The organism is Polynucleobacter sp. es-GGE-1, from assembly GCF_018882005.1.
Classification (GTDB): Bacteria; Pseudomonadota; Gammaproteobacteria; order Burkholderiales; family Burkholderiaceae; genus Polynucleobacter.
In genome coordinates this window covers 57,672-171,913 of record NZ_JACVPE010000009.1, presented here as the reverse complement: position 1 = coordinate 171,913, position 114,242 = coordinate 57,672, and the positions used below count along the sequence as shown (strand labels likewise).

Genomic DNA, 114,242 nt, shown 5'->3' with positions numbered 1-114,242 from the left:
CATCTTCAGCGTGTTGCCAAGCGGAATATTTATCAACTTTAGTTGATATTAAAATATCCTCAGCCAGATTAAGCCACTGTGGTGTTCGCTCAATATGTTTAACCAAAGCAAAAATTGCAACAATAGCCACTAAACTTATTGCTAGTATTTTTTTGAATAAGAAGTTTTTAGATTGCTTTTTTTCTTGGGTAATTTTCCTAAATTCAAAAATACACCAAACTGCAATCATGATTATCACCACTAAAAATCCATTGCGAGTCTCTAGAATATAGATATATGAAAATAAAACTAGCGCAATAGCAAAAATTCCAATGACTCCTAACGCTATCTTATATTTTGAATGCTTATAGACAAGGCTAATACTGGTGCCCAAAATTGTAGAAACCAAGATGGACCCGATTAAAACACCATTTACTTTTCCCACAAAAATGTATTGCATGTAGCGTTCGGTAAAAAGCTTTTGCATATACCAAACATCAATTAAATACTGTCCCAGGAGATAGACAAAACATAAAATCATTCCGATCCATAACCAATAGATTTTGGCCGGATTTCGAGCAATTGCAATTCCCGTAGCCACTCCAACCACTGCAGCCAAAGCACTTCTCAGCCAAGTACTTTTGAGCTCATCAATCTGAGCAACATAGTCAGTCGGGAATAAAAAACAATGGGCTAATACCCATAAGAACAATCCAACAATGCAACACAATGGAATTGAATTTCTCACGCTAAAATATTGCTTAAGTTGGTCTTGACGATGTAGTTGGTAAAAATAAGCTATTGATAGCAGCGCGCCCAAAACCAATAAAATATTGCGCAAAGCAATAGTGTTCGCGGCGGCCCAGATTCCCAACAAAACACTGCTGAGAATGATCAAAGAAAATTCAAGCCAATTAAGCAATGAATATTTTTGGTCTGAGATATTTTTAAAGGCTTGCATTAACATCGAAAAGAAAATTGATCAATATTCAGCAATAGCAGTACTATCCATCCATTACTTATCTTCACTTTCTTGTCTCACCACTACAAAAACCTTGGTAGGCCAAGCGTAAACCCTCCTCCAAGGAATGCTGGGGCTTCCAGCCTAAGTGATTGAGCTTACTTGAGTCCATCAACTTTCTGGGGGCACCATCGGCTTTACTCGCATCAAATGCAATCGCGCCTGTGTATCCAGTCACCTTGGCAACAGCGTTAGCAAGCTCTTTGATCGTAACGTCCGATCCAAAGCCAACGTTAATATGACTTTCCATAGGGTCAACACTTTGATCGTAAGTTGATTTATCCAACTCCATGACATGCACGCAAGCAGCGGCCATATCATCGACATACAAAAATTCTCGTCTTGGGGTACCCGTACCCCAAATAAGCACTTGTGGCAACCCTTGTATTTTTGCCTCATGAAAACGCCGAATTAATCCGGGAATCACATGGCTATTTTCTGGGTGATAGTTATCGCCTACGCCATATAAATTGGTTGGCATTACTGAGCGGTAATCTATCCCATGAGATTGACCGTACTGACGGTTATAACTCTCACACAATTTAATGCCAGCAATTTTGGCGACCGCATAAGGCTCGTTAGTAGGCTCTAGCTTGCCAGTAAGAAGCGCATCTTCCCCCATAGGCTGAATCGCTAACTTGGGATAAATACAGCTTGAGCCTAAAAATAATAATTTTTTAACGCCATGCAAAAATGCTTGGTGAGTGATGTTAGCCTCAACCATCAGGTTGTCATAGATAAACTCCGCAGGGTAAGTATTGTTGGCATAAATACCGCCTACTTTGGCTGCTGCCATATACACCTGGTCAGGACGCTCTTTGGCAAAAAAATCTGCCACTGCTGCTTGATTAGTCAGCTCCAACTCATCACGTGAGCGTGTGACAATATTGCTATAGCCAAGCTCTTTGAGTCTTCGCACAATACTGGATCCCACCATACCACGGTGACCTGCTACATAAATTTTTTGATCAAGCGCTCTGTTCAAAATCTTGCCACTTTAATATGTCATATTGTTTTAAAAAGAAATCTCATTTTTAAGGCCTTGCTATTAATTAGCCTTTTGACGGGATCTCTACTAACGCTCTTTACTAGCGCTCACATCGTAACCATGCTGTTTTAATAAGGCATGCTGTTTTGCTTGATCTAAATCACTAGCAACCATTTCGCAAATCATTTGATCTAAAGTAATTTCTGGTACCCAGCCTAATTTTTGCTTAGCTTTTGCTGGATCACCTAACAAAGTTTCCACCTCGGTTGGCCGGTAGTAACGCGGATCAACTTTAACAATGACATCGCCTACCTTAAGCGCTGGCGCCTTATCACCAGAAATAGCAGCAATGGTAGCCACCTCTTTTTCTGTTTGACCCTCAAAGCGCAAGGTAATACCCAACTCTTTTGCACTACGAATAATAAATTCACGGACTGAATACTGCACACCCGTAGCAATCACAAAATCCTCGGGAGTGTCTTGCTGCAACATCATCCATTGCATCCGCACATAGTCTTTGGCATGACCCCAATCGCGCAGTGCGTCCATATTGCCCATGTATAAACACTCCTGCAAACCTTGCGCAATATTGGCTAGACCTCTAGTAATTTTGCGTGTTACAAAGGTCTCACCACGCCGCTTAGATTCATGGTTAAACAAAATGCCGTTACACGCGTAAACGCCATAGGCTTCACGATAGTTCACCGTAATCCAGTAAGCATAGAGTTTTGCTACTGCATAAGGACTGCGAGGATAAAACGGGGTCGTTTCTTTTTGTGGAATTTCTTGTACCAAGCCATAGAGCTCAGAAGTAGAGGCTTGATAAAAACGCGTCTTTTTTTCCAAACCTAAAATTCGAATGGCTTCCAACATGCGCAGTGCGCCCAAACCATCGACATCGGCAGTATATTCAGGAGCCTCAAAAGAGACAGCCACATGGCTTTGCGCACCCAGGTTATAGATTTCATCGGGCTGGACCTGTTGAATGATGCGCGTTAAGTTGCTTGAATCCGAGAGATCGCCATAGTGCAGCACAAAATTACCATGATTAATGTGCACATCTTCATACAGATGATCGACTCTACCAGTATTAAAAGACGAAGCTCGGCGTTTAATACCGTGAACGATGTAGCCCTTGTCTAGTAAGAACTCGGCCAGGTAAGATCCATCTTGACCCGTAATGCCGGTTATTAGTGCTACTTTTGCTGGTTTCATTTGACCCATTTCGGTTTTCGTAATTTTTATCTTTGATATTTTGATCAGCTACTACTGGCGCCCATAACTATCTTCAAAGCGCACAATGTCATCCTCGCCCAAGTAGCTGCCAGATTGCACCTCAATTAATTCCAAAGGCACTCGCCCAGGGTTTTCCAAGCGATGTGTTTGTCCTTGTGGAATGTAAGTACTTTGATTCTCAGTAAGAGTGAGCTCCTGATCACCATTAGTAATTTTGGCAACCCCTTTGACCACAATCCAATGCTCGGCGCGATGATGGTGCATTTGTAAAGACAAACTCGCACCAGGTTTGACATGAATACGCTTGACCTTAAAGCGCGAATCCTCATCAATGCTGTCATACCAACCCCAAGGTCTGGAAACCTTACGATGCAGGTTTTTTTCTTCTCGCTTCTGAGCATCTAATTGCGCTACGATTTTTTTCACATCTTGGCTTTTTGATTTATCAGCCACCAAGACCGCATCAGCAGTTTCAATGATGACCATGTTTTGTAAACCTACAGCACCAACTAATCGCGTGCTGGCATGGACCAGGGTATTGCTGGTGTCGCTAAAGAGAACATCCCCAGAACAAACGTTGCCGTGCTCATCCTTATCGCCAACCTGCCAAACTGCATCCCACGCACCCAAATCATTCCAACCAGCATTGAGGGTAACCATCTTGATTGGGAACGCCGAGCTAGGGCATTTTTCAATGACTGCGTAGTCAATCGACTCGCTCGGAATTTGGGTAAATTCTTTTTCCCCAGGTCGAACGAATGTGGCCTTATCGGCCTTGTCGATATTTTTTACTTGCCAAGCCTTTTGGGTTGCTTTAGCAATATCTGGGCGAAATTGCTCAAGGGCAGCAAGCCAAGTACTAGCGCGCAATACAAAAATACCGCTATTCCAAAGATAGCGTCCATCTTTTAGATAGGACTGGGCTGTTTTCAGATCCGGTTTTTCGACAAATTGCTCAACAACATATTCCCCGTGCTCGCCAATATCATTAGCGCGGTGAATATAGCCATACCCCGTTTCAGGACCAAGCGGATCAATCCCTAAAATGGCGATGGTTTTGCAAGATGTATCCTCATTGACTAACTCTAAGCAAGAAGCCACTACTTTTGCAAAGGCACTGGTATCTGTTACCGTCTGATCTGCTGGCGTTACTACCAAGATTGGATCCTCATCACTCTCTAAAGCCTGCAATGCGGCCAACGTAATCGCAGGAGCAGTGTTTCTTCCTAAAGGCTCTAGTAATAAACGTGCCCCAGAGTGACCTAAGTCGCGCAATTGATCGAGCGCCAAAAATCGGTGCTCTTCATTTGTCACAACGATCGCCCGTCCAAGATTCCAGTTGCCCAAAGCGGGTATCTCGGTCATGCGACTAACGGCTTGCTGAAATAAACTGATCTTTCCAGAGAGCACCAAAAATTGCTTTGGAAAGCCAGATCGAGACAAAGGCCATAGGCGTGTGCCTGAACCACCGCATAGAATGACTGGAATAACCTTGGTCATATAGACTGACACCTGATTCTTGTAAAAGTGAGACTACGATTTTATCCCCTTCCCGCCCCCACTCGGTCTAAGTAGTAAATTCAATAAAATCTGAGTAGGTAAATGAGCAATTCGATTACTCAAAAAAATATTTTATTCATATAAATCATAGTGTTATGAGAAAATCATGTCTGAAAATATTCCTAAAATTCAGGTTCGTAACTCGGTAAAAGAATGCAACCAATCACTACGCAAAGAAAATGCCAGCAAATACCAAAATTACAGCATTAAGGACTGCATGGCCTCGATTGCAGCCAGCAAAGTGCATTAACTCTTCAGGATTAATTGATTTAGTTGATTAAAATTCTTAAAAATATAGCCCCCTTTATCCGCTCTATCGTTTGAAAAAATTGACAGCAGCCGTCAAATTAGATCTTTTGTTTTTACCTCTCAATTTCACCTGTACTGGTGCTCACCCCTTAACTAGTTATACATAAGCACTGCTAATGCCAACAAAATGGAGTCGATCATCACTGGAAATAATGTATAGCAAAATAGGTGATGTGCCCTATCGCAGCAAGAAATGCGACTGCTGCGGCAAAAAAGGGGCGCAAATATCACAGTAACAACATCCCCAAAACTGACAGAGAGGCTACTAAGGGCATGGCGAACAAAGACCCATCAATCAGATTGGCAACCGCAATATCGATGCCAGCCGATAAAATGATGTTGATCACCGCCTATGAAAATGAAATAGCGCTTATATAAACTCTGCAATGTATTTTCTATATTATTTAAATGCGTCAACAGAGGAAAACTGATTTTGCCACTCATCACTTTCTTTAGTGCAATGTTATTAATAAATCTTCAGATGCGCTAATCATAATCGGCATAAACGAGCGCATGAGCTATTGATTGAAGGGGCTAAAATAAGCAAACATGAGCGATACACTCAAACAAGCATTTGCACATGCTAATTACCTTCTTAAGCAAGGTAATTATGCGCAAGCACAGAAAATTCTAGAAAACATCCTAGATCAGCATCCAGAGCAATATGAAGCACTATTAAATTTAGGTATTGCCTATGCTCATAATGATAAGTTGGATTTAGCCATCCCCTTATTTCACAAAGTCATTCAGACTCATCCTCAAAATCTGGGAGCGCTCTATAACTTAGGTCTTGCCTACTCGCTACAACAAGATCACGAACAGGCTTATATTGCCTACCAAACAGCGCTGACGTTTTACCCAAAAGATCTGGACTTGCTCAGTAATTTATCCGCCACGCTAGTTGATCTTGAGCGCTATGAAGAAGCGCTTAACATTTGCCAGCAAATACTTCAGGCAGACCCCGATCGAAAGATAGCCTGGGTAAATCAAGCCCTTGCCCTAGATAAATTGCAACGTCATGAGCAGGCATTGAAAGCTTATGAAGGTGCTTTGCGGATTGATCCTTTCGATATGCGTTGCCTTCGAAATAGTGGTATCGCTTTATATGAAATGCAACAAGCTCATAACGCTTTAGGACCCTTTCAGACAGTTGCTAAAGCGCTTCCAACGGATGCAGTCAATTGGTGCTATCTAGGACTCAGTTACCATCAGCTTGGAGAAACTCAAAAAGCTATTGCTGCGCTAGAAACTAGCATCAGGCTTGACCCCCAAAATAAAGAAGTGCATCAACATTTAGGACGTTGTTTACTCAAAATTGGTCAACATCAAGAGGGATTACAAAAAATTCGGTACAGCACTGGATCAATCCTGTTGAATTTAAAAGAGCAAAGGATCTGGATCAATGAATGACAAACTCATTCGGCAGCATATTCAGAGCGCTCATGCGCTACCCCATTTCATTGGACTGTGGCAAATGCCACAAGCAGCGATCTGCGACAACATCATTCAATTTTTTGAAATGCATCCCGAGATGCAAACAAGTGGTATGGCAGGCTTTAAAGTAGATGACGAAATCAAAAAGTCTCAGGATATATCGATATATCCAAAGGATTTAAACCAGCCTAATTTTCAAATCATTAAAACATATATTGAATTTTTATTTGCATGCTATCAAGATTATGCTGCGCAGTGGGACTTTCTTCAGATCTTTCCAAAATTAGAGATAGGAACTTTTAACATTCAACGCTATGAAGCAGGCGGCCACTTTAAACGGGTACATTCCGAAAGATTAAATCTTGAATCTGCTCATCGCGTATTTGCCTGGATGACTTATTTAAACGATGTCCATGATGGCGGTGGCACCCACTTTACTCACTATGACTTAAGCATTCAGCCCCAAAAAGGCAAAACCATTATTTGGCCGGCTGAATGGACCCACGCTCACTATGGCGATGTAGTAAAAGCAAACTATAAGTATGTGATTACGGGCTGGATGCACTTCCCAGCATAGAGCTTAGTGACAAAAAAACCCAGAGCTAAGCTCTGGGTCAAATCAAAAACAATTGATCTTTTGTTAAGTTACGCTTTTTTCGCGTAAGCAGAACACCAACCCTTAGCGGCAACTTGCTTACCAGCAAACAAGGAACAACCGCCAGCAACTGCATCAGCTTTGCCTTGAAATAAAGCACAGTTACTGCACTGTTGACCAGCGGCATATTTTGCAAACTTTGCTTTATCCACTTTACTAGCATCAGCCTTATAACCCAATGCAGCTGCTTGCGGATCGGTTTCTGCGACCATGGCTTGTGCTTGTACTTTGCCATTCAGTGCCAATGTACAGGCACCAGCAGCAGACAAAATCATAAATTGACGACGACTATTTTTCATGGGTTCTCCAAAGAGCGAAACGATTAGCGATAAGAATTGATAAAACTTAAGTGATCATAGTGGAGATAAATTAAGCTCGCTAGATAAGACGTAAGTTATTGATTTATATCACTATATAGATGAGAATTATTCTCAAAAAATATCTTGGCAACTATTTATTTCCAGCCTTTTAAATTCATACAACCTTGCCATTGACGAACATGGAGACCGGAACTGATCTCCGGGTAGTCTTCCTGACACTCCCTCAAATCCTTGCGAAAAGTGTCACGGTTATTTTTTATAGGATCTTGGTTTTGGTTTGGAATAACGCTACATGCAATCAAACACAATGAGGCAGCTAAAGGAAAAAGGGGGCGATACACCTTAATCCTTAATCACTTACGATCAATCAATGCTAAAAACTCACGGCGTAAATTAGAATCTTTTAAAAATGCGCCGCGCATGACGCTATTGATCATCTTGGAATCGCGATCTTTTACTCCTCGCCATTGCATGCAAAAGTGGTCAGCATCCATCACAACCGCAACGCCAACAGGTTTCATTTTCCTCTCCAGCATATCTGCCAACTCAACTACCGCCTCTTCCTGAATTTGAGGTCTACACATCACCCATTCAGTCAATCGAGAATATTTAGATAGACCAATCAAGGCAGAGTCCTTGCTAGGTAAGACACCAATCCAAATGCGACCCATAATAGGGCATAAGTGATGTGAGCAAGCACTACGCACAGTAATTGGGCCGATGATCATGAGCTCATTCAAACGACTGACATTAGGAAACTTCGTCAATGTAGGTTGATCAACATAGCGACCATTAAATACTTCTTGCACATACATTTTCGCAACACGTCGACTAGTATTTCTGGTGTTGTGATCATTTTCTGTATCAATTACCAAGCTTTCTAAAACAGCTTGTATTTTCTCAGATACCTCTTCAACCAAACCCTCTAACTCACCAGGTTTAATGAAAGCGGCAATATTGTCATTGGCATGAAAGCGAACCTTTTGCGCTTCAATACGGCGGCGTATTACAACAGAGAGAGGCAGACCGGCATCCTCTTGATGATTTGCAGATTTTTTAGCGGAGGATTTACTAGCTATTGCATTCTTCACAGAAGTCTTCAGCGCTGTTTGAGTAGATGTTTTTTTAGCTGTCATAGTGATGATTTTTCTATTTAGATCTGGCAAAAGATGGCAATAACGCAAATAAGACCAAGCAACCAAACTATTGATCTAGTGGTGGACCAATTAGCGATATAACAAATGAGGTAAGTAATGCGAGCAATGACAAAAGCAACTGCAAAAAAATCAACTATCGCCTGGGGACCATGTTCTATATGAGCAATGATGACTGCAGCAAAAAAGAACGGTAGAGACTCAAAGAGATTTGCTTGGGCAGCATTCGCTCTAGCCCTAAAACCAGTTTGGTTGGCTAACCATTGCCTGGGCATACTGTTGTCGTAATGCTCAAAGCCTTTCTTGGCAATGCCCGCAGCAATATAAGGAAGCAAGCCCATAAAGAGAACACAGGCGTAAGCGATTGTCATGGTAGCGTTTCTTTTCTGTTGAGCAGTTTTAGCTTTTAGTCTTTTTAGAGCCAATACGACTTTCAGTGCCATTGAGTAAATTCTGAATATTGCTACGATGACGCCAAATCAATAATGAACAAACAATCAAGAGTGCAATCCCCATGGGCTGAAAACCAAACAGAAAGACAAAGTAGATGGGACCAAATACTGCAGCAGCTAGAGCAGCCAAAGATGAATAACGCAAGAACACCGCCACAATCATCCAAGTACCTAGGGTGGCAATGCCAAGAATAGCATTCACACCAAACAAAATACCGCATGCAGTAGCAACGCCCTTGCCCCCTTTAAAACCATGAAAGATGGGGAACAAGTGGCCCAAAAATACTGCCAGAACTACACCACATAAAACCCAAGAACCAAGTGAGGTAGTCAGAGGCTGATCCCCTAATAAGACTCGCGCAAGCATGACTGCAAAATAACCCTTGAGCGCATCACCCAAAAAAGTGAGCGCTGCAGCCAATTTATTGCCTGTACGCAGTACATTCGTTGCCCCAGGATTACCTGAGCCATAGGAGTAAGGATCGGGTAAGCTCATGCACTTACTCACCACTACTGCAAATGAAATCGAGCCAATCAGATAGGCAAGCGGAACCAGAAAAATATCTAGAGTGAAGGTCATAACGTCATCTTAAACACTTTTAGCATTCCATTCAGGCGCCACGTGGGTGATGCTGTTGATGGATCGATTTAAGCCGCTCTCTGGCGACATGAGTGTAGATCTGCGTGGTAGAAATGTCTGCATGGCCCAGAAGTAATTGCACCACTCTTAAATCAGCGCCGTGATTTAGCAAATGGGTTGCAAAAGCATGTCGAAGAGTATGGGGAGATAGAGCTACGGGAATATTGGCTACTGTGGCATAACGTTTAATGAGTGCCCAGAAAGCCTGTCTTGTCAGGCCTGAACCCGTATGCCGTCCAACAAATACTGCATCCGTTGTTTTGCCTTCTAGTAGCAGCGTGCGGGCCTCAGCAAGATATCGCCTCAACCATTGCCCTGCTTCACCGCCAAATGGCACTAAGCGCTCTTTGCCGCCCTTACCATTAACGACTCGCACCACACCTTCATTTAAACCTAGGGCTACCGTTCTCAGAGAAACAATCTCTGAAACACGTAGGCCACTGGCATACATCAACTCAAGCATCGTGCGATCACGCAAACCTAAGGGAGTTTCAACATCTGGAGCACCAAGTAGAGCAGTTATCTGATCTTCACTCAACGTCTTTGGAAAGCGTATGGCTTGCTTAGCTGCGCGTAATCCAATGCAAGGATCACTCTTGACTAAATTAATGCGCAAGGCGTGTCGATAAAAACGCTTGAATACGGTAAGACGTCGATTAGCAGTGCTTGCCTTATCTGCACGACGATGCGCTATATAAGCGGTGAGATCTTTTTCTTTGGCTGAATAAAGATCGGCACCAGATTCTTTGTAAAGCCACTGAGCCAGCAAGAGTAAATCCCTGCGGTAGGCAGACAGACTGTTCTTTGCTAATCCATCCTCTAGCCAGCAAGCATCGCAAAAGCGTTCAATCGCCTCTTCGCTTGCTGATGCTATCGCAGGCAGTGCATTAGTCACGGAAATTATTAAAGCCCAGTGGCGCTTCAGTCACTTCTTTTTTCAGCAAGGTCATGGTTGCTTGCAAGTCATCTCGCTTAGCGCCAGTCACACGAACGGCATCTCCCTGAATACTGGCTTGCACTTTGAGCTTGCTGTCTTTAATAATGCGTACGACTTTTTTAGCAAGCTCTGAAGTGATGCCCTTTTGAATCTTCATAGTTTGCTTACGCTTATCGCTGCCGATAGTCTCTTTTTTATCATCCTTAAGATAACGCACATCAACGTTGCGCTTAGCCATCTTGCCAAAGAGTACATCACGAACTTGACCCAATTTAAAGTCATCATCGCCAAACAAGATCAAAGCTTCATCTTTTTGCTCAACACGACTATCGGACCCTTTAAAATCAAAACGATTACTAATCTCTTTATTAGATTGCTCAATCGCATTTTTAAGCTCAACCATATCTGGCTCACAAACTACGTCAAATGAGGGCATTTTTATTCCTTAGTTAATCTTTTGGGTTATCTCAAAAAGCTATATTGCAATTATCTGCGCACTTGGCAGACATTCGAATAAGATTGTGGCATGAACTCCGACCAGAATGCGTCCGCCAGTCCAAAATTGACCCTAAACCTCAGTCTTCAGGATCGAAATACCTTTGGTTTTGATACAAGCGCTGAGTTAGCATACGACATTACCGCCGCAGATCAAATTCCTGCAGTGATTGAGCAAATAGCAGAGAAAAAATTGCCTTGGCGCGTATTAGGTGGCGGCAGCAATGTTATTTTGCCGAAAGTGTTACCTGGTGCAACCTTGCTGATGAATATCGTCGGTCAGGAAATTATTGCTTCCAATGCCGATTCAACGCTGATAGCGGTTGGCGGCGGGGTGAATTGGCATGACTTTGTTGCCTGGACCTTAGACAAGGATTTACCCGGGCTAGAAAACTTAGCCCTCATTCCCGGCACGGTTGGTGCAGCGCCCATTCAGAACATTGGCGCTTATGGCGTCGAGATTGGCGAGTACATTGACTCTGTAAAAGTCTTTGATGTCAAAACCAAAGCCTTTATCACTCTTACGAAAGACGATTGTCATTTTGCTTATCGCGATAGCTACTTCAAACAAAATCCGCAACGCTTTATTGTGACAAAGGTCGTTTTTAATATCCCTAAGCAATGGCAGGGGCGCATTCATTATGTCGATTTGGCAAAGCAATTTTTTGGGCAATCTTCACCAAGCCCAGAAGAAATTTTTTTAGCTGTTTGTAAGATCCGCACTCTCAAGCTTCCGGACCCAAAAGTCATCGGCAACGCTGGTAGCTTCTTTCAGAACCCAGTTGTTTCTAGCGAGCAATACGAGACTTTACTTCAGAAACATTCAGGCTTAGCTTCCTATCCTGATGCTAACGGTAAACGAAAGTTAGCTGCTGGCTGGCTCATTGATCAATGCGGCTTTAAAGGTCGGCGTATGAGCAATGTGGGCGTGTATGAAAAGCAAGCCTTAGTACTGGTAAATCATGGCAATGGTACAGCGCAAGATATTTTGAGGCTTGCAAAATGCATTCAAGATAAAGTTCAAAAAGAGTTTGGTGTGAGCCTAGAAATTGAACCAAATATTCTCTGAAGTACTATTCATAATGCGTCCACATCCTCAGGATGCGAACAGTTTTTTCTTTGCGGAAAATCTCGTAAACCAAGCGATGTTGAATATTAATTCTCCGTGAATATGCACCTTTTAAATCGCCAACTAGCTTTTCAAATGGCGGCGGATTTCGAAGAGGGTGAACCTGAAGAATATCGAGTAAAGCTTGAGTTTTTTCTCTCAACCCTGCGGCAGATATTTTTTTTGCATCCTTTAGAGCGTAATTGGAATAAGCTAAATTCCAAACTACCACTTCAATACCTTCTTGCTTTTAGCTAAGGGCTCGGCAATCGCATCTTTAATGGATTCACGCATGCCCGGTATTGCCATGAGGTACAAAGTCTCCTGAATAGCGCTCCAATCTTCCTCCGAAATTAAGACTGCATTGGCACGTTTTCCAGAAATGATCACTGGCTTGTGAGACTCAGCCGCCTGATCAATTAAGCGATATAAACTTGCTCTGGCTTCGCTAGCAGTTAATGTGGTCATACTTAAACTCCTTTAAGACAATGGTACGTAAAAACGTACGTTTTGTCAATATCCTATCCATATGAAACTAAGGGCTTATTTTGACATCAGCTAGACGAACCTCTGCTTTACCTTCTGCCATGCGAATTTGAAATACTTTTTCAACGGTTAATTCATTTGGTTTTCGAACTGCATGCAATTGATTTTCTTTTTTATCCAGTATCACTGCATAACCACGCTCTAAAGTTCTTTGGGGGTTGAGCATTTCTAGTTGAGATTGATAGTGTATTTGATTACGCTTCCAGCTTTCCATACGTACAGCCCAAGCTTGATTAAGGCGCTGGTGCCAGCTTGTTATTTGCTCTCGCATGCGATCTGGATTTGGTAAGGCGTGACTTAATCTCAACGCTAATTGGTCTAAGGTTTGTGCCTCACGCTCTACCCGTTGATTGATGCGCTGTAACAAGGCCTGCATGATGGCATCAAGCTCTTGCAGCATTTGATCTCTGCGTGGAGCCACCAGCTCAGCAGCTCCAGTCGGGGTTGGTGCACGCAGATCAGCTACAAAGTCTGCGATCGTGAAATCCGTTTCATGCCCAACACCACTCACTACTGGAATGGAGGAGCCCGCTATTGCATACGCTAACTGTTCATCATTAAACGCCCAGAGGTCTTCAATGCTGCCTCCGCCACGCACTAATAAGATTACATCGACTGCTTGTTCTTTTTCAGCAGCCTTGAATGCAGTAATCATTCCTGCAGGCGCATCAGCGCCCTGCACCAAGGTTGGGTAAATCACGATCGGAATATGTGGCGCGCGTCTTGCCAAGGTGCTTAGAACATCCTTTAATGCGGCTGCTTGTGGCGAAGTAATGATGCCAATGGCTCTTGGGTGTGTTGGGATCTCTCGTTTGCGGTCTTCGTCAAATAAACCTTCTTTGGCGAGCTTGGCTTTGAGCTTTAAAAATGCTTCATACAAGCCACCCATGCCAGCGCGCCGTAAAGTTTGGATCGTCAGTTGAATATCGCCTCTAGGAACATAGATCCCTAAACTGGCGCTGACTTCAACCAAATCTCCCGATTGCGGCATAAAGCCAACTTGGCCATTGCGGCCACGGAACATCACACAGCGAATTTGCCCTTCTTCATCCTTTAATGAGAAATACCAGTGCCCACTGTCATAGGCCTTAAAGTTCGAAATCTCCCCGCTAACCCAAACAGTATCGAAACGATCTTCCAAAGATTGTGCAATGGCGCGGTTTAGATCGCCGACAGACAGAATTTCCCTTGATATTTCCGACATTTTTTCTCTTCGCTCCCTAAGCTATCTAGCCTAGACGGTAATAAATATCCACAGAAGCCCACTGGCTCTTGTTTAATGTGCATAAGTAAGTAATTACTGACCCAAAACGTCTCATAAATACTACACTTAAATGATAAGCATATGATTTATATGCTGAATTTATCCCGACATCTCATAGTACTTTTAGGAGAATGACACCCAGCCGACGATCAATCAAGGACTTAGAGCAGCCTTACAAAAAAGTTTTGCACAGAGTTATCCACAGGCAAGCTTTCTGAAAGAGGCTTATTAATTCAGCTAAAGTACTGGTCATATGTACTCCATTTTACTATCCGCTGGCTGGCCTATTTGGCCTCTTTTGATCATTTCTATTATTGGCCTAGCCATTCTCATTGAGCGCAGCTGGTATCTGCGCCAGGTTCATATTTTCCCAAAAGGGTGCTTAGAAACTGCTTTTACCCTTGCCAATCAGGTAGTTAGCCAAAAAATACTGGCGAGCGAGCAAATCGCTCAGTTAGCCCAGTTATCCCCAGCAAGTCCATTGCTTGCCTGCGTCTTGCGCGAGAAATCTGCCGGTAATAGCACTCAATCAGCCTTAGAAGAACTGCAAGCGGTTGCACAGGCCACTTGGTTAAAGTTTGACCGCTATCTAGGAGCATTGGCAACAATCGCCACCATAGCCCCTTTATTAGGCTTATTTGGCACCGTAGTCGGCATGATCGAAATCTTTGGCAGTCAAGGTGCTATCAATGGTGCTGGCAGCCCCCAACAGCTTGCACATGGAATCTCTGTGGCGCTCCATAACACGGCATTTGGTTTATTGATCGCAATACCCGCACTGGCAGCCTGGCGAACATTGCGTGCAATCGCCAATCAACGTCAACGTGAATGCGAAGAGTTCACACGCCAATTATTTAAAAAACTGTATCCAACAGAATCTGCGTAATGAGTTGGTTAGACACCTATTCAAAATCAGGAAAGCAATTTTCCCTAGGAACGATATCAGTTTCTACTGAGCCAGAAATTAATCTAATCCCGTTTATTGATGTCTTATTGGTTGTATTGATCTTTCTCATGATCTCTACCACCTTCACACGTTATCAAGAATTAGCGATTACTTTGCCAACTGCAAGTGGCAATGAAACTCAAGCAGAGAGTAAACAAGTGCATATTGCAGTCAGTCGTGATGGCCGCTTTGCAATCAATGGCAAATTGACAGATCCATCTCAATTAAGCAATGTCTTGATACAGTTAAGCACTGAAGCAAATAAGCAAGCCAACAATAATCTTCAGATTAATATCGATGCAGACGCTAAAGCACCTCATCAATCTGTCATGACAGCGCTAGAGGCGGCGCGTGATGCCGATCTAAGTAACATCGTTTTCAGCAGTCAGACAAAAAAGTAAGTAGAAAAAATAGCTATGGCGTTATCTATTTTTCGTAATGCCCCCAAGTTTTGGGAGAGGCGTGGTCCAACAAGTCTTATGCTGTGGCCACTCTCTTGGCTATATAGCGTGATCTTACGCATTCGTAAGTTAATTCATGACTTAGATATTGGCAGGGCTGAACCTGCTCCAGTACCCATCATCATTGTTGGCAATATTCGGATTGGGGGCACTGGCAAAACCCCCATCGTGATTGCATTAGCGCAGCAACTATCTCAACTCGGCTGGAAGCCTGGAATCATTAGTCGAGGTTATGGCTCATCTGTACAGACAATGCCACTGCAAGTGAAGAGTGACTCTGATCCTGCTGTAGTTGGTGATGAACCAGTCTTGATTGCAAACCGTACTGGCGACCAATTTCCGATCTGGGTTTTTCCCAAGCGCCAGCAAAGCATCAAAGCAATGCTAAAGCACTCCCCTGATGTAAATATCATTATTAGTGATGATGGTTTACAGCATCGCGGCTTGATTCGTTGGCCTGCACGTGAAGGTGGTCGCGATATAGAGCTCGTAGTACGTGATGATCGAGGTGAAGGCAATCGCTTTCTACTTCCCGCTGGTCCACTACGTGAACCAGCTACCCGTGAGCGTGATGCCACTTTATTTACTGGCACCCCCAAGAATCAAAAAAGTGGCATCTTAGATGAATACTTTTTGGGTCGTCGATGTTTCAATTTAGCCAGTCGCCTGGGCACAGCCTATCAACTCATTAATGTCTCGAACACCCAGTCGCTTGAGCAAATTACTGAACAATTCCTATCAAAGAATATTACGGCACTTGCAGGCCTTGGTAACCCACAACGATTTTTTGATGACTTAGTAAAGCATGGCATCACCGGGAAATGTATTCCACTGCCAGACCACACCACCTTCAGCCCAGACTTTTTCAGTGCCATCAAAACAGAATGCATTCTGATTACAGAGAAGGATGCGGTTAAATGTGCGGCTATCCAGGATGAGCGTATTTGGGTTGTACCAATGTCACTCCATCTACCTGATAATCTTATGGACTGGTTGCAATCCATTTTGCAAAGACCAGATCCTCGTCGATATACTTTATAAGCCCAGTAAGTGCATTAAGCGCTACACTCTTTTTTCATACCCCTCATTTAAATTATTATGGATAAACGCTTACTCAATATCTTGGTTTGCCCTTTGTGCAAAAGCCAACTGCATTTGGATATCGATAAACATGAGCTGATATGCAAAGCGGATCGCCTAGCCTATCCGATTCGTGATGATGTACCAGTAATGTTGATTGAAGAAGCACGCAGCTTAAACGCTGACGAAGCTATCTAAGCAATTCAGAATGACTATTGTGTCAAAAGCCCCAGATTTTTTGGTTGTCATACCAGCGAGATTGGGCTCTACTCGCTTACCGCGTAAACCACTTGCCGATATTGGTGGAAAACCTATGGTGGTGCGAGTTGCGGAGCAGGCCAAAAAATCTTTAGCGCATAGCGTAGTAGTAGCGACTGATTCAACTGAGATTCAAGCGGCATGTAATGAGCATCGCATCGAATGCTTATTAACCAGACTGGATCACCTAACCGGGACTGATCGTCTTGCAGAAGTGGTGCAATTACTCAAACTTCCTAGTGATGCATTGGTAGTCAATGTTCAAGGTGATGAACCCCTCATACCACCAGAGCTCATTAATCAAGTTGCGCAAACTTTGGCTGATCATGCGGAATGTGCGATCTCCACTGTTGCCGTTCCAATTCATGATGTTGCTGAAATTCAAAATCCAAATGTCGTTAAAGTGGTTCTCAATCGCACTGGGGAAGCACTCTACTTTTCAAGAGCAGCCATTCCTTTTGTTAGGGATATGCCCCAAAAACAAAAAATTGAGTATTTGCGTCATTTGGGTATTTATGCCTATCGTGCTGATTTTTTACAGGCCTATACGCGCCTTGAACCAGCGCCCCCAGAGCAAGCAGAGGGATTAGAGCAGCTTCGCGCCCTCTGGAATGGCTATCGAATTGCGGTTCATACTACCACTCAGGCCCCGCCAGCAGGCGTGGATACCCCCGAAGATCTAGAACGAGTAAGAGTCCTCCTAACTAAGGCATGAGAGTTCGCAAGTAGATTGCTACTTCTCGGGGATAATCCTAAGCATTAGATACAAAAGATCCCGACAAAATACGGGACAATTACAGATCATCTAAGGGGAAAGACAATGCGCTTAATTCTGCTCGGTGCACCTGGTGCCGGAAAAGGCACCCAAGCTCAGTTTATTTGTGAAAAATTTGCCATTCCACAAATCTCTACTGGCGATATGTTGCGCGCAGCTGTAAAAGCTGGAACTGAGCTTGGCGTTGCTGCTAAGAAAATTATGGATGCCGGCGGCTTAGTTTCTGACGACATCATCATTGGCTTGGTAAAAGATCGCTTGACCCAGCCAGATTGCAGTAAAGGCTATTTATTTGATGGCTTCCCAAGAACTATTCCTCAAGCGCAAGCCATGAAAGATGCTGGCGTACCGATCGATTATGTTTTAGAAATCGATGTTCCATTTAATGCCATCATTGATCGTATGAGCGGTCGTCGTGTCCATCCTGCCTCTGGTCGCACGTATCATATCAAATTCAACCCGCCAAAAGTTGCAGGTAAGGATGATGCGACTGGTGATGCACTGATACAGCGCGATGACGATAAAGAAGAAACGGTTCGCAAACGCTTGCAGGTTTATGACGACCAAACACGTCCATTAGTTAATTATTACTCCTCATGGGCTGCGCAAGCTAGCTCAACAGACCAAGTCAAAGCACCGGCTTATAGAAAAGTAAGTGGTACTGGCAATGTAGACGATATTACTGCTTCAATCTTTGCAGCATTGAAGTAAGTGATTCTGCTTAATAAAAAGGACTGCAGTGCAGCCCTTTTTATTTGCAATACAAGAAGTCTAGAAGACTTATAGGTCATTACTTTAACTCTTTAAGGGCGCTTTCAAAAGATTCAATATCGGCAAAGCTTCTATAGACAGAAGCAAAGCGTATGTAAGCAACTTTATCAAGACGCTTCAGCTCACGCATTACAAGCTCACCGACGCGCTCGCTAGGGATTTCTTTTTCACCCAGACTCAATAGCTTTTCTTCAATACGCGCAATCGATTCATCAACTGAATCTGAAGATACTGGGCGCTTACGTAAGGCCAGCTTAATTGAGCTTACTAGCTTGTCATGACTGTACTCAACTCGGCTACCATTCTTTTTCACAATGGCGGGTAAGGCTAGCTCTACCCGTTCGTAAGTTGTAAAGCGCTTATCGCATTTGGCACAACGGCGGCGGCGGCGAATCGTATCGCCCTCATCCGATACCCGGGTATCTAAAACTTGAGTATCGTCGTTATGACAAAAGGGGCAGCGCAATGTGAACTCTTTTCTTTAGTGTTAGCTTGCTTAACCGTAAACTGGAAAGCGCTTCGTTAACTCAGAAACTTGTGCGCGAACCTTGGCGATATTTTCTGGGTCGGTTGGGTTATCTAAAACATCTGCAATGAAATTACCTACCTGTCTGGCTTCAGCTTCTTTAAAGCCACGTGTTGTCATCGCTGGCGAACCTAAACGGATGCCACTGGTCACCATGGGTTTTTCTGGATCATTCGGAATGCCATTCTTATTGCAGGTGATATGGGCTTCACCCAAAACACGCTCCGCTTCCTTACCAGTCATTTTCTTCGCACGTAAATCAACCAACATCACATGAGAATCCGTACCACCAGAAACAATGCGAAGCCCACGAGAGATTAATGTTTCAGCCAATGCTCTGGCATTGGCTATCACTTGCTTTTGATAATCTATAAAGCTTGGCTCTTGTGCCTCTTTGAATGCAACCGCCTTAGCAGCGATCACGTGCATCAAAGGGCCTCCTTGAAGGCCTGGGAAGACAGCAGAGTTAATGGCTTTCTCGTGCTCAGCCTTCATTAAGATGATGCCGCCACGCGGGCCACGTAAACTCTTGTGCGTAGTGGAAGTCACGATGTCAGCATGGGGTACTGGGTTTGGATAAACACCAGCAGCAATCAGACCAGAGTAATGCGCCATGTCCACCATAAAAATTGCGCCGACCTCTTTTGCTAATTTACCAATGCGTTCCCAATCGATTACAAGTGAGTAGGCAGATGCGCCAGCAATAATCAATTTAGGTTTGTGCTCGCGTGCCAAACGCTCCATTTGCTCATAGTCAATTACTTCGTTTTTATCGAGACCATAAGAAATAGGGTTGAACCACTTGCCGCTCATATTCAATGCCATACCATGAGTTAAGTGACCACCCTCGGCCAAACTCATCCCCATAAAGGTATCGCCCGGCTTTAAGAAAGCCAAAAAAACCGCTTGATTAGCAGATGCACCGCAATGGGGTTGAACGTTAGCAGCTTCAGCACCATACAGAACTTTGACACGATCAATTGCTAACTGCTCAGCAACGTCGACAAATTCACAACCACCGTAATAACGCTTGCCTGGATATCCCTCAGCATATTTATTCGTCAATTGGGAGCCTTGGGCTGCCATCACTGCGGGTGAGGCGTAGTTCTCAGAGGCAATGAGCTCGATATGGTCTTCTTGACGCTTATTTTCGTTCTGGATGGCTTCCCACAACTGGGGGTCGGTTTTGGCTAAAGTGTTCTGGCGGTCAAACATGGTAATAATCCTGAAGAAGTTGGATTGTTGAGTGAATTAACTTAGTAAAATCAACCTACATCATACAAAATCCATCATGACCACCACACAAGACCTCTCATTCCTTTCCCTCGTCCTCAATGCCAGCCTATTAGTACAGTTGGTAATGTTGTTATTACTGGGGATGTCTATTGCCTCTTGGACCATTATTTTCAAGAAAACGGCTGTTTTGCGTTGCGTAAGACGAGACACCGAACGCTTTGAACGTGATTTTTGGTCTGGCGGTGATCTCAAAACCCTTTTAGAGGCATCACAGCGCAATACTCGCAGTGACGCAGTCCTGGAACATATCTTCGAGGCTGGGATGCAAGAGTTCATGAAAGTGCGTGAAATCGATGCCGCCCGTCGTGCAATGAAGGCTACTTACCAACGCGAAATGGATACCTTAGAGGCCAACTTACCATTCTTGGCGTCCGTAGGATCTGTATCACCCTATATCGGTCTTTTTGGAACGGTCTGGGGAATCATGCATGCATTCCGTGGTTTAGCGAATGTACAGAACGCGACCTTAGCTGCAGTAGCTCCTGGCATTGCTGAAGCGCTCGTCGCAACTGCTATTGGTTTATTCGCAGCAATTCCTGCGGTAGTTGCATACAACCGCGCAGCGACAGATGTAGATCGCCTTGCAATTCGCTTTGAAACTTTCATCGAAGAGTTCACGAATATCTTGCAACGACAAACTGCAGGTCGCTAATCAGCTATGGCCGGATCTTCTTTGCGCAAATCAAAACGTCGGGCAATGTCCGATATTAATGTCGTTCCTTACATTGATGTGATGCTGGTCTTGCTGGTGATCTTTATGGTCACCGCACCCATGGTAAATCCAGGTGTAGTCAACCTACCAACCGTGGGTGGCGCTAAAGTGCAATCATTACCACCTGTCTTTCTGACGATTGATGCCAGCGAAAATGTCATCGTTCGCAAAGATGGTGAGCCTGTTCAGACACTGAACCCATTTGAGCTTGGTGCATTTGCAAGAGCGCAAGCTGAGAAATCTGCTGAGCAACCAGTAGTACTGGCTGCAGATAAGTCCATCAAATATGAAACTGTGATGAATGTCATGTCTAAACTCAAAGAAAATGGCGTCAAGCGTGTTGGTCTAGCAGTCAAGAGTCAGTAAGACGCAGATCTAACTTCTATTTCTTTATGAATAGCGCATCTACTTTTCAATCACCTCATTCTTCATTTAAGCGGGGACGCTTTACTAAAGAGGAAAGCACTAAGCGTGCATTTACGTTTTCTTTAATTGCACATCTAGGCTTGCTTGCTTTTTTAGTCATCGGCATTAGTTGGAACAACTCTACCCCTTCTGGGGTTGAAGTCGAGTTATGGGACTCCGCACCTCAAGTAGCAACTAAGTCTGAGCCTGAACTCAAAACAGTCATGAAAGAAGAGGCTGCTGATATTGCAGTCAAGAAAAAGGAAGTAGAAAAAGAGGCGGCTAAAAAAGAGGCGGCTAAAGAAACAACAAAAGTGGTAAAGCCTTCTCCACCGAAGAAAGAAGAGCCCCCCAAAAAGACAGAGGCCCCTAAAGCACTATCCCCTACTGAGACTAAAGCAAATGCTGCTGCAGAAAAAGTTCGCGCTGATCAATTAGCAAGGCTACGAGCTGCCGCTGGCGCTGAAGGGGGTAGTGGTGGCAAAGTCGGAAGCGGTGTTGGTGGTGGCGGAAATGCGCCCCCTGGCTGGAAAGATAGAATCAATAAGAAAGTTAGACCGCTCATCGTTTTTAACCAAGAATTTATCAGTGGCAACCCAGCGGCTGTTATTAAGGTCAACCTTGCTCCAGATGGGGCAATTATGAGTACGAGTGTTTTAACTTCTAGCGGTAATAATGATTGGGATCGTGCAGTGCTCTTGGCACTCTCTCGCGCAGAAAGTCTGCCCAAGGATGACAATGGCAAAATTCCACAACGCGAAATCTCGCTGACATTCAAACTCAAGGACTAAAGCATGTTGCAGCCAATAAAAATAGTTATTTTTAAATTACATATCTTGATTGTTGTAATGACTGCCTTAACTCTTGGTGTTGTAAGTCCAGTATTTGCTCAAATGATGAATATTGAAATCACTGGCGTTGGACAATCGCTTTACCCTATTGCCGTGATGCGCTTTAAAGATGAAAACAAATTACCTACTAGCGTTACTGAAATTATTCGCCAAGACTTGGCACGTAGTGGTTACTTTAAAAATACCGAGAACGGCAATGCTGCAGAAAGTGCTGACGATGCACCAAACTATAAGTCTTGGGCAGCGCGTGGTGCAGATGCCCTCGTAGTTGGTTCAGTCACACAGACTGGTAACGAACAATTTGAGATTCGCTATAGGCTATTTGATATTCGCAAGTCGCAAAGTCTTGGTGGCTTGAATCTAAACTCTAGCGCAGATAATCTACGCGCAGTAGCACACAAAATTGCAGATGACATTATTTTCAAACTCTTAGGCGAACGTGGCGTCTTCTCTACTCGCCTGTCTTATGTCATCAAAGATGGCAAGCGCTATCGCTTAGTCATCTCTGATGCAGATGGTCAAAATATTCGTAATGCCATGAATAGTAGCGAACCGATTATTTCTCCATCATGGTCACCCGATGGCAAGAAAGTCGCCTATGTTTCTTTTGAAGATCGCAAGCCAGTGATTTATGTTCATGAGCTTGCTACTGGTCGACGCATTTCACTTTCAAATCAAAAAGGAAATAACAGCGCCCCAGCTTGGTCGCCTGACGGCAGAAGATTGGCGATCTCACTTTCTAAAGATGGCAACACCCAAATCTATGGCATCAATGCCGACGGCACCGGACTGCATCGCTTAACTCGTGGCAGCACGATTGATACTGAGCCACAGTACTCAACGGATGGTCGTTATATTTATTTCACCAGTGATCGGGGTGGCAATCCCCAGATCTATCGAATGAGTGCAGACGGTGAACAAGTTGAAGGCGCCAAACGCGTTACCTTCAAGCAAGGCCTTGTGACTTCACCCAGAATATCTCCTGACGGAAAATATTTAGCTTACATCGCCAATATTGGTGGAGCCTATCGACTCTATATTCTGAACCTGGCGACAGGGGATGCCCAAGCATTAACCGATGGTACGAGCGATGAATCTCCATCATTTGCAGCCAACGGTCGCTATGTCCTTTACTCAACCAAGGTCAATGGCAAACGTGTCCTTGCAGCCGTTTCAGTAGACGGCAATTCTAAGCAAGTTTTAAGCATCCCGGGGTCTGATGTACGTCAGCCTTCCTGGGGTCCTTTCATGGACTAAAACACATTTTTTCAGGGTGAAATAGGCACTTTTGATGGTCTTGGGAGCATAATATTAACTATAGGCTATATGCCAACTGAATTACGTATCAAATTCATTACCAAGTTTGTAGGAAAAGGAAAATCATGAAAGTTTCTATCGCACGCCGTGCAGCCACACTTGCCCTGATTGGTGCAACTGCATTTTTGATGGTAGCTTGCTCGAGCGTGAAATTAGATGATATTGATAGTGCCAACGGTAGCGGCAGTGGTAACTTTGGCTCCCAACCTTGGAATGATCCTAAGAGTCCACTTTTTGATAAAAGCGTTTACTTTGGTTTTGACGAGTTCACCGTTCAGACCAAATATCAGAAGATGTTGTCTGCACACGCTGGATACTTAAAGGCCAATCCAAATCAAAAGATCATTATTCAAGGCAATACAGATGATCGTGGTACAGCTGAGTACAACCTAGCATTAGGTCAACGCCGCTCTGATGCTGTTCGTAAATCACTCAATTTAATGGGCGTATCTGATAATCAAATGGAAGCCGTTAGTTTTGGCAAAGAGAAGCCAAAAGCTGAAGGCGATTCAGAAGCAGCCTGGGCAGAAAACCGTCGTGCTGACATTATTTACATTACGAACTAAATGATTCACTCTTCACATACTTTTAAACAAACGCTCTCACGAGCGTTTTGTTTAAGTGCTGCACTAGTTTGCTTAAGTACCTCGAATAGCGCTTGGGCCCTATTCTCAGATGATGAGGCTCGCAAAGCGATTCTGGATCTACGTAAATCCTTAGCTACCACGCAACTTGAACTTCAAAGTCAAATTGATAAGCTCAAGGCTGAGAATGCAGAACTACGTGGCAAAGTGGAAGTGCTTGAAAAGCAAGGTGATGACATCTCATCTAGCCAAAAAACTTACTACCAAGATTTAGATACCCGCTTAGGTAATTTTGAGCCACGTACAGTCACAATTGAAGGTCTGAGTGGCACAGTGCAACCTGGTGAGAAAAAAGCGTATGACGATGCTCTAAAAGCATTCCAGGCAGGCAATCTTAAAAAAGCAGATGAAGGATTTTCTGCATTTAGCGCTAAATATCCGCAAAGCCCTTTCCTTCCTCTTGTGCTGTACTGGAGTGGCAATAGTAAGTACGCAAATAAAAACTACGCGGGTGCTATTAGCCAACTTCAAAGTCTGATTAAGCGATATCCCAACCATCCGCGTGTTCCCGCTGCAATGGTGACATTGGGCAACTCTCAATTAGAGAGTGGCAACAAAGCAGCGGCCAAGAAAACCTTTAGCGAAATCATTGCAAAGTATCCCGATACCGATGCAGCCAAGGATGCGCAGCAACTGCTCGTCGCTACCAAATAATCGAATGCCCAAGCTTCATGTCTAAGTTGTCTGTGGCATTTGAGAGTCTCGCGCCACGCAAGTCTGGTGCCCCTGCAGTGATCTTATTTTCTGGTGGCCTAGACTCCACTACAGTGCTCGCATTAGCCAAGGACTTAGGATACTCACCCTATGCTCTATCAGTAGGATATGGTCAGCGTCACTCTTCTGAACTAGCTGCAGCAAAACATATTGCTAAGCAAATTGGCGTCACTCGTCATGAAGTAGTAAATCTAGATTTAACCCGTTTTGGTGGTTCAGCCCTAACCGACTCATCCATTGCTATACCAACGACTCCAGGCAAAGATTTAGAAATCCCAGTTACCTATGTGCCAGCACGCAATACGATTTTGCTATCTCTCGCTTTAGGCTGGGCAGAATCACTTGGTGGTTTGGATGTCTTCTATGGTGCAAATTCAGTCGACTACTCAGGTTACCCCGATTGCCGCCCTGAATACGTTGCCTCTTTCGAAATGATGGCCAACCTAGCGACTAAGGCTGGTGTAGAGGCAATCAATAATGAAAATCGCTTTCGAGTTCATGCGCCCATCATCAAACTCACTAAAGCAGAAATTATTCAACTAGGAAGCACTCTTGGCGTAGATTACTCACAAACCGTATCCTGTTATCAAGCTAATGATTTGGGTGAAGCCTGTGGTGAATGTGAGTCTTGTCGTCTAAGACAGGAGGGCTTTAAGCAGGCTAATGTTGTCGACCCAACGCGCTATCGCAAAACTAAATAAAAACAAAATAGGCTTGTTTAAGCCTATTGAGATTGACTCTCAAGCATACGCGCAACATAACGCGCAATCAGATCAATCTCCAAATTCACTGCATCGCCTTGCTTTAAGTTTCCAAGAGTTGTACTTTGTAAGGTATGTGGAATCAAGTTCATATCAACAACACAAGCATTGGCACTATCTTCCGTTTTATTTACAGTAAGTGAGACGCCATTGACAACAATAGAGCCCTTATAAGCTAAGAACGGGGCTAATTCTTTTGGTGCCTCAATTTGCAATAACCAAGACCCATATGCATCTTGAGCGACTTGCGCAAAGTATGCGACTTTGCCAACTCCATCAACGTGACCACTGACCAAGTGACCGCCAAGACGATCATTGAGTCGGAGTGCCTTTTCCAAATTAACTGGGCCTACTTTATGTAAGCCAACCGTTTTATTTAGGGACTCTCGAGAGATATCCAAAGCAAAGGTATTACCTTCTAAATGGGTTGCTGTCATGCAAGCACCCTGAATAGCAATACTATCGCCTAGAGTTACATCATCCAAATATCCCGATGGAACTTCAACGATTAGATGAAGACCATCGCCCTTAGATTGAGCACTTTTGATTTGACCAACGGCAGTAATGATTCCTGTAAACATATGGGTGATTTTAGTTCTTCTGATTGAAATCTTGATTAAGACTTGATTAACCTGAGCCTGAGATCAGAGCCAATTAAACTCTGATCCATGATGTGCCAATCTTGCCGTGATTTCAATGAGGATAAAGCAGGGATATTTGCCATACCAATACCTTCACCCATCAAGAATGGAGCGTAATAAAGCAAGAGCTCATCTACACAGTTTTCTCTGAGCATGGAGCCATTGAGCTTAAAACCTGACTCCACATGGATTTCATTCATCTCACGCTCTTGCGCAAGAAAAGCAAATAGCTTTGGTAAATCTACTTTTCCATGAGCATTAGCCATAGCGATGACTTCAATACCTTTTATCGCAAATACTTTTACCTTCTCTTGTGCCTCTGGCGTATCAAGATTTGCGCAAACAATGATGACACCAGACTGATCTGCCTTATTCAGAATCTTGGCTTGAGGGGGTGTTTCCAATTTAGAGTCAACAATAACCCGCCATGGCTGACGTTGAGTTTCAACATCTCGCACATTCAGAGCGGGATCATCTTCTTTAACCGTACCAACGCCTGTAACAATGGCGCAAGCTTGCGCACGCCAGTGGTGACCATCAGCCCTCGCGAGCGGCCCAGTAATCCATTGACTCTCACCACTCGGCAAGGCCGTTTTTCCATCTAGACTTGCGGCAATCTTTAAACGTACCCATGGCAGACCACGAGTCATCCTGGATATGAATCCACGATTTAAGGCTTTGGCTTCCGATTCCATCAATCCAAATTGCACCTCAATACCAGCCGCTGTCAGCCTTTTCAAACCATTTCCTGCAACTAGGGGGTTTGGATCAGTCATTGCAGCAATCACTTTGGCTGGCTTTGCGGCAATCAAAGTATCAACACATGGTGGTGTGCGTCCAGTGTGGCTACATGGCTCTAAAGTGACATAGACCGTGGAACCTATAGGATCCTTCCCATTTGCTCTGGCATCCGAGATTGCTTGAACCTCTGCATGCGGACCACCAACGCGTTGAGTAAATCCGCGACCAATGACTTGCCCATCCTTAACAATGACACAACCCACCCGCGGATTAGGGTTAGCCAAATAAAGTGCTTTTTGAGCCTCGGCTAAAGCCTCGCCCATCCATTGGTAATCAACAGCGGTATACATGGGTCTATTAAACCATTCAATGGCAGCGCTTTGCATCCCTAGTTGGGTCACAGATACGCCATCGACCACCACTACCCAGTATCAGCTGGCGCTCTAAGCCAGAAACCCTCTGATGACCCAAGATCAGACGATTAGCAACAAATCCACCTTGAGCCGTCTTGGCGGCTCCGGCAGCATTAAAAAGAATCCCTATCTTGCTTGTATGTGGATCAATAAAGTGCCTAGCCCCACCCTTAAAAAAAATCGGATCGGTCTTGCCATGCGAGATCCATGTTTTATCGACGCAAGTAGATTTGGGACTCCTGCCAATGCAGCCACTATTAATACTCCACCCGTCCTCCCAAGACCTATTCGAGAGAGGCTCTATTTTTACAGGCTCACCGAGATGTAAGGCTTGCTGACGAGCAAATTGGGCATGCGCAATAAATCTTCTGGCCACTGATTCAATTTCACGAATAGTAATTTGCTCCTGTAACAGTGGCATCGTGATTGTTGCGGAGATGGCAAGGATTAAAACTACCGCCATTAACTCCAGCAAGCTTGCTCCTGATTCAAGGTGATGATCTTTATTCAAATGCTTGACGCCAATTTAGTCGTATCACCACACCTGATTTTTCATTCACCAAGACGTGCACTTGAATAGTTGGCATCTCTTTACTAGAAATTAACCATTGGTTTTTTCCTGCAGGTTGAATAAAGCAATTATTTTCAGTTAATGCAGATAAGTTAGTGATATTGTTTTCACACTCTAAAACTGATTTTTCTGCTGTTATAAATCTTTCATGCGCATGCTCGATAGTCTGCACCTGAATCATGCGTAAGACTGTCAATCGCTCTAGATACACAATCAAAGACGAACACAAAAGCAATAATGAAATAACCCAAGCCAAAATCATGGAAGATTTCTGGTAGTGAAGATTCGCTCAAAATCCTTCTGAATTGAAGCGCCATCAGTCATTTGAAGCTTGATCTTAAAAGCCCGCTGCCCTAGCCTTGAATGGCTTCCTAACTCCTCAACCCTAAAGGAATTGATGCCATTCATCAAAGTTGTATTTTGAATACGTCCTTGACGATCCAATGACTGGCACAGGAGCGAGCCGCCATTAGTCTTTGCGCCCTTAGGCAAACTAGCCTGTCTATCCACTAGAAAACCTTGAAGAGCTAAGTTATTTTTTGTTCGATCACTTGTTAAAACATTCCCAATGCAATCAAAATCAACACCATCAGATAACTGATGCCTGATGACTAAAGAATCTGATCCCTGGTAACCACTTCTTTTCTGAATTTCAACTGCTAGGTTTGAATTTTTCTGATCAATTTTTTGATGGATAGATTTAATATTTTGATAACCAGCCATTCGAAGCGCGCGGCCAATTAACTCTAGGGCGCGCTCTGCTTCAGTAGTCAAGGTGTGCGTTTTTTCATACTTGATTTGTTTGACGAACAGATCAGCGCTCGTTTTCAAAAGTGGATTTAGCAACAGAACGCAAAGAGCGATTGCGACTAGACACTCGAGAAGATTCATTCTTCAAGCCCTTAGAAAAAGTGTTAGGGATACTGGGAGATTTATTTTGACTGCTATTGGCTCTCACTTGCTCAGCGAGCTCATACGCGTCTAAATCCTGCCTCAGTTGTGAATGCTTGCTTTCTTGCTGATTGAGCCGAAGAGCCAAACCCTGATAAGCGCCAATGGAAGTCATCCAAACCCCCAAAATGAGGCTCATTGCTACCAAAACTTCTAGCAGGATGAATCCATTTGGTGATTCTGAGCGCATACGCCATTTTCTAGGGCTTCGATAGGCGCCGAAACAGCATTCAGAGGCTCTTCCTGTCAGAAAAGCGGAAGATTGGCCCCGGAGGATAAAGACAAGCGCCTGCTCAGCTTAAAATAGAGGGCTATGCTAAACGCCCTTGCCCATACAGAAGAAATCATCGCCGAGATACGTGCCGGCCGGATGGTCATTCTCGTTGACGAAGAAGATCGTGAGAATGAAGGTGATTTGGTCTTAGCAGCGGATCACGTCAGTGCTGAAGCGGTGAATTTCATGGCCAAACATGGTCGTGGACTCATTTGCCTGACCTTGACGCGCGAACGCTGCCAGCAACTGAATTTACCTCTGATGGTGCGTGATAACGGTACTTCAATGGGCACCAATTTCACAGTCTCAATTGAAGCTGCAAGTGGCGTTACAACTGGCATCTCTGCTGCAGATCGCGCCCTCACTATTAAGACTGCGGTTGCGTCCAATGCTAAACCAAGTGACTTGGTTCAGCCTGGCCATATTTTTCCCTTAATGGCACAACCAGGTGGCGTTCTGATTCGCTCTGGCCATACTGAAGCTGGTTGCGATCTTGCCGCAATGGCCGGTTGCTCACCAACATCTGTGATTTGCGAAATCATGAAAGATGATGGCAGCATGGCACGTCTACCTGACTTACTGGAATTCGCAAAAGAACATCAACTGAAGATTGGCAGCATCGCTGATCTCATTCAGTATCGCAGCCAACATGAAAGCATTGTGGTGCGCGAAGGAATGCGTGAATTTATTACCCCATGGGGCAAATTTGAAGGCATTATTTATCGTGATACGCCAAGTTCTTGTATTCATATTGCACTCGTTCACGGCAAGCCATCCGAAGGACTAGAAACCCTTGTGCGCGTGCATGAACCCGTCACTGTTCTCGATTTTCTAGATGCTAAGGTCAGCAATCACTCTTGGCCGCTAGCACAAGCCCTGCAGCAGATAGCTGCCGCCCCTAGCGGAGTTGCTGTTCTTTTGAATGCTGCTGGTATTGCCGCACCCAACAACGAAGATTGGTTGGCGCAGTTTCAGAAATTGAATCAATCTACAGATGAAGTGAAAAAACCTTTGTCTCGTAAAACCGATTTCAGAAGTTACGGAATCGGTGCACAGATTTTGAAAGATATTGGTGTCGGTAAAATGCGCTTATTAGCAAACCCAAATCCTGTACCTAGTCTTTCGGGCTATAAGCTAGAGGTTACTGGCTATACCCCGTATCAGCCCAAGTAATCTGTATTTATCCTATTGGAATATGATCATGACCGATTCAAATAATGACTTTGTAGGCGTTTTAGAAGCAGATCTCAATGGCCAAGATTTACGCATTGGTATTGTGCAAGCACGCTTCAATGAAGATCATTGTGTTGCCCTCACAAATGCTTGCATTAGTGAATTAATTTCCTTGGGCGTTTCCCAATCAGATATTAAGTTAGTTACCGTACCAGGTGCCCTCGAAATTCCATTTGCCCTTCAAAAGCTTGCTGAAACAGGAGAGTTTGATGGGCTGGTAGCACTAGGCGCTGTGATTCGCGGTGAAACCTACCACTTTGAACTAGTCTCCAATGAATCTGCTTCTGGAATTACGCGCATCTCGATTGACTCTGGCTTACCAATTGCCAATGGAGTGCTCACCTGCGATACCGATGAGCAAGCAAAAGTGCGTGTGAATGTGAAGGGTGCTGATTGCGCTAAAGCTGTTGTGGAAATGGCCAACCTTGCTTTAGCGCTGACTCCAGATATTGATATCGAAATGAATGTTGGTGAAGAGTAATGGTTCATATGAACAAATCGACTCTTAACCCTTCTCAAGCAAACTCTGCTAAGGATGGTGATACCAAGTCTACAGCCCCAAAACGCTCCTTGACGCCACGTCGTCGCGCTCGTGAATATGCCCTCCAAGGCGTGTATCAAAGCTTAGTTGTGCGTCGTGCAGGTAGCCTCCCTAATGGTGCAGCAATCTCAAAGCAATTGTCTGAAGATCCTGCTTTTAAGCGTTGCCAACTTGATTTATTTAATGGTATTTTTCAGGGGGTTTTAGAGCATACTGATGAGCTTGAGGCCATCATTACGCCTGCGCTTGATAGACCCATCAATGAGCTATCGCCAGTAGAGCATGCCGCTCTTTTAATTGGCACCTATGAATTATCTGCCGACCTATCTGTGCCTTACAAAGTCGCCATTAATGAGGCCGTAGAACTTGCTAAAACATTTGGCGGCACTGATGGCCACAAATATGTCAATGGCGTCCTAGACCTCTTAGCTCAAAAACTACGGGTAGCTGAAACCCAAGCGAAATAAATCAGTTCATTGAGTTAGTTGGCGATATCAGCCCCACAAGCTAAGGCTTATGGGGCTTTTTTACTTCTAGGGATAAAATCATTCTGAGTAGTGCGTACCCCTTTTGATCGGAAAAGTTCATCATGCAAAAAATTGATATTCGCAGCCTTCTAAAAGATCCTAGCCTATTTAAAGAGCAGGCCTTTATTGATGGCAAATGGGTTGACTCTAAAGAAACATTTGCAGTCACCAATCCAGCTACCGATGAATTAATCGCATCGGTAAGCAACCTGGGTAGCAAGGATGCAGAACTGGCTATCAAGGTAGCCGAGCAAGCACTTCCTGCTTGGCGCAATAAGATTGGCAAAGAGCGCGCCCAAATCATGCGCAAGTGGTTCGATCTCATTATTGAGAACACAAAAGATCTCGCCACCCTCATGACATTGGAGCAAGGCAAACCTCTAGCAGAGGCTTCTGGCGAAGTAGTCTATGGCGCTTCTTTTGTTGAGTGGTTTGCTGAAGAAGCAAAACGTGTTGCAGGCTCTATTCCTACAACTACTTGGGGTGATAAACGTATGATGGTGCTTAAGCAGCCTATCGGCGTATGTGTAGCTATCACCCCTTGGAATTTTCCGATTGCGATGATTACACGTAAGATTGCGCCCGCTTTAGCGGCGGGATGTACGATTGTGATCAAACCAGCAGAGCTTACGCCCTTATCCGCTTTAGCTTTGGCAGAACTAGCGGTGCGCGCTGGGATTCCAGATGGGGTCATCAACATCATTACCGCTGATGCCAATCAATCTGTTGTGATTGGTAAAACACTGTGCGCTTCTCCAACAGTGCGCCACCTCTCCTTTACAGGTTCTACAGAAGTTGGACGTATTCTGATGGAGCAATGCGCTCCAACGGTTAAAAAAATAGCTTTAGAACTAGGTGGTCATGCTCCCTTCATTGTGTTTGAAGATGCCGATATTGATGCTGCAGTCATTGGCGCTATCTCCTCCAAGTTCCGCAACTCTGGGCAGACCTGTGTTTGCGCCAATCGCTTTTATGTCCATAAAAAAGTTCAAGATCAATTCGTTGAAAAATTTGCCAAAGCGATTACAGCGATCAAAGTGGGTAACGGCATGGAGCCAGGCATTACTCAAGGACCACTGATTGAAGCAGCGGCCTTAGAAAAAGTCGAAAAGCATGTAGCTGATGCTATTAGTAAAGGTGCCAAACTTGTTACAGGAGGTAAGAGAAGTAGTGCTTCAAAGAACTTCTATGAGCCCACCATCCTGTCTAATGTTAATAATCAGATGCTGATTACCTATGAAGAAACCTTTGGCCCTGTTGCCCCCATTATTCCTTTTGAAACAGACGAAGAAGTGATTGCATTAGCTAACAACAGTCAATTTGGCTTAGCTTCCTATTTTTATAGCCGCGATATTGGGCGCATCTGGAAAGTTGCAGAGGCTCTGGAATATGGAATGGTTGGGGTCAACACTGGAATTATCTCCAATGAAGTTGCCCCATTTGGTGGTGTAAAACAATCCGGCCTTGGTCGCGAAGGCAGCGTCTATGGAATGGATGAATACCTGGAAATGAAATACGTCTGCGTTGGCTTGTAGCGCCTAGGATTTATTTCTTTTTATAAACCAAGTCCCACACACCATGGCCTAGCTTGATACCACGGTTTTCAAACTTCGTTACCGGGCGATAGCTTGGTCGCTCAACATAACCCAAATGCTGCGCACTTAATTGCTCAGCAGTGGGTTTAAATTCATTTAACTCTTTTCCAACCTCTTCTGGCTTAGGGAGATCTTCTGCGCCAAAGGTTTCGATCTTGATCTGCTGACTAGAGGTATTTTGAAGACTTGGTTCGGCATTGAGTACCAAGAGTATTTGCTCTGCATAATTATGCCAATCTGTTGCCAAATGTAAATATCCACCAAACTTTAAACGAGATACCAGCAATCTAACGAATTCAGCTTGAATCAGGCGACGCTTATGATGACGCTTCTTGTGCCATGGATCAGCAAAGTAAATATGAATGCCATCCAAAGAATTTGGGGTAACCATATTTTCAAGAACTTCAACAGCATCGTGACGAATCAGGCGCAGATTGGTAAGATTGTTTTCTCCAATCAGCCTCAATAAGGCACCAACTCCAGGAGGGTGAACCTCAATTGCCAAAAAGTCGTCTTCACTTCTTAAAGCTGCGATCTTGGCGGTGGTCTCGCCCATACCAAAACCAATTTCTAGAATCTTGGGTTTTGTAGATTCCTCAAACACGCTAACCAAATTAAGCGTCTTCTCTTGATATGGAATCAGAAAGCGTGGGCCTAGATCATCGATTGCACGCTGTTGTCCTGCGGTAGTTCTTCCAGCTCTTAAAACAAATGAGCGAATGCGCTCAAATCGTTTTTCTTGTTTTTTTGCTACTTGCTCGATCAACTTAAGCGACAACCTTCTTAAAGTAAGCAATCGTCTCTTTCAGACCATCTTCTAGATTGACTTTTGGCTGCCATCCTAACTTCGCTTTAGCTAATTCAATATTCGGTTGACGTTGCTTAGGATCATCTTGAGGCAAGGGTTGATGAATGATCTTGGATTTACTATCAGAGAGCTTAATAACTGTCTCAGCCAACTGCAATATTGTGAACTCGCCAGGGTTACCAATATTCACCGGACCAGTAAAGCCCCGTTCAGAATTCATCATTTTGACCATGGCATCGATGAGATCATCAACATAGCAAAAGCTGCGTGTTTGTTGGCCATTTCCATAAATAGTGATGTCTTTACCTTGCAAAGCTTGGACTATGAAGTTACTCACAACGCGACCATCGCTTGGATGCATGCGCGGGCCATAGGTATTAAAAATACGTACGACTTTGATATCTAGATTATGTTGACGGTTGTAATCAAAGAAAAGGGTTTCAGCACAGCGCTTGCCTTCATCATAGCAAGAACGAATACCAGTTGGATTGACCCTACCCCAGTATTCCTCGGGCTGAGGATGCACCTCCGGATCACCATAGACCTCACTAGTGGAAGCCTGCAAAATACGTGCGCGAGTCCTTTTGGCAAGACCGAGCATATTAATGGCACCATGCACACTTGTCTTGGTTGTTTGTACTGGATCGTATTGATAATGCACTGGAGATGCTGGACAAGCGAGGTTATAAATTTGATTGGTTTCTACATAAAGCGGGAATGTCACATCATGACGCATGAGCTCCAACTTCGGATTAGGCAATAAGTGCGCCAAGTTCTCTTTTGTGCCAGTGAAGTAGTTATCTACTACCAAAACATCATTACCCTCTTTGAGTAATTTCTCGGTGAGATGAGAGCCCAAGAAACCAGCGCCACCAGTGATGAGGATTTTGTTCATATTTTTATATTAAGAAGATGTGTTAATAATTTCTAGGGGCTCTCCAACCGGCGGATCTATAGGCATAAACTACCTCAGCTAGAACAATCAATAAAGATGTCATGAAGGATATCAGACCTAGCACGAAGGTCCAAATCACATAGCTTGTCTGTAGGGAACGGACAGCGCCCGCCTGAAAGAAAAATAGCTCAAGAACGGTAAGAGAGATAAAAACACCGCTTAGGACGTCAAAAAAGATGGCGGCGGTACAGAGTCGTCCACGAATCTTAGCCTCATTAGCCTCAACTTCCATATGCTTTAAAGCCTCTTGATCCTTGAATTTACCCTCATATAAGGCATTCTGAATTGTGCGCATACGATCAACCGTTCTCGCCAAACGACCAGAGATCGCATTGATCAGAGTGGCTACGGCAGTCAATAAAAATACTGGGGCTAAAGCCAGTTGAATATTATTCGTGATTGCGTCTATTGATATATCCATATTGAGCCTTCTAAATTCTTTCAGTAATTATTGTGACCAGGCAATTAAGCCACTATAGGATGTCCCCAAGACCAATAATCCGAATATGATCCGATACCAAGCGAATGGAATGAAATTATGATGCGCGACATAATGAATTAACCAGCGCACACAAACAAAAGCAGATAGAAAGGCCGCTATAAAACCGATAGCAATAGCAAAACTATATTCACCAGAAATTGTGACAGGATTTTTCCAAAGCTTTAATAACTCATAAGTAGTTGCACCCCCAATAACAGGGATGGCAAGGAAAAAAGAGAACTCTGTAGCTACAGCACGCGGCAAACCAAAAAGCATACCTCCAATGATCGTCGCACCAGAGCGAGAGGTGCCTGGAATTAATGCAACACACTGGGCAATACCTACTTTCAAAGCATCGAGGTAGGAGAGATCATCAACTGTATGTATTTGATTATTTGTATTACTAGTTTTTTCCTGACGATGCTCTGCCCAGAAAATAATCAATGCACCAACAATAAAAGCACTAGCAACTGGGATTGGCGAAAACAATACTGCTTTAATGTGTTTGCCAAATACAAAAGCTAAACCCATCGCTGGAGCTGAAGCAATCAAGAGGTTCAAAACAAAACGACGGGAGCTAGCGCTACTACTTAAAGACAAGGTAACCTTAAGAAGCTTTTCTCGCAATTCCAAGCAGACCGCCAAAATAGCACCAAACTGAATAATGACCTCAAAGGCTTTACCCCGCTCGTCATTGAAATCAAGCAAATCTCCAACCAAGATAAGGTGTCCGGTACTAGAGATGGGCAAAAACTCTGTAAATCCTTCAACTACACCCAAAATAACTGCTTTTAGTAACAATATAAGATCCATGGGACAAATTTTATAGGGATATGAAGTTACCAAAGCTTATTTGGCAAAATTGAGGGCAAATACCCTTCTAAAGCGATTTAGCCTTAAACTTCATGCACCTTTAAAGTAGATGAATTTGATGAACCCAGCACGCTTTCGCCTTTCTCGACTGACCATCTTTGGCTTAGTTCTGAGCCAGGCGCTCGGCCTAAATTCTTGGAGCTCTTTGACCTTTGCCCAAAGCCCTAATGGTTCGGTAAGGCCCGCTTTACCGACCTCAATAAGCGCCTCAACATTAATAGGCTTGGAGCAGCCGCCTCAAATTGCACCTGTGCCAAGTAAAACTGCTCTACCTAGCACTTCTGCGCCATCAAGCGTTAATAGCACTAATAACAACAATCAAAAAGGGCAATTAACTGATTTGATTCAGCTATACCAAGAGGCGGCATTTAGCGATCCAGTCTTAAATGCGGCGCGCTTTAATTACCAGGCCAGTAAAGAGTTGTTCTGGCAAGGTCTCTCTTTATTGCTTCCACAAGCAAATGCAACCCCTAGTGGAACGCGCTATTACCAACATGGTCAAGGAAGCACCGTGGTGGCTACTGGCTCTGGCAATTCACGCGTCTTTGACCAAAAAAGCTACACCGTTACCTTAACGCAACCCGTTTTTAACATGGGTGCACTGGAAGCTTTTAAACAGGGTGATTTAAATACGAAGATTGCAGATATGCGCTTTTATTTAGCGCAGCAAGATTTGATTATTCGCGTTTCACAAGCTTATTTTGATGCCCTTACTAGCCAAGATAATGTTGAGTTGTATCGCAATAAAAAAGGGCTCATTAAGCAGCAACTAGAAATTGCACAAGCAAAATTTGATGCCGGCTTAGCAACTATTGTCGATGTTAATACTGCACAAGCTGCACTAGATTTAGCCAATTCTCAAGAAATTGCTGCTCAAGCAGATTTAGTGGTAAAGCGCGGAGTTCTAGAGCAGCTCGTAGGAAGGCCGGTTGGCCCTCTTCGCCCATTAATTAAGGAAGCAAAAATCGATGGCGTGCTGAAAGATCCACGCTCTAAAAATAAAGATGTCAAAGGGATTCCGATTGCCGAAAGCGTGAACCCACAGTTGCCACCAGGACAAAACTTAGATGACTGGATTAATCAAGCGGAAGCAGCAAACTTTAATGTCCTCGCGGGTCAGCTAACAGTTAGTCTTGCTGAGAGCACTTATCGCGCCTCTCAGGCATTGAACTATCCTTCGCTTAACTTTGTTGGCACTAGTGGCTACAACACTTCAAATGGAACACCGAACAGCTATACCCCTGCTAATACCAATGTATACAACAATACAGTCGCCCTGCAAATGACAATACCTTTAGTGTCTGGCGGCTTTAATAGCTCTGTTATTCGTCAAAATGCTGCATTAGTTGATACAGCAAAAGCTAACTACGATAATGCTCGCCGTACTGCGGCGCAAAATACGCGTGCAGCTTTCACAGGTTTCTATGGTGGTCTTGCCAGCGTTAAAGCTTATGAGGCGGCCGAACGATCTTCCAACTCCGCACTCGAATCTAGTAAATTAGGATTCCAAGTAGGTACTTTAATTAATATTGATGTCTTAATTGCGCTAGATACTTTAATTACTACTAGGTCTCAATTACAGCAGGCTCGTTATAGTACTATTCTCAATGCAATCAAACTGAAAGCCCAAGCTGCTGCATTAAGCGATGAAGACTTAATTGCAATTAATTCTTTGCTCCGCTGAGAAGTTCCAAAGAAGCCTTTGAGACCTCGCAAACGGTTGGTGGAGCTTGTATGTCACCAATATTCTGAATCTTATCTGACCAGTAACCCTCTGTCTTCCACCTTGGTGAATCGCAATAAATCTCAACTGTAGGCTTACTCAATACTGCAGATAAATGGGTCAGGCCAGTATCAACACCAACTACCAAAACTGAATTGGCAATCACTGAAAAAGCTTCTTCAATAGAAAAGGCATTTGGAACCAGTGAACCTGGAATTTGTTTTGATAATTGATTGCTAATCACCTTCTCATCAGAACTTCCCCAAGGCAGAATAATTTGATAGCCACGACTTGCCAATTTCTTTCCTAAGTCGATCCAATTTTGATTAGCCCAGCGCTTAGCATCTCTTGCAGTGGAATGAAAAAATAAGATGTACGGTTTATGTAATCCAGAAAATTTTTTAACATTAATCGTCTCTATATAAGCAGTAGGATAAAACTGCACCTTTTCAGACCTATTAATGAGCGGCCAATTGAGGGCTGCGCTTGTCACGTAACGCGAGCGATCAACCGCATGGCAGTGAAATGGAACTTGAACTGACTGGCTGTAAAACATGCGAGAAATTGACTCATATCCAGAGAATTCAGTAGCATTCGCAAGACCAGCCACCACAACATCTGGACTCTTCTTGGCCAAGATACAAACTAGAGCGGACTTTAGTAGTCCCTGCGTTTCAATGATGACGTCGTAGCTAACTTTTTGAAGCTCCTGCTTGAAGGTGAAAAATTCCCTCCAAGTTTGTAAACTAAACAATGCTTTTTTCCAGCGACGCAGCCCAAACGGAATAATGCGATCGACACCTCTAAAGCCCTCACTGCTTAGTAACGGGGTTAAAAGGTGCACATACCCTTCTTCAACGACCCAATCAATTTGTGCGTTAGGTAAGCGCGCCCGAATGTCCCAAACAATTGGCAGGTTATGCATTACATCCCCTAAAGAGGAGAGTTTGACCAATAATATTTTGGGGGTTGCACTTAGATTAACCATTAAAACTTCGGGGCTTCTTCCCAAGAGAGCCCGGCAGAATCTTTAGTATTGAGGTTGGGCTTAGAGCCTAATGCTAAAGGCCATTGAATCGCTACCAAGGGGTCATCCCATAATAAGCAAAACTCACTTTGCGGATGATGGTAGTCTGTTGTTTTATATAAGAATTCTGCTGTTGGCGAGAGAACCAGAAATCCATGAGCAAAACCTGGTGGAATCCATAGCTGCTTATGATTTTCTGCGCTTAACTCTAAACCTATCCATTTGCCATAAGTTGGAGAATTTTTTCGCAGATCTACGGCAACATCAAAGACTGCACCAGAGAGCACCCTCACTAGCTTGCCTTTCTGTTTTTCCAACTGATAGTGCATCCCGCGTAACGTAAATTGACGAGAAGACGAATGATTATCCTGGACAAAATTAATATCTAAACCCGTTGCCTCTGAAAAATCTCGCGCATTAAATGACTCAGTAAACCAGCCGCGTTCATCACTGAATACTTTTGGCTCAATAATCAATACATCTGAGATTGATGTTGGTGTTACTAAAATTTTAGGCTGCCGTTTCAAGCTAGACATTAACCAACCTTCTTGGTAGACAAGGAAATAGGCTGGGCGCCACTCTTCATTTCATTCAAAATCTTTACTAAATACTGGCCATAACTGTTCTTACTTAATTGGGAGGCCACCTTTTGAACTGTCTCGACATCAATCCAACCCTGGCGAAATGCAATCTCTTCGGGACAAGCAATCATAAGGCCCTGGCGCTTCTGTAGGGTTGCAATAAAACCGGCGGCATCTAATAAAGAGTCATGTGTGCCAGTATCTAACCAAGCAAAACCGCGACCCATAATTTCAATATTTAATTGATCTTTTTCTAGGTAAGTACGAATGATATCAGTAATTTCTAATTCACCACGCGCACTAGGTTTAATTGAGCTGGCGATATCGCATACTTGGTTGTCATAAAAATAGAGGCCGGTGACCGCATAATTACTTCGGGGTTGTGCTGGCTTTTCTTCAATCGAAATAGCTTTGTAATTTTTATCAAACTCAACTACACCGTAGCGCTCTGGATCGGTCACATGATAAGCAAAAACAGTTGCCCCACTTTCACGCTCATCCGCACTTTTGAGATTTGCTACCAATTCATGGCCATAAAAAATATTATCGCCAAGCACTAGGGCACTTGGGTGATTATTAATGAAATTTTTTCCAAGAGTAAATGCTTGAGCCAAGCCATCAGGCGAAGGTTGCACACAGTATTCAATATTGATACCCCACTGAGATCCATCACCAAGGAACTCTATAAAACGTGGCATGTCATGCGGGGTGGAGATTAATAAGATATCTCGTATTCCTGCTAACATTAAAGTAGTTATTGGGTAATACAACATCGGTTTGTCATACACCGGCATGAGCTGCTTAGAAACTGCTTGGGTGATTGGATATAAACGAGTACCAGAGCCTCCGGCCAATATTATTCCCTTGCGTTTTTTTTTAAGGCTATTTGCCATCTTTATCCTTATGCACCAGGATGCAGCAAAACGTCAATTTTTTGATAATTGCTTGACGTAAGCGGTTACTTGCTCATCCCACGGCGTATTCCAATGGGGTAATTTTGACACAAGATCTAGGCGCTCAAGCTCAATTTGAAGCTTATTCGTAGATAAACGAGAATTCATTGGCCTAAGGGCTGGCAAGGGGTACTCTGTTGCGAGGATCGGCTGAATAGATGCAGGAGTCGCCTGAAGAATAACTCCAGCATCAATGGCTGACTGCAGCGCTAGACAGGCTACGCCATACCAATTCGTTACCCCACGAGGGACTGCATGATAAATGCCAGAAATAAATTGTCTAAGTTGACCATCCTTAAGTGCTAAATTGCAAGCCAATTCCGCCAACCAAGAGGCACCAGTGGGGACCCCATATTGATCATGGATAATTCGAAGTATTGAGCGTTCTTTTGCTAAGCGCAAAATAGTATGAATGAAATTACTGCCATCGCCATAAACCCAGCTTGTTCTAAAAATTGCATATTGGCCGACTGAATTTTTAGCAAAAGTGGCTGCAATTGCCTTCTCACCTTTTTCTTTGGATTTTCCATAGACGCCTAGAGGGTTGGTTTTATCCGCTTCTATATATGAACCCTGTTTAGATCCATCAAATACATAATCAGTAGAAAAATGAATAAGTGCTGTGCCATGAAGTGAGGCATATTGAGCCATCACTTCCGGTGCGGTCGCATTAATGGATAATGCCAATCCTGACTCAGACTCCGCCATGTCAACCGCAGTATAAGCAGCTGCATTAATAATCAACCTTGGCTTAAAGTCGTTTAATAAATTAGTAATTTCATTTTTAACACTAAGATCACATTCGCTTCGGCCAACAAAATAAATGGAGTTACCCTTTTGAAATAAAGAATGCTTGAGCTGCCCCTGAAAAGCTCTTCCTATCTGACCATCTTTTCCAAAAACTAAAATATTCATTGGGTTTTATATTGCTTTTAAAGCCACTCGCGATAGGATCCATTCACCACACCCTCTACCCATTGGGGATTATCCAAATACCAATGGACTGTATTACGAATTCCAGTATCAAATGTTTCTACAGGGCGCCAACCCAGCTCCTTCTCAATCTTGCTAGCATCTATGGCATAACGCAGATCATGCCCAGGGCGATCGCTCACAAATGCAATCTGCTCTTTATAGGAATGCATATCAGAACGTGGACTTAGCTCATCTAAAATTTCGCAAATAATATTGGCAACCTCTATATTGGCTTTTTCATTCCAGCCGCCAATGTTATAAATTTCTCCAAGTTTACCCTTCTCAAGTACTTTGCGAATTGCTGCACAGTGATCCCCCACATACAGCCAATCTCGAATTTGCTGACCATCGCCATAAATAGGTATAGGCTTACTATTCAATGCATTCAAAATCACTAGAGGTATTAACTTTTCTGGAAATTGATAAGGTCCATAATTATTTGAACAATGAGTAGTAATGACTGGAAGTTGATATGTATGAAACCAAGCGCGAACCAAATGGTCAGAGGCTGCTTTAGAGGCTGAATATGGACTATTTGGCATGTATGGATTAACCTCACTAAAAGCTGGGTCTGATAAAGATAGAGCTCCATAGACTTCATCGGTTGAGATATGAAGAAAACGAAACCGATTCTTTTCGGGCTCGTTTAAGGAAACCCAATACTCTCGAGCGCATTCCAATAAATTAAAGGTACCAACAATATTAGTTTGAATAAATTCATTAGGGTCGCATATCGATCTATCTACATGACTTTCAGCAGCAAAGTTAATAATAGCTCGAGGCTTATTCTCTCTGAGAAGCCTTGTGACTAAGGCCTTATCACCAATATCGCCATGAATAAATAAATGGCGCATATCGTTTTGCACATATTCTAATGTACCTAAATTTCCTGCATAGGTTAATTTATCAAGATTGATAACGCTTTCCGCGCTCGAGCTTGATATCCATTCAAGAACAAAATTACTACCTATAAAACCTGCGCCGCCGGTTACCATTATCATAACTATTACTTTTAAATAGAGATTAATTAAATTGCAATAAATAGTGCCTATGAAATATGCAAATTATTACCATCCAGACAGATTAAACAATGCTTCATTCGATCTTGTTGATAAACATCATACATACAATCCAACCTATACAAATCGGGCGCTTAGGGCAGCATTTCTAACCTATGGCATTGAATTGAACAACCCCGATTTTAATCATTCCCGAAATATTGAGTTTAATTTGTATCACGATGGACAGAACGTTGAAATAGACCAAACAAAACTGAACTATTTAATAGCAACTGAAAATCCTCATATTTGCCCCAAGAATCTAGATAAAAGCTACTTGAAACAATTTACTCGAGTCTTCACCTGGAACCGAGACTTAATGGATTTAGAAAATACAACATTAGTTATGATTCCAAATCAAGTACTACAAAATTCTTCAAAAATGAAATTTTTAGGGTTTTCTGAAAGAAAAATTTTTTCGTGCATTATTAATGCAAATAAGGGACTAAGAGAAAATATTAGCAATGACCTTTATTTAGAACGTCTGAAAGTAATCAAATGGTATGAAAAAAATCATCCCCAGTTCTTTTCATTGTTTGGGCTTGGTTGGCATAAACCAGCGCCATCTCGTAGACCGCTAGGCAGAATTAAAAGGCGCATTGAAAGATTAGCATCTCAAATTTATGGATATAAACCTTTTCCTAGCTATATTGGAGAAGTATCAGACAAATCTGAAATATATAAAAATACTAGATTTGCCTACTGCTATGAAAACGTAAGCAACCTACCAGACTACATCAGCGAAAAAATATTTGATGCATTTTTTAGTGGGTGCGTCCCAATATATTGGGGATCAAGCACAATCAATGAAAGGATACCTAAGGGTTGTTTTATAGATAGAAGAGACTTTGAAAATACCGAGCAAGTGCACAAATTTCTATTGGGAATCACGGAGGACCAATACAAAATTTACCAAGATAACATTAGATCTTTTCTCGGAAGCAAAAAATCTCTTTTGTTCGATACCAATACTTATGTCGAAACTATAACAAGCTGCATACTTCAGGATATCAATCTATGAAACAAAGATATCTAATAGATTATGTAAATCCGAATGCTGGTATTGGTCACTCCCTGGGTCTAATCAATCAAGCACTTAAAATTTCCATTAGAAATAACTTGTGTCTAGCCTTTTCTTCTTCACAGTTATATAAAAAAGATACATCAAATGACTCAAATTATTTTAAAAAAATTTATAGGAAACTAACTGGTAAAAAAGTATACCCAACACATAATTTAGATGATGATCTAAATAAACTTTTTGGACTTCAGCTCCAATTAGTGGATAGGGCCATAATAGAAAGAAAAATAAAAGACAAGAAATTGAACTTAATCCTAATAGATCCGGAAGAGCTTCCAATACCGTCAAATAATCAAATAGATGATGTCGCTTATACTGCTCTAGACAATTTAATTTCAAAAGCAAAGCAAAATAATGTTGCTTTTCAATTAGCTCATAGAGATTATGGCGATTATGAATATGAATCAACCAAGCATTGGTTCATAAATTCGTATAGAAATGCCCGAAATTTTCATCCGATCCAGCTACTATATGACAAAAAAACTCTTAACGTAGCTGTTCACATAAGAAGAGGAGACCTGCTGCCTGGAAATCAATTCTCAGATCTATCCGACCGTATGCTACCTGATAAATGGTACCTCGATATTATCGATACAGTCATAAAATTTTCCCAAAAACGGGTGGCAATTTATATTTTTAGCGAAGGTAAAGAAAATCGATACCTATCAGAGAAGGGTAATTTTATTAATTGGACTACCGATCACCTTCCTAATAATACATGCGATATCTTTGAATTAATTGACCATAGCTTTAATAGCACTTTTCATCACTTGCTGCATGCCGATATATTAATTGGATCCAAAAGTGGAATGACACATCTTGCGGGAATGCTTGGAAGCCAAATAAAGTTAGTCCCTAGAATGTGGCACTCCTACCGCGGCGCCGAGAAAACGCTCGAACTTTCAGACTCTTTACCAGTAAATCAGGACATGATTAGTAAATTTCTATCAAAACACCTTCCTGCGCAGTAGAAAATAAAACTGAATTGAGCAGACAACTATAAATTTCTCTAGCTTTTGAAATGGACTCCTCCACCTCACACTTCTCTTTTGATATCTTGTATAAATTTGAGTAGCTGCTGAAATGGATAAACCTGGGAACTTTATATTTAGATAAGCTAGTAATTGTGATGCTCTATAAAGTCTCTTTCCAAGAGGCATGGCTTTCGGCCTGAATTTATCAGGCACACCCAAGCGTCCCAAATAAATCTTCTGAATTTTTAATGTTGAAATCTTAAACTTTGAGACATACCTAGAACTACTCTGCTCGGGATACTGCCTGTATACCAATAGCTTATCTTTCAAATTAGCAAATTTATACCCTGCGGCCGCAATCTGACACCAAAGAAAATAATCTTCTGCCATTGGCATTTCTAGAGAGTACTTGAATTCTTTAAAGATTTCGGATTTGCCCATAATTGTTGAATTACATATAGAGCAATATGCAACTAGAAGTGATCGCAAATCTGGATCTGAGAAACTATCTTTAGATGCTTTTAATTTCCCAGTTAATTGGTTTAAATTCCATTGTGATGACCCACATACATCTATTGCATTACTCTCCAGAAAATCAAACTGTTTTTGAAGTCTCCACGCATCTGAAATATCATCCGAATCCATTAGTGCAATATATTTTCCGCTCGCCCGCTCAATCAGTGAATTTCGTGCAACTACAACCCCACAATTTGCATCTGAATAAACTTTAATTACTCTTGAGTCTTGATATCCATCAATTATTTTTCGAGTGTTATCGCTCGAACCATCATCATATATAAGCAATTCAAAATTTTGATAAGTTTGATTCAGGATACTTTCAATAGCTTCTGCAATATAAAGCTCAGAATTGTAAGCTGGCATCAAAACACTAATTAGAGGGTTAATTATCATTAGAAAAAGCTTTGCAGGAGACGTCCAAGTCTTTTTAATTTCTTGAGAATTCTTGATGGAATCGATTTTTGGCTGCCGCCGTAATCAAGTGCAAAATCCCAGCTTGACTGATAAATGACGCCCAAATAATGAGTCCTTATCTTAGTTGGTGACTCTCCAATTCTTCGAAGTAAGTAGTAGTGCCAATCATAGTAATAAATTCGGAATAGTTGCTCAATTGGATATAGAGGAATTGCTTTAAAGTTTAATAATGCCTCTAAATAAATCAAGGACTCGGGTTGTGTGGGAGTACAAATATCCCAAAAAGAAATATTCTTGGGCTTAAGATAAAACTCATCCAAAGATTTCCATACTTTTGCGGACCAAATAAATGGCGGACATGGACAGTAATAATTTGGCCCTTGACGTCGAAATAAATCTTTTACCCTACTAGCTTCGGCGGTTAACTGGAGGGGGATTTTAGTAAATCCGCGATCAATTGCAAGTTGAAAGTACTCTTTGTTTTGATAAATCACAGTATATGGATTGCCATCAACCGCCAAAAAATCTGACTTATAAAAATCTTTAAGGAAAATGCAGTCCGAATCCAAGCAAACATAGTTTTTACATAATTCTAATCGCCAAAACTCAGATTTAATAATCTGTTGAGTGAGATTGCCAGATTTATCCTCTATAAAATGACGTTGCAAGCCAGTGCCGGAGTGAATAATAGACTCATCTGATATCCATTGATAACCTCGATCGCCAACCACCTCTACCAATAAATCTCTATCAACCATGGGGGTTGATATATAAAATTGGATTTGGTCAACGTTGAACTTGGATATAGACTTTAGCAGTCTCTTTAAACGCAAAAAATCTTTGCGATAGGATTTGCAATACAGAACAATATTTTCCAAGACAAAACCTTTTATAGAGCAATATGCTTAAGGATAGCGCCAACTGCTTGATCTACACCAATCGGCTTCCAAATAGGTTGAATTAAGCGTTTTGACTGCCAATCCAACCATATTTTCTCTAATGCAATTGAAATCCCCCTCAAATCTCCTTCGGCGCTTAAGTATGAACCACGATCAAACAACATTTGATCTAGTTGTGGATTACGATGGGTAATTCCCCATATTGGCCTACCCGTCCAAAGATAGTCATAAAACTTAGAAGGGATATATTCGGCACACCACTCATCATTACCGTGAAGCAAAATCAATATATCAGCTTCTTGCATTTTCTCTGCCACACGCTGACGGCCTGATTTTCCAGTCGTAGGATCAACTTCTAAGCGACCATGTGCCAATAGCAAATCACTAAAACCAAATTTCTCAATAGCTCCTACTGATAATGAATCCAAGGGTGCACCATAAGCATGGACTCGAACCAGATTTCTCGCCTGAGGATATTTTTTAAATAAAGGTACTAGAGCCTTAAGGATGGTTGATAAAGAGCGATCGTTCGCCAATGAGCCAAAGTGGGACAGGTTCAATTGGTCGGCGTACTTATGCTCCTGATTCCTGCTGAGACCCCCTGGAGGATGGGCGCCCGGGGTTACTACAAAACCATGAGCATTGTTAGGAGTATTGAGGTTAGGGTTGCGTACCTTGGCGTAATGCAAAGCACCATCAGTAAACCACCAGACTTTATCAGAGAAGCGGGTAAGCTGATTTTCTAAATAATGTCTAAAACGAGCATCGCGATTTTTAGGTTTTCCAAATCCCTGATCATTGGGATTTTTACGAATCACTAGTGGATCATGCACCTCCGAGATCAATTTAATTCCAGTTGCCTTTTTTAGCCATACACCAGCTAAGTGTGCTGACCACGCGCTACCAACAGAAAATACCACGTCTACTTTGCCAGAACGAATTAATCGGTAACCATGAAAAAAGGCTGGTAGAGACCATGACCATTGACTGGAGTAGCCTAAACACAGCTTTTCAATCGCAATAAATGGAGCAAGTAATATAGATACTATTCTAGTTGTCAGCTTATAAAACCAGCCACGACCATATTTATTAGCAATCCAATGCCGAAAATCAAAACGAAAGCCAGATGGTCCCCAAGCAATAAATTGATGATGGGGGAAGCGTTGATCTTTAATCCCAGTAATTGCGCTAAAGACAATAGGCTCTAAGCCAGCTTCTAAAAAATAAGGAATCTTATCAGTAATAGTTAAACTGGCAGCACGCCCATCCATGTTGAAAGCATGAGACAAAATCAACCAACGCTTTTTTTCAGTTACCGCAGGAATTTCAATGCTCACTAGCGATTCCAGATGACTTAACTAATTTCCAGCAACTATCGACATTACAGCCATTCGTACTGCAATGCCAAAGGTGACTTGATTTAAAATGACTGATTGTGGCCCATCAGCCACAGCCGAATCAATTTCTACTCCACGATTCATTGGGCCCGGATGCATGACGATTGCATCAGATTTAGCAAGTGCCAAACGTAATGGCGTTAAACCATACTGCTTAAAAAAAGCGTCGCCCTCAGGAACCTGCCCTACTTCCATGCGCTCTTTTTGAATGCGCAAAGTCATAATCACATCAACGCCTTTCAAGCCCTCTTCCATACTGTGAAAGACTCTTACGCCCAAAATATTGAGATCGCTTGGCAGTAAACTCTCAGGTCCTATAACCCGGATATCTTCGCAACCCAGCGAAGTAAGAGCATGTATATTCGATTTAGCGACACGGCTATGCACAATATCCCCAACAATAGCCACCTTTAAGCCTTTAAAATTTTTCTTAAAGTGACGCATCGTATACATATCCAATAAACCTTGGGTTGGATGCTGATGGCTACCGTCACCCGCATTCACAACATGAACATGCGCCGGCACATGATTGGCAATCTCGATTGGCGCTTTTGAAACACTGTGGCGCACTACAAATATATCTGCCTGCATAGCAACTAAGTTATCAATTGTGTCAAGTAGGCTCTCACCCTTCGCAGTAGAAGAGGTAGAGATATCTAAGTTAATAACATCTGCTGACAAACGCTTAGCGGCAATCTCAAAAGTCGTTCTAGTGCGTGTAGAATTTTCAAAGAAGAGGTTAAAGACACTCTTACCCCGCAACAAAGGAACCTTCTTTATCTCTCTTGATGGATCGGTGATACTTACAAACTGCTGAGCAGTGTCCAGAACATGAAGGATCTGCTCTTTTGGCAAACCCTCCAAGGTCAAGAGGTGGGTGAGTTCTCCAGCGGCGTTAAATTGATTCGCTAAGTTACTCCCTGAGCCCATTATTCACGCTCCTCAAGCTGAAAGCTAAATTTACCGGTAACATCTTTTTCTAAAACTAAGATTTGCTTTTCGGGGATGTGGATTTTTTCACCCACAAAGCTTGCACAAACGGGAAGCTCACGATTACCGCGATCAGCAAGCACCATTAATTCGACTTGTGCGGGACGACCAAAATCAAATAGTTCATTTAAGGCTGCGCGAACTGTTCTACCAGTGAACAAAACATCATCAATTAAAATAATATTGGCACCATTCACATCAAAAGGCAAATGAGTCGTCATGGTGCTAGCGGTACGCAGAGCGGTCATTCCTTTTTCAGCATAGTCATCGCGATGAAAAGCAACATTAATTACGCCATAGTGAGGTAAGCCCAAATCTTTAGCTAAGCGTTCTGCAATCCAGGCGCCGCCCATTGCTAAGCCAGCAAGTTCAAAAGGGCCTTGCTGCAACCTTTTGTGAAGCTCTTCGAGTAATTTTCCGTATAACAGTTCAGCGTTCATTAGTTTTCCAACACTTCTCAATTTAAGCCAGCGGTCGTTCCGAAAAATACTGCTCCAAAATCAAAGCAGCAGAGTGCGCATCTAGATTGTCCCGCATCTTGGAGTCACTCTCCAAAATAGCGGATGAATAACGCTCATCAACCCAAACAACGGGTAAATTGAGTCTTCCGTGCAATTGATTGCCAAAACGGGTCGCTTTAGCAGTCATTTCGTGCTCAGCCCCATCAGGATGCACTGGGCGTCCAACCACCAGCTGCTGGGGTTGCCACTCCTTTATAAGCGCCTGGATTTCTTGAAAGAGCGCATCAATATTAGGCGCAGCAATTATCTTTAATGCTTGCCCCGCTTGCGTTATTGAATTTCCAACTGCGACACCAACTCTACGTGTTCCATAATCAAAGGCCATTACCGTAATTGGCTCAGTGAGTGAAGCATTAGTCATATTAGGCATGCCCCGCTTCACCGGAAAGAGATGCCAAATTAAATCCGAGATGACTCATGGTTTTTTCATAGCGCTGAGTCGATGGTGTATTAAAAATAATTTCCATCATTTGCTCACGTGACAGAGGGACGTTCATCCAGCCATTCAAGGTGATTTCTTCTTCTAATTGACCAGCACCCCAACCCGCATAACCAAGCGTCATCAAAAATTTTCTGGGGCCATTGCCGATAGCTACTGCCTCTAGCACATCCTTGGATGTGGTCATCGTAAGTCCACCCGGAATAATTAAGGAGGAGCTATAAGCAAGATGAGGGTTGGACTCATGGAGAACGAACCCACGCTCTACCTGAACAGGGCCACCGAAATAAACAGGCTGCTCCAGCAAGGGTGCGATTTCAAGTTTAAGTTCAATCTTGTCAAACAAAGTTGCCAAATCAACTTCAGTGGGTTTGTTCACTACCAAACCCATCGCACCTCGTTCGTTATGCTCAAACAAATAGATGACAGAATTTGCAAAGTTAGGGTCTACCATGCCCGGCATAGAGATGAGAAACTGGTTAGCTAAATGATCGGCAGAATAGGAAATTAAAGACCCTGGGTCTGAATCATGGGGGGCTTTTTTGGCCGTAGTCATATAGATCTATTTTACCGAATATCTAGATTTTTCCGGTAACCCAGTAGGCAAAAATGCCAACTAGCTCATGCAGCAAGTTATTCCAATTAGCAGCGCCTCCACCCAGAGTGAATGACGTCCATGGAATACTATTTGCCGTCTGGTAATCCACTGGTAAAGGCAAGACATCAATACCTTGTTTTTCAAATATCTTGACCGATCGATACATATGACTAGCAGAGGTAATCAGTAGCCAAGGCTTTGAGGCTCCAGCCGCATTCTTTAGGCCGAATTCTTCAATCATGGGCTTCATATAAAGAACGTTCTCATAAGTATTACGTGACTGATTTTCGTAGTGAGCCATCTTTTCACTTAATCCCTGCTCGTCAACTAATTGCTTGAATGCGTCAGCCTCAGAAGGCCCTATTGGATTGATACGACCTGAGTGACCGCTGAAAATAAAAGGTAGGTCTGGATACTTTCGAATGAGCTCAAAAGCTTTGGTGACACGTTCTGCAGCAGAGCCAATAGATATTTCTCCGCGATCAAGCGCAATTTCTCCACCCTCAATCGCACCCCCTAAAATGATGATGCCGCCAATATCATTGCCCGTAATATTTGCTATAGAGGTTTTAGGAACGACATCCTCAAGACTTCTTAATCCTAACTCAGAGGTCGGTAGCCACCCCACAATCAGGAGCTCCAGTAAAGCTAGCATCAAGAAGCGTTTACACAAGTCGAGCTTTCTGAGAGATAGGAATAGTAAGCTCAGAAAAACAAAAACAATTACCCAATTCAGCGGCTCAATGCAGAACTGCACTACCTTCGAAAGAATAAAAAAGATCGTATCCATCATTAATCAAGATCTTAACCCTTTTAGCTAAAGCCCCCTCAACAAATTCTTCCAATTACCCCTAATATAGGGGCTATGCAAAAAGCTCTTGTTTGGCTCCGACGTGACCTCCGCTTACATGACAATGCGGCGCTTCATCACGCCTTAAAAGAAAGCAAGCAAGTCTGGCTGACTTTTATCTTTGATACAGATATTCTCAAACCTCTGATTCAAGGTGAACTCGATGCTAGAGGCTTGAAACATGACCGTCGAGTTGATTTCATCTGGCAAGGGCTAAAGCAAATTGATGATGAACTTCGGCAATTGGGTAGCGGCCTCATTGTGCGCTTTGCTAAGCCAGCTGAATGTATTCCTCAAATTGCTCAAGAATTAGGTGTTGAAGCTGTATTGACCAATCATGACTATGAGCCCCCTGCCATCGCTCGAGATGAAATTATCAAAACTTCATTACAAAAAATAAATATTCAGTTTGCAAGCTTTAAAGACCAAGTCATTTTTGAGAAAAAAGAAATTCTCACCAATTCAAATACTGTTTTTTCTATCTTCACACCCTATAAAAACAATTGGCTAAAAACACTTCAAGAAAAAGATCTTGCCTCTTATGAATGCAGCCCTAAGCCAGGGCAAATTGCTGCTATTTCTAAAAAATTAGACTTGCCACTCCCCTCCCTAGAATTCATGGGATTTTGCCCTACCGGTATTGAAACTTATCTTCCACCCGGATCTGAAGGCGGACAGGCATTCTTGGAAGACTTTCTCTCGCGAATTGATCAGTACCAAATGGGGAGAGATTTTCCAGCAATTAAGGGCGTGAGCTACCTCTCTACTCATTTACGCTTTGGCATGCTTTCTATACGGGGCCTTGTACGCGAGGCTCATCGCAGAATGTTGGCAGGCAGCATGGGCGCTACCATTTGGTTAAGTGAGCTCATTTGGCGGGATTTTTATTTCATGATTCTGGCCAATCACCCACGTCTGACTGATGGTGCTTCATTCAAACCAGACTACGACAATATTACTTGGGAAGAAGGGACTCATGCTAAAAAATTATTTAAAGCCTGGTGCGAAGGTAAAACTGGTTACCCATTAGTTGATGCAGCAATGCATCAACTCAATCAAAGCGGTTATATGCACAATCGCCTGCGCATGGTAGTGGCGAGCTTTCTAACAAAAGATTTAGGAATTGATTGGCGATGGGGTGAAGCCTATTTTGCAGAGCATCTCAATGACTTTGAGCTCTCATCCAATAACGGTGGCTGGCAGTGGGCATCCTCCTCAGGCTGCGATGCACAACCCTATTTCCGGATCTTTAATCCCATTACTCAATCAGAAAAGTTTGATCCAGAAGGAAAATTTATACGCCGTTACTTGCCGCAATTAGAGAAACTTTCCAAGAAATCGATTCATGCCCCATGGAAATCAGGTCATATTGAACTTGAAGCTGCTGGCATCGTACTGGGGCGAGATTACCCATTACCCTTAGTCGACCATGATGAGGCACGTAAGAAAACCTTGATGCGTTATAGCGTTGTGAAAAAAGTCGGTTAAGTCTACTAATAACTTAACAATCCGCTTTAAGATAAGGTATGAGCAAGATCTATGCTGTTGGTGACATTCAAGGATGCGCACCTTCACTCAAAGCCCTCGTTAAGAAGCTCCCCAAACATTCGAAAATGATTTTTTTGGGGGACTTAGTCAATCGCGGCCCCGATTCACTTGGGACTTTGCGTCAACTCAAAAAACTTCAAGAATCCGGTCGGGCTGAATGCATTCTGGGTAATCACGATCTTCACCTTCTAGCAATTGATGCCGGAATTCGTAAAACCAAAAGCCTTGATACAGTGGAGTCCATTCTTAAGGCACCAGACCGTAGAGAACTCATCAATTGGGTACGCAAGCGCCCTATGGCACTCAGCAATGGAAAAGTACTGGCCGTACATGCTGGCGTTCTTCCGCAATGGGATTTACAGCAAACAATCGAATATGCGCAAGAAGTGGAGAAGGCTTTACGCAGCAAATCCTATAAAGAGTTCCTGGGAAATATGTATGGCAATACGCCCAATAAATGGAGTAGATCCCTTAAAGGCTACGAGCGCCTTCGAGTCATTACTAATGCGCTAACCAGAATGCGATTTTGCACCCCAGGGGGGCAAATGGAGTTTGAAAGCAAAGAAGGTCTAGAGAGTGGTCCAAAAGGCTATATCCCCTGGTTCAAAGTTCCCAAAAGGAAAACCCGAGACACCTTGATTTACTTTGGCCACTGGTCCACTCTAGGCTTGCTGCGTCAGCATAATGTCATAGGACTAGATACTGGCTGCGTTTGGGGTGGAACACTCACCGCTATGCAAATCTCAGACATCAATAAAGATATGAAAAAATCTCAAATTATTCAAGTGAATGGCTATGACCACCCACTAAAGATGTGAGTAAATACACTAAATTAATTAAGCGGATACTGTTTTTTAATTGCGGCGCCCTGCATATTTGATCCAGATTCTGATAAGTGATTAGAATCAGTAAACATAACCTTGCCATCTATTACAGCATTACAAATGCCATTGGGGCATAAAAAAATAGCAGGGTCATAAGCTCGCACATCTGGGTGCTTCATCAAAACATTTTTCATGCTTGACCGATATCCAGATTGCTTATCCAACTCTCTATCTAGAGGGTAGGCACAGCTATCAAGTGGATTTTTTCTACCGAGCGGTAATTCCCCAACACAAAGACGGGGCTCAAAATTTAACTCTGGTAATACATACGAATAAATCACGCGCTTTTTTGCCTGTTGCAACTTATTGAAGGTTTCGTTGACCGACAGTTCAAAACTTTCACGAATAGTAGTGCTTGTGATATCGCGATTTCTATGAAAAATAAATACTGTCTTAACCGAAGGATTGTGAGCAATCCAGTCAATCTGCTTATTAATATTTTCTTTGCAACTAGGATATTGGCCAAACTCACCAGCATCCAAGAATGGAAGGCAGGCCCCCTGTCCGACTAACCTAACCACATGCTGATCACCATAGGCTTTGGCTATGCCCCAATAGGCGCTAAATGCATGACTATCTCCGATAACGATAATATCGGCATCTTGGGATCCATTACTTTGAGCACATACATGCGCCTCTGGATATATAAAACCAGGCTCACAATTGCCAGTAGGCAGCATCCCCTTTCTTTCCCACTTCACAAAATCTTGCTTTTGATCAATTGGGATTTGAATATTTTTTGTAAGGCGATGTTCCAAACCTTCTCGGTGATAGGTGTTCCAGCCCTGAAATCCAATACCCACCATCAGCAAACAAAGGGCGATGACTATTTTTTTACCTAGATATCGAATTCTCTTTTCGATTAGCATATAACTGATGTGTGCCAAAATCAAACTGATGAATAATAAAAAAATAGTCTCGATAGCGGATAAAGATGCTCCCTTCATTAAGCGGCCAAAACTCAAAACAGGCCAATGCCACAAATACAAAGGGTAACTAATGAGGCCTAATGCAACCACCCAACTTGTTGAAAAAAACTTCATAGGCAATATATCGCTTTGGGCGACTGCCAAGAGTAAAGCAGTACCTAAAACAGGTGGAAGAACTAACCACCCCGGAAAAACAGATTGCGGGGATAAATAAAAGATTGGCGCCAGTATTCCGGCTAGACCTAGCATGGCGATGAGATTATTGAATCTTTTAACTCGTGTGCTTGAGTAATAGATAGCAATCAGGCCGCCCAAACCCAACTCCCAAGTACGGGCAAATGGCAAATAAAATGTGGCCGATGGATAGGGCCGCACAAATAAAATATTTACTAAAAATGATAAGACAATGAGTCCAATTAGCATATTTCGCAAACTGAATTTCATTCTCATCAGAAGCAAAATAATGCAGGGCCAAAAAATATAAAATTGCTCCTCTACCCCCAAAGACCAAAGGTTTAATAAAGGCTTCAGTTCAGCTAATTCATCAAAATATCCTGCCTCAAGCCAATAAACCCAATTAGAAACAAAACTAGCGCCCGCCAGAATATGCTTGCCCAGTTGCATGAATTCACTAGGCAACATGACGAACCATCCCAGCCCATAAACAACAATAAAAACCAAAATTAAAGTGGGGAATATTCTTCTGATACGTCGTGAATAAAATTCAACAAAAGAAAATTGGTTAGATGTTGCCTGAGTAACAATGATTTGAGTAATGAGATACCCAGAGATGACAAAAAAAACGTCAACTCCTATAAACCCTCCTGGAAATACCTGAGGAAAACCGTGGAAAAGAATGACTGCCAAAACCGCCAGCGCCCTCAAACCATCAATCGATGGAATGTATTTGTGCGGTGTCATGAGGGGCTAGCGATTCATAAAGTTAACTACCTAAATTCTGAAATGATTTCTCAGCCGCAGCAATAATGGCATTCAGCACTTCATTATCATGTGCAATCGATGTAAAGCCTGCCTCGTATGCTGATGGCGCTAGATAAACACCTTCATCTAACATCAAGTGAAAAAACTTCTTAAAAGCTTCAATATCAGTTTTCGTGACAGCCTCATAAGAGCTTGGAACGGCGTTGGTAAAATAGAAACCGAACATACCACCAACGCTATCGACCGCAAATGGAATATTCGCTTTATCTGCAGCATGCTTTAAACCAGCCATGAGTTTTTGAGTTTGACCAGTCAGACACTCATAGAAACCTTCTCTCGAAATAATCTCCAGAGTCTTTAAGCCAGCGGCCACAGCAACTGGATTACCAGACAAAGTGCCAGCCTGGTACACACTTCCCAAAGGGGCTAACTTAGACATGATTTCTTTTTTGCCGCCAAAGGCTGCCATTGGCATACCACCACCCATGACTTTTCCAAGACAAGTTAAGTCGGGAACAATACCTTGTAGTGACTGAGCACCTCCAAGAGCCACTCTAAAGCCGGTCATGACTTCGTCATAAATTAAAACGCTACCATGCTTGCTCGTGAGATTCCGAATCGCAGTCAAAAATGCTTTTGAAGGCTGAATCAAATTCATATTGCCAGCAATCGGCTCGATGATGACTGCAGCAATTTGATCGCCCTGCTTTTTAAATACTGCTTCGATGGCCTCAACATCGTTGTATGGCAAAACCAATGTATGTTTGACTAAATCTTGAGGTACACCACCAGAAGATGGCGCATTCTGGGTTGAGTCTGCAAAAGTCAACAGGCCTGAGCCAGCCTTCACTAATAAGCTATCCGCATGTCCGTGGTAGCAACCTTCAAACTTAATGATGAGATCACGACCTGTGTAGCCACGAGCGAGACGTAAGGCGCTCATCGTTGCTTCTGTACCGCTAGAGACCATACGCACTTGCTCAACGCTAGGCATCACAGTACAAATACGCTCTGCTAGCTCAATCTCACCTTCGGTAGGGGCGCCGTAACTAAAACTCGTTTCAGCAGCTTTTTGAATAGCCTCAACCACTTCTGGATTCGCATGACCGACAATCATGGGACCCCAGGACATAATTAAATCGATATAACGCTTATTGTCAGCATCCCAAAAATAGGGGCCTTTGGCTTTGGTTACAAAACGTGGAGTACCCCCAACTTGACGAAATGCCCGCACTGGCGAGTTCACTCCACCTGGAATTGTCTTCTGTGCCCGTTCAAATAAAACGTCATTTTGACTCATGTTTATCTCAATCGCTTTTATCTATTTTTAGCTGTTATCAGCCAATTAAATTGCCATCATTTCAAAATCGTCTTTGCGCGCTCCACACTCTGGACAAGTCCAATTCATTGGTACATCTTTCCAGAGTGTTCCTGGCACAATACCCTCATCAGGCAAACCAGCAGCCTCGTCATAGACCCATCCACAAATCAGGCACATATACGTTTTAAATTCCATTTACCTAGTCTCCGCAGTAATCACGCATTTAGAGGAATAGCTTCTATTTTAAAGCGCATCAATCTTCTAAATCATCGTCTACATTTTTAGTCGCTGGACGCTTTGCATGCATCTCAAACTTAAATAAACGACATTCTAGAGGACCATTAAATAAAGGTGTTCGTTTAGACTCTTTAATGCGCAGCTGCCCAGGCAAAGCCATATCCGCCGTCAATACAAAGACATTCCAGCCACTAAATGCATCTTTGAGGTGTTGCCCAAACTGACGCAAGAACTCCACAAACTTGGGGTCTTGCTCCTCCTGAGCCTGAAGTTTCTTGAGAGACTCACGGCTTGAGCGTTTAGCACTTTGACGCCCCGTTTCTAGATTGAGTTCAAAACGATTTTCAGGTTCTGCAGTTTCATAACTAGCATCGTGCCCATCTCTTTCCTGACCTCTGCCCCCTTTGATTACCAAACGTTCTCCATAAGGAGGGTTCAATAGCATGACGCACTCTTTGGCATTGGTTGGTGGCTTACTAGCCATCGCATCAATCTGACGCACTACTGGTTGATCAGGTAATTGAGCTCTTTGCCAATTTCCACGGAACATAGAAACTAACTTCTCATTAATATCGCTACCACTAATGCCAAGAGATTCAGCATGAGGGTGTTGCTTACGCCTCTCTAATATCTCGTTTAGAGATGAGTCTTTTAGAGTAAGCCAACGCTGTTGTTCAGCTGCTTCGTTAAACGGCTTTAACCTCTGAAAACCAAAACCATGTGCTGAGCTCACTAATGGGCGATACGCAAGCCTACTTGGCTTAGCATCATCACCATACATCCCCGCACGAATCCCACCTGGAGGAATGGCCAAGGCTATTTGTGCTGCCTCAATCAAGAAGGTGCCACTGCCGCACATCGGATCAAATAAAGTCTGCCCAGGCTTCCAGCCTGTAATAGACAAGATCCCTGCGGCCAGATTTTCTTTTAAGGGAGCATCGCCCTTTTCATCTCTCCAACCTCGTTTAAAAAGCGCCTCACCCGAGGTATCCAAGTAAATGGTGACTTGAGTTGCCGTTAAATGTGCCTGCACTCGAATATCTGGAAAGGCCGTATCAATACTTGGTCGGTCACCTGTGACATCGCGTAAGCGGTCCACAATCGCATCTTTAATTTTGAGCGTCGCAAAATTTAAACTTTTTAATGGCGAACGATGCGCTGTTACATCTACCCGTAAAGTTTGCTTACTGGTGAACCAATCTTCCCAAGCCAAACCACTGGCTAACTTATACAAGTCATCTTCTTGTCGATAGGGCGCTTGCGCCATCTGCAGTAAAACTCGGCTAGCAATTCTGGAATGAAGATTCAATGCCATTGCCGCAGAAAGTGGACCCGCAAGACCAATTCCGCCGGTAGGGCTGGTCGGGGTTGGATCAATCACCCATGCACCCAATGCTTTGGAATCTGGGCGCTGGGCAATTGCTGAAAGCTCCTGTGCAAGCGGTACTTCTAAACCGCCTGGGCAAACAACAAAAAATCTCATGGGGCTAACAGTCTTAAATAGAAAAAAGAGTAGAAAAAGAAATTTAGAATAGTTTTTGAGCTTATGGTTTAAAAATGACTAAAGCCACAATTACTAATAGCAAGATGACTGGGACTTCATTAAACCAGCGATACCACACGCCAGACTTGGTATTTAGACCAGCACGAAACTTCTTTAATAAGCTAAGGCAGACATGGTGATAACCAATCACCATGATTACAAAAAATAATTTAGCGTGCATCCATATATCGCCAGCACCAACTTCAAAAACAAGCCAAAGTGTTAAGCCTAGTAATACCGCTGGAACTGCCAATACAGTCATAAAGCGAAAGAGACGATTAGCCATTCCCAAGAGACGCGCATAAGTCTCGGGATTTTTCTCATCGGCCAGGTTCACATAAATTCTCGGAAGATAAAACAAGCCTGCGAACCATGAAGTAATCAGCACAATGTGTAAGGTTTTTATCCAGAGGTAAGCATTCGTCATGGTGTATTGGATGCGATGAAGTTAAGTACGAATTTCGCCATGACCCATGACGACATATTTAAGAGAGGTCAAACCATCTAGACCAACAGGGCCGCGGGCATGGAGCTTGTCATTCGAAATACCAATTTCAGCGCCTAAGCCATACTCAAAACCATCGGCAAAACGGGTGCTAGTATTCACCATCACACTAGCACTATCGACTTCACGCAAAAAACGATCGGCTTGCGCCTTGTTATTCGTGATGATCGCATCAGTATGCTTACTGCCATAGTGTTCGATATGATTCATGGCCTCATCGATATCGGCCACGGTCTTAATCGACAAAATAGGAGCGAGATACTCTGTGTGCCAATCTTCTTCTCTAGCATCCACTAAGTTTTTAAAGCCACTAGCCTCTAGAGTTGAGCGCGTCAAAGTATCCACGCGCAACTCAACACCTTTATCTTGATAAATTTTGCAAAGCTCAGGCAAGACCTTGGGGGCAATAGCCTTATTTACTAAAAGTGTCTCCATCGCATTGCAAGGTGCATAGCGCTGCGTCTTGGCGTTATCGCAAACTTTGACTGCCATCGCGAGATCAGCCTCAGCATCAATATAGATATGACAAATACCATCCAAGTGCTTAATCATTGGAACACGTGCTTCTGCCATCAGCCGAGCAATCAGACTCTTGCCGCCACGAGGAACAATGACATCAATATATTGGGTCATCGTGATCATTTCACCGACAGCGCTACGATCCGTGGTCGTAACCACTTGGACAGCATCTTTAGGCAGGCCCGCAGCAGCAAGACCTTCTTGAATGATTTGGGCCAACACGGTGTTGGAATCAATTGCCTCAGATCCTCCACGCAATATCACTGCATTGCCAGACTTTAAACACAGTGCTGCCGCGTCAATCGTCACATTTGGACGTGACTCATAAATGATGCCAATGACACCAAGTGGTACGCGCATCTGAGCAAGCTCGATACCAGAGGCCTGCTTTTTCAAGGCAGTCATTTTTCCGATTGGGTCTTCTAAGGAAACAATTTGCTCTAACCCTAAAGCCATTGTCTCGATGGTCCTAGGAGTCATTGTTAAGCGATCGATAAAAGCAGTATCTTGACCATTTTTCTGAGAACGCTCAACATCAATCTGATTTACTTTTTGAATTTCACTTGTCTTTTGACGAACTAACTTTGCGATATGTAATAAAGCTTGGTTCTTCTGCTCACTCGATGCACGAGCCATGGCACGCGACGCACTGCGTGCTCGCTTTCCAATGTCCTGCATCATTTCTTGAATCTCTTTACTCATTGACTTTGTTCTTTAAATTACCGTAATAAGTTTCCAACCAAACGTAGGCCATCCCAAGGGTCTGCAGGCAATTCAGCTGCAGAAAGACCTTTAACCTGACGATCTAGGCCTGCAGCAACCTGCATTGCCCTGCGTAATTTCAGCGGCTGCACTCTTCTGAGCGCAGCTGGGTATAAACGCTCTTTGTTACCCCAGATCCGATTTGCCCGCATCAGCTGTTGCACAGACTCTCCAGCATCACTAGCTACCTTCAATTTAGATAGTAGCCTAAGCTCTTCGGTCACGCTCCACAGAATCAATACTAAGGGCTCGCCCTCGCCTTTTAGACCATCTAACATGCGGTTTAGTCTCGGTAAATCACCCGCAAGCATTGCCTCAGTTAACTCAAAAACGTTATAGCGAGCTACTTTTAGAATGGCAGACCGAATTTGCTCTTCAGTTAAGACGCCTGTGGGATAAAGGAGTCCTAGCTTCAGAATCTCTTGGTGAGCGGCAATGAGGTTACCCTCAACCTGGTCGGCAATAAACTCCAGAGCACGTTGACCTTCAGTACCACTCTCCACTTCTTGATTTTGCATCTTCAGTCGACCTGCAATCCATCTTGGCAAGTGACTGCGATCTAAAGAGTCAATCTGAATAGCCATCCCAGCATCATCTAAAGCGCTAAACCAAGCCGAAGTCTTCGTCTTGCCATCTAATCTAGGCAGGACAATGCATACCACTGTGTCCAGGCCATCTGGAGAATTTGGCTGTGACTCTATTTGCGCTGCAAATTGTTTTAAAGCATCAGCACCATCACGCCCCGGCTTACCAGTAGGAATGCGTAGCTCCACCCAACGCTTATCTCCAAACAAAGACATCGTTTGACCGGCGCTCATGAGCGCACTCCAATCAAACCCTCGCTCCTGCAGCATCACCTCACGCTCGGTAAAGCTCAGTTTCTTAGCGGCTAGACGTAATTGATCCATTGCTTCCATCATCAGAAGTGGTTCGTCGCCACTAAAAATATAGAGAGGGAGCATCGCACCCCCTGAACCTAAGGATTTAAGGTGCACTTGCAAGGCGTCAACTTTAACCATGCGAGCTTTACATACCCTTAGAAAGTTCTACTGCGTGGGGCTTTTGCAGCCGCAGAAACACGGCGCAAGATCTGCACTGCCAAGTCTTTACGCATTAAGGATAAGAATTGTTGCTGCTGAACATCGGTCGCCAACACAGTCGTATTTGAGAAGTCCATATCACGCGTCATATAGATTTCGCTATCAGGAATAATCTCTGCACCAGCAAGATCGTAAGCTCTAAAGCCCACTCGAATATTTAAGCGATATGCAGAAACTTGACCAGCAGAGTTGTAAGCCAATATCTCGCGACCACTAATGTCGTTCGTAATCTCTAAAATTAAGTCGGCATCTTTTGGATTAATCGCAACCTTGACGTCTGTACCCGTCAAAATAGAGGTTTGAATATCAGCACGTAAGGGTGGCGATGGATTGCCAGTAATGGCAATTGCCTGAAATGGTAAGTCCACCATGCCGCGTAAGCGATAGCCACAAGCCAGCAAGCCACTGATTGGCGCACTAACGATTAATCCAAGCATTGCACGTCGCAGTCGATTTGTGCTCATATCCTTAGTTTCTCTCATTAGCCTCTATACAGTTATGCAACGATATTTACTAAACGGCCAGGCACGACGATCACCTTTTTAGGAGCTCCGCCGTTCAGCGCTTTAACCGCTGGATCAGTTTGTAAAGCCAAAGATTCAATTTGCTCTTTGGTAGCCTCTGCTGGCACCCTGATATCACCTCGCAACTTACCATTAATTTGGAGCATCAAAATAATCTCACTTTGAACTAGGGCAGATTCATCTACAGCAGGCCATGGGGCATCCAAAAGAGGGCCAAAGGTCTCGGCATAAGCCATATCTTTCCAGAGAACATGCGTTAAATGTGGCACCACTGGGTAAAGCACTCGCAATAAGATGCTAAGGCACTCCCGTAAAACCGGTGCACTAATAGTAGCTCCTTGATCCAATTTAATGGGTTCAAGTACATTAAGCATTTTCATGGCAGCAGACACCACTGTGTTGTACTGGCGACGCTGGTAGTCAAAATTTGCCTGCTTCAAAATCGAATGGACTTCGCGACGCAATTCTTTCTCAGCATCGTTCAGGTTACTCGGTAAAGCGTCCTGCGCATCACGAATCCCATTAGCTTGACTACTTGAATACATCCAAACACGTCGTAAGAAACGGGAAGCGCCCTCAACCCCAGCACCCGACCACTCCAACTGTTGCTCTGGTGGTGCCGCAAACATCACAAACAAGCGTGCAGTATCTGCACCGTATTGATCAATCAAAGCCTGCGGATCAACGCCATTGTTCTTGCTCTTAGACATCTTCTCAACGCCACCAATCATGACCGGTGTGCCTGAGGTATCGCCCTTTAGCTTCGCGCCTTGAGGACGACCTTTTTCATCGAGATCTAACTCTACGTCCAAGGGATTAAGCCAAGTCTTTTTACCAGAAGCCTCTTCTGAGTAATAGGTCTCATTGAGCACCATGCCTTGCGTCAACAGATTCTGGAAAGGCTCATCAAAAGTGATCAAGTTCAGATCACGCATGACCTTGGTCCAAAAGCGCGCATACAGTAAATGTAGGATCGCATGCTCGATGCCGCCAATATATTGATCCATTGGCATCCAGTATTCATTACGCCCATCTACCATCATCTTCGCGTCAGGACCGGTATAGCGCATGAAATACCAAGACGAATCCACAAAGGTATCCATCGTGTCAGTCTCACGTCTTGCAGGCTTGCCACACTTGGGACATTTCACATTCAAAAAGTCTGCACGCTTATTTAAAGGATTACCACTGCCATCAGGCACACAATCTTCTGGCAAAACCACTGGCAAATCAGCCTCTGGAACAGGTACTGCACCACAACCAGGGTGACTCTCATCGCCACAATGAATAATCGGAATGGGGGTGCCCCAATAACGCTGACGTGAAATACCCCAATCACGCAATCGATAGGTAGTCTTGATCTCTCCAATACCCATCTTCTCTAAATCTTTGGCAACGGCACTGACTGCTTCTTCATGTGAGAGTCCGTCATATTTGTCGCTGTTAAAGCAAATCACATCTTCTTTTTGGGCATACCAATCTTCCCAACGCGTTGCATTAAACATGGGTGATTCCCCTTTGAGGGCGATCACTTGTTTGATTGGCAAGTCATATTTGAGGGCAAAAGCAAAATCACGCTCATCATGTGCTGGGACACCCATCACGGCGCCATCACCATAAGACATCAAGACATAGTTACCTACCCAAACAGGCACTGGCTCATTCGTCAATGGATGCGTGACATATAAACCGGTAAACATACCCTCTTTTTCTTGAGTAGCTAGGTCAGCTTCAATCACGCTACCGGTTTTGCACTTCTCAATAAATGCGGCTAAGGCAGGATTATTAGCGGCAGCTTTAGTGGCTAACGGATGCTCAGCTGCCACGGCGCAGAAAGTAACGCCCATAATGGTGTCAGCCCGGGTAGTAAACACGTATAGCAAGCCATCCTGAATAAAGTTGCCATGATCATCTGCGACCTCATGCTTAAAAGCAAAGCGCACGCCACGACTTTTACCAATCCAATTCTGCTGCATCGTTTTGACACGCTCAGGCCAACCCAAACCATCTAAGCCAGCAAGCAATTGCTCTGCGTAAGCAGTGATATTGAAGTAGTAGCCTGGAATCTCGCGCTTTTCAACTAAGGCGCCTGAACGCCAACCACGACCATCAATCACTTGCTCGTTTGCTAGAACAGTTTGATCGATCGGATCCCAGTTGACTACTTGAGTCTTACGATACGCAATCCCTTTTTCCAGCATCTTCAAAAAGAGCCATTGATTCCAGCGGTAATAATCAGGACTGCAAGTGGCAACCTCACGAGACCAATCAATTGCTAAGCCCATCGCCGCCATTTGCTTTTTCATATAGGCAATGTTGTCGTAGGTCCATTTAGCTGGCGGCACTTTATTCTGAATGGCCGCATTTTCTGCAGGCATACCAAAAGCATCCCAGCCCATTGGCATCAAAACGTTGTAGCCTTGCATGCGGAGTTGACGTGCCATCACATCATTAATGGTGTAGTTGCGCACATGACCCATATGTAACTTGCCAGAAGGATAAGGCAACATGGAACAAGCGTAATACTTCGGCTTCTTCTTGCCGTCTATACCGAGAGTATTTTCTGTTACTTGGTAAACTTGCGCACTTTCCCAATCAGCTTGTGCTGCTGCTTCAATGCTGCGGTAGTCGTAATCCTTACTCATTCAAAACAACTCTTTTCTGTCTTATTTTTTGGTTTTTTATTAATATGGTTATTTGCGTAAGCCAAGCACGTCTTGCATGTCATAAAGACCTGAAGTTTGGTTCTGCAAGAAACGCGCGGCCCGCAAAGATCCTTGGGCATAAGACTGACGGCTTGAAGACTTGTGGCTAATCTCAATACGTTCGCCATCGCCAGCGAACAGCACTGTATGGTCTCCCACAATATCGCCACCACGAATCGTTGCAAAGCCAATTGACCCCTCTTTGCGCTCGCCAGTATGGCCTTCGCGTGCATACACAGCCAGATCATCTAGCTTTTCACCAAGTGCATCTGCAATAACCTCACCCATCTTCAAAGCAGTGCCGGAGGGCGCATCTACTTTGTGACGATGATGGGCTTCGATGATTTCAATGTCGTAACCTTGATTGAGCATCTTGGCTGCGATCTCCAGTAACTTGAATGTGGCATTCACACCAACACTCATATTGGGCGCAAACACAATAGCTAACTTTGCAGAAGCTTTTTTAAGATTTGCAATTTGATCCGCACTCAATCCCGTTGTACCAATAATCATCTTGGTGCCCGTTTTTTCTGCCACAGCCAAGTGCGCCATAGTGCCGTCTGGCCTTGTGAAATCAATCAGAAAATCAGCATTCGCTAATACCTTAGACACATCAGCAGAAATGAGCACACCCGTCTTTTTACCCAGGAAAGCGCCCGCATCTTCTCCCAATTGAGGGCAAGCTGAATGCTCAAGAGCACCTACAAGTTGCACATCAGATGTATTAAGAACAGTCTCAATCAACATCTTGCCCATACGACCGGTTGCTCCAGCAATTGCAATCTTCATCATGTGTTTCTTCGCTTCTTATTAAAAGTTTCTAGAGACGTCCAGGATTATTTATCTGGCATCAATGTATCAATCATTTCTACTGCTTTTTCTCAGCCGCTGGCGGAGTATTCATCGCGCCAGGGCCTAAAGTTTCTGGCTGGGATACTTTGCCATCTGACGACTTTGAAAAAGTAAAATAGTCCCAGAAAGAGCCTGCACTTGCAGCAGGGACTGGAGGTATAGCAGCCCCCTTAGGTAAGTTATCGGTTGGACTTGGCACCAATAATTCTGGTTGTTGTAAAGGCGGCGTTACTGGCGGCTTATTTGAACCCGTCATTACATCCCAAAACGAACGTTTCGTCTTAGCGTAGTTATCAATCTCAGCCACCAACTCCACATCTGTTGGCAAAGCATCACCTTCAAACTTCACCACTTTATCGCCATCAAAAAATACGGTGACATGCCGCTCTTTGCCAACACGCTGACCTGAGCGTTTAAATTCAAAAACATAATCCCAGCGATTGGCATGGAAGTAACTTGCTAACAATGGAGTGCCTAAAATTTGACGTACCTGCTCACGCGTCATACCCAACTGCAATTTGGCATATTGCTCGCTGGAGATAAAGTTACCCTGAACAATGTCGGGAACATAAGGTCTGAAGATTTTGTTCATCCAGGCGCGCTGGGTTTCATCTACCGCGGTAGTACACCCCGCAATACCTAGCAAGCCAAACAAGGCAAGAGCCAATACACCCCCTCTTGAAGAGGCAAAATACCTCTTCAGAAACGGGTAAAAAAAACGACTAAAAAGTTCAAGGCAATTTTGCATGGCTGGCCGTATCATTAAGACATTGATTTTAGCTCCCAAAGCCATGAATACGAACCAAAACCCTACTCCTGAAAATTTGCGTGATATTGGCCTCAAAGCCACTGGTCCACGCATGAAAATTCTCGATTTTTTTCATCAAAATGGCGGCACCCACTTCAGTGCTGAGGACATCTTTATGGCCCTCACTAAAGAAGATCAGGAAATCGGTTTAGCCACGGTATATCGAGTGCTTACCCAGTTTGAGCAGGCAGGGCTTTTGCTCCGCAGCCATTTTGAGTCTAGTAAGGGTGATAGCAGGGCCATCTACGAACTTAATGAAGGTAACCACCATGACCACTTGGTTTGCCTAGACTGCGGGCATGTAGAAGAGTTTGTGGATGAGGCCATTGAAAAGCGGCAACGGGATATTGCCAAGAACCTCGGTTTTAAGCTTCAAGAACACTCTTTAGCAATGTACGGGCATTGCCAGAAGAAAAACTGCCGAAATAAGCAAAAATAAACACTTTTCTGAGGTTTTGAGTTGATTCTCAGGGCTGCGGATATGAAAAAAGACCTCAATTTTAGGTCTTTTTTTGTTTTTTAAGCTCTTTTAGCTACATTTAATGACTTTTAATCACTTTACAGCCATTAATGCTTCGGCCGCATTGAGCATTTGTACTGAATAACCCCATTCGTTGTCGTACCAAGCCAAAACTTTGACTAGCTTGCCATCAGCAGAAACACGGGTTTGAGAGGCGTCATAAATACTTGGGCGTGGATCATGGTTAAAGTCGATGGAAACCAAAGGCAAGGTATTAAAGCCCAAGATGCCTTTGAGCTCGCCCTCGCTAGCAGCCTTCAAAATAGAATTTACTTCATCTACGCTCGTTGCACGGCTAGCGGCAAACGTGAGGTCAACCACTGAGACATTGATCACTGGCACACGCATCGCAAAACCATCAAAGCGACCGGCTAAAGCGGGCAAAACTAAGCCGACTGCTTTTGCTGCACCAGTCTTCGTTGGAATCATGCTGCTCACAGCAGAGCGCGCACGACGCATATCCTTGTGATACACATCGGTCAACACCTGATCATTCGTAAATGCATGAATCGTTGTCATCAAGCCAGACTCAATACCAATTTTTTCTAACAATGGCTTAACTAATGGCGCCAAACAGTTGGTAGTACAACTTGCATTAGAAACAACCACGTCACTTGGCTTTAATACATTTTGGTTCACACCGTACACAATGGTGGCATCGACATCTTTTTCGCCAGGCGCAGAAATCAATACTTTCTTAGCACCCTGTTGAATATGAATCATCGCCTTTTCTTTAGAGGTGAACTTACCAGTGCACTCTAAAACTAAATCTACGCCCAACTCACCCCATGGGGTTTCAGCAGGATTGCGTGTACAGAACATCTTGATACGATCACCATTAACTACCATGCAATCGCCATCTACAGATACCTCGGCAGGAAAACGGCCGTGGGCAGAGTCATATTGAGTGAGGTGGGCGTTGATTGCAATATCACCCATCGCATTAATCGCAACGATCTTGATATCACGACGTGGCTTGCCGTTTACCTGATCTTCATACAAGGCGCGGAGTACCATACGGCCAATACGCCCGTAACCATTAATTGCGACACGAATTGTCATTTATTTCCCCTTGCTAATATTAAATTTATTGCGCTAACTTTTATTTATTTGATTTTTTCGAGATGCATTGCTTAACAGTCTTTGCAATTTGATCGACCGTTAAACCAAAATATTCATACAGCTGAGCGGCGGGTGCTGACTCACCAAAGGTATCGACACCATGCACGGCTGCGCAACCATACTTCCACCAGAAATCCGTTACACCTGCCTCAACAGCGATGCGTGGGGTATTGGCCGGCAATACTTTAGATTTATAGGTGGCATCTTGCTGATCAAATACCGTGGTCGAAGGCATCGAAACCACGCGAATACCGATTTTTCCAGCGCTCTCTTTTTCTAAACGTTCGGCTGTTTGCAATGCAAGTGCAATTTCAGAACCAGTAGCAATAATGACTGCATCGATCTTTCCTGATTGAGGATCACGCAATACATAGCCACCACGTGCAATGTCTTTAATCTGCTGGCTGTTACGAGCAACAAATGGGCAGTTTTGACGACTAAAGATCAAAGCGCTCGGACCATTCTGACGTTCAACCGCCGCGCCCCAAGCAACAGCGCTCTCGGTAGTGTCACAAGGACGCCAAACCATCAGGTTAGGAATCAGACGTAGGCTAGCAACGTGCTCCACAGATTGATGGGTTGGGCCATCTTCTCCTAGACCAATTGAGTCATGGGTGAAAACAAAGATGCTACGTAACTTCATCAAAGCAGCCATACGAATAGCATTACGACTGTAATCGGAGAAGGTTAAAAAGGTGCCTCCGAATGGAATATAACCACCATGCAAGACAATCCCGTTCATGATGGCGCTCATACCAAACTCACGCACACCATAGTTAATGTGATTACCCCATTGATCGCCGCGTACAGGTTTGCATGCCGACCAATTAGTTAAGTTTGAACCGGTTAAGTCTGCGGAACCGCCCATGAATTCTGGTAAAACGGGTGCTAAAGCTTCAATCGCATTTTGACTCGCTTTACGAGTAGCAATCGTTTCTGCTTTAGATTGGCAAGTTTTTAAATACGCATTGAGTGTGGCTGAAAAGTCTTTTGATAAATCACCTTGCATACGGCGCTGTAATTCAGAAGCAAGTTCTGGAAATTGGATTTTGTATTTTTGGAATTCTTTATTCCATTCGTGTTCAGCAGTTTGGCCACGCTTTTTAAAATCCCAAGCAGCATAAATATCTTTTGGAATTTCAAATGGTGGATAGGGCCAATTCAAGGCCACGCGAGTCTCAGCGATTTCAGCAGCGCCTAGTGGCGAACCATGCACTTTATCGCTACCAGCCATATTAGGAGAACCCTTGCCGATCGCTGTCTTGCAGCAGATCAGGGTTGGCTTAGCACTCTTTTTAGCCTGAGCAATCGCCTTCGAAACTGCTTCCGCATCATGACCATCGATATCACGCATGACATTCCAGCCATAAGCTTCGAAACGCTTTGGCGTATCTTCGTTGAACCAAGAAACCACCTTACCGTCAATCGAGATACCGTTATCATCCCAAAGTGCTATCAACTTGTTTAGCTTTAATGTGCCAGCCAATGAACAAACTTCATGGCTGATACCTTCCATCAAGCAACCGTCACCTAAAAATACATAGGTGTAGTGATCGATGATGTTGTGACCAGGACGATTAAATTCTTCAGCCAGCAACTTTTCAGCAAGCGCCATGCCAACCGCATTTGAAATACCTTGACCCAATGGACCTGTAGTGGTTTCTACCCCGGCTGTAATTCCATACTCAGGATGTCCTGGGGTTTTACTATGCAATTGACGGAAATTTTTTAACTCTTCAATGGGTAAGTCATATCCAGAGAGATGCAACAGTGAATACAACAACATCGATCCATGACCATTAGATAAAACAAAACGATCGCGATCGATCCAGTGGGGATCAGTCGGATTGTGTTTTAAATGTTCATTCCATAATCCAACAGCAATATCTGCCATTCCCATCGGCATACCAGGGTGCCCTGAGTTTGCCTGTTGAACTGCATCCATGGATAAGGCGCGAATGGCATTCGCCATACGAATTTGAAGGTTTGACATCGTAAAAGTGGTCTCGAGGAAAATAAATTGGCTATATTTCAGTAATGCCTCAATTTTATCTTCCCGGACCATGGGAATCCCAAAAGCCCACCCTCCTCACCTCTGAGGTTTGCCACCATTTACGGGTTCGGCGCGTTCAGGTTGGCGAGTCGTTTCCCATATTTGATGGAAAAGGGCAAATCGCTAAGGCAGAGCTCCTTTCCTTAAGTGGAAAAAGCGGTTTAGCCCAACTGAGCGATATCCGCACTGATACCCACCGTGAGGCCCCATATGCAATTACTTTGGCCCAAGGCTTGGCAGGCGGTGACAAAATGGATTGGATTGTTGAAAAAGCCATAGAAACAGGTGCCCAAATCATCGTGCCATTACAGTGTGAACGCTCCATTCTCAAACTGACCCGCTCAAGTGACCAGGATCGCGCCCAAAAGCGTTTAACCCATTGGAATGGGATTATTCAAGCTGCTTGCGAGCAATGCGATAGAACAGTATTGGCGCACATTGAGCCTATCCAAAATTTTGCAACTTACCTCAAAGCAAGTTCAAAGCCTGCACTCAAACTTCTACTGAGTCCCGATGCCAGCAAAAGCATGTACTCCGTCTTAATAGAAAATACACCTCAAGATATTGTTCTCATGATCGGACCAGAGGGTGGTCACTCACCAGAAGAGGAAGCGCAAGCTCAAGCCGCGGGGTACCAAATTGTTTCTTTAGGAGAGCGCGTATTGCGCACTGAAACCGCAGGCCTTGTAGCCATTACAGCGGTACACAGCATTTGGAATCCTGAAATGCAAAATCGCCTCAAATAGAGGCGATTCATTGGTTTGCGGTCTTTTAGCGATTAAGCAAAAGAGTAGAAAACCCGATATGGTGTGCGACGCTCAGCCCAATAATCTACGGCATCGCGGAAGACATCTAACAGAGTCTCGCGTGCTTCTTTATCAAACTTTTGAGTACAAGGTAAACCTTCGAGCACCACTACAAATCCGGGCTGTTGACCAGCCTTATCTGTAGTTGTGGTCAACGCATCCAATAAAGGATCAAAGTTTTTTGCTTGTTGCTTGGTAAAGGTGTAAGCAATGGCGATTGCTTCAAGAACCTCACCCTTAGTCATTGCATTGACGCAATTGGCATAAATGAAATGTTGACCGAGCTCTGTAGCGGCTTCCTGTAAATCTGGTGTACGGAAAGCACGAATAGATTGCACGATATTAGTGCGCACACTGCGCAACATGGCCGGCGGTCCGGCATCACGAACGGCCAAAGCGGCACGCCAAGAAGCTGTCACTTTTTTCCCCGAAACTTGATTTGCTGCATAGGTTTGTAAACGAGATAAACCGCCTTGGGCATAAATATTGGCAGCAGACGATTCGGTCTCGAGTCGATCATTGCTATCCCAACTTTCAGCGCGGCTATGTTCTTCGAAGCTTGCTAGATTGGTATTTTCAGAGCGATTATTCATGATGGGTAGTAGGTTACCCTTAACACGTCATCAAATCAAGCCCAAATACAGTGCTTTTTATATAAGTTATTGATTAATATAGGATTAATTTATGTAAGTAATTACTAACTTACATAAATTATGAGCCCTTAGGAGATTCCTCTTGCGTTACTGGCAGCCTCAACCACGGCCAAAGTAGTCACATTCACAATCCTACGAACCGTCGCTGCTGGCGTCAAAATATGAATTGGTTTAGCAACCCCCAGCAACAGAGGACCGATAGCAATGCCATTACCTGCAGCTGTTTTTAACAAGTTGTAAGAAATGTTGGCGGCGTCAATATTTGGCAGAACTAATAAGTTGGCATCGCCTTTTAATGGCGATGAAGTGACTGTGCCAGCGCGAATGGTTTCATCTAAAGCGCTATCCCCATGCATCTCACCATCAACCTCTAAGGTGGGATCTGCCTTTTGAATTAAAGCCAAGACTTCGCGCATTTTGATTGCAGATGGCGCATTACTAGATCCAAAGTTTGAGTGTGAGAGTAATGCCACTTTAGGAATTAAACCTAACTTACGCATTTCGCTAGCGGCCATCAAAGTCAATTCTGCCAATTCTTCGGCAGTTGGATCTAGATTGATATGCGTATCTACCAAGAACACTTGGCGACCTGGAAGAATTAATCCAGACATTGCACCATAAACGTTTGCACCTGGCTCACGACCAACTACTTCATCAACATACTTCAGATGAGTAGCTGCATTACCAATCGTTCCACAAATCATGCCGTCAGCCATTCCCTTAGCAATCATCATGGAGCCAATTAAAGTATGACGGCGGCGCATTTCTAATTTAGCAAATGACTCTGTCACTCCCTTACGCTCAGTCAAACCAAGATAGGTTTGCCAGAAGTCACGAAAGCGTGAATCACGCTCTGGATTCACAATCTCAAAATCATCGCCCGTCTTCATCCGCAGGCCGAACTTCTCAATACGATGCTCAATCACCTCGGGGCGACCAATCAGAATTGGGGTAGCTAAGTGCTCGTCGATGATAATTTGTACGGCACGCAATACGCGCTCATCCTCACCTTCGGCAAAGACAATGCGTTTTTGATTTGCTGGAACTCTCTTCGCAATACTAAAGAGCGGTTTCATCAACGTACCGGAGTGATATACAAATTGTTGTAGCTGATTGCGATACGCATCAAAATCTTTAATCGGACGTAAAGCAACGCCGTCATCCATTGCAGCCTTAGCCACAGCGGGAGCGATGACGGTAATCAAGCGCGGATCAAATGGTTTTGGAATCAAATACTCAGGACCAAAAGAAAGGTTCTCGATTCCGTAAACCGATGCCACCACTTCGCTTTGCTCAGCTTGGGCAAGCTCTGCAACGGCTTTTACGGCCGCTACTTCCATACCGCGAGTAATGGTAGTAGCGCCAACATCGAGTGCGCCACGGAAAATAAATGGGAAGCACAAAACGTTATTGACTTGATTTGGATAGTCAGTACGGCCCGTTGCCATAACCGCATCGGGACGAACTGCTTTTACTTCTTCAGGCAAGATTTCTGGGGTTGGATTTGCTAAGGCGTAAATCAATGGCTTGTCGGCCATCTTCTTCACCATGTCTTGCTTTAATACACCACCAGCAGATAGACCTAAGAAAATATCTGCGCCAGCAATCACTTGATCGAGAGTACGCAAATCAGTCTCTTGGCAGAAAGGCTCCTTTTCAGGATCCATTAATTCTTTACGGCCTTTATAGGCAACCCCAGCAAGGTCAGTTACCCAGATATTTTTACGAGGAATGCCAAGATCTACCAACAGGTCTAAGCAAGCCAATGCAGCTGCGCCAGCACCAGAGGTAACTAACTTCACATTGCTAACGTCTTTTCCAACCACCTTCAAACCATTGATAATTGCGGCTGCAACTACAATCGCAGTGCCGTGCTGATCATCATGAAACACTGGAATTTTCATACGAGCTTGCAGCTTGCGCTCGACAATAAAGCAATCTGGAGCTTTGATATCTTCTAAATTGATGCCACCAAAAGTAGGCTCAAGTGCCGCAATAATTTCGACTAATTTTTCTGGATCATTTTCATTGACTTCGATATCGAAAACATCAATGCCAGCAAATTTCTTAAAGAGAACGGCTTTACCTTCCATCACTGGCTTACTTGCCAATGGTCCGATATTTCCCAAACCTAAAACAGCAGTACCGTTTGTAATCACGCCAACCAAATTTCCACGGGCAGTGTACTTAAAAGCATTGGCTGGGTCCTTCACAATTTCTTCGCAAGGGGCTGCGACGCCAGGAGTATAGGCAAGCGCTAAATCGCGTTGATTAGTCAGTTGCTTAGTTGGAGCAATCTCAATCTTCCCAGGAACTGGAAACTCGTGGTACTGAAGGGCAGCTTCTCTTAAAGCTGCAATTTGTTGCTCTTTACTATTTTCTATGCTCATCAACTAACTCGCTAACTCGTTTTGTCTAATGCTTATTAAGGCTTTAATTCTATTCCTCTCTCGCGTTGCACTGCCAAGGGTCATAAAATGAGGTATGCATTCTCAATCCGGCCCAATGGGCGAATTCGATCTCATTGAACGTTTTTTTAAAACGGGTAGTGCCTCCAACGGTTCAAATACGACCCTCAGTTTGGGCATTGGGGATGATTGCGCACTCATCAAACCCCTGCCAGGCGAAGAAATTGCTATTACCAGCGATATGTTGGTTGCGGGTAGGCATTTTTTTGCCGATGCTGACCCTGAGAAATTAGGCGGCAAAGCCTTAGCAGTCAATCTTTCTGACCTTGCCGCAATGGGCGCTAAGCCACTGGGGTTTACATTGGCCATTGCCTTGCCTGAGGTTGATACAAAATGGCTGGAAGCATTCTCTAAGGGCTTATTTGCGTTCGCAAATCAATTTTCTTGCCCCCTCATCGGTGGCGACACTACTGCCGGCCCCCTCACCATTTCGATTACTGCATTTGGCAGCATTCCCACTGGAAAAGCCATTCGTAGATCAGGGGCAAAGATTGATGATGAGATTTGGGTTTCAGGCACTGTTGGGGATGCAAGACTCACTCTTGCTGCACTGCGTCATGAAATCACGCTCTCGGAAAGCGACTTCAAAGCAATTGACCATTGCATGCATCAACCCACACCCAGAGTTGGGCTTGGTATGGCACTAAGAGAAGTGGCAAGTGCCGCCTTAGATGTATCGGATGGCTTGCTTGGTGATCTAAAGCACATCCTGAAACAATCACAGCTTGATGCAGAAATTATTTTGGAGCAACTTCCCACATCAGCAACATTGCAAAAACAAAGTAAAGCAATACAAAATCAATTTGCTGCCAGCGGTGGCGATGATTACGAACTTTGCTTTACTGCACCTAGTAGCAAACGTGATGTGATTCTCAATATCAGCAAAGAACTCAAACTTCCCCTCACATGTATTGGCCGCATTACGTCCATGAAAAATAGTAGTACCCAGATTCGCATCCAGGGAACTGATGGTAAGTTACTTAGTGATGCGGATAGCGCTGCACTACTCCGCTCTTTTGACCACTTTGCAAAATGACTGATCAGAATCCATCCTTTGTGAAGCCTGGTTTCAAGTGGATGCTTCAGAGCCCAAGTCGCACTCTAGCCTTTGGCTTTGGTAGCGGTCTAAGCCCGGTAGCGCCTGGCACTGCAGGCACTCTCTGGGCCTGGGCAAGCTTTTTGATTGCTGAGCATTTCCTCACCACAGAACATTTTCTATGGATCACTGGTGGCGGTATTTTGTTGGGCTGTTGGATCTGTGGCCATGTCAGTGAAGAGTTAGGTAAGAAAGATTTTGGCGGTATTGTTTGGGATGAAATGATCGCTTTTTGGTTGGTGCTGTTATTCATCACACCGAGTAGCATTTGGATGCAGATCCTTGCGTTCGCTCTCTTTAGATATTTCGATGCTACTAAACCGGGTCCTATCGGCATGATTGATCGCCACTTTAAAACGCTCGAGAATACCGATACCCCTTCACACTTCCTGCAACTCCTGTGGCGTGGGTTTGGCATCATGGTGGATGATCTTGCGGCAGCTTTCTTCACACTCTTGGTGATTACTCTCTTGCAAGTAGTCAGCACTCAAATGGGTTGGATTTAAATATGCATTCACTCGATACCGTCCAAACCTTAGCAGAAATTTTGCGCTCGAGAAATTGGAAAATGACGGTTGCAGAGTCCTGTACTGGGGGCTTGGTCTGCGCCACTCTCACTGAATTAGCGGGCTCAAGCGAATGGTTTGAGCGGGGCTACATCACTTACAGCAACCAAGCCAAAGAAGAATCCTTGGGAGTGCCAGCAGAGCTTATTCAAAGCTTTGGAGCAGTGAGCGAGGAAGTTGCTAAAGCGATGGCTAAAGGCGCTCAGCTGAATGCAGATGTCAATGCCGCCATCTCAATTACCGGTATTGCAGGTCCCAGCGGTGGCTCAGCAGGCAAACCTGTGGGAACAGTATGCTTTGGCTGGTCAATTCAAAATGAAGCTGGTGAAAATAGAGTGCTTACAAAAACGATGCACTTTGCTGGAGACCGCCAAGCGATTCGAGAACAATCTTGCAATTACGTACTGAGCGAATTGGCAAAGCTACTCGAAAATTAAATTACTTCATCCAGCCTTTGCTATGAAAGTAGCCCAGCGGAATAATCGCTGAAATAATCATCAAACCGATTGCCATTGGATAACCCCAAGTCGCATCCAATTCAGGCATGTGCTTGTAGTTCATACCCCAAATACTCGCTAGCAAAGTAGGTGGCATTAAAGCGACGGAGACCACCGAGAAGATCTTGATAATTTTGGATTGATTCAAATTAATAAAACCGACTGTCGCATCCATCAAGAAGTTGATCTTGTCGAATAGGAATGCTGTATGGTTTTCAAGTGAGTCAATATCACGCAAAATTTGGCGCGCTTCCTCTTGCTGCTCATCCGATAGTAACTTGCTACGCATTAAGAAAGACAGAGCTCTGCGGGTATCCATCACGTTACGACGAATGCGTCCGTTGGTATCTTCTTCCTTTGCAATCGTCTCTAAAACCTCTGCAGCATCGGCATCATTAATGCTATCAGACAGCACTCGCTTACCTGCTTGCTCAAGGTTTTCATAAACCTCTTCTAAAGCATCGGCTGAATACTCGGCATCCGTGGAGTACAGATCGAGCAAGACATCCTTTGCATTACTGACTGAGCCGGGGCGCAAACGCGCACGCAAACGGACTAAGCGAAATACTGGTAAATCTTCATCATGAATCGAGAACAGCACTTGCTTAGTCAGCACAAACGCCACACGCACGTTGCGAGAAGTCTCTTCTTCATCCAATAAAAAATCGGTGCGGATATGGAGATGACCGTCATCCGCTTCAAAATAACGAGCAGAGGCTTCTAGGTCGCCCAAGTCATCTAACTCGGGCAAAAGCACACCAAAAGCCTCTTTAATCCAAACGAGCTCTTCTTCCTCTGGATCAACTACGTCAATCCAGATAGGATTAGCGTATTGCAATAATTCATTGCGATCTTCCACTTGCTCTTGAGAGAGGCGGCCATTTTGCAGGACGAACAAGTTGATCATGGTGAACTCCTAAGGAATGTGCGCTAGTTTATCCTATAGATCATGACTGTTTCACTAAAATAAGCTAAATCCAATGAACCCTCGCTCAAATACCTTTCACCAGCAACTCCAGTCTGCATGGGCTTCCCAAGGCAGCATGCTGTGTGTTGGTTTTGACCCAGACCCCAAGCGCTTACCCCCATCCCTGCAAGGGAAACCTGCGGGGATCTTTGAGTTCTGTCGCGATATCGCTGATGCCACTGCAGATTTGGTCTGCGCCTTCAAGCCTCAGTTTGCCTACTTTGCCTCACAACGCGCTGAAGACCAACTAGAAAAACTGGTACGTCACCTCAAAGACAAATACCCCCATATTCCTGTCATCCTCGATTCCAAGCGTGGTGATATTGGCAGTACCGCAGACCACTACGCTCTGGAGGCCTTTGAGCGCTATGGTGCGGATGCCATCACCGTCAATCCCTATATGGGCTCTGACACGATTGAGCCCTATCTAAAACATACTGGTAAAGGTGTCATTGTCCTGTGTCGCACTTCTAATCCAGGTGGCTCAGATTTACAGTTCTTAAATGTTTCCCCGAATGGGGAGCCTTTGTATCTGCATGTAGCCAAACTTGCAGCCACTCAATGGAATCGCTCGGGTCAAATTGGTCTTGTCGTGGGCGCAACCTTCCCAGAAGAGATCGCAAAGGTACGAGCAATTGTGGGTGAGATGCCTTTACTCATCCCCGGCATCGGAGCCCAAGGTGGAGATATTGAAGCCACCGTTAAAGCGGGCAGTATTCCAGGCAAACCTGGAACAGGCATGATCATTAATTCTTCAAGAGCTATTCTGTATGCAAGCTCTGGAAATGATTTTGCGCAGGCTGCACGAAACGTAGCACAGTCCACGCGTGATGCGTTAAGGGCGGCTACTTAGCAGTCTTAGACGAACTCTTGGGCTGAGCTATCGGCGCTAAAGCGACACGCCCCATATTCTCCAAAATAAATTCTTGTCTGGTTGAAAAGTGGATCCTGGCCTTGCGGCAATATTGCTCTTTATCAAAACACTTGGGTGCTGGCAAAGCGGAAGCTAGAGCCGCAGCCTGATCTAGATCTAGTCCTGCTGGCGTAGTTACGTAATAGTGCTCAGAAGCAGCCCCAATACCAAAAATGCCTTCACCCCACTCTACTGAATTAAGGTAGATCTCAAACAATCTCTGCTTAGACAGTGTAAGCTCTAAGAGTCCGGTAATGATGAGCTCTTGCCCTTTACGAAAATAATTTTGCTCGGAAGATAAGAATAAATTTTTTGCAAGCTGCTGAGTAATGGTTGACCCACCACGCAGCACGGTTTTAGATTTAGCCCCCGCCTGAGGTTTTTGCTGATTTTGCTGTTGATTTTTTTGCCATGCTTTTTGCATGTCTTCAACACGAACCCCTTTGTGTTGAAAAAAGATGTCGTCTTCGCTAACCAAAACCGCACGTTTGAGATTGTTTGAAATCTTATCGTAAGGCGTCCACTTTGATTGTACGGAACAAATCCAATGCCAGGAACACAAGCGCCAGCGCTCTGCTCTCTGAAAGGCTGTGCTGCTGGGATCTACACTAATCCATAGGCCGATCTGAACGGCAAAATATACCTGCATGGCTATGAAACCAGCCAAGAGACATTTGACTAGGTAAGCAATCCAGCGCATGAGTGAGAAATTAACTGCAAGTAAATTTGATCAACTGCGCAACTTAGCGAGCACTGCTCGCGAATCAATTTGTGTTGCTAGATCGGTTCCCCGCCATAACAAGAATGCATCTGCAGCTTGCTCCACCAACATACCAAGGCCATCGCTAATGCGTGCCCCACGCTGTAAAGCTTGCTTCATAAAGGCCGTTGTTTTACCGTAGACCATGTCGTAAGCAAATGAGCTTGGCGTAAAGATGTTTACTACAGCGGCAATGCTCAAAGGAGACTCATCTGCTAGTCCTGCAGCAGTTGCATTAATCACCAGGTCAAATGGATAGGGTGTTTTTTCAGAACTCTCTAATTGAGCTAATGTGCGAGCTTCCAAGGCAACCTCTTTTGAAGCAGCTACGTTGGCAAATAACTTGATCAATTCATCAGCCTTTATGCTTGAGCGATTAGCAATCACTAAGCATTTAGGTGAATGCTCCAATAAGGGCCCGATCACTCCACGTGCTGCTCCACCAGCACCTAAAAGCAAAATACGCGACTCATGGACGGCGATACCCTGCGCCAATAGGTCGCGCACCAAGCCAGCGCCATCAGTATTGTCACCATAAATCTTGCCATCCTGAATCCATAGCGTATTGACTGCACCAGCCAACTGGGCTCGACTAGTTAATTGATCAGCAAAAGCTTGGGCATATAACTTAAATGGCACGGTGACATTCATACCCTTACCGCCAGCAGAAAAGAATATTTTAGCAGCTTGAGCAAAACCATCTAGCTCCGGCTGTAAACGGCCATAGTGCATAGCTTGTTTAGCTTGCTCTGCAAAGCGCTGGTGAATGGCGGGCGACTGACTATGGCCTATTGGATTGCCCGCTACCGCATAGACATCTAGACCCGGGTGAAGACTTGGATCGGTATGCAAATCAACGGAAGCGTTTGAACTCATGATGGCTACAGAATAAGCGAATTTGCGATTTTAAGAATAAGGAGTGCTGCACTAACGTTTGAGTTCCAGAAGATCATTCCCATCGCGAGTAAAGTCAAAGGTGGAGATCCAATCGAGCACATCAATTTGATTACGCATTTCTGAAGGGAATGGGCCAAATGGGGCTGATGCACGAACAATGGCTAGGGCCTGTCGATCCAATTCAGGATTACCTGAGCTTCGCCCTATTGACACCCCATCTTTACCTTGCGCATTAGTAGTAATTCGGCCTTGAGAATCGACACTCACAACGATAATCAAGCTGCCATATAGCGGTCGACCATTGGCACGCGGAAAAAATGTACTACCGTAAGCCTCAATCTTTTGGCGCATACCATCAAAGTAATGGGCAAAAGTCACTGCCCTAGTATTGGCGCCGGTGAGTACCTTGCGGCGAGGCTCACGTCCATCCGCTTGTAACTGCTTCGCCAACTCTGCCTCTAAAGAATTCAGTTGGGGGGCAATCTTTTGCTCATCCCCACTTTTCCGTCCACCAGATTTAGCTCGCTGCTCGTCTAACTTGGCCAGCATCTGCTTTTGCTGCTTCTCTAAAACCTCAAGACGTGCCTCCGCTCCCAGTCTGGCTCGATGTAGTGCTGTGGCATCTTGATTTTCAGACTTACCTCCGCCCTGTAGATCTGCCTGGGCTAATTTGTTCGCCTGCTTTGGGGGCGTCTTGTTACTGGCATTCACGAGGACAACACTCAAAGGCGTATTGAGTCGGCGATTTTGAATTTCACCAATACCCCAACGAAACGATAGAAACAGTGCATGAATAATGAGTGATACGCATAGTGCGAATCGAAAAGGATAGCGTCGCCAGGTATTCTGAAAAAAGTTCACGGCTCGATTAAATTTTTCTGAGCGAGGAATCTGAACAGGATTAATCTGGGCTGGCATCTTCTTCTGCATCCTCGGGCAATGCATCGGTCAATTCTTCTACAGTCTTTACTTCTGGCTCTGCTTTGGCTTCAATCTCTAGCACTCTCACAGCGGCACTCAATTGCAACAAGTCGACATCAGCTACCGCGACTTCTGCACGAGTCATGCGGGGGTGACTTGCCAACTCTGGGATAGGTAAGTGTAGAGGTACTAGCTCTACCCTAGACATCCCCTCTTTTAAGTGACGTACATAAACGTTTTTGGAATCTCCATCCTGCGCAATCCAACGCAAGCACCAATACTTTTCTAGGCGATCTTGAAATTCGCCATAAGCTTGATAACAAGATTCAAAGTCTGCAGCGATTCCCATCAGAGTCGCATCTCGTGGTGGAAATGGTGCCATCATCTTCGCAGTCACCCCATGTTTTGCTAAGGCGATTAACTGCCACTGATTGACGAGATCGGAGTAGCGACGTAGCGGAGAGGTGCACCATGCGTAGTAGTCGAGCCCCAAGCCTTCATGAGGCCCTGGGGTAGTTTGCATACGAGTACGCAATGGTCCCCAACCCTTTTGAGTTCGAAACAAACCTGGCAAACCATGATCCGCTAGCAATTGACCAGATGCACTATTACAAAAGATCATCCACTCTGCAACGATCGTATCGAGAATAGAACCACGCTGACGCGGAATAATTTCTACACGTTGAACTCCATCCACATCTTGAATTTGAAAATGAAAATCTCTTGCCAAAGCATTGGGATCAATCACACCCAACTGTTCAGCACGTAGACCATTGAGGATTCTTTTTTCTTGTCGACCAGCATGCAAGAGTTTTGCGGCACGCCACAAGATAGCTAACTCTTTTCGATAGGGATAGCTAACGCCTTCATCTAACAAACTCTCTTCGCTCACCAAATGCTCCACATCTTCTAGACGAAGATTAGCAGTCATCGGCACCATCTCTGCCCGCATTTGCAGGGTATCTCGGTTTACTATTCCATCCGCATCAAGATCTACATAGATGGATAGCGCGGGTCTCGGAGCTCCTGCATCCAGGGAGAATTGCTCAATGACCGAATCAGGCAACATCGTAATTTTGTTGCCCGGAAAATAAACGGTAGACATACGATTGCGAGCCACTTGGTCCAATGGATCATCTTTACTAATCGCCAAACCTGGTGCTGCAATATGAATACCGATGCGATGACTACCCTCTACAAGTTCTGTTACCGAAAGCGCATCATCAATCTCAGTAGTTCCTGAGTCATCAATCGAGAAAGCATTTACTTCGGCCAAAGGCAGTTCTGCAATCGCCGCATCATAGGCTGCTTGATCAACTCCGATATTGACATGATGAGCAGCGCCATTTGGAAAATGGGCTTTCAAGAACATTCCCTGGTGATAGGCTAATGGAGATTCAATTGCAGCACAACGAATCATCAACTGCGCCGGGGATTCACCTGTTTCTGTGCATGCGGCTATGAGGGCCTTATAAGCTGAAGAATTCTTATCTGGGGAGAACAGTAGTTGCTTAGCTGAAGACTTCAAGGTGTCAGGGAATATGCCTGCGACTAAATCTTGTTGCCAAACAGATTGTTGCTCTAACTCTTTTTGCTTGCGCTCCAGTGCAGCTAAGCCTGCTTGCAATTGCTCAAGGGGCGCTCTTTGAAAGCGCCCTCGCCCTTTGCGACGGAAAAATACTGGGGCATCTTGTAAGGCAATCGCTAATGCTACTTGCTGAGGGATCGTTGCTTGCGAGCCAAAATATTCAAGAGAAACATCTACCAGACCAAACTCTTCTTCAGGCGCGCAATCCCAGAGCAATTGCAAGTCAATATCTTTAGATAAAACGAGCGCTTCATCCATCGCAGTTTGTGCCTCGGGCTTTTCAAAGCGCAACCAAACCTCTTTTGCCTTGAGTTTGATCTTCTTGCCAGAAAGACTGGTCGCCTGCCAGGATTCAGCATCGCCTGTTCCTGTTGCAGACTGTACGGCAGCAATTTTGATATCGCCACCCTCTTCATATAAGAGATTCATGCTTAGAGGGAAATCCCGCCGCTAGCTTCTAATGCAACTCCATTAACGTAACTCGCTTCATTGCTGGCAAGGAATAGATATACGTTGGCCATTTCTTCAGGCGTGCCCAAACGACCTAGCCAACTGCGACGCTCAATATCTTGCAGAATATTTTCTGGCATGGCTTTAACCATTTCTGTCGCAATAAATCCAGGACAAACTGCATTGACTCGAATGCCTTTAGGACCAAGCTCACGAGCCCAAGTCTTGGTAAAGCCAATCACGCCAAACTTTGTCGCTGAATAATTAGTTTGACCAAAGTTCCCATACAAACCGACCACGCTAGAAGCATTCACAATCGCGCCAGTACCAGCTTCCAGCATGTGTGGCACTACCAATTGGGTGCAGTTGAATACGCCCTTGAGGTTGACATCAATCACGGTATCAAATTGCGCCTCAGTCATCTTGATCAAACGTGCATCTTGCGTAATACCAGCGTTATTAATCAAAATATCAATGCGGCCATGTTTTTGGATGACTTGATCAACTACCGCCTGAATGCTGGCACGATCAGTCACATCCATTGCATAGGCCTCAGCATGAGGAATTTGGGCTGCAGCACTCTTTACTGCCGCAAGATTAATATCAGCAACGATCACTCTTGCACCCGCTTCTGCAAAGCGCTGGGCCGTTGCAAATCCAATCCCTTTTGCTGCGCCTGTAACAATGGCGACCTTATCTTCTAATCGATTGCCCATATTTTGCTTTCAGTATTTATTTATTAGGTTGCGGTAAGTTAAATTAAACAGATATGGCTTCTAATATTTTTTGATGCGCTCCACCAAAGCCGCCATTACTCATCACTAGAATGTAATCGCCTGGTTTAGCTTCTTTGGCAACTGCATTCACTAATGCACCAAGGTCATCGAAGGCATGGGCTTTACCAGCCTCTTTTGTATTTAGTGGGGCTAGGACTTCTGCCAAATCCCAGCCCAAAGATTCCTTGCCACTACTGGCTCCATAAGCAAAGACCTTATCAGCCTGCTGCAAGCTATTAGGTAGTTGTGCCTTCATTACACCGAGTTTCATCGTATTCGAGCGTGGCTCCAATACCGCCAAGATGCGCGCCTTACCCACTCGACGACGTAAACCATCAACCGTGGTGGTGATCGCCGTTGGATGATGCGCAAAGTCGTCATACACCGTAATGTCGTTTGCAACACCAATCGTTTCAAGACGACGCTTCACGTTTTTAAATGCCGCCAAGGCGCGTGCAGAATCTGCTGGTGAAATACCAATGTGATTGGCAGATGCAATTGCAGCAAGCGCGTTGAGTTGGTTGTGTCTGCCCATCACGCCCGAATCAGGAGCCCATTGCACGGTGGCCACCTCTTTGCCTAACTGACGCACAATAAAGCCATCACCCTCTTGTGAAATCAATGACCACTGGTTAGCGGCATCCTGTCCAAAACGCTCTACAGGCGACCAAGCACCGCGGGTGACAACCCGCTCTAGCGCAGGTTCCTCGCCATTGACTACCAATAAGCCATCACTGGGCACTGTGCGTACTAAGTGATGAAACTGAGTTTCGATAGCAACAAGATCCGCAAAAATATCTGCATGATCAAACTCTAAGTTATTTAATAAAGCAGTGCGTGGCCTGTAATGGACAAACTTACTGCGCTTATCGAAAAAGGCAGTGTCATATTCATCGGCCTCTATTACAAAATATTGACTTTCACCCAAGCGTGCAGATACTGTGAAATTCAGTGGCACTCCACCAATTAAATATCCAGGCTTGTAGCCATTAAATTCCAAAATCCAAGTGAGCATGGCTGATGTAGTCGTCTTGCCATGCGTACCGGCTACCGCTAAAACATGTCGGCCATATAAAACTTGCTCCCCTAGCCATTGAGGTCCAGAGATATAGGGCAGCCCTTGATTCAGAATGGCTTCTATTAAGGGATTGCCACGAGAAACGACATTGCCAATCAAAAATAAATCGGGCATGGTCTCAAACTGCAATAATTGATCTGGCGAGAATCCCTCAATGAGCTCAATACCTTGAGCTTCAAGCTGTGTGCTCATTGGTGGATACACGTTGGCATCACAACCCGTTACACGATGTCCGGCTTGCCGAGCGATTGCGGCAATGCCGCCCATAAAGGTACCGCAAATGCCCAAGATATGAATATGCATTAGCGAATTTTAGCGAAGGAGTTGTAATGAATCGAAGACAGTGGATCATGATTGGCGGAATTAGTCTTCTGGCGCTCCTTGCTGGAGTCTTTTCATCTCAGTGGATTTCGCAAACAGGCTTGGCGAGCGACCCCTCTATCAAAGCTTTCTTTGGCAACCCTTGGCAAACACCCGATGGTAAATCAGCAAATTCTGAAAATTGGCGAGGAAAAGTACTCGTTGTGAACTTTTGGGCCTCCTGGTGCCCCCCTTGCGTAGAAGAAATGCCTGCTTTAGACAAAATTTCCCAAGAATATGCCGCTAAAAATGTATTAATTGTCGGTATCGGTATTGATTCACCATCTAACATACGCGAATTTCTTGAAAAAACCCCAGTTTCTTATCCCATTGTGGTTGGTGGATTAGAGGGCAGCAATCTCTCCAAACAAATGGGCAATACCCAAGGCGCCCTACCCTTTACAGTCATCATCAATTCAAAAGGTAAGTCTATTTATAGTAAATTAGGGAAGATAAGCGAAGAAGAGCTCAGAAAGGTCATTAATTCAGAGTTATAAAGATTTTTAAAGACTTTTAACCCTCAGTATTCCATTGAAAATTGCTTAAATATTAAGCAATTACACCCATCATTTTTATATTTACTCTGAAAAGCAGTAAAAAATTTGCTTCCTAAAGGCATTTTTGGGCATTTTCAAGACCCCAGAGGGTATACTCGCATCCTTAGCAGGTAATGCATCAAGTCGCTCTACTCACAGATTAGTGGCCTAAAGCCAAATTAAACCATTGACACCTAACTGCCTCTAAAAATAGGGATCTATGTCTAAAAAAGTATCAATTCTGGTTATTCAAGGCCCCAACCTCAATCTATTGGGAACCCGTGAGCCTGAGGTTTATGGGAAAACTACCCTGGAAGATATCCACCAAAAGCTGGGAGATCTCGCAAGAGCCCAATCTGTCGATCTAAGTACCTACCAAAGTAATCATGAAGGCGAGTTAATTGACCGCATTCAGAAGGCTAAACAAGATGGCGTGGATTTCATCATCATTAATCCTGGTGCATTTACTCATACCAGCGTTGCCTTGCGTGACGTTTTAGCTTGTGTACCCATTCCGTTTACCGAAGTACATTTATCAAACATTCACCAAAGAGAAGAGTTCCGCAAACACTCTTATCTATCAGACATCGCTACCGGTGTGATTTGTGGACTTGGAGCTATTGGCTACGAATTAGCACTGCAAGCTGCGATCGCCCGCATACAAAAATAAGCTAATTAAAGAATTTCAAGAGAGGACTCACTCATATGGATCTAAGAAAACTCAAAACCTTGATCGACTTAGTTTCTGAATCAGGTATTTCCGAATTAGAGGTCAACGAAGGTGAAGACCGTGTTCGCATTGTGAATGCCGGCTCTGCAGCTCCTACTGGACACGTGGTTTATACCAATCCCGCTCCGACACACACGATGCAAGCAGCGCCTGCTGCTGCAGCTCCCGCATCACCCGTTCTAGATGCGCCTGCAGCTGAAGCTGGATTTATTGCGCGCTCACCTATGGTGGGCACTTTCTATCGCGCCCCAAATCCAGAATCGCCTAACTTCGTCAACGTTGGTGACACTGTTAAGGTTGGTCAAACACTGTGCATCATTGAAGCGATGAAATTGCTTAACGAAATCGAATCAGAACAAGCGGGGGTCATTAAAGAAATTCTTTGTGAGAATGGTCAAGGCGTTGAGTTTGATCAGCCCTTATTTGTCATTGCTTAATTTCTCTGCCTTTCTTTCCAATCTTTATTACCTAACTCCGAGCCTACATGTTCGATAAGATTCTGATTGCCAATCGGGGAGAAATTGCTCTCCGTATCCAACGCGCATGCCGCGAGTTGGGAATCAAAACCGTAGTGGTCTATTCCACTGCAGATAAAGAAGCTAAGTATGTGAAGCTTGCTGATGAGGCGGTCTGCATTGGGCCTGCACCTTCGCCACTAAGTTATCTCAATATGCCTGCAATCATTTCTGCAGCAGAGGTGACTGATGCCGAAGCGATTCACCCTGGATATGGCTTCCTCTCTGAAAATGCCGATTTTGCAGAACGTGTTGAAAAATCTGGTTTTGCCTTTATTGGTCCTACTGCTGCCTCGATTCGCTTGATGGGCGACAAAGTTTCGGCTAAGCGCGCCATGATTAAAGCCGGTGTACCCTGCGTACCTGGTTCTGAAGGTGCGTTACCAGACGATCCAAAAGAAATTATTGCTACCGCTAAAAAAGTGGGTTACCCAGTCATCATTAAGGCTGCTGGTGGAGGTGGTGGACGCGGTATGCGTGTTGTCCATACTGAAGCTGCGCTAATCAATGCTGTCAATATGACTCGCGAGGAAGCTGGGCGCGCATTCGGTAATCCAGAAGTCTATATGGAGAAGTTTTTAGAAAAACCTCGCCATGTTGAAATTCAAATTCTGGCCGATACCCATGGCAATGCTATTTGGTTGGGTGAACGTGATTGCTCAATGCAACGTCGCCATCAAAAAGTGATTGAAGAAGCACCAGCTCCTGGTATTGATCGTCGCTTGATTGCCAAAATTGGTGAGCGTTGTGCTGAAGCTTGTAGAAAAATTGGCTATCGCGGTGCTGGAACATTTGAGTTCCTCTATGAAAACGGTGAATTTTTCTTTATTGAGATGAATACTCGCGTTCAGGTTGAACATCCAGTCACAGAAATGATCACTGGTGTAGATATCGTTCAAGAACAAATTCGAATTGCCGCTGGTCTCAAATTGGCTTATCGCCAAAAAGATATTGTGTTCCGCGGCCATGCAATTGAATGCCGTCTGAATGCAGAAGACCCATTCAAGTTCACGCCAAGTCCAGGGAAAATTGGTTCATTCCATATGCCTGGCGGTCCTGGTATTCGCGTAGATTCTCATGCCTATAGTGGCTATGTAGTCCCCTCAAATTACGATTCCATGATTGGTAAGTTAATTTCTTACGGCAATACTCGAGAGCAAGCGATTCGCCGTATGCAAATTGCCTTGTCTGAGATGGTGATTGATGGGATTACTACTAATGTTCCGCTTCACCGCGAACTGATGCTAGATCCCAACTTCATGGAAGGTGGTACCAGCATTCACTACTTAGAGCATCGCTTAGAAGAGCAAGCTGCAAGTCGCGGTAAATCCTAACTCACTCCAAATTCATGCGAGCACTCCATGTCTTATCGTGAACTGGTATTCACGGTAGCCGCTGAAACTGCCGAGCCCTTAGGCGATGCCTTACTCGAACTAGGAGCACTCTCTGTCACCGTAGAAGATGATGCCGCAGGGGGTGACGATGAGAACCCTCTTTACGGAGAGCCCGGTCTGTCACCCAAAGTCCAAGCATGGGATAGATCTGCCGTTACCGCTCTTTTTAACCCTGAGATTGATCACTCAGACAGAGCAGAATTCATTCCCGAACTGCTCGCCACTCTAAATGAAGCAGGCTTTGCATTAGCCCCGCCCCAAGAAAAAACCGTTAAAGAGCAAGATTGGGTCCGACTGACGCAAAACCAATTTACACCGATCCAAATTGGAAAACGTATCTGGGTTGTACCCTCATGGCATGAAGCTCCAACTGATCCTAACGCAATTTGTTTAGCAGTAGATCCTGGACTTGCCTTCGGAACTGGTAGCCACCCTACAACACACCTGTGCTTACTTTGGCTTGAGGAGTACTCCAATTTAAAGAGCCAGAGTTTGCTTGATTATGGTTGTGGATCTGGGATTTTGGCGATTGCAGCCGCAAAACTGGGTTGCAACCCAGTCGTTGGTACGGACATAGATCCCCAATCCATGATTGCAGCGCGCAGTAATGCAGAAATTAACAATACGGTTATTCGCTTTGTTTTACCAACCGAAGACGCACCAGAGCTAGCGGCAGAAACGAAATACGATATCGTGATGGCCAACATCTTGGCCAATCCCTTGCAAGTGCTTGCCCCTGCTCTAGTCAATAAAATGCGTGCCGGCGGACACATCATTTTGTCTGGCGTACTGGCGCGACAAGCGGATGAGGTAATTGCGACCTATAGTCAATGGCTCAAACTTTCCATTTGGAAGGAAAGTGAAGGCTGGGTATGTTTGCACGGAATCTTCGAGCAAGATAAACAAAGTACTAAATCCATTCCCGATGCTGTAGCCACTCTTGCAGCGCCTAGTCAAAAAAAAAGTCTTAAGCGAATCCTTTTAGCTTGCTTTTTGACTTTGCTCCTCATTTTTGGCGAGCATTTATCCAGGAATTCTCTGCTACCTTTACTAGCACCAAGAGTAGATGGCTCATCAAATTCATTTTCAGTTGGCGCATTTTCGATATTGCAGCAGATTGATGAGAAATTGTGTAGCGCACTGAAGTGCTTTAATCGCCCTGTAAGCGATTTTGCTGCATGGAAAATAACTTCTGCCGCACTAACCCCAGAAAACGCGGGAGAGGGCCTTAAAAACGCCCTAAATCAATCAATATTACAAATTGAAATACAAAATCGACTGGCAATTCCAATTTTGTTGCCAAATTTAGAAATTTCTCTCACTGATGCAGAAGAATCTGAGTTGAAATTAATTCAGTTCAGCCCAAATGAATGGTTACCACTATCTTGGCAAGAATCTCATCCTGATTTTTTGAAAATTGGTGCACCTGCTGGAGAAATGATTCAAGCAGAACTGCCGATTATCCTGCCGCCGACTACTGCTGGGTATCGAGTACGTATTCTTTATCCTGAATAATCTCCTTTTATTCATTTTTTATTACCTTACCCATTACAGAAAGTAATTTATGGCTAGCTTGATCTGCGGCTCTATCGCTTACGACACCATCATGAACTTTGAAGGCAAATTTGCCGATCAAATTCTCCCTGAGCAGATCCACATCTTGAATGTGGCCTTCTTAGTACCAACCATGCGCCGAGAATTTGGTGGTTGTGCAGGCAATATTGCCTACAACCTCAGCCTTTTGGGAGGAGATCCCATCATCATGGCAACTGTTGGTGGCGATGCAGCGCCCTACATGAGCCGCTTAAAGCAACTGAATATTGATGCGAGCCATATTCGCCAAATTGAAAATGCATTTACGGCGCAAGCAATGATCACTACCGATCAAGCCAATAACCAAATTACGGCATTCCATCCAGGCGCGATGGACGAGTCGCACCTTAATCTAGTTTCTGTAGTGGTCACCGAAAGAAGCAAAAACTTCAAAGGGGCAGCTAAATTTGGCATCGTTGCGCCTGATTTTCGCCAAGGAATGTGGGAACACTGCCATCAATTAGCAGAAGCCAATATTCCGTTTGTCTTCGATCCCGGTCAAGGATTGCCAATGTTTAACGGGCCAGAGCTCTTAGAGCTAGTTGATATCGCCAGCTATTTAGCGGTTAACGACTATGAAGGCGAAATGCTTTCGCAGCGAACTGGCTTGAGCTTGTCAAAGGTTGCTGAGCGTGTCAAAGCACTGATCGTGACCAAGGGTGCAGAAGGTGCTGATATTTATACCGAAGGCAAATGTATCTCGATTCCTCCAGTACCGGCAGGAAAAGTAGTCGACCCCACTGGATGCGGCGACGCATTTCGTGGCGGACTCTTGTTTGGTCTTGAGAATGAAATGGATTGGGAAACCACTGGTTGCTTGGCCAGCCTAATGGGTTCAATCAAGATTACCCATCAAGGACCACAAAATCATCAACCCAGTAAAGCAGAGATCGCAGACCAATTTAAAGCAGCGTTTGGCTTTAGCTTTTAACCTTGATTCAAAATAATCAAAGCCTATAGCCAATAAAAAAGGGGTCTCGTGAGAGACCCCTTCTAATAACACCCGTCTGATTAAGGACGTGTGCCAGTTGGGAAGGGCCAAGCAGCAGCAGGATTCAACGCACTAGTCGCTGGTGCAGCTTTCTTAGCCACGGGCTTTTTTACAGCAGAGCCCGCTTTCTTCGCAGCAGGCTTACTTACTTTTTTTTTGCTACGCGCTTTTTTGCAGCTGGACGCTTTTTAGCGGCTGGCTTCTTCTTTGCGGCAGCTTTTTTAGCAGCTGGACGCTTTTTTGCGGCTGGCTTCTTTTTAGCAGCTGGACGCTTTTTAGCGGCTGGCTTCTTTTTAGCTACTTTTTTAGCAGCTGGTTTCTTAGCAGCTACTTTTTTCTTAGCAGCTGGTTTCTTTGCAGCAGGTTTTTTCTTGGCGATTGCCATAGTCATACTCCTTCACGTGAGGATTAATTCAAACTACCGATTAAGAAGACCCGACCACTCATTTCCGCCTGGTTTTGCAACCTTTTGGAATTGACGAGCGAGCCATTCATCGGCGCGCGGCTTGATGCTAAGTGCTGCACGCTAATGAATCCTGGAAAAAAAGCCGTGGCCCCAAGGGACAACGGCTTCTTAAATGTGCTGGAAAAAATGGAGAGGATAGCTCTGGCACCCTTGAGTAAGGGTTTGCGGATTTGAGTCTGTTTCTGCTGACTTCTTAAACTATCCAACCGTCTAATCTCCTATTTAGCCAGTTATGCGCTTACTTACTGCCAACTACTCCCAACTCAGCGCACCACCGGTTTGATACTCAATAACGCGTGTCTCAAAAAAGTTTCGTTCTTTTTTCAGATCAATCATTTCTGACATCCATGGAAATGGATTCTCTTCATTTGGGAACATCGCGTCAAGTCCTATTTGCAAACATCTGCGATTACAAATGTATCTTAGGTACCCTTTGAACATCGGAGCGTTCAATCCGAGCACCCCACGAGGCATCGTATCTTCGGCATAACGGTACTCTAATTCGACTGCTTTTTCAAAGATGGATTTGATCTCATCTTTGAACGCAGAAGTCCATAACTGCGGGTTCTCCAGCTTGATTTGGTTAATCAAATCAATACCAAAATTGCAGTGCATAGACTCATCACGAAGGATGTATTGATACTGCTCAGCAGCACCCGTCATTTTGTTTTGACGACCCATTGCAAGTATTTGCGTAAAACCAACATAAAAGAACAAACCTTCCATTACGCAAGCAAAAACAATGAGTGAACGGAGTAACTTTTGATCGTTTTCTAATGTGCCAGTCTTAAAATTTGGATCAGTTAAGACATCAATAAACGGAATTAAGAACTCATCTTTAGCGCGAATCGAGTCAATCTCGTGATACGCGTTGAAGATTTCGGACTGATCTAAACCTAAAGATTCCACAATATATTGGTATGCATGGGTATGAATTGCTTCTTCAAAAGCCTGGCGCAATAAGTATTGGCGGCATTCTGGAGCAGTAATGTGGCGATAGGTACCCAAAACAATATTATTAGCCGCTAAAGAATCGGCAGTTGTAAAGAAACCCAGATTGCGCTTAATAATGCGACGCTCATCTTCTGTAAGGCCATTCGGATCTTTCCAGAGCGCGATATCGCGGTTCATGTTGATCTCTTGTGGCATCCAGTGATTTGCACAACCAGCCAAATATTTCTCCCAAGCCCATTTGTACTTAAATGGCACCAGCTGATTAACGTCAGTCTTAGCATTAATCACACGCTTATCAGCAGCATTAACACGCAAGGCTGCACCACCAGCCAATGAGACGGCTGGTGCAGGCGTACTTACCTGAGGCGCTGCCATTGCTACTTGATCAGGCTGTGGGCGTTGTGGCTCCACTGCAACCGGCTGCGGTGCAAGACCAGCTTTCGCTAGTGCTGGAGCAACTTCCTCTTCCCAATTCAACATAACTTTCTCCTAAATTCTTCTATTCCTGACCAATCAGCAAATGGCTTATTGGCATGCTTCACATTCTTCAAAGCCAGCATCGCCTGGGCGCATTGTGCAAACTGGGCCATCAGCCTCTACTGCACCAGTTGCATTTGCAGCAGCTGTCGCATCAGTTCCATTTACGCCACCACCACTCGATACTGAGTTCAATTGACCACTAGCCACGGTTGATTTCTCGACGTGGGTTGCGGCCATCGTGCGGAGGTAATAAGTGGTCTTTAGACCACGCAACCAAGCCAGCTTATAGGTATCGTCCAATTTCTTACCAGATGCACCGCCCATGTAGATATTCAATGACTGAGCCTGGTCAATCCATTTTTGACGACGGGAAGCCGCCTCAACCAACCAACTTGGCTCGACTTCAAAGGCGGTCGCATACAGATCACGCAAATCTTGTGGAATACGATCGATCTTCGATAAAGTGCCATCAAAGTACTTCAAGTCGGCAATCATCACTTCATCCCAAAGACCGCGATCCTTCAAATCCCGCACCAAGTACTCGTTTACCACCGTAAACTCACCAGATAAGTTGGACTTCACAAACAAGTTCTGGAAGGTTGGCTCGATACAAGCAGAAACACCAATGATGTTGGAGATCGTTGCCGTAGGCGCAATAGCCACGCAATTGGAGTTACGCATACCGTGTTGTTTGATACGGGCACGCAAACCGCTCCAATCCATAGTGGATGAGTTATCCACTTCTACATAACCACCGCGCTCAGCTGCCAATAAGGCCACTGAATCTTGTGGGAGGATGCCACGATCCCATAAAGAGCCTTTATAGGTGCTATAAACACCGCGCTCTTCAGCCAACTCACAAGAAGCTTGATAAGCGTAGTAGCACACTGCTTCCATAGAGGAATCAGCAAACTTCACTGCTGCATCGCTAGCGTAAGGAATACGTTGCATATGCAAGCAATCCTGGAAACCCATAATGCCCATGCCAACCGGACGGTGCTTCAGATTGGAATTACGCGCCTTAGCAACCGCGTAGTAGTTAATATCGATCACGTTATCGAGCATGCGCATTGCAGTGCGCACAGTTTTCTGGAGCTTCTCGTGATCTAAGACCAATTTACCGCTTGCATCGGTAGTCATGTGCGCAGTTAAGTTCACAGAACCCAAGTTACAAACTGCAATCTCATCCTCATTGGTATTGAGAGTAATTTCAGTACACAGGTTAGATGAGTGAACCACGCCAATATGTTGCTGTGGGCTACGGATATTGCAAGGATCTTTGAAAGTGATCCATGGGTGACCAGTTTCAAACAACATACCAAGCATCTTGCGCCACAATTGTTGCGCTGGAATTCTGCGGAATGGCTTTAACTCACCACGATCTGCTTTTTGCTCATAGGCAACATAAGCCTCTTCAAACGCCTTGCCAAACTTATCATGCAAATCTGGAGTATTAGAAGGTGAGAACAAAGTCCAGTCACCGTTTTCCATGACACGCTTCATAAACAAGTCAGGAATCCAGTTAGAAGTATTCATGTCGTGGGTACGACGACGGTCATCACCAGTGTTCTTACGCAATTCTAAGAACTCTTCAATATCCAAGTGCCATGTTTCTAAGTAGGCGCAAACTGCACCTTTACGCTTACCGCCTTGGTTCACAGCAACTGCAGTGTCATTCACCACTTTGAGGAATGGCACAACGCCTTGCGATTTACCGTTAGTACCTTTGATATGGCTTCCTAAGGCGCGGACGTTAGTCCAATCATTACCCAAGCCACCAGCAAACTTAGATAACAAGGCATTTTCTTTCAACGCTTCGTAGATGCCATCAAGATCATCTTCAACAGTTGTCAAATAGCAGCTAGAGAGCTGTGGACGAGTTGTTGCTGAATTAAACAAAGTTGGTGTGCTGGACATGAAATCAAAAGTAGAGAGGATTTCATAGAACTCAATTGCACGACGCTCGCGATCCAACTCATTCATTGCCAAGCCCATTGCAACACGCATAAAGAAAGCCTGTGGCATTTCAATACGACGATCTTCAATGTGCAAGAAATAGCGGTCATACAAAGTCTGGAGACCAAGGTAGTTGAACTGCAAATCACGGCTCGCGTTCAATGCAGTAGCCAATTTTGGCAAATCAAAATCACGCATGCGTGGGTCTAACAATTCTGCAGAGATACCTTCATTGATGTACTTAGCAAAGTAGGTGCTGTATTCGGCTTGGGTATCGCCTTGCAATACTTCCTTACCAAAAATTTCCTTACGGATCACGTGCATCAGGATGCGTGCAGTTACCTGACTATATGCAGGATCTTTTTCGATCAAGGTACGTGAAGCCAAAATAGCGGAGTCATAAACTTGCGCCATCGGCACGCCATCGTACAAGTTCTTAATAGTTTCAGTAATGATTGGGCTTGCATCAATGTGATTACCCAGGCCTTCACATGCAGCTTCAATCACCGTGCGCAAAGCTGCCATGTCGAGATACTTCTCAACGCCGTTATCAGTCACCTTGATACCGGACTCACCAGCTTGATGAGCCGCTTGCGTTTCTTGATTGATTTCTTGTTGAGCAGCACGCTCTTGATTGCGCTTCTCGCGATAAAGAACATAGGCACGGGCAACGTTGTGCTCACCACTACGCATCAAAGCCAATTCAACTTGGTCTTGAATATCTTCAATGTGGAAAGTACCGCCATTAGGACGGCTACGCAATAGAGCGCGCACTACGGCATGAGTTAATTGCTCAACTTGCTCGCGCACGCGTGCTGATGCCGCACCCTGACCACCATTAACCGCCAAAAATGCCTTAGTTACCGCAATCGCAATCTTAGATGGCTCAAAAGCTACCACTGAGCCATTACGGCGAATAATTTTGTAGTCAGACAACTGGGTAGCTTGGGCTCCACCAACACCGCCAGCTACAAAGCTAGCAGAAGGGGTCTGATTAATCGCCCCCACAGGACTCATTCCTGGGTTATTTGCTCCAGGTGTTTGACCTGCCGTCGGTGGATTTGCGTATGTCATGTTATTCCTACGTCTCTATATAGTTATTTGGACAAAATATCGTTAAAAAACAATGGCGTATTGCTGGATTCAAACACTACATCTAGTGTCTCGAAGGGCATTGGGTACTAAGTATAGGGAAATATTTACCCTTTGGTAAGCTTTTTCTAACAAAAATTCATAAGTATTTTTACTAAGGAATCTAATGATCTTGGGGGCAATTTGGTGCATGATTTTTAGCCCTTTTAGGCAAAGGCTAAAAAAGTAAGCGTACGCTTACATACTTAAAACAGACTAGCGAGAAGCAATCCCATAAGGAAGGTTTTTGGTAGAGACACCTGTCTCATTTTGGAACTTTTTCCAATCAAAAAAGATTCCAGGATCGGTTTTTCTATCGGGCGCGATATCGCTGTGTCCTGCAAATTGAAGATGGGGATAACTTACTTCTAATTTTTTTATTAGGCTTGCCAAAGTTTTGTACTGAACTTCTTCAAAGGGCGTATCCCCATCGCCCTCCAACTCAATGCCAATAGAAAAGCTATTGCACTTTTCCCTACCCAAAAATGAGGAGACCCCAGCATGCCAAGCCTTGTTTTGGGTTGAAACAAACTGAATCAACTCACCAGAGCGGGTAATCAGAAAGTGACTAGACACTTTTTGCTCGGCAATTTCCGCAAAATAAGGATGCGCATTTGGATCAAGCTTATTTTGGAAAAAATCAACGATGTAAGAGCTACAGTCTTGGGATTTAAATTGTCCCGGCGGCAAACTAATGTGATGCATGACCACAAGATCTGGTTGGGTGCTGTCTGGTCTCATATCTTGATGCGGTGAAGTACGCCATTGAGCAGAACCAATCCACCCTTCTACATCCAGTGAATTAAGATGCTCATGAGAGCAATAAAAACGTTGCTCATGAGCGATTGCTTCAGATTTTGGAAGGTGTACTTTACAATGCTGACAAGGCACCATGATCTCGGGCTCAAAGGTCTTGTGAGCTTTATCTGGCTTAGGGTTCGCTGCAGCTGCCTGATTTGCCTTGATTTGCTTTTTACCCTTTATCCAGAGATAAAAAAGATATGCGCCAGCAAATAAAAGAAGCCACTTAAACAAGGATCATGCTCGCTGAAGAATCACTTCCAATACAAAACGGCTACCAACATAAGCGAGTAATAGGGCAACATAGGCACTCAAGACCAAACGAATTGCGAGTCTACCTCTGAGCCCAACTCTCCAGCGGGCAATAATTAATCCAGCAAATAGAAGCCAAGACACTACGGCAAAAATTGTTTTGTGGTCCCAAACAAAGGGTTTACCAAACAATGCTTGAGAAAATAACAGACCCGAAAATACAGTGAGCGTCAGCAGACCAAAACCAACATACAACAGGTTAAATAAGAGACTTTCAATAGTCATCAAAGGTGGTAGATCATCCAGCCAAAAAGCCACGCGGCTATTGGGCAGAATCCCAAGCTGTTGATGTAAGGCGCGGTCATAGGCACTCATTAACATTGCTTGCATTGCCGCCAAACTTAATAAGCCCACAGAAACAGTTGCCACAATAAAGTGCGCCTTAAACCAAGGATCTGAAACAGCCTCTGGAGAAATCAAGGTACCTGGGAAAAAGAGTGGCAGCAAGGAACAAAATAAAGCAAATAAAACCGACATCCAGAGCAAACTGGCGATTGGTAAAAACCAAGATTGGAACCAATAAAATGCCAAGCCAACCCAGGCAGTCAGGGATAAATCTTGGGCAAAGCCAAATACAAAGCCTTCTGGCGTGAAAACGGATTCATGAATCTGAATACCATGCACTACCAACAATGCAAATATCAGCGCTCTTACCAGTAAAGATGACTGGGAGGATTGGCTCTCTCTTTTTTTGGACCTTAAGCCCAAAAAGATCAACAGAATCAAATAGCACAGGGGGATAAGGGCGTCGAGACTTAAGTAATCTAAAATGTTCATCATCAAAGTCTAATCGATAAATGCTACAAAACCTTACCGACCGCCTATCTCGCGTTGTTAAAACCATGCGGGGTCAGGCCCGCCTAACGGAAGAAAACACTGCAGAAATGCTACGGGAGATCCGTTTGGCCTTATTAGAAGCCGACGTAGCCCTCCCCGTTGTCAAATCTCTCCTGGAACAAATTAAATTTAAAGCCCTTGGTGAGGAAGTGGTTGGGAGCCTCAGCCCTGGTCAGGCGCTCGTTGGCGTAGTTCAGCGCGAGCTGGCCCAAGTCATGAGGGGCGATGTTCAGCAAAGTGGTGAACTCAATTTAGCCACTCAACCGCCCGCCGTGATTCTGATGGCAGGCTTACAGGGTGCTGGTAAGACTACCTCCGTCGGTAAGCTAGCCAAATGGCTCCAAGAAAAAAAGAAGAAGAAAGTTCTCACCGTTTCTTGCGACGTATACCGCCCTGCTGCTATCGAACAGTTAGAAACGGTTACCAAACAAGTTGGCGCAGAATTTTTCCCCAGCAATATCAATCAAAAACCAAATGACATTGCAACTGCTGCACTCGACTGGGCACGCCGTCATTATTTTGACGTAGTCATTGTTGATACGGCAGGACGCCTGGGCATTGATGAGGCACTCATGCAAGAAATCAAAACTTTGCATGCGAGCTTACATCCGATCGAGACCTTATTTGTGGTGGATGCCATGCTTGGTCAAGATGCCGTCAATACTGCTAAAGCATTCCATGAAGCGCTCCCACTTACCGGCGTCATCCTCACTAAGTTAGATGGTGACTCACGCGGCGGTGCAGCCCTCTCTGTTCGTCAGGTGACTGGTGTGCCACTCAAATTTATTGGGGTGGCAGAAAAGATGGATGGCCTTGAAGCCTTTGATGCTGAGCGGATGGCTAACCGCATCCTTGGTATGGGCGACATCCTAGCCTTGGTTGAACAAGCCCAGCAACACGTGGATGTTGCTAAAGCAGAAAAATTAGCTAGCAAGATTTCTAAGGGCGGTTTTGATCTTGAGGATTTTCGCGATCAACTTCTGCAAATGCAAAAGATGGGTGGTATGGCTAGCTTGATGGATAAACTCCCAAGCCAAGTAGCTCAAGCGGCAACCAAAACCAATCTGAGTAATGCCGATAAACAAACCAAGCGGATGCGCGGAATCATCGACAGTATGACTCCGCGTGAGCGCAGTAAACCTGAGTTACTCAAAGCGAGTCGCAAACGGCGTATTGCTGCAGGTGCTGGCGTAGAGGTGCAAGAAGTAAACCGTCTACTTACTCAGTTTGAGCAAATGCAAACCATGATGAAGCAATTCAAAGGCGGGAAGATGGCGCGCACCATGGCAACGATGGCCGCTAAAGGCGCCGCCAAGGGTATTGGCGATCTCTTCAAAAAATAAATCGCTAACTAAAGTGAATTAACTGAACTCTTTGACGCTTGAACCGCAGTAATTACTTTCTCTTTGATTTGCGCTAGCGGGATATTTTGTGATTCCGCATCAGTACGCCCTTTGAATTCCACTTGAGAATCTGCCAAGCCACGATCACCAATAACAACGCGGAATGGCGCGCCAATCAATTCCCAGTCAGCAAACATTGCACCCGGACGCTCATTACGATCATCCAAAATCACATCGATCCCAGCCGTCAGTAATTCATCATGCAACTGATCGCATGCTACTTTTACTTGTTCAGATTTCTCGTAACCCATTGGGCAAATCACGACTTCAAATGGCGCCATCGAGATCGGCCAAATAATGCCGCGCTCATCGTGACCTTGTTCAATTGCAGCGCCTAGCAATCGAGTAACACCGATACCGTAACAACCCATCACCATCGGCTGTGCTTTACCTTGTTGATCCAAGTATGTACAACCCATGGCTTCGGAATAACGAGTGCCCAACTGGAAAATGTGACCGACTTCAATGCCGCGGCAGATATCAACAACACCTTTACCGTCAGGCGAAGGATCGCCAATGACCGCATTACGAATATCTAAGACGAGTGGCTCTGGTAAATCACGGCCCCAGTTCACGCCAGTTAAATGGTGGCCAGCCTCGTTTGCGCCACAGACAAAGTCAGCCATATTGGCAACCGTACGATCTGCGACCACTGTGACATCAGCACTGACGCCAACTGGACCCAAGTAGCCGGCAGGTGCATTACAAGCTTGTTTAATTTCTGCTTCAGTAGCAAAGCGAGATTCGGCCATCCCTGGAATCTTGCTTGCCTTCACTTCATTAAGCTCATGGTCCCCACGCACTAACAACATAAAGAGTTTGGCTGGACCTTTTTCTTGATCAGCAGCAAACAATAAAGTCTTGACGGTCTTTTCTAATGGAAGCTTGAGAAACTGGGCAACATCAGCACACGTACTCTTATTCGGTGTTGGAACCTTATTCAATGTAGTACTTGCAGCAGCACGCTGAGCAATCAATGCAAGGGATTCTGCTGCCTCTAGGTTGGCTGCGTAATCTGAACTCGGGCAATAGACAATAGCATCTTCACCGGTATCGGCAATCACATGAAACTCTTGACTACCGGAGCCACCAATCGCACCGTTATCTGCTGTCACCGCACGGAACTTGAGTCCCATTCGCTTAAAGATACGGGTATAAGCATCAAACATGATTTGATAGGACTTCTTTAAGCCTTCAGCATCTCGATCAAACGAATAAGCGTCTTTCATGCTGAACTCACGACCACGCATGATTCCAAAACGTGGGCGACGCTCATCGCGGAACTTCGTTTGTATTTGATAGAAGTTGACTGGTAACTGCTTGTAACTCTTGATCTCGTTGCGAGCTAAATCGGTAATAACTTCTTCCGAGGTTGGCTGAATTAAGAAATCGCGATCGTGACGATCTTTAATGCGGAGCAACTCAGGCCCCATCTTTTCCCATCGACCAGTCTCTTGCCATAATTCAGCAGGCTGAATCATTGGCATTAGCAATTCAATTGCGCCAGCACGATTCATTTCTTCGCGAACGATATTTTCAACCTTGCGGATCACTTTTAATCCCAGCGGCAAGTAGTTGTAAATACCGGCACTCAGCTTGCGAATTAAACCCGCTCGCACCATGAGCTTATGCGAAACCACCTCAGCGTCAGAGGGGGCTTCTTTTAGCGTGGAGAGAAATGATTGTGATGCTTTCATGTATGGATATAATCAAATCATTGATTTTAAAGGATTTGGGGCACGATCATGCTTGACCGTGAAGGGTATAGGCCCAATGTCGGCATTGTCCTCCTTAACAGCCGTAACGAGGTTTTCTGGGGAAAACGCGTTGGGCAGCATTCGTGGCAGTTCCCGCAGGGCGGAATAGCGCATGGCGAGAGTCCTGAACAGGCAATGTACCGCGAATTGCATGAAGAGGTTGGCTTGCTACCGGAACATGTCCAGATTATTGGACGAACCAGGGACTGGCTTCGTTACGACGTCCCTGAGGAGTATTTACGTCGTCAACATGCCACCCGCGTTCACCGTGCCGCCTACCGTGGTCAAAAACAAATCTGGTTTCTACTTCGTCTAGTTGGCTTAGATAGCGATATTCAATTAAGAGCTACGGAACATCCTGAATTTGATGCTTGGCGCTGGGTTCCATTTTGGATTCAGCTTGATGCTGTTATTGGTTTTAAACGCGAAGTTTATCAACTGGCTTTATCTGAGCTTGCCCGCTATCTTGCTAAAGGGGTCCGCATGCAACAATTAGCCTGGGGAACGCCTTTAGATCTCCTGCAATCTTTTTACTCCAAGGGCGACGAGATTCATCAAGAGTCTACTAAATCGGATAAGCAAAAATAATGAGTTCTTTCTTTCGCACCCTTAGCCAATATGTCTCTTGTATTTGTGCTGCCTTAACTTTACTGGCCTGTGCTGGTGATCCCATGCAAAGCGGTCTTGATCCTTTCGCGCCGATGGTGTTTAAAGAAGGTGCGACCAAAATGCCCCTGAACCCGCCCAATCCATCAACTCTGCTCCCTTTTTACGTGTCACAACACACTATTTTTAAATTTGCGGTCGACACCGACTCGATTTTGATTGGTGCCGATGGCGTAACTCGCTACATTGTTGTGATGACAAATCCCAGCGGTGGTCAACAAGCACAATATGAGGGCATCCGTTGTGATTCATTCCAATGGCGCCTATATGGCAACTTGGAAAATAGTGCTTGGAGAGAAAATCCGCTTTCTAGCTGGAGGGGGATCCAAAACAATGTTCCCAATCGCTACCAAGCGGCTTTAGCGCAAGGTGCATTTTGCAATTTCAACTCGCAAGAAAAGAATATCAAGACTATCCTTCAATCTCTAAATCCCAATGGATTTACAGGTGGCACCAAGCCAACCAACTCATTTGGTATTCAATAAAGTGGCAATGTAGTTTATTTAGGGCTTAGGCAAGTACCAATTTTCTCGCCAGCTAGAAGGCGTGTTAACACCTCTGGCTCACGACCTGAAGCAATCACCGTAGATGCGCCAGTTTGGACTGCAATTTTTGCCGCTAATACTTTAGTCAGCATGCCGCCTTTACTCAGATCACTTGCCGCCCCACCCGCCATTTTTTCTAGGGCAGGATCGCCAGCAATCGCATCGATCAAGAGAGTTGCATCCGGATTTTGACGAGGGTCAGCGGTAAATAAACCACCCTGATCAGTGAGAATCACTAAGAGGTCTGCATGCACTAGGTTTGTCACCAAGGCAGCGAGACTATCGTTATCACCAAATTTAATTTCGTCAGTAACGACGGTGTCATTCTCATTGATGATAGGCACTACGCCTAATTTCAACAAGGTGTCTAGGGTACCTTTTGCATTCGCATTACGTTCAGTATGGGCTAAGTCTGCGTTGGTTAGTAAAACCTGGGCACTACGCAAATTAAAGCGTGCAAAACAGCTCTCATATACCTGCACTAAACCCATTTGACCAACGGCAGCAGCAGCCTGTAATTGATGAATTTCTTGTGGACGCTTAGGCCAACCCAAACGCTGCATACCTTCAGCAATCGCGCCCGAGCTCACCATTAAAACCTCATGACCAGCCTCTAGTAAACCCGCAATTTGTTCTGCCCACATGCCAATAGCAGCATGATCTAAGCCCTCACCATTATTTGTGACTAGGCTAGAGCCAACTTTGACAACGATACGTTTAGTTTGTTTAAGGTTCATAGCAAATGAAGATGCTCAATTAACTTTTAATCTGGTGTTTTATCTTTGTCTTGCGCTTGATCTTGATAGCGTGGGTCTGCTGCGCGCTCCTCAGCATCATCACGATCACGACGTACAGAATCCAAATAATCTTGCAAGGAATAACAAAGTTTGTCGCAACCCAGCCCCGTTAAAGCAGATATCTCAAATACAGGACCTTTCCACTTAAACTTTTTGACAAAGTCAGCAACAACTTTTTGACGATCCTCTTCAGGAATCATATCGACCTTGTTTAAGACCAACCAGCGTGGCTTTTCAACCAAAGCCTCATCGTATTTACGTAATTCATTTACGATCGCCTTGGCATCCGCTACTGGATCTACATTCTCATCAAATGGGGCTAGATCAACTAGGTGCAAGAGAACTCCAGTACGTTGCAAGTGTCGCAAGAAACGATGGCCTAGGCCTGCACCCTCTGCCGCACCCTCAATTAACCCAGGAATATCTGCGATCACAAAGCTCCGCTCATTACCGACACGCACTACACCCAAATTAGGATGAAGCGTTGTAAATGGATAGTCCGCAATTTTTGGGCGCGCATTGGATACGGCGGTAATCAAAGTAGACTTACCAGCATTTGGCATGCCCAACAAACCCACGTCAGCCAATACTTTTAATTCGAGTTTGAGTTTGCGACGTTCACCAGGCTTGCCATTGGTCTTTTGACGTGGCGCTCTATTCGTACTGCTCTTAAAGTGAATATTGCCCCAACCACCAACACCACCTTGTGCCAAACACAAACGCTCACCATGAGTTGTTAAGTCTGCAATCGGCTCACCAGTTTCATAGTCAGAAATAATAGTACCTACTGGCATGCGCAATTCAATATCATCACCTCCACGACCATAGCAGTCAGCGCCTCGGCCTGGCTCACCATTTTTTGCAGTATGTGTTTTAGCGTAGCGGTAATCAATCAAGGTATTGATATTTCGATCAGCCGTTGCCCAAACGCTCCCGCCCTTACCACCATCACCGCCATCGGGTCCGCCAAATTCAATAAACTTTTCGCGGCGCATGGAAGCACTCCCGGCGCCACCCTGGCCAGCTATGACTTCAATACGAGCTTCGTCTATAAATTTCATGAATAAAAAAGGCCTCGCTTAGCGAGGCCTGTTCCTAAGAGTTAAATTCGGAATGAATCTGAATCAAACGAGTCTCAGTCAGGCGCCTTATGAACGAGGCAAAACTGAAACTTGGGCCTTCTTCAAAGCACCCTTAACGCCGAATTCCACTTGACCGTCAATTAAGGCGAACAAAGTGTGATCTTTACCAATACCAACGTTAGCACCTGGATGAACACGTGTGCCACGTTGACGAATAATGATGCTGCCAGCATTAATATGCTCGCCGCCGAATACCTTAACGCCTAAGCGTTTCGATTCCGAGTCGCGACCATTTCGTGTTGAGCCGCCGCCTTTTTTCTGTGCCATATCTTTCTCCTACCCTGAATTAGGCTTTAATCGTATTGATCAAAATTTCAGTGAAATTCTGACGATGGCCTTGGTGCTTTTGATAATGCTTGCGACGGCGCATCTTAAAGATTGTCACTTTATCGTGACGTCCTTGGGAGACGACAGTGGCCATCACAGCTGCACCATTAACCATTGGATCACCTAACTTCAGTGAAGCGCCTTCGCCAACGGCGAGGACTTGGTCAAGAGTGATTTCGCTGCCGATTTCCGCTGGTATCTGTTCTATTTTCAATTTTTCGCCTGCGGCAACTTTATACTGTTTGCCACCGGTTTTTATGACCGCGTACATGGTTTGAAACCTCAATTAATATCTAACATTTAAGCTAATCCACCCTGGATAAGCTAAGCCGATTATTATATCTTGCATGACCAGCACTGTCAAAATCAATGAGTTAAGCCAAATCCTGGCCCCTATTTCCATAGAATTCAAGGACTTAGATGGGGTGATTCGTGAGCGTTTAGCCTCAAAAGTAGCCTTAATTGACCAAATTTCGGCTTATATCATTCAGGCTGGCGGCAAACGCGTGCGGCCTGCGCTCTTGATGTTGGTTGCCAAGGCTCTGAGCAATGGCAAAGTATCTCCTCATACCCAAGAAATGGCTGCTGTAGTTGAATTCATCCATACTGCCACCCTCTTACATGACGATGTAGTCGATGAATCCACGCTGAGAAGGGGTCGTGAGACAGCAAATACCGCTTTTGGCAACGCCGCTAGCGTATTAGTGGGCGATTTTTTATATTCCAGAGCCTTTCAGATGATGGTCAAGCCAAACGATCTGCGGGTGATGCAAATTCTGTCAGACGCAACCAATACGATTGCTGAAGGAGAGGTGCTGCAACTCCTGAATATGAATGACCCTGAAGTTGACGAAGCGAGCTACCTACAAGTCATTCGCTACAAAACTGCCAAATTGTTTGAGGCTTCTACTGAGCTTGGCGCCATTTTGGCAAATGCCACAGACGTTCAACGTGAACAAGCAGCAGCATTTGGTCGTCACATTGGCACTGCATTCCAGTTGATGGATGATCTTTTAGATTACACAGCCAATTCCTCACAGATGGGGAAAAACGCTGGCGATGATTTGCGCGAAGGTAAGCCCACTTTACCGCTCATCTATCTGCTAGAAAATGGCAGCAATGAAGAACGTTTATTGGTCCGCGCAGCGGTGGAGCAAAACCAAGATTTACCTGATGATGTATTTGCACAAATTCTGAACGCAGTGCAAAGTTCTGGTGCGCTTGATTACACCCAAGCCGCAGCAAAGCGTGAAGCGGATTTGGCTTTGGAATGCATTCAGGATTTTCCAGCGAACGAGGCGACATCTGCACTGCAAGCCCTCTGCGAATATTCGCTCTCGCGCCAGACCTAAAAACGCTTAATTTCCAACGCTTTGCATTCTGAGTTCACGCGCTGTAATGCGCGCCTGTTCAGCTTCATCACGCAATCTTTCAACTTCTTGCTTAGATAACTTTTCAAGATTGGAATAGTCCAATTTCCAACTAGGATCCACCGACCAAACGAGGGGTGATTGCATCGTGGTTCGAGCTGCAGGAGCAGACTCCAATAGGCGCAGTGCTAATTCAAAATTGAGAATCTGAGACTCGGGATCCTTGGGTTTTGCAGCAGCATTTCCTAATGGAAAATCGCTAAACAAAAATCTGGGAACGCCACAATACTCAACAATATCTTTTGCTGCGCCCATCACTACTGTTGAAATACCTGCTTCCTCCAGATATCTCGCCAATAAACTTTGGCTCTGATGGCAGACAGGACAATTCGGAATTAAAACAGCGACCTCAACATGATCTGCACGCAACATATCCAAAATGATTGGGGCGTCTATCTCGAGAGTATGACGTTGACTGCGATTAGTAGGTAAACCATAAAAATGGGGAGAAAGTGCCAGGATCCTGCCCGCCTTTACAGCCTGCTGAGCTGCTGACAATGGAAACCAACAAGGCATATCTTCCATATTGGCATTTTTACGATCAATGCCGACATGCGCAATTCTTAAATCGATATCGCCATCTATTGAATATTCATAGGGCTGATAAAACTTTGCTGCCGCGTTATAAGGGGCACCAGGACCTTGATTGCCTTTGCTAGCATCAAAGGGTACTGCGGTAGTAATTAAACCCAAAATAGATTGATTGAGGGGTTTCTTGAGCGGCGTAAATGGCGCATCAATATAGTGAGCCCACACATAGGGATTGTCGTATCCCAAACCTAAATAATAGCTACGGGTGCGTTCCATGTAACGAACGGGCTGATCCAATTCTGGTGCAAAAACGAGCTCAGAAGTCTTAGACATCAACTCACCCCTGTAAGATATTGACTATCAAATATTTAATTCATAGGAACTCATTATGGCTCAATGGCTCAAATTTCAACATCAAGGAAAAAGCGGTTTAGGACAAGTGCAGGGTGACCAAATCGCGGTGTACTCAGGCGACTTGTTTCAAAACCCAAAACCGACTGGCGAAACCGTAAAATTGGTCGATGTCACCATTGACATCCCATGTATCCCATCCAAGATGGTTGCCATGGTGGATAACTTTCATGCGCTCGTAACTAAGCTTGAGCACGCCGTACCTGCCGAGCCGCTGTATTTCCTCAAAGGCAATAATTCCTTTCTGGCTACCAATCAAGTGATTCGCACTCCCAAGTCCTATTCAGGAAAGGTAGTTTATGAGGGAGAACTTGGTATCGTGATTGGTAAGCGCATCCATGAAGCAGATGAGGCTGAGGCAGCAAAAGCGATTTTTGGTTACACCTGTATTAACGATGTCACTGCCATTGAGATTCTGAATCGTGATCCTGGTTATGCACAGTGGACCCGCTCCAAGAGCTTCAACACTTTTGGTGTCTTTGGTCCTTACATCACTACCGATGTTGACCCAAGCAAATTAACTATCAAAACTATTCTCAATGATCAAGAGCGTCAGAATTACCCCATATCAGACATGATCTTCCCACCAGCCAAATTGGTAAGCCTAATTTCCCAAGATGTGCCTTTAGAGGTAGGTGACATCATTGCATGCGGCACTTCAGTAGGCGTTGGCTCTATGAAACCTGGTAGCAATGTCAGCATCATCATTGATGGCGTGGGTCGACTCGATAATCGCTTCGAATAGTTGACTCTCTACAAGACAAAAACCCTTGCTATGTTAAGTAGCAAGGGTTTTTTATTTACTGAAAGAACTAAAAGTTTTTAGTAGCCTGATACCGATGGCAATGCCAAGCTACCTCTAGAGGCCTGCACGTTTTCATCCAAATATTTCGTTAAAGCAAATACCGTATTCAAACAAGGTGTAGGTGTCTGAGTAATCTTGCCTAACTCAATTACTGAGCCCAAGAGTGCATCGATTTCTAAACTACGACCAGCCTCCAAGTCCTGCAACATTGAAGTCTTATGCTTGCCCACCTTCTCGGCACCCGCAATGCGACGCTCGATATCCACGCGGAAAGTAACACCGAGTTTTTCAGCAATCGTTTGTGCTTCAGCCATCATGCTGCGCGCTAATTCTTTGGTTAATGGATATTGGCAAATGCCTTCCAAAGTGCCGTGAGTCAATGAACTGATTGGATTGAATGTCATATTGCCCCACAGCTTGAGCCAAATTTCGGAACGGATATCCTCCAAAATAGGCGACTTAAAGCTAGCTGCACCCATCATCTCAGACATCTTCTGAATACGTTCAGTTACCTTACCATCCAGCTCGCCCAATGGGAAACGATTGCCTTCTACGTGACGAATCACACCCGGAGCTTGAGTAAAAGTTGCTGGATACACAACACAACCAATGATGTTGTTTGGATTAATGGCCTTCTTTGCTTGACCGCCAGCATCGACTGTTTCAACAGAATGGTCTTGAAATTCGCCACCCAGTTTTTGGAAATACCACCAAGGAATTCCGTTTTGCATCGGGATCAAAATCGTTTCTGGTCCCATGATCGCAGCTAAGTCATCAATAATCGGCTCAACTTGATGGGCCTTCACTGCCAAGATCACAACATCTGGTGTTTCAGCATCTCTAATTTTTTCTACTGCTTTTACTTCTGCCACTAAAGGCTCGGGTTGGTCATCCATAATTAATGCCAAGCCGCGCTCTTTAATTGCCGCTAAAGTTGCACCGCGCGCAACAACCGTTACATCATTACCCGATCGCGCCAACATGACAGCTAGGTAACCGCCAATGGCGCCACCTCCCCCGATCACACAGATTTTCATAGGAACCCCAGAAGAATAGAAAATTTAGTATTACTGTCATATTAGAGGAGAACATTTTGGGCTACAACACATTTGAGTGCCTAATTTTTAGGCACTACTGAAGCTAAACTGCCTTTAAAAGGTCTTTGGGTACTAGACTACCCAAAATCATGCCAGCAATACTGGCCAGTAAGCCCGCCAACTGAGGCGGCATGATGGCGTTAGGGGCCAAGATTTCACAGCTAATCCAAATAGTCAGGCCGCCAACCACGGCCAATAGACCGCCCAAAGAATTAGCCTTAGACCAATAGACCCCGAAGGCAAGGGGCACAAAAGCTGCCACTAGAGTCACCTTGTAAGCGCTCTCCACCATCTTAAAAATAGACAACTCAGAATTCACTGCAAAGAAAGTGACTATTACGGCAAAACACAATACTGTGATTCGCATGATTTTTAGTAAATCTTGATCGGATAGATGCTTGAAAAAGCCTCTCACAATATTTTCTGCAAAGGTCACTGAAGGTGCCAATAGAGTTGCACTGGCGCAACTCTTAATTGCCGAGAGTAAAGCGCCAAAGAACATTACCTGCGCAACGATGGGGACATGATGCAGAATCAGTTTTGGCAAAATCATTTGTGGATCGGTATCTAAGTATTCTTTTACCAAATCAGGATTAATCAAGGTCGCCGAATAGGCTAAGTACATCGGTACAAAAGCAAAAATAAAGTAAAGCACGCCACCGAGAATGGCAGCATTCACGGCAATGTTGACGTTCTTACTCGAGGTAATACGCTGGAAAACATCTTGCTGTGGAATGGAGCCTAGCATCATGGTACAAAGCGCTGCAACAAACCCGAGAATGGATGCCAAATTCATCTCCGGCCAGAAATTACTAAATTGCCCCGCTGCAGCAGCATGTTCAATGACTACGCTAAAACCACCTGTTTGCGCTGTCATCTCGCCGCCGATGTACAGCATGCCAATCACAATAATGATCATCTGAATAAAGTCGGTAATGGCTACTGACCACATGCCGCCGAAGAGGGTGTAGATCAAAACGCTGGCAGCACCAATCATCATGCCACCTGTTTGAGAAATACTGCCCTCAGACACCACGTTAAAAACTAAACCCAAGGCTTTAATCTGAGCAGCAACCCAACCCAAATACGAAACAACGATACAAAGGGTTACCAAGACCTCTACAGTGCGACCATATTTTTCCCGAAAGAAATCACCAATGGTGAGCATACGACGGTTGTAGAGATGTCGCGCAAAAAAGAGGCCAACTAAAATCAAACAAAGAGAGGAGCCAAATGGATCTGAGACAACGCCCCCCAAGCCTTCTTTCAAAAAGGTGGCAGGAATGCCTAAAACTGTCTCGGATCCAAACCAGGTAGCAAAAACAGTGGCCGTCACAATTGGCATTGGAAGGCTATGACCTGCTGCTGCAAAGTCCGCAGTATTTTTTACGCGCAATGCAGCCCATAGGCCGATGCCAACCGATATAACCCAGTAAATGATGACGAACCAAATCAGCACGCCTGATTTCTCCTTGCAGAATTTGGTGAAATTATATGGCTATGTCACTTTTGTTACTAAGGAAATAAGTCCCAATTCAGGGCAAGTTCGTCTGACATAATTGACGGGTGCAATCACCTAAATCTAACCCTATCGAGAATCTAGATATTGATCTAGCCTACCAAAAAGCCATTTTGGGCTCGGTATCGCGAACCTTTGCACTCACTATCCCCTTGCTACCACCAGAGATGGAAAAGGTCGTTGGCAATACCTACCTGCTTTGCCGCATTGTCGATACGATTGAAGATGCCGCAGACCTCAGCCCAGAGACTAAGCAAACATTATCTAAATTATTTCTCGATGCTGTTCTGGATAAATTACCGGTACAGTTATTTGTCGATCCCTGTCTCCAAGAGTTAAAGGGCTATGACAATCAAGATGAGCTTGATTTAATTACACATACCCCAACCGTCCTCAGAATTTTGCATACTTGCTCTAGTGCAGATCAAGTGGCAGTGAGTCACTGTATTTCCATCATGTCTGAAGGCATGTCGCATTTTCATGGGAAGCAAACTGAATCAGGTTTAAGGGATCTGCAAGAGTTTGAGAAATATTGCTATGTGGTAGCTGGAGTTGTTGGCGAACTCCTGACAAGCATCTTTAGGAATCACTCTGCTAAGTTTGCAATAAATATTCAGGGACACGAGGCCCTCTCGGTTGCTTTTGGTCAAGCTCTGCAAATGACTAACATTCTCAAAGACTCGCCCGAGGACAATGCACGAGGCGTCTCATGGAAGCCAGGCAATATGACTCAAGCTGAGCTGCTCAAGATTGCGTATCAAAAACTTCAAGATTCGATGAGTTACATTCTTCTGATTCCGAAAGAAGAGGCTGGGGTAAGGCGCTTTTGTTTTTTAGCTTTTGGCTTAGCAGTGATGACACTCTCCAAAATAGCTGCTCGTAAACAATTTGATCACAAAGATGAAGTAAAGCTTTCTAGAAAAACAGTAATGGCTTTTTATGCTTTTACCAAAGTAGCTGTTGGTAGCGATGCCCTCATGAAGCTCTTTTTTCATAATGCATCAAGCCCACTTAGAAAAGCCCTTTAAAACTTAAAGCACTCCCTCGTGCTTTAAAAGCCATATTTTTATTTGGCGATAAAGACCTGGTGAATTTTCTTTCATAAATCCGCCAATGCCTTGCGCGGAAACGACGCGATGACAGGGTGTGATCAAAGGAAAAGGGTTAGCGCCACATGCAGTGCCCACCGCACGGGGACCACTCTTGATAACGCTAGCTACCTCACCATAAGTTTTTGCCTTTCCGGCTGGTATCTCCCGAATCTGTTGCCATACCTTTTGCTGGTGAACAGTACCCATAGGCTTCATAGGTAAATCAAATTGGAACTGTGGGTCCTTAAAGTAGGCTGTACATTGCTTAGCCACCTCCTTAGCCAGCTCATTCTGAGGCTTTGATAAAGCGGCTTTAGCTGGCAGGTAGTCGATCTTCGATAGCATGAGACTTCCATCGACTAATTCAGTCAAAATCCCCAATTTTCCAAAAGGGGCGTCGATGACGCAGTAACGCGCACTTTCTGAAAGAGGTGATTTTTTAGAGGAGGGCATGGGGATAATTCTCACATAATTCGGTAAGGCAGATTACAAGCCTTTCTACCCTAGCCATAGCTTGTGAATATGGCTTGTGAAAGCCTACTTTGCTATATTGAATCATCCTTAATTTTTGCAGGCAAACACCATGGACAATTTTTTTGACGATTGGCCCCTTTATAGCCAGGCTGCCTTAGTCCTATTTTTGCTCGCGCTTTCTGGCTTCTTTTCGATGGCCGAAACTAGTATGTTGTCATCGAACCGCCATCGCTTACGCGCCATGGCCAATAGCGGTAATACAGGCGCCGCTCTAGCAGAAAGACTTCTCAAGCGAATTGATTCCCTTTTATCAGTCCTACTGATATCCAACAATCTCATCAATACCATCCTACCTATTCTGGTAACTGGTATTGCCCTCCATCTATTTGGTGATAGTGGACTGGTTCTATCAATTGCCACTCTGGTAGTTGCATTACTGATCATCATCTTTAGCGAAATCACTCCTAAGGTCATTGGTGCCGCCTTTCCCGAAAAGATTGCCTCAAATGTGGGCTGGCTCATTCTGCCGCTGACTTTCTTATTAAAGCCCTTGCTCTGGCTGATAAACAGTTTTGTTTCTGGTTTGATGAAGGTTTCTGGCCTGCAATCATCCTCAGATAGTAGAACGATGAGCAAAGAAGAGTTGCGTAGCTTGGTTTTGGAATCCAATCGCTTTGTTTCTAATCACCATCGCAATATTTTGCTCAACCTATTTAACCTAGAAAACATCACAGTGGATGATGTCATGACACCAAGGTCAAAAATAGAAATTTTGGATCTTGCTAGACCCATTGATGAAGTAGTTCAGCAATTAGAAACTTGTTATCACAACAAATTACCGGTTTGCGATGGCGACTCCGAAAGAATTGTAGGCATCCTATCGGTTAAGAAAGCCTTGTCTTTATTGGGCGATTCAGACCTAAAGCACGAAGACTTTAGATCCTTGGTTAATGAGCCTTACTTCATACCGAGCGGTACACCGGTATTACAGCAGATGCAATTTTTCCAAGACAACCAGCAACGCTTAAGTCTAGTAGTGAATGAGTATGGCGAGGTTCTTGGTCTAGTTACCTTTGAGGATATTGTGGAGGAGCTCATTGGCGAATTTACAACCTCATTCTCCAGTCTCTCTACCGATCCGCATTGGCTTTCAGACGGCACCTATCTGGCTAGTGGCGGAGCATCCTTACGAGACCTCAATCGTCTTTTGAATTTGAATCTACCGCTCGATGGGCCACGAACTTTAAATGGGCTGATTTTAGAAAATCTTGAAGCGATTCCTGACCATGATGTCAGCATCAAAATTGCTGGCGTTGTCATGGAAATCGTACAGTTTGATGATCAAGGAGTGAAGACTGTCAAACTCTATCGCCCTACCCTCAATCAAGATCAAGATTGAACCTTTCTCAAGATGACTCACTCATTATTCGCACCTGGTATGAAATCGCAGCAAATGCAATTCACGCCAGGGCGAGTGATATTCACATTGAAGCGTGTGCTCTAGGAACGCAAGTTCGCATTCGAGTGGATGGCTTACTCCAAGCTCAGTCACAATACCCTGCCGAACTGCATGAGCGTCTCATTACGCGTATCAAGATATTGGCGCGTTTAGATATTGCAGAAAAACGCATTCCTCAAGATGGTCGTCTCTGCATTGGCTTAGATTTTTCAAAACCCACCATTGATTGTCGCGTCTCAATACTTCCAACCCTTCATGGTGAAAAAGCAGTTATTCGCATCCTTCCCAATCGTCTTGAGGAACTCTCCCTAGAGCAAACGGGTTTACTACCTGAGCAACTGCATATTTTTCAAAAAGCGATTGCAAGACCTAACGGCTTAATACTAGTAACGGGCCCGACAGGCAGCGGCAAAACGCGTACGCTTTATAGCTGCCTACACGCACTTAATCAAAGCCATCGCAACCTTTGTTCGATTGAAGATCCCATCGAAATTCGTCTTCCTGGCGTTAATCAAGTGGCGTATCACCCACGCGCAGGCCTTGATTTTTCAGTCATTATCAAAGCACTCCTCAGACAAGATCCTGATGTCATCATGATTGGAGAGATTCGGGATGGGGCTACTGCGGCACTTGCAATTCAGGCTGCACAAACAGGACATCTTGTTTTAAGCACCTTACACACGCGCGATGCCAGAGCTGCACTCACTAGACTCAAAAATCTCGGGATAGATCAAGAATCGCTTGAATCTTGTTTGCAAAGTGTCAGTTCTCAGCGTTTAGTTCGAACACTCTGCCGTGAATGTAAAAACTGCACTGCAGGCAATGTCTCTGAAGTTTGTAGAGTTTGTAAGGGCATTGGTTACTTTGGTCGCATCGGAGTACATGAGGTTCTAGGTCGTCAGCAATTATTTGACCCATCCTTGCCCTACCTCAATATCGCTGAAGCTGGATTACATCATGTCAAAAAGGGGAACATTGATCAAGCCACCTTAGATACTGAGGTATGTACATGGCACTAAACAAGCAATCGCAATTAGATTTCGCTCAGCAATTACTCACCTTGTTTAATGCTGGGCTAGCCCTCTTGAATGCCATTGAACTCATTCAGTCTTCAGCGCCTAAAGACTGGCAGCATTGGCTCAGGGATGTACAGGCTCATTTAAAGAAAGGTAACAGTTTTTCTCAAAGCCTCATGGCACAACAC

At 44.5% G+C, this 114,242-nt stretch carries 120 protein-coding genes and 2 pseudogenes (2 of these 122 cut by a window edge); 48 read left to right on the top strand and 74 right to left on the bottom strand.

From position 1 onward, the window contains the following. The 4 genes from ICN35_RS08635 to ICN35_RS08620 all read right to left on the bottom strand — a co-directional run. Nucleotides 1-940, bottom strand: partial view of an O-antigen ligase family protein gene (locus ICN35_RS08635; RefSeq protein ID WP_216126582.1) — the 5' portion only. It extends 446 nt beyond the left edge of the window; only the first 940 of its 1,386 coding nucleotides appear in the window; it begins with the start codon at nt 938-940; the stop codon falls past the left edge of the window. 64 nt (nt 941-1,004) lie between these two features. Continuing rightward, nucleotides 1,005-1,985: a GDP-L-fucose synthase gene (locus ICN35_RS08630; protein ID WP_216126580.1), complete on the bottom strand. Its 981-nt coding sequence runs from the start codon at nt 1,983-1,985 to the stop codon at nt 1,005-1,007. Between the two features lie 90 nt (nt 1,986-2,075). Beyond that, nucleotides 2,076-3,212: a GDP-mannose 4,6-dehydratase gene (gmd, locus tag ICN35_RS08625; protein ID WP_255535773.1), complete on the bottom strand. Its 1,137-nt coding sequence runs from the start codon at nt 3,210-3,212 to the stop codon at nt 2,076-2,078. 42 nt (nt 3,213-3,254) lie between these two features. Continuing rightward, complete coding sequence (locus ICN35_RS08620; RefSeq protein WP_216126793.1) at nt 3,255-4,724, bottom strand: mannose-1-phosphate guanylyltransferase/mannose-6-phosphate isomerase; 1,470 nt, start codon at nt 4,722-4,724, stop codon at nt 3,255-3,257. 166 nt (nt 4,725-4,890) lie between these two features. On the opposite strand from ICN35_RS08620, the gene ICN35_RS08615 reads away from it, so the two are divergent. The 3 genes from ICN35_RS08615 (at nt 4,891) to ICN35_RS08605 (ending at nt 7,104) form a co-directional block, all read left to right on the top strand. Beyond that, nucleotides 4,891-5,034, top strand: coding sequence for a hypothetical protein (locus tag ICN35_RS08615; RefSeq protein ID WP_216126578.1), 144 nt, complete (start codon nt 4,891-4,893; stop codon nt 5,032-5,034). Between the two features lie 608 nt (nt 5,035-5,642). Then, nucleotides 5,643-6,503 carry a lipopolysaccharide assembly protein LapB gene (locus tag ICN35_RS08610; protein ID WP_216126576.1) on the top strand — a complete coding sequence of 287 codons (861 nt, stop codon included), beginning with the start codon at nt 5,643-5,645 and terminating at the stop codon, nt 6,501-6,503. Beyond that, the gene (locus ICN35_RS08605) at nt 6,496-7,104 is read left to right on the top strand and encodes a 2OG-Fe(II) oxygenase (RefSeq protein WP_216126573.1); all 609 of its coding nucleotides are present in this window, start codon (nt 6,496-6,498) and stop codon (nt 7,102-7,104) included. Before ICN35_RS08610 ends, ICN35_RS08605 begins: the two co-directional genes overlap by 8 nt. A gap of 68 nt (nt 7,105-7,172) precedes the next feature. Here the strand turns inward: ICN35_RS08605 and ICN35_RS08600 are convergent, their stop codons facing one another. The 6 genes from ICN35_RS08600 to ICN35_RS08575 form a co-directional block, all read right to left on the bottom strand. Then, nucleotides 7,173-7,481 carry a high-potential iron-sulfur protein gene (locus tag ICN35_RS08600; protein WP_216126570.1) on the bottom strand — a complete coding sequence of 103 codons (309 nt, stop codon included), beginning with the start codon at nt 7,479-7,481 and terminating at the stop codon, nt 7,173-7,175. A 374-nt stretch (nt 7,482-7,855) separates the two neighbouring features. Then, nucleotides 7,856-8,638, bottom strand: coding sequence for a GTP cyclohydrolase I (folE, locus tag ICN35_RS08595; protein WP_216126567.1), 783 nt, complete (start codon nt 8,636-8,638; stop codon nt 7,856-7,858). 17 nt (nt 8,639-8,655) lie between these two features. Beyond that, nucleotides 8,656-9,027, bottom strand: coding sequence for an MAPEG family protein (locus tag ICN35_RS08590; RefSeq protein ID WP_216126565.1), 372 nt, complete (start codon nt 9,025-9,027; stop codon nt 8,656-8,658). Between the two features lie 28 nt (nt 9,028-9,055). Next, nucleotides 9,056-9,688, bottom strand: a complete 633-nt coding sequence (plsY, locus tag ICN35_RS08585; RefSeq protein WP_216126563.1) for a glycerol-3-phosphate 1-O-acyltransferase PlsY — start codon at nt 9,686-9,688, stop codon at nt 9,056-9,058. Nucleotides 9,689-9,719: 31 nt separating this feature from the next. Next, nucleotides 9,720-10,643 carry a site-specific tyrosine recombinase XerD gene (gene xerD / locus ICN35_RS08580; RefSeq protein WP_216126561.1) on the bottom strand — a complete coding sequence of 308 codons (924 nt, stop codon included), beginning with the start codon at nt 10,641-10,643 and terminating at the stop codon, nt 9,720-9,722. Next, nucleotides 10,636-11,121, bottom strand: coding sequence for a YajQ family cyclic di-GMP-binding protein (locus tag ICN35_RS08575; protein WP_216126559.1), 486 nt, complete (start codon nt 11,119-11,121; stop codon nt 10,636-10,638). Before ICN35_RS08575 ends, xerD begins: the two co-directional genes overlap by 8 nt. Before the next feature lie 90 nt (nt 11,122-11,211). Between ICN35_RS08575 and murB the strand changes: the two genes are divergently transcribed. After that, nucleotides 11,212-12,249 (top strand): UDP-N-acetylmuramate dehydrogenase, encoded by a 1,038-nt coding sequence (gene murB / locus ICN35_RS08570; RefSeq protein WP_216126556.1) that lies wholly within the window; start codon nt 11,212-11,214, stop codon nt 12,247-12,249. Between the two features lie 4 nt (nt 12,250-12,253). Here murB and ICN35_RS08565 read toward each other — a convergent pair whose 3' ends face one another. From ICN35_RS08565 to xseA, 3 genes are all read right to left on the bottom strand, one after another. Then, nucleotides 12,254-12,520, bottom strand: a complete 267-nt coding sequence (locus ICN35_RS08565; RefSeq protein WP_216126554.1) for a Txe/YoeB family addiction module toxin — start codon at nt 12,518-12,520, stop codon at nt 12,254-12,256. Beyond that, nucleotides 12,514-12,756 (bottom strand): type II toxin-antitoxin system Phd/YefM family antitoxin, encoded by a 243-nt coding sequence (locus ICN35_RS08560; protein WP_216126551.1) that lies wholly within the window; start codon nt 12,754-12,756, stop codon nt 12,514-12,516. Before ICN35_RS08560 ends, ICN35_RS08565 begins: the two co-directional genes overlap by 7 nt. A 67-nt stretch (nt 12,757-12,823) precedes the next feature. Continuing rightward, nucleotides 12,824-14,038, bottom strand: coding sequence for an exodeoxyribonuclease VII large subunit (xseA, locus tag ICN35_RS08555; protein WP_216126548.1), 1,215 nt, complete (start codon nt 14,036-14,038; stop codon nt 12,824-12,826). 313 nt (nt 14,039-14,351) lie between these two features. Between xseA and ICN35_RS08550 the strand changes: the two genes are divergently transcribed. The 6 genes from ICN35_RS08550 (at nt 14,352) to adk (ending at nt 18,329) form a co-directional block, all read left to right on the top strand. Then, the gene (locus ICN35_RS08550; protein WP_216126543.1) at nt 14,352-14,984 is read left to right on the top strand and encodes a MotA/TolQ/ExbB proton channel family protein; all 633 of its coding nucleotides are present in this window, start codon (nt 14,352-14,354) and stop codon (nt 14,982-14,984) included. Beyond that, nucleotides 14,984-15,445, top strand: a complete 462-nt coding sequence (locus ICN35_RS08545; protein ID WP_216126541.1) for a biopolymer transporter ExbD — start codon at nt 14,984-14,986, stop codon at nt 15,443-15,445. The genes ICN35_RS08550 and ICN35_RS08545 overlap by 1 nt, the downstream gene beginning before the upstream one ends. A gap of 15 nt (nt 15,446-15,460) precedes the next feature. Further along, a complete protein-coding gene (gene lpxK, locus ICN35_RS08540; protein WP_216126539.1) occupies nt 15,461-16,546 on the top strand; it encodes a tetraacyldisaccharide 4'-kinase in 1,086 nt (361 codons plus the stop codon). 57 nt (nt 16,547-16,603) lie between these two features. After that, nucleotides 16,604-16,783, top strand: coding sequence for a Trm112 family protein (locus tag ICN35_RS08535; RefSeq protein ID WP_215296294.1), 180 nt, complete (start codon nt 16,604-16,606; stop codon nt 16,781-16,783). Nucleotides 16,784-16,793: 10 nt separating this feature from the next. Next, nucleotides 16,794-17,558, top strand: coding sequence for a 3-deoxy-manno-octulosonate cytidylyltransferase (gene kdsB, locus ICN35_RS08530; protein WP_216126536.1), 765 nt, complete (start codon nt 16,794-16,796; stop codon nt 17,556-17,558). A gap of 105 nt (nt 17,559-17,663) precedes the next feature. Next, a complete protein-coding gene (gene adk / locus ICN35_RS08525) occupies nt 17,664-18,329 on the top strand; it encodes an adenylate kinase (RefSeq protein ID WP_216126533.1) in 666 nt (221 codons plus the stop codon). 79 nt (nt 18,330-18,408) lie between these two features. On the opposite strand, the gene nrdR is transcribed toward adk, so the two are convergent. Both nrdR and glyA read right to left on the bottom strand, forming a co-directional pair. Beyond that, nucleotides 18,409-18,855 (bottom strand): transcriptional regulator NrdR, encoded by a 447-nt coding sequence (gene nrdR, locus ICN35_RS08520; protein ID WP_215293634.1) that lies wholly within the window; start codon nt 18,853-18,855, stop codon nt 18,409-18,411. Between the two features lie 30 nt (nt 18,856-18,885). Next, complete coding sequence (glyA, locus tag ICN35_RS08515; RefSeq protein ID WP_216126518.1) at nt 18,886-20,130, bottom strand: serine hydroxymethyltransferase; 1,245 nt, start codon at nt 20,128-20,130, stop codon at nt 18,886-18,888. Nucleotides 20,131-20,206: 76 nt separating this feature from the next. Here glyA and tolQ point away from each other — a divergent pair, with 76 nt between their 5' ends. From tolQ to queC, 7 genes are all read left to right on the top strand, one after another. After that, entirely contained in the window at nt 20,207-20,863 is a 657-nt protein-coding gene (tolQ, locus tag ICN35_RS08510; protein WP_216126515.1) for a protein TolQ, read from the top strand. Between the two features lie 6 nt (nt 20,864-20,869). Beyond that, nucleotides 20,870-21,289: a protein TolR gene (gene tolR, locus ICN35_RS08505; RefSeq protein ID WP_215319615.1), complete on the top strand. Its 420-nt coding sequence runs from the start codon at nt 20,870-20,872 to the stop codon at nt 21,287-21,289. Between the two features lie 26 nt (nt 21,290-21,315). Beyond that, nucleotides 21,316-22,119, top strand: coding sequence for a cell envelope integrity protein TolA (gene tolA / locus ICN35_RS08500; protein ID WP_216126512.1), 804 nt, complete (start codon nt 21,316-21,318; stop codon nt 22,117-22,119). Between the two features lie 3 nt (nt 22,120-22,122). After that, nucleotides 22,123-23,436, top strand: a complete 1,314-nt coding sequence (gene tolB / locus ICN35_RS08495; protein ID WP_370625676.1) for a Tol-Pal system beta propeller repeat protein TolB — start codon at nt 22,123-22,125, stop codon at nt 23,434-23,436. A 125-nt stretch (nt 23,437-23,561) separates the two neighbouring features. Then, entirely contained in the window at nt 23,562-24,062 is a 501-nt protein-coding gene (pal, locus tag ICN35_RS08490) for a peptidoglycan-associated lipoprotein Pal (protein WP_216126510.1), read from the top strand. Continuing rightward, the gene (gene ybgF, locus ICN35_RS08485) at nt 24,063-24,794 is read left to right on the top strand and encodes a tol-pal system protein YbgF (RefSeq protein WP_216126508.1); all 732 of its coding nucleotides are present in this window, start codon (nt 24,063-24,065) and stop codon (nt 24,792-24,794) included. A 17-nt stretch (nt 24,795-24,811) separates the two neighbouring features. Continuing rightward, nucleotides 24,812-25,555, top strand: a complete 744-nt coding sequence (gene queC / locus ICN35_RS08480) for a 7-cyano-7-deazaguanine synthase QueC (protein ID WP_216126506.1) — start codon at nt 24,812-24,814, stop codon at nt 25,553-25,555. Between the two features lie 23 nt (nt 25,556-25,578). Here queC and ICN35_RS08475 read toward each other — a convergent pair whose 3' ends face one another. The 6 genes from ICN35_RS08475 to ICN35_RS08450 are packed head-to-tail and all read right to left on the bottom strand — an operon-like array spanning nt 25,579 to nt 29,122. Beyond that, the gene (locus ICN35_RS08475; RefSeq protein WP_216126504.1) at nt 25,579-26,196 is read right to left on the bottom strand and encodes a riboflavin synthase; all 618 of its coding nucleotides are present in this window, start codon (nt 26,194-26,196) and stop codon (nt 25,579-25,581) included. A 35-nt stretch (nt 26,197-26,231) separates the two neighbouring features. After that, nucleotides 26,232-27,347, bottom strand: coding sequence for a bifunctional diaminohydroxyphosphoribosylaminopyrimidine deaminase/5-amino-6-(5-phosphoribosylamino)uracil reductase RibD (ribD, locus tag ICN35_RS08470; RefSeq protein WP_216126790.1), 1,116 nt, complete (start codon nt 27,345-27,347; stop codon nt 26,232-26,234). A gap of 16 nt (nt 27,348-27,363) precedes the next feature. Further along, nucleotides 27,364-27,921: a Tfp pilus assembly protein FimT/FimU gene (locus ICN35_RS08465; protein ID WP_255535772.1), complete on the bottom strand. Its 558-nt coding sequence runs from the start codon at nt 27,919-27,921 to the stop codon at nt 27,364-27,366. Further along, nucleotides 27,914-28,243: a hypothetical protein gene (locus tag ICN35_RS08460; protein ID WP_216126502.1), complete on the bottom strand. Its 330-nt coding sequence runs from the start codon at nt 28,241-28,243 to the stop codon at nt 27,914-27,916. Before ICN35_RS08460 ends, ICN35_RS08465 begins: the two co-directional genes overlap by 8 nt. After that, on the bottom strand, nt 28,240-28,755 hold the full coding sequence (locus ICN35_RS08455; RefSeq protein ID WP_216126500.1) for a hypothetical protein: 516 nt from the start codon (nt 28,753-28,755) through the stop codon (nt 28,240-28,242). Before ICN35_RS08455 ends, ICN35_RS08460 begins: the two co-directional genes overlap by 4 nt. Before the next feature lie 40 nt (nt 28,756-28,795). Then, on the bottom strand, nt 28,796-29,122 hold the full coding sequence (locus tag ICN35_RS08450) for a hypothetical protein (protein ID WP_216126497.1): 327 nt from the start codon (nt 29,120-29,122) through the stop codon (nt 28,796-28,798). 123 nt (nt 29,123-29,245) lie between these two features. Here ICN35_RS08450 and ribBA point away from each other — a divergent pair, with 123 nt between their 5' ends. The 4 genes from ribBA (at nt 29,246) to ICN35_RS08430 (ending at nt 33,042) form a co-directional block, all read left to right on the top strand. After that, entirely contained in the window at nt 29,246-30,379 is a 1,134-nt protein-coding gene (gene ribBA, locus ICN35_RS08445) for a bifunctional 3,4-dihydroxy-2-butanone-4-phosphate synthase/GTP cyclohydrolase II (RefSeq protein ID WP_216126495.1), read from the top strand. A gap of 28 nt (nt 30,380-30,407) precedes the next feature. Next, complete coding sequence (gene ribH, locus ICN35_RS08440) at nt 30,408-30,920, top strand: 6,7-dimethyl-8-ribityllumazine synthase (RefSeq protein ID WP_216126493.1); 513 nt, start codon at nt 30,408-30,410, stop codon at nt 30,918-30,920. Between the two features lie 8 nt (nt 30,921-30,928). Continuing rightward, nucleotides 30,929-31,447, top strand: coding sequence for a transcription antitermination factor NusB (gene nusB, locus ICN35_RS08435; RefSeq protein ID WP_255535771.1), 519 nt, complete (start codon nt 30,929-30,931; stop codon nt 31,445-31,447). 122 nt (nt 31,448-31,569) lie between these two features. Further along, the gene (locus tag ICN35_RS08430; RefSeq protein WP_216126491.1) at nt 31,570-33,042 is read left to right on the top strand and encodes an NAD-dependent succinate-semialdehyde dehydrogenase; all 1,473 of its coding nucleotides are present in this window, start codon (nt 31,570-31,572) and stop codon (nt 33,040-33,042) included. Between the two features lie 10 nt (nt 33,043-33,052). Here ICN35_RS08430 and trmB read toward each other — a convergent pair whose 3' ends face one another. Genes trmB through ICN35_RS08410 form a run of 4 tightly spaced genes read right to left on the bottom strand, consistent with a single transcriptional unit; the run spans nt 33,053 to nt 36,159 of the window. After that, nucleotides 33,053-33,868, bottom strand: coding sequence for a tRNA (guanosine(46)-N7)-methyltransferase TrmB (trmB, locus tag ICN35_RS08425; RefSeq protein WP_216126488.1), 816 nt, complete (start codon nt 33,866-33,868; stop codon nt 33,053-33,055). Between the two features lies 1 nt (nt 33,869). Continuing rightward, nucleotides 33,870-34,805, bottom strand: coding sequence for a UDP-glucuronic acid decarboxylase family protein (locus ICN35_RS08420; RefSeq protein WP_216126486.1), 936 nt, complete (start codon nt 34,803-34,805; stop codon nt 33,870-33,872). Between the two features lie 22 nt (nt 34,806-34,827). Then, nucleotides 34,828-35,286: a DUF2721 domain-containing protein gene (locus ICN35_RS08415; RefSeq protein ID WP_216126483.1), complete on the bottom strand. Its 459-nt coding sequence runs from the start codon at nt 35,284-35,286 to the stop codon at nt 34,828-34,830. A 27-nt stretch (nt 35,287-35,313) separates the two neighbouring features. Further along, nucleotides 35,314-36,159 (bottom strand): undecaprenyl-diphosphate phosphatase, encoded by an 846-nt coding sequence (locus ICN35_RS08410; protein WP_216126480.1) that lies wholly within the window; start codon nt 36,157-36,159, stop codon nt 35,314-35,316. Between the two features lie 109 nt (nt 36,160-36,268). On the opposite strand from ICN35_RS08410, the gene ICN35_RS08405 reads away from it, so the two are divergent. Continuing rightward, complete coding sequence (locus tag ICN35_RS08405) at nt 36,269-37,903, top strand: TolC family protein (RefSeq protein ID WP_255535770.1); 1,635 nt, start codon at nt 36,269-36,271, stop codon at nt 37,901-37,903. On the opposite strand, the gene waaC is transcribed toward ICN35_RS08405, so the two are convergent. The 5 genes from waaC to rfbB are packed head-to-tail and all read right to left on the bottom strand — an operon-like array spanning nt 37,884 to nt 42,479. After that, nucleotides 37,884-38,930 (bottom strand): lipopolysaccharide heptosyltransferase I, encoded by a 1,047-nt coding sequence (gene waaC / locus ICN35_RS08400; protein WP_216126477.1) that lies wholly within the window; start codon nt 38,928-38,930, stop codon nt 37,884-37,886. The genes ICN35_RS08405 and waaC overlap by 20 nt on opposite strands. Continuing rightward, entirely contained in the window at nt 38,930-39,505 is a 576-nt protein-coding gene (rfbC, locus tag ICN35_RS08395) for a dTDP-4-dehydrorhamnose 3,5-epimerase (RefSeq protein WP_216126475.1), read from the bottom strand. Before rfbC ends, waaC begins: the two co-directional genes overlap by 1 nt. Continuing rightward, entirely contained in the window at nt 39,505-40,443 is a 939-nt protein-coding gene (gene rfbA / locus ICN35_RS08390; RefSeq protein WP_216126473.1) for a glucose-1-phosphate thymidylyltransferase RfbA, read from the bottom strand. Before rfbA ends, rfbC begins: the two co-directional genes overlap by 1 nt. A 33-nt stretch (nt 40,444-40,476) precedes the next feature. Next, a complete protein-coding gene (gene rfbD / locus ICN35_RS08385; RefSeq protein WP_216126469.1) occupies nt 40,477-41,418 on the bottom strand; it encodes a dTDP-4-dehydrorhamnose reductase in 942 nt (313 codons plus the stop codon). A 17-nt stretch (nt 41,419-41,435) separates the two neighbouring features. Then, nucleotides 41,436-42,479, bottom strand: a complete 1,044-nt coding sequence (rfbB, locus tag ICN35_RS08380; RefSeq protein ID WP_216126466.1) for a dTDP-glucose 4,6-dehydratase — start codon at nt 42,477-42,479, stop codon at nt 41,436-41,438. Between the two features lie 49 nt (nt 42,480-42,528). Here rfbB and ICN35_RS08375 point away from each other — a divergent pair, with 49 nt between their 5' ends. Together ICN35_RS08375 and ICN35_RS08370 are read left to right on the top strand one after the other, a co-directional pair. Continuing rightward, the gene (locus tag ICN35_RS08375) at nt 42,529-43,557 is read left to right on the top strand and encodes a glycosyltransferase family 10 domain-containing protein (RefSeq protein WP_216126463.1); all 1,029 of its coding nucleotides are present in this window, start codon (nt 42,529-42,531) and stop codon (nt 43,555-43,557) included. Further along, nucleotides 43,554-44,588, top strand: a complete 1,035-nt coding sequence (locus ICN35_RS08370) for a hypothetical protein (RefSeq protein WP_216126460.1) — start codon at nt 43,554-43,556, stop codon at nt 44,586-44,588. The genes ICN35_RS08375 and ICN35_RS08370 overlap by 4 nt, the downstream gene beginning before the upstream one ends. Here the strand turns inward: ICN35_RS08370 and ICN35_RS08365 are convergent. The 8 genes from ICN35_RS08365 to ICN35_RS08330 form a co-directional block, all read right to left on the bottom strand. Continuing rightward, complete coding sequence (locus ICN35_RS08365) at nt 44,565-45,503, bottom strand: glycosyltransferase (protein WP_216126457.1); 939 nt, start codon at nt 45,501-45,503, stop codon at nt 44,565-44,567. The two genes, ICN35_RS08370 and ICN35_RS08365, sit on opposite strands and share 24 nt — an antisense overlap. Next, nucleotides 45,503-46,402, bottom strand: a complete 900-nt coding sequence (locus tag ICN35_RS08360; RefSeq protein WP_216126454.1) for a DUF6492 family protein — start codon at nt 46,400-46,402, stop codon at nt 45,503-45,505. The genes ICN35_RS08365 and ICN35_RS08360 overlap by 1 nt, the downstream gene beginning before the upstream one ends. An 11-nt stretch (nt 46,403-46,413) precedes the next feature. Next, on the bottom strand, nt 46,414-47,760 hold the full coding sequence (locus ICN35_RS08355) for a hypothetical protein (protein WP_370625675.1): 1,347 nt from the start codon (nt 47,758-47,760) through the stop codon (nt 46,414-46,416). 21 nt (nt 47,761-47,781) lie between these two features. Next, on the bottom strand, nt 47,782-48,750 hold the full coding sequence (locus tag ICN35_RS08350) for an aspartate carbamoyltransferase catalytic subunit (RefSeq protein WP_216126451.1): 969 nt from the start codon (nt 48,748-48,750) through the stop codon (nt 47,782-47,784). Further along, nucleotides 48,750-49,250, bottom strand: coding sequence for a bifunctional pyr operon transcriptional regulator/uracil phosphoribosyltransferase PyrR (pyrR, locus tag ICN35_RS08345; RefSeq protein ID WP_216126447.1), 501 nt, complete (start codon nt 49,248-49,250; stop codon nt 48,750-48,752). Before pyrR ends, ICN35_RS08350 begins: the two co-directional genes overlap by 1 nt. A gap of 22 nt (nt 49,251-49,272) precedes the next feature. Further along, nucleotides 49,273-49,701, bottom strand: a complete 429-nt coding sequence (gene ruvX / locus ICN35_RS08340) for a Holliday junction resolvase RuvX (protein ID WP_370625674.1) — start codon at nt 49,699-49,701, stop codon at nt 49,273-49,275. Then, the gene (locus ICN35_RS08335) at nt 49,694-50,233 is read right to left on the bottom strand and encodes a YqgE/AlgH family protein (protein WP_255535779.1); all 540 of its coding nucleotides are present in this window, start codon (nt 50,231-50,233) and stop codon (nt 49,694-49,696) included. Before ICN35_RS08335 ends, ruvX begins: the two co-directional genes overlap by 8 nt. Nucleotides 50,234-50,348: 115 nt before the next feature. Next, the gene (locus ICN35_RS08330; protein WP_255535769.1) at nt 50,349-51,161 is read right to left on the bottom strand and encodes a YdcF family protein; all 813 of its coding nucleotides are present in this window, start codon (nt 51,159-51,161) and stop codon (nt 50,349-50,351) included. Nucleotides 51,162-51,233: 72 nt separating this feature from the next. On the opposite strand from ICN35_RS08330, the gene ICN35_RS08325 reads away from it, so the two are divergent. Next, nucleotides 51,234-52,706 (top strand): deoxyribodipyrimidine photo-lyase, encoded by a 1,473-nt coding sequence (locus tag ICN35_RS08325; RefSeq protein ID WP_216126442.1) that lies wholly within the window; start codon nt 51,234-51,236, stop codon nt 52,704-52,706. Nucleotides 52,707-52,744: 38 nt separating this feature from the next. Then, a complete protein-coding gene (locus ICN35_RS08320) occupies nt 52,745-53,584 on the top strand; it encodes a symmetrical bis(5'-nucleosyl)-tetraphosphatase (protein WP_216126439.1) in 840 nt (279 codons plus the stop codon). Nucleotides 53,585-53,598: 14 nt separating this feature from the next. Here ICN35_RS08320 and ICN35_RS08315 read toward each other — a convergent pair whose 3' ends face one another. From ICN35_RS08315 to ICN35_RS08265, 11 genes are all read right to left on the bottom strand, one after another. Continuing rightward, the gene (locus ICN35_RS08315) at nt 53,599-55,500 is read right to left on the bottom strand and encodes an acyltransferase family protein (RefSeq protein ID WP_216126436.1); all 1,902 of its coding nucleotides are present in this window, start codon (nt 55,498-55,500) and stop codon (nt 53,599-53,601) included. Between the two features lie 22 nt (nt 55,501-55,522). Continuing rightward, the gene (gene hemL, locus ICN35_RS08310; RefSeq protein WP_216126433.1) at nt 55,523-56,821 is read right to left on the bottom strand and encodes a glutamate-1-semialdehyde 2,1-aminomutase; all 1,299 of its coding nucleotides are present in this window, start codon (nt 56,819-56,821) and stop codon (nt 55,523-55,525) included. Between the two features lie 45 nt (nt 56,822-56,866). After that, a complete protein-coding gene (locus ICN35_RS08305; protein WP_216126430.1) occupies nt 56,867-57,037 on the bottom strand; it encodes a rubredoxin in 171 nt (56 codons plus the stop codon). A 58-nt stretch (nt 57,038-57,095) separates the two neighbouring features. After that, nucleotides 57,096-58,562 carry a class I SAM-dependent RNA methyltransferase gene (locus tag ICN35_RS08300; RefSeq protein WP_216126416.1) on the bottom strand — a complete coding sequence of 489 codons (1,467 nt, stop codon included), beginning with the start codon at nt 58,560-58,562 and terminating at the stop codon, nt 57,096-57,098. A 61-nt stretch (nt 58,563-58,623) separates the two neighbouring features. Further along, complete coding sequence (locus ICN35_RS08295) at nt 58,624-59,049, bottom strand: CopD family protein (RefSeq protein WP_216126399.1); 426 nt, start codon at nt 59,047-59,049, stop codon at nt 58,624-58,626. A gap of 21 nt (nt 59,050-59,070) precedes the next feature. Continuing rightward, a complete protein-coding gene (locus ICN35_RS08290; protein ID WP_216126397.1) occupies nt 59,071-60,348 on the bottom strand; it encodes a glutamate-5-semialdehyde dehydrogenase in 1,278 nt (425 codons plus the stop codon). A 17-nt stretch (nt 60,349-60,365) separates the two neighbouring features. Next, a complete protein-coding gene (holA, locus tag ICN35_RS08285) occupies nt 60,366-61,427 on the bottom strand; it encodes a DNA polymerase III subunit delta (protein ID WP_216126395.1) in 1,062 nt (353 codons plus the stop codon). Nucleotides 61,428-61,444: 17 nt separating this feature from the next. Beyond that, complete coding sequence (gene lptE / locus ICN35_RS08280) at nt 61,445-61,972, bottom strand: LPS assembly lipoprotein LptE (RefSeq protein WP_216126393.1); 528 nt, start codon at nt 61,970-61,972, stop codon at nt 61,445-61,447. Between the two features lie 32 nt (nt 61,973-62,004). Further along, complete coding sequence (leuS, locus tag ICN35_RS08275; RefSeq protein WP_216126391.1) at nt 62,005-64,677, bottom strand: leucine--tRNA ligase; 2,673 nt, start codon at nt 64,675-64,677, stop codon at nt 62,005-62,007. Nucleotides 64,678-64,725: 48 nt separating this feature from the next. Further along, nucleotides 64,726-65,526, bottom strand: a complete 801-nt coding sequence (gene dapB / locus ICN35_RS08270; protein ID WP_216126748.1) for a 4-hydroxy-tetrahydrodipicolinate reductase — start codon at nt 65,524-65,526, stop codon at nt 64,726-64,728. 79 nt (nt 65,527-65,605) lie between these two features. Next, nucleotides 65,606-66,256: an outer membrane protein assembly factor BamE gene (locus tag ICN35_RS08265; protein ID WP_370625673.1), complete on the bottom strand. Its 651-nt coding sequence runs from the start codon at nt 66,254-66,256 to the stop codon at nt 65,606-65,608. 124 nt (nt 66,257-66,380) lie between these two features. Here ICN35_RS08265 and fur point away from each other — a divergent pair, with 124 nt between their 5' ends. Next, nucleotides 66,381-66,836 carry a ferric iron uptake transcriptional regulator gene (fur, locus tag ICN35_RS08260; RefSeq protein ID WP_215297255.1) on the top strand — a complete coding sequence of 152 codons (456 nt, stop codon included), beginning with the start codon at nt 66,381-66,383 and terminating at the stop codon, nt 66,834-66,836. Nucleotides 66,837-66,950: 114 nt separating this feature from the next. On the opposite strand, the gene gap is transcribed toward fur, so the two are convergent. Both gap and tkt read right to left on the bottom strand, forming a co-directional pair. Next, entirely contained in the window at nt 66,951-67,979 is a 1,029-nt protein-coding gene (gap, locus tag ICN35_RS08255) for a type I glyceraldehyde-3-phosphate dehydrogenase (RefSeq protein WP_215296251.1), read from the bottom strand. 40 nt (nt 67,980-68,019) lie between these two features. Then, nucleotides 68,020-70,032, bottom strand: coding sequence for a transketolase (tkt, locus tag ICN35_RS08250; RefSeq protein WP_216126387.1), 2,013 nt, complete (start codon nt 70,030-70,032; stop codon nt 68,020-68,022). A 44-nt stretch (nt 70,033-70,076) separates the two neighbouring features. Here tkt and ICN35_RS08245 point away from each other — a divergent pair, with 44 nt between their 5' ends. Next, on the top strand, nt 70,077-70,838 hold the full coding sequence (locus ICN35_RS08245) for a 16S rRNA (uracil(1498)-N(3))-methyltransferase (RefSeq protein ID WP_216126385.1): 762 nt from the start codon (nt 70,077-70,079) through the stop codon (nt 70,836-70,838). 32 nt (nt 70,839-70,870) lie between these two features. Here the strand turns inward: ICN35_RS08245 and ICN35_RS08240 are convergent, their stop codons facing one another. Both ICN35_RS08240 and ICN35_RS08235 read right to left on the bottom strand, forming a co-directional pair. Then, nucleotides 70,871-71,491, bottom strand: coding sequence for a barstar family protein (locus ICN35_RS08240; RefSeq protein WP_216126383.1), 621 nt, complete (start codon nt 71,489-71,491; stop codon nt 70,871-70,873). A 128-nt stretch (nt 71,492-71,619) separates the two neighbouring features. Then, on the bottom strand, nt 71,620-73,941 hold the full coding sequence (locus ICN35_RS08235) for an NADP-dependent malic enzyme (protein WP_215296248.1): 2,322 nt from the start codon (nt 73,939-73,941) through the stop codon (nt 71,620-71,622). Nucleotides 73,942-74,035: 94 nt separating this feature from the next. Here ICN35_RS08235 and thiL point away from each other — a divergent pair, with 94 nt between their 5' ends. Genes thiL through ICN35_RS08220 form a run of 3 tightly spaced genes read left to right on the top strand, consistent with a single transcriptional unit; the run spans nt 74,036 to nt 76,118 of the window. Next, nucleotides 74,036-75,055, top strand: a complete 1,020-nt coding sequence (gene thiL / locus ICN35_RS08230; protein ID WP_216126381.1) for a thiamine-phosphate kinase — start codon at nt 74,036-74,038, stop codon at nt 75,053-75,055. Continuing rightward, entirely contained in the window at nt 75,052-75,621 is a 570-nt protein-coding gene (locus ICN35_RS08225; protein ID WP_216126379.1) for a phosphatidylglycerophosphatase A, read from the top strand. The genes thiL and ICN35_RS08225 overlap by 4 nt, the downstream gene beginning before the upstream one ends. Nucleotides 75,622-75,623: 2 nt before the next feature. Beyond that, complete coding sequence (locus ICN35_RS08220) at nt 75,624-76,118, top strand: CinA family protein (RefSeq protein WP_216126377.1); 495 nt, start codon at nt 75,624-75,626, stop codon at nt 76,116-76,118. A 1-nt stretch (nt 76,119) separates the two neighbouring features. Here ICN35_RS08220 and corA read toward each other — a convergent pair whose 3' ends face one another. Next, entirely contained in the window at nt 76,120-77,085 is a 966-nt protein-coding gene (gene corA / locus ICN35_RS08215) for a magnesium/cobalt transporter CorA (protein ID WP_215296244.1), read from the bottom strand. 73 nt (nt 77,086-77,158) lie between these two features. Between corA and pyrF the strand changes: the two genes are divergently transcribed. Beyond that, complete coding sequence (gene pyrF, locus ICN35_RS08210; protein ID WP_216126376.1) at nt 77,159-77,998, top strand: orotidine-5'-phosphate decarboxylase; 840 nt, start codon at nt 77,159-77,161, stop codon at nt 77,996-77,998. Here the strand turns inward: pyrF and mtgA are convergent. From mtgA to mpl, 6 genes are read right to left on the bottom strand one after another with little or no spacing between them, the layout of a single operon-like run. Then, on the bottom strand, nt 77,991-78,758 hold the full coding sequence (gene mtgA, locus ICN35_RS08205; RefSeq protein ID WP_216126373.1) for a monofunctional biosynthetic peptidoglycan transglycosylase: 768 nt from the start codon (nt 78,756-78,758) through the stop codon (nt 77,991-77,993). The genes pyrF and mtgA overlap by 8 nt on opposite strands. A gap of 30 nt (nt 78,759-78,788) precedes the next feature. Then, on the bottom strand, nt 78,789-79,694 hold the full coding sequence (gene aroE, locus ICN35_RS08200; RefSeq protein ID WP_216126370.1) for a shikimate dehydrogenase: 906 nt from the start codon (nt 79,692-79,694) through the stop codon (nt 78,789-78,791). 51 nt (nt 79,695-79,745) lie between these two features. After that, entirely contained in the window at nt 79,746-80,633 is an 888-nt protein-coding gene (locus ICN35_RS08195) for an energy transducer TonB (protein ID WP_216126359.1), read from the bottom strand. Continuing rightward, nucleotides 80,617-82,653 carry a ribonuclease catalytic domain-containing protein gene (locus tag ICN35_RS08190; protein ID WP_216126357.1) on the bottom strand — a complete coding sequence of 679 codons (2,037 nt, stop codon included), beginning with the start codon at nt 82,651-82,653 and terminating at the stop codon, nt 80,617-80,619. The genes ICN35_RS08195 and ICN35_RS08190 overlap by 17 nt, the downstream gene beginning before the upstream one ends. A 2-nt stretch (nt 82,654-82,655) precedes the next feature. Beyond that, a complete protein-coding gene (fabG, locus tag ICN35_RS08185; RefSeq protein ID WP_216126355.1) occupies nt 82,656-83,390 on the bottom strand; it encodes a 3-oxoacyl-ACP reductase FabG in 735 nt (244 codons plus the stop codon). A 43-nt stretch (nt 83,391-83,433) separates the two neighbouring features. Next, complete coding sequence (gene mpl / locus ICN35_RS08180) at nt 83,434-84,831, bottom strand: UDP-N-acetylmuramate:L-alanyl-gamma-D-glutamyl-meso-diaminopimelate ligase (protein ID WP_216126352.1); 1,398 nt, start codon at nt 84,829-84,831, stop codon at nt 83,434-83,436. A 26-nt stretch (nt 84,832-84,857) separates the two neighbouring features. On the opposite strand from mpl, the gene ICN35_RS08175 reads away from it, so the two are divergent. The 7 genes and pseudogenes from ICN35_RS08175 to ICN35_RS08150 all read left to right on the top strand — a co-directional run bounded on the left by ICN35_RS08175 (nt 84,858) and on the right by ICN35_RS08150 (nt 90,587). Next, nucleotides 84,858-85,385: a TlpA disulfide reductase family protein gene (locus ICN35_RS08175; RefSeq protein ID WP_216126350.1), complete on the top strand. Its 528-nt coding sequence runs from the start codon at nt 84,858-84,860 to the stop codon at nt 85,383-85,385. Between the two features lie 259 nt (nt 85,386-85,644). Next, entirely contained in the window at nt 85,645-86,094 is a 450-nt protein-coding gene (gene aroQ / locus ICN35_RS08170) for a type II 3-dehydroquinate dehydratase (RefSeq protein WP_216126348.1), read from the top strand. Nucleotides 86,095-86,129: 35 nt separating this feature from the next. Then, nucleotides 86,130-86,591, top strand: coding sequence for an acetyl-CoA carboxylase biotin carboxyl carrier protein (gene accB / locus ICN35_RS08165; RefSeq protein WP_216126346.1), 462 nt, complete (start codon nt 86,130-86,132; stop codon nt 86,589-86,591). Nucleotides 86,592-86,638: 47 nt separating this feature from the next. Beyond that, the gene (accC, locus tag ICN35_RS08160) at nt 86,639-88,003 is read left to right on the top strand and encodes an acetyl-CoA carboxylase biotin carboxylase subunit (RefSeq protein ID WP_215296233.1); all 1,365 of its coding nucleotides are present in this window, start codon (nt 86,639-86,641) and stop codon (nt 88,001-88,003) included. 27 nt (nt 88,004-88,030) lie between these two features. Then, nucleotides 88,031-88,948, top strand: a pseudogene (gene prmA / locus ICN35_RS11405) (50S ribosomal protein L11 methyltransferase); the annotation flags it as partial. Beyond that, entirely contained in the window at nt 88,940-89,578 is a 639-nt protein-coding gene (locus ICN35_RS11400) for a DUF3426 domain-containing protein (protein ID WP_255535778.1), read from the top strand. The pseudogene prmA and the gene ICN35_RS11400, both read left to right, overlap by 9 nt. A 49-nt stretch (nt 89,579-89,627) precedes the next feature. After that, nucleotides 89,628-90,587: a carbohydrate kinase family protein gene (locus ICN35_RS08150; RefSeq protein ID WP_216126342.1), complete on the top strand. Its 960-nt coding sequence runs from the start codon at nt 89,628-89,630 to the stop codon at nt 90,585-90,587. A gap of 205 nt (nt 90,588-90,792) precedes the next feature. Here the strand turns inward: ICN35_RS08150 and ICN35_RS08145 are convergent, their stop codons facing one another. The 5 genes from ICN35_RS08145 to ICN35_RS08125 all read right to left on the bottom strand — a co-directional run bounded on the left by ICN35_RS08145 (nt 90,793) and on the right by ICN35_RS08125 (nt 97,524). Continuing rightward, nucleotides 90,793-91,032 carry a hypothetical protein gene (locus tag ICN35_RS08145; protein ID WP_251370122.1) on the bottom strand — a complete coding sequence of 80 codons (240 nt, stop codon included), beginning with the start codon at nt 91,030-91,032 and terminating at the stop codon, nt 90,793-90,795. A gap of 333 nt (nt 91,033-91,365) precedes the next feature. Next, nucleotides 91,366-92,547: a ribonucleotide-diphosphate reductase subunit beta gene (locus ICN35_RS08140; protein ID WP_215296230.1), complete on the bottom strand. Its 1,182-nt coding sequence runs from the start codon at nt 92,545-92,547 to the stop codon at nt 91,366-91,368. 45 nt (nt 92,548-92,592) lie between these two features. Beyond that, the gene (locus tag ICN35_RS08135) at nt 92,593-95,520 is read right to left on the bottom strand and encodes a ribonucleoside-diphosphate reductase subunit alpha (RefSeq protein WP_370625679.1); all 2,928 of its coding nucleotides are present in this window, start codon (nt 95,518-95,520) and stop codon (nt 92,593-92,595) included. Nucleotides 95,521-95,850: 330 nt separating this feature from the next. After that, a complete protein-coding gene (gene ampD / locus ICN35_RS08130) occupies nt 95,851-96,669 on the bottom strand; it encodes a 1,6-anhydro-N-acetylmuramyl-L-alanine amidase AmpD (protein ID WP_255535768.1) in 819 nt (272 codons plus the stop codon). A gap of 3 nt (nt 96,670-96,672) precedes the next feature. Beyond that, nucleotides 96,673-97,524, bottom strand: coding sequence for an inner membrane protein YpjD (locus ICN35_RS08125; RefSeq protein ID WP_215297250.1), 852 nt, complete (start codon nt 97,522-97,524; stop codon nt 96,673-96,675). A 20-nt stretch (nt 97,525-97,544) separates the two neighbouring features. Here ICN35_RS08125 and ffh point away from each other — a divergent pair, with 20 nt between their 5' ends. After that, nucleotides 97,545-98,927, top strand: a complete 1,383-nt coding sequence (gene ffh, locus ICN35_RS08120; protein WP_216126334.1) for a signal recognition particle protein — start codon at nt 97,545-97,547, stop codon at nt 98,925-98,927. Between the two features lie 8 nt (nt 98,928-98,935). Here ffh and ICN35_RS08115 read toward each other — a convergent pair whose 3' ends face one another. After that, nucleotides 98,936-100,684 (bottom strand): proline--tRNA ligase, encoded by a 1,749-nt coding sequence (locus ICN35_RS08115; protein WP_216126331.1) that lies wholly within the window; start codon nt 100,682-100,684, stop codon nt 98,936-98,938. A 48-nt stretch (nt 100,685-100,732) separates the two neighbouring features. Here ICN35_RS08115 and ICN35_RS08110 point away from each other — a divergent pair, with 48 nt between their 5' ends. Both ICN35_RS08110 and ICN35_RS08105 read left to right on the top strand, forming a co-directional pair. Next, on the top strand, nt 100,733-101,332 hold the full coding sequence (locus ICN35_RS08110) for an RNA pyrophosphohydrolase (protein ID WP_215296226.1): 600 nt from the start codon (nt 100,733-100,735) through the stop codon (nt 101,330-101,332). Further along, the gene (locus ICN35_RS08105) at nt 101,332-101,895 is read left to right on the top strand and encodes a CNP1-like family protein (protein ID WP_216126328.1); all 564 of its coding nucleotides are present in this window, start codon (nt 101,332-101,334) and stop codon (nt 101,893-101,895) included. Before ICN35_RS08110 ends, ICN35_RS08105 begins: the two co-directional genes overlap by 1 nt. Before the next feature lie 26 nt (nt 101,896-101,921). Here the strand turns inward: ICN35_RS08105 and proB are convergent. The 4 genes and pseudogenes from proB to rplU all read right to left on the bottom strand — a co-directional run. Beyond that, nucleotides 101,922-102,692, bottom strand: a pseudogene (proB, locus tag ICN35_RS08100) (glutamate 5-kinase); the annotation flags it as partial. Between the two features lie 26 nt (nt 102,693-102,718). Continuing rightward, on the bottom strand, nt 102,719-103,813 hold the full coding sequence (cgtA, locus tag ICN35_RS08095) for an Obg family GTPase CgtA (protein WP_216126316.1): 1,095 nt from the start codon (nt 103,811-103,813) through the stop codon (nt 102,719-102,721). Between the two features lie 87 nt (nt 103,814-103,900). Then, complete coding sequence (rpmA, locus tag ICN35_RS08090; RefSeq protein WP_011902041.1) at nt 103,901-104,161, bottom strand: 50S ribosomal protein L27; 261 nt, start codon at nt 104,159-104,161, stop codon at nt 103,901-103,903. Nucleotides 104,162-104,180: 19 nt separating this feature from the next. Further along, on the bottom strand, nt 104,181-104,492 hold the full coding sequence (gene rplU, locus ICN35_RS08085) for a 50S ribosomal protein L21 (protein WP_215296220.1): 312 nt from the start codon (nt 104,490-104,492) through the stop codon (nt 104,181-104,183). A 76-nt stretch (nt 104,493-104,568) separates the two neighbouring features. On the opposite strand from rplU, the gene ICN35_RS08080 reads away from it, so the two are divergent. Next, on the top strand, nt 104,569-105,573 hold the full coding sequence (locus ICN35_RS08080; RefSeq protein WP_216126314.1) for a polyprenyl synthetase family protein: 1,005 nt from the start codon (nt 104,569-104,571) through the stop codon (nt 105,571-105,573). Between the two features lie 6 nt (nt 105,574-105,579). Here the strand turns inward: ICN35_RS08080 and ICN35_RS08075 are convergent, their stop codons facing one another. Continuing rightward, nucleotides 105,580-106,515, bottom strand: coding sequence for a hypothetical protein (locus tag ICN35_RS08075; RefSeq protein ID WP_216126312.1), 936 nt, complete (start codon nt 106,513-106,515; stop codon nt 105,580-105,582). A 55-nt stretch (nt 106,516-106,570) separates the two neighbouring features. Here ICN35_RS08075 and ICN35_RS08070 point away from each other — a divergent pair, with 55 nt between their 5' ends. Next, nucleotides 106,571-107,338 carry a fumarylacetoacetate hydrolase family protein gene (locus ICN35_RS08070; RefSeq protein ID WP_216126309.1) on the top strand — a complete coding sequence of 256 codons (768 nt, stop codon included), beginning with the start codon at nt 106,571-106,573 and terminating at the stop codon, nt 107,336-107,338. A 77-nt stretch (nt 107,339-107,415) separates the two neighbouring features. Here the strand turns inward: ICN35_RS08070 and ICN35_RS08065 are convergent, their stop codons facing one another. Both ICN35_RS08065 and ICN35_RS08060 read right to left on the bottom strand, forming a co-directional pair. Beyond that, on the bottom strand, nt 107,416-108,435 hold the full coding sequence (locus ICN35_RS08065) for a 2-dehydropantoate 2-reductase (protein WP_216126306.1): 1,020 nt from the start codon (nt 108,433-108,435) through the stop codon (nt 107,416-107,418). Between the two features lie 103 nt (nt 108,436-108,538). Beyond that, complete coding sequence (locus ICN35_RS08060) at nt 108,539-109,954, bottom strand: sodium:solute symporter family protein (protein WP_216126303.1); 1,416 nt, start codon at nt 109,952-109,954, stop codon at nt 108,539-108,541. 107 nt (nt 109,955-110,061) lie between these two features. Here ICN35_RS08060 and ICN35_RS08055 point away from each other — a divergent pair, with 107 nt between their 5' ends. Continuing rightward, a complete protein-coding gene (locus ICN35_RS08055) occupies nt 110,062-111,042 on the top strand; it encodes a squalene/phytoene synthase family protein (RefSeq protein WP_216126301.1) in 981 nt (326 codons plus the stop codon). Nucleotides 111,043-111,045: 3 nt separating this feature from the next. On the opposite strand, the gene ICN35_RS08050 is transcribed toward ICN35_RS08055, so the two are convergent. Next, nucleotides 111,046-111,558, bottom strand: coding sequence for a methylated-DNA--[protein]-cysteine S-methyltransferase (locus ICN35_RS08050; protein WP_216126297.1), 513 nt, complete (start codon nt 111,556-111,558; stop codon nt 111,046-111,048). 130 nt (nt 111,559-111,688) lie between these two features. On the opposite strand from ICN35_RS08050, the gene ICN35_RS08045 reads away from it, so the two are divergent. The 3 genes in view from ICN35_RS08045 to ICN35_RS08035 are tightly spaced (each overlapping or abutting the next) and all read left to right on the top strand, a layout consistent with a single transcriptional unit that may run on beyond the window. Then, nucleotides 111,689-112,978, top strand: coding sequence for an HlyC/CorC family transporter (locus ICN35_RS08045; protein WP_216126294.1), 1,290 nt, complete (start codon nt 111,689-111,691; stop codon nt 112,976-112,978). After that, nucleotides 112,975-114,057, top strand: a complete 1,083-nt coding sequence (locus ICN35_RS08040) for a GspE/PulE family protein (RefSeq protein WP_216126292.1) — start codon at nt 112,975-112,977, stop codon at nt 114,055-114,057. The genes ICN35_RS08045 and ICN35_RS08040 overlap by 4 nt, the downstream gene beginning before the upstream one ends. After that, nucleotides 114,048-114,242 carry the 5' end (the start) of a type II secretion system F family protein gene (locus tag ICN35_RS08035; RefSeq protein WP_216126289.1) on the top strand. The gene runs 852 nt beyond the window's last position, so 195 of the gene's 1,047 nt are visible here — the first part of the coding sequence; its start codon is at nt 114,048-114,050; its stop codon lies beyond the right edge, outside the window. Before ICN35_RS08040 ends, ICN35_RS08035 begins: the two co-directional genes overlap by 10 nt.

What these genes read in the sequence shown, in the direction of transcription:
- xseA (WP_216126548.1), bottom strand. Translation starts at nt 14,038, where the DNA reads ATGTCGGAAATATCAAGGGAAATTCTGTCTGTCGGCGATCTAAACCGC.
- ICN35_RS08600 (WP_216126570.1), bottom strand. Translation starts at nt 7,481, where the DNA reads ATGAAAAATAGTCGTCGTCAATTTATGATTTTGTCTGCTGCTGGTGCC.
- ICN35_RS08190 (WP_216126357.1), bottom strand. Translation starts at nt 82,653, where the DNA reads ATGAATCTCTTATATGAAGAGGGTGGCGATATCAAAATTGCTGCCGTA.
- ICN35_RS08295 (WP_216126399.1), bottom strand. Translation starts at nt 59,049, where the DNA reads ATGACGAATGCTTACCTCTGGATAAAAACCTTACACATTGTGCTGATT.
- nusB (WP_255535771.1), top strand. Translation starts at nt 30,929, where the DNA reads ATGAACAAATCGACTCTTAACCCTTCTCAAGCAAACTCTGCTAAGGAT.
- aroQ (WP_216126348.1), top strand. Translation starts at nt 85,645, where the DNA reads ATGTCTAAAAAAGTATCAATTCTGGTTATTCAAGGCCCCAACCTCAAT.
- pyrF (WP_216126376.1), top strand. Translation starts at nt 77,159, where the DNA reads ATGAACCCTCGCTCAAATACCTTTCACCAGCAACTCCAGTCTGCATGG.
- tkt (WP_216126387.1), bottom strand. Translation starts at nt 70,032, where the DNA reads ATGTCAAACCTTCAAATTCGTATGGCGAATGCCATTCGCGCCTTATCC.
- ICN35_RS08045 (WP_216126294.1), top strand. Translation starts at nt 111,689, where the DNA reads ATGGACAATTTTTTTGACGATTGGCCCCTTTATAGCCAGGCTGCCTTA.
- rfbC (WP_216126475.1), bottom strand. Translation starts at nt 39,505, where the DNA reads ATGTCTAGCTTGAAACGGCAGCCTAAAATTTTAGTAACACCAACATCA.
- ICN35_RS08430 (WP_216126491.1), top strand. Translation starts at nt 31,570, where the DNA reads ATGCAAAAAATTGATATTCGCAGCCTTCTAAAAGATCCTAGCCTATTT.
- ICN35_RS08235 (WP_215296248.1), bottom strand. Translation starts at nt 73,941, where the DNA reads ATGAGCATAGAAAATAGTAAAGAGCAACAAATTGCAGCTTTAAGAGAA.
- rfbD (WP_216126469.1), bottom strand. Translation starts at nt 41,418, where the DNA reads ATGAATATTTTAGTTTTTGGAAAAGATGGTCAGATAGGAAGAGCTTTT.
- accC (WP_215296233.1), top strand. Translation starts at nt 86,639, where the DNA reads ATGTTCGATAAGATTCTGATTGCCAATCGGGGAGAAATTGCTCTCCGT.
- ICN35_RS08375 (WP_216126463.1), top strand. Translation starts at nt 42,529, where the DNA reads ATGAAATATGCAAATTATTACCATCCAGACAGATTAAACAATGCTTCA.
- ICN35_RS08410 (WP_216126480.1), bottom strand. Translation starts at nt 36,159, where the DNA reads ATGGATCTTATATTGTTACTAAAAGCAGTTATTTTGGGTGTAGTTGAA.
- leuS (WP_216126391.1), bottom strand. Translation starts at nt 64,677, where the DNA reads ATGAGTAAGGATTACGACTACCGCAGCATTGAAGCAGCAGCACAAGCT.
- ICN35_RS08240 (WP_216126383.1), bottom strand. Translation starts at nt 71,491, where the DNA reads ATGAATAATCGCTCTGAAAATACCAATCTAGCAAGCTTCGAAGAACAT.
- ICN35_RS08460 (WP_216126502.1), bottom strand. Translation starts at nt 28,243, where the DNA reads ATGATTTTGGCTTGGGTTATTTCATTATTGCTTTTGTGTTCGTCTTTG.
- glyA (WP_216126518.1), bottom strand. Translation starts at nt 20,130, where the DNA reads ATGTTTGACCGCCAGAACACTTTAGCCAAAACCGACCCCCAGTTGTGG.
- ICN35_RS08550 (WP_216126543.1), top strand. Translation starts at nt 14,352, where the DNA reads ATGTACTCCATTTTACTATCCGCTGGCTGGCCTATTTGGCCTCTTTTG.
- queC (WP_216126506.1), top strand. Translation starts at nt 24,812, where the DNA reads ATGTCTAAGTTGTCTGTGGCATTTGAGAGTCTCGCGCCACGCAAGTCT.
- ICN35_RS08065 (WP_216126306.1), bottom strand. Translation starts at nt 108,435, where the DNA reads ATGAAAATCTGTGTGATCGGGGGAGGTGGCGCCATTGGCGGTTACCTA.
- dapB (WP_216126748.1), bottom strand. Translation starts at nt 65,526, where the DNA reads ATGAAGATTGCAATTGCTGGAGCAACCGGTCGTATGGGCAAGATGTTG.
- ICN35_RS08050 (WP_216126297.1), bottom strand. Translation starts at nt 111,558, where the DNA reads ATGCCCTCCTCTAAAAAATCACCTCTTTCAGAAAGTGCGCGTTACTGC.
- murB (WP_216126556.1), top strand. Translation starts at nt 11,212, where the DNA reads ATGAACTCCGACCAGAATGCGTCCGCCAGTCCAAAATTGACCCTAAAC.
- ICN35_RS08615 (WP_216126578.1), top strand. Translation starts at nt 4,891, where the DNA reads ATGTCTGAAAATATTCCTAAAATTCAGGTTCGTAACTCGGTAAAAGAA.
- ICN35_RS08125 (WP_215297250.1), bottom strand. Translation starts at nt 97,524, where the DNA reads ATGAACATTTTAGATTACTTAAGTCTCGACGCCCTTATCCCCCTGTGC.
- tolR (WP_215319615.1), top strand. Translation starts at nt 20,870, where the DNA reads ATGGCCGGATCTTCTTTGCGCAAATCAAAACGTCGGGCAATGTCCGAT.
- corA (WP_215296244.1), bottom strand. Translation starts at nt 77,085, where the DNA reads ATGATCAACTTGTTCGTCCTGCAAAATGGCCGCCTCTCTCAAGAGCAA.
- tolB (WP_370625676.1), top strand. Translation starts at nt 22,123, where the DNA reads ATGTTGCAGCCAATAAAAATAGTTATTTTTAAATTACATATCTTGATT.
- ICN35_RS08110 (WP_215296226.1), top strand. Translation starts at nt 100,733, where the DNA reads ATGCTTGACCGTGAAGGGTATAGGCCCAATGTCGGCATTGTCCTCCTT.
- ICN35_RS08305 (WP_216126430.1), bottom strand. Translation starts at nt 57,037, where the DNA reads ATGGAATTTAAAACGTATATGTGCCTGATTTGTGGATGGGTCTATGAC.
- gap (WP_215296251.1), bottom strand. Translation starts at nt 67,979, where the DNA reads ATGACAATTCGTGTCGCAATTAATGGTTACGGGCGTATTGGCCGTATG.
- plsY (WP_216126563.1), bottom strand. Translation starts at nt 9,688, where the DNA reads ATGACCTTCACTCTAGATATTTTTCTGGTTCCGCTTGCCTATCTGATT.
- ICN35_RS08415 (WP_216126483.1), bottom strand. Translation starts at nt 35,286, where the DNA reads ATGGATATATCAATAGACGCAATCACGAATAATATTCAACTGGCTTTA.
- lpxK (WP_216126539.1), top strand. Translation starts at nt 15,461, where the DNA reads ATGGCGTTATCTATTTTTCGTAATGCCCCCAAGTTTTGGGAGAGGCGT.
- rfbA (WP_216126473.1), bottom strand. Translation starts at nt 40,443, where the DNA reads ATGGCAAATAGCCTTAAAAAAAAACGCAAGGGAATAATATTGGCCGGA.
- ribH (WP_216126493.1), top strand. Translation starts at nt 30,408, where the DNA reads ATGACCGATTCAAATAATGACTTTGTAGGCGTTTTAGAAGCAGATCTC.
- ICN35_RS08195 (WP_216126359.1), bottom strand. Translation starts at nt 80,633, where the DNA reads ATGCCAGCCCAGATTAATCCTGTTCAGATTCCTCGCTCAGAAAAATTT.
- thiL (WP_216126381.1), top strand. Translation starts at nt 74,036, where the DNA reads ATGCATTCTCAATCCGGCCCAATGGGCGAATTCGATCTCATTGAACGT.
- gmd (WP_255535773.1), bottom strand. Translation starts at nt 3,212, where the DNA reads ATGGGTCAAATGAAACCAGCAAAAGTAGCACTAATAACCGGCATTACG.
- ICN35_RS08325 (WP_216126442.1), top strand. Translation starts at nt 51,234, where the DNA reads ATGCAAAAAGCTCTTGTTTGGCTCCGACGTGACCTCCGCTTACATGAC.
- ICN35_RS08300 (WP_216126416.1), bottom strand. Translation starts at nt 58,562, where the DNA reads ATGAGATTTTTTGTTGTTTGCCCAGGCGGTTTAGAAGTACCGCTTGCA.
- ribBA (WP_216126495.1), top strand. Translation starts at nt 29,246, where the DNA reads ATGCTAAACGCCCTTGCCCATACAGAAGAAATCATCGCCGAGATACGT.
- ICN35_RS08225 (WP_216126379.1), top strand. Translation starts at nt 75,052, where the DNA reads ATGACTGATCAGAATCCATCCTTTGTGAAGCCTGGTTTCAAGTGGATG.
- aroE (WP_216126370.1), bottom strand. Translation starts at nt 79,694, where the DNA reads ATGAGTTCAAACGCTTCCGTTGATTTGCATACCGATCCAAGTCTTCAC.
- ICN35_RS08220 (WP_216126377.1), top strand. Translation starts at nt 75,624, where the DNA reads ATGCATTCACTCGATACCGTCCAAACCTTAGCAGAAATTTTGCGCTCG.
- ICN35_RS08545 (WP_216126541.1), top strand. Translation starts at nt 14,984, where the DNA reads ATGAGTTGGTTAGACACCTATTCAAAATCAGGAAAGCAATTTTCCCTA.
- rplU (WP_215296220.1), bottom strand. Translation starts at nt 104,492, where the DNA reads ATGTACGCGGTCATAAAAACCGGTGGCAAACAGTATAAAGTTGCCGCA.
- ICN35_RS08590 (WP_216126565.1), bottom strand. Translation starts at nt 9,027, where the DNA reads ATGACAATCGCTTACGCCTGTGTTCTCTTTATGGGCTTGCTTCCTTAT.
- ICN35_RS08450 (WP_216126497.1), bottom strand. Translation starts at nt 29,122, where the DNA reads ATGCGCTCAGAATCACCAAATGGATTCATCCTGCTAGAAGTTTTGGTA.
- pal (WP_216126510.1), top strand. Translation starts at nt 23,562, where the DNA reads ATGAAAGTTTCTATCGCACGCCGTGCAGCCACACTTGCCCTGATTGGT.
- ribD (WP_216126790.1), bottom strand. Translation starts at nt 27,347, where the DNA reads ATGTATACCGCTGTTGATTACCAATGGATGGGCGAGGCTTTAGCCGAG.
- rpmA (WP_011902041.1), bottom strand. Translation starts at nt 104,161, where the DNA reads ATGGCACAGAAAAAAGGCGGCGGCTCAACACGAAATGGTCGCGACTCG.
- ICN35_RS08140 (WP_215296230.1), bottom strand. Translation starts at nt 92,547, where the DNA reads ATGTTGAATTGGGAAGAGGAAGTTGCTCCAGCACTAGCGAAAGCTGGT.
- ICN35_RS08105 (WP_216126328.1), top strand. Translation starts at nt 101,332, where the DNA reads ATGAGTTCTTTCTTTCGCACCCTTAGCCAATATGTCTCTTGTATTTGT.
- ICN35_RS08335 (WP_255535779.1), bottom strand. Translation starts at nt 50,233, where the DNA reads ATGCCGGGCATGGTAGACCCTAACTTTGCAAATTCTGTCATCTATTTG.
- mtgA (WP_216126373.1), bottom strand. Translation starts at nt 78,758, where the DNA reads ATGCGCTGGATTGCTTACCTAGTCAAATGTCTCTTGGCTGGTTTCATA.
- folE (WP_216126567.1), bottom strand. Translation starts at nt 8,638, where the DNA reads ATGACAGCTAAAAAAACATCTACTCAAACAGCGCTGAAGACTTCTGTG.
- ICN35_RS08070 (WP_216126309.1), top strand. Translation starts at nt 106,571, where the DNA reads ATGGCTCAATGGCTCAAATTTCAACATCAAGGAAAAAGCGGTTTAGGA.
- tolQ (WP_216126515.1), top strand. Translation starts at nt 20,207, where the DNA reads ATGACCACCACACAAGACCTCTCATTCCTTTCCCTCGTCCTCAATGCC.
- ICN35_RS08320 (WP_216126439.1), top strand. Translation starts at nt 52,745, where the DNA reads ATGAGCAAGATCTATGCTGTTGGTGACATTCAAGGATGCGCACCTTCA.
- ICN35_RS08535 (WP_215296294.1), top strand. Translation starts at nt 16,604, where the DNA reads ATGGATAAACGCTTACTCAATATCTTGGTTTGCCCTTTGTGCAAAAGC.
- accB (WP_216126346.1), top strand. Translation starts at nt 86,130, where the DNA reads ATGGATCTAAGAAAACTCAAAACCTTGATCGACTTAGTTTCTGAATCA.
- ICN35_RS08150 (WP_216126342.1), top strand. Translation starts at nt 89,628, where the DNA reads ATGGCTAGCTTGATCTGCGGCTCTATCGCTTACGACACCATCATGAAC.
- ICN35_RS08290 (WP_216126397.1), bottom strand. Translation starts at nt 60,348, where the DNA reads ATGAGTAAAGAGATTCAAGAAATGATGCAGGACATTGGAAAGCGAGCA.
- ICN35_RS08075 (WP_216126312.1), bottom strand. Translation starts at nt 106,515, where the DNA reads ATGTCTAAGACTTCTGAGCTCGTTTTTGCACCAGAATTGGATCAGCCC.
- fur (WP_215297255.1), top strand. Translation starts at nt 66,381, where the DNA reads ATGAATACGAACCAAAACCCTACTCCTGAAAATTTGCGTGATATTGGC.
- tolA (WP_216126512.1), top strand. Translation starts at nt 21,316, where the DNA reads ATGAATAGCGCATCTACTTTTCAATCACCTCATTCTTCATTTAAGCGG.
- ICN35_RS08405 (WP_255535770.1), top strand. Translation starts at nt 36,269, where the DNA reads ATGAATTTGATGAACCCAGCACGCTTTCGCCTTTCTCGACTGACCATC.
- ICN35_RS08080 (WP_216126314.1), top strand. Translation starts at nt 104,569, where the DNA reads ATGACCAGCACTGTCAAAATCAATGAGTTAAGCCAAATCCTGGCCCCT.
- ICN35_RS08145 (WP_251370122.1), bottom strand. Translation starts at nt 91,032, where the DNA reads ATGGCAATCGCCAAGAAAAAACCTGCTGCAAAGAAACCAGCTGCTAAG.
- pyrR (WP_216126447.1), bottom strand. Translation starts at nt 49,250, where the DNA reads ATGAACGCTGAACTGTTATACGGAAAATTACTCGAAGAGCTTCACAAA.
- ffh (WP_216126334.1), top strand. Translation starts at nt 97,545, where the DNA reads ATGCTACAAAACCTTACCGACCGCCTATCTCGCGTTGTTAAAACCATG.
- waaC (WP_216126477.1), bottom strand. Translation starts at nt 38,930, where the DNA reads ATGGTTAATCTAAGTGCAACCCCCAAAATATTATTGGTCAAACTCTCC.
- adk (WP_216126533.1), top strand. Translation starts at nt 17,664, where the DNA reads ATGCGCTTAATTCTGCTCGGTGCACCTGGTGCCGGAAAAGGCACCCAA.
- ruvX (WP_370625674.1), bottom strand. Translation starts at nt 49,701, where the DNA reads ATGCCTAATATGACTAATGCTTCACTCACTGAGCCAATTACGGTAATG.
- ICN35_RS08135 (WP_370625679.1), bottom strand. Translation starts at nt 95,520, where the DNA reads ATGAGTCCTGTGGGGGCGATTAATCAGACCCCTTCTGCTAGCTTTGTA.
- ICN35_RS08370 (WP_216126460.1), top strand. Translation starts at nt 43,554, where the DNA reads ATGAAACAAAGATATCTAATAGATTATGTAAATCCGAATGCTGGTATT.
- rfbB (WP_216126466.1), bottom strand. Translation starts at nt 42,479, where the DNA reads ATGATAATGGTAACCGGCGGCGCAGGTTTTATAGGTAGTAATTTTGTT.
- ICN35_RS08620 (WP_216126793.1), bottom strand. Translation starts at nt 4,724, where the DNA reads ATGACCAAGGTTATTCCAGTCATTCTATGCGGTGGTTCAGGCACACGC.
- ICN35_RS08365 (WP_216126457.1), bottom strand. Translation starts at nt 45,503, where the DNA reads ATGATAATTAACCCTCTAATTAGTGTTTTGATGCCAGCTTACAATTCT.
- ICN35_RS08115 (WP_216126331.1), bottom strand. Translation starts at nt 100,684, where the DNA reads ATGAAAGCATCACAATCATTTCTCTCCACGCTAAAAGAAGCCCCCTCT.
- ICN35_RS08175 (WP_216126350.1), top strand. Translation starts at nt 84,858, where the DNA reads ATGAATCGAAGACAGTGGATCATGATTGGCGGAATTAGTCTTCTGGCG.
- ICN35_RS08315 (WP_216126436.1), bottom strand. Translation starts at nt 55,500, where the DNA reads ATGACACCGCACAAATACATTCCATCGATTGATGGTTTGAGGGCGCTG.
- ICN35_RS08475 (WP_216126504.1), bottom strand. Translation starts at nt 26,196, where the DNA reads ATGTTTACAGGAATCATTACTGCCGTTGGTCAAATCAAAAGTGCTCAA.
- ICN35_RS08245 (WP_216126385.1), top strand. Translation starts at nt 70,077, where the DNA reads ATGCCTCAATTTTATCTTCCCGGACCATGGGAATCCCAAAAGCCCACC.
- kdsB (WP_216126536.1), top strand. Translation starts at nt 16,794, where the DNA reads ATGACTATTGTGTCAAAAGCCCCAGATTTTTTGGTTGTCATACCAGCG.
- ICN35_RS08605 (WP_216126573.1), top strand. Translation starts at nt 6,496, where the DNA reads ATGAATGACAAACTCATTCGGCAGCATATTCAGAGCGCTCATGCGCTA.
- ICN35_RS08610 (WP_216126576.1), top strand. Translation starts at nt 5,643, where the DNA reads ATGAGCGATACACTCAAACAAGCATTTGCACATGCTAATTACCTTCTT.
- hemL (WP_216126433.1), bottom strand. Translation starts at nt 56,821, where the DNA reads ATGAGTCAAAATGACGTTTTATTTGAACGGGCACAGAAGACAATTCCA.
- ybgF (WP_216126508.1), top strand. Translation starts at nt 24,063, where the DNA reads ATGATTCACTCTTCACATACTTTTAAACAAACGCTCTCACGAGCGTTT.
- lptE (WP_216126393.1), bottom strand. Translation starts at nt 61,972, where the DNA reads ATGAGCACAAATCGACTGCGACGTGCAATGCTTGGATTAATCGTTAGT.
- ICN35_RS08560 (WP_216126551.1), bottom strand. Translation starts at nt 12,756, where the DNA reads ATGACCACATTAACTGCTAGCGAAGCCAGAGCAAGTTTATATCGCTTA.
- cgtA (WP_216126316.1), bottom strand. Translation starts at nt 103,813, where the DNA reads ATGAAATTTATAGACGAAGCTCGTATTGAAGTCATAGCTGGCCAGGGT.
- holA (WP_216126395.1), bottom strand. Translation starts at nt 61,427, where the DNA reads ATGGTTAAAGTTGACGCCTTGCAAGTGCACCTTAAATCCTTAGGTTCA.
- ICN35_RS08575 (WP_216126559.1), bottom strand. Translation starts at nt 11,121, where the DNA reads ATGCCCTCATTTGACGTAGTTTGTGAGCCAGATATGGTTGAGCTTAAA.
- fabG (WP_216126355.1), bottom strand. Translation starts at nt 83,390, where the DNA reads ATGGGCAATCGATTAGAAGATAAGGTCGCCATTGTTACAGGCGCAGCA.
- ICN35_RS08420 (WP_216126486.1), bottom strand. Translation starts at nt 34,805, where the DNA reads ATGAACAAAATCCTCATCACTGGTGGCGCTGGTTTCTTGGGCTCTCAT.
- mpl (WP_216126352.1), bottom strand. Translation starts at nt 84,831, where the DNA reads ATGCATATTCATATCTTGGGCATTTGCGGTACCTTTATGGGCGGCATT.
- ICN35_RS08330 (WP_255535769.1), bottom strand. Translation starts at nt 51,161, where the DNA reads ATGATGGATACGATCTTTTTTATTCTTTCGAAGGTAGTGCAGTTCTGC.
- ICN35_RS08350 (WP_216126451.1), bottom strand. Translation starts at nt 48,750, where the DNA reads ATGGGCTCAGGGAGTAACTTAGCGAATCAATTTAACGCCGCTGGAGAA.